This window comes from Mesorhizobium sp. M0052 (assembly GCF_040323255.1).
Taxonomy (GTDB): Bacteria; Pseudomonadota; Alphaproteobacteria; order Rhizobiales; family Rhizobiaceae; genus Mesorhizobium.
This window is the reverse complement of the sequence record NZ_JAMYUS010000023.1, coordinates 1-106,045: the sequence shown is the minus strand read 5'-3', so window position 1 is coordinate 106,045 and position 106,045 is coordinate 1. Positions and strand designations below refer to the sequence as shown.

Here is a 106,045-nt window from a genome sequence, read left to right as displayed (position 1 = left end):
CCATCGCGGTCTCCTTTCAACCGCAATGAATCACGAACTCAAATCAATGGGAATCCTGAATCCCTTAAATCGCGACACGCTTTAGAAATCGCTAGCCAGTCCCTTCACTTCCCAGTCGCCGTAGCGGCCGGGTTCCTTGCCGCCGCGGCCGCCGATTTCCTTCGGCAACGCAGCTTCCTTCTGGCGATACGCTTCACGCCGCGCCTCGGCTTCAGCCAGCGCCCGGCTGGCCGCCGGCGTCAGGTCCTTCTCCCGGTCGGCATCAGGTTTGCTGGGTTGGTCGGTCATGCGATAGTCCGGGCGGATTGAAACGAAGGGCGGCGTTTCCCATCATATAGCCATGAGTTCACCCCGATCGACCTTTTTTTGCCACGGCCGCACAGGGAGCAGATGATGAGCACGCTACGCACCACCATGCTCCTGGCCGCGATGACGGCGCTGTTCATGGGCGTCGGTTTTCTGATCGGCGGCACCGGCGGCATGATGATCGCCTTCCTGGTCGCCGCGGGCACCAATCTGTTCAGCTACTGGAATGCCGACAAGATGGTGCTGTCGATGAACCACGCCGTCGAGGTCAACGCGAAGAACGCGCCCGAATTCCACGCCATCGTCGAGGCGTTGGCCAAGCAGGCCGGCCTGCCGATGCCCAAGACTTATCTGATCGACAATCCGCAGCCGAACGCCTTCGCCACCGGCCGCAATCCCGAGAACGCCGCGGTCGCGGCCTCGACCGGGCTGCTGGAGCGCCTGTCGCATGAGGAGGTGGCGGCAGTCATGGCGCATGAGCTGGCCCACATCCAGCATCGAGACACGCTGACCATGACCATTGTCGCGACACTCGCCGGCGCCATCTCGATGCTCGGCAATTTCGCCTTCTTCTTCGGCGGCAGCCGCGACAACAACAACCCGTTCGGCTTTGTCGGCGTGCTGGTGGCGATGCTGGTCGCGCCCTTCGCCGCCATGATCGTGCAGATGGCGGTCAGCCGCACCCGCGAATACGAAGCCGACCGGCGCGGCGCCGAAATCGTTGGAAATCCGCTTTGGCTGGCATCAGCGCTTGACAAGATCGCCCGCGGCGCCGAACGCATCCGCAACCCGGATGCCGAACGCAATCCCGCGACCGCGCATCTCTTCATCATCAATCCCCTTCACGGCGAGCGAATGGACAGCCTGTTTTCGACCCACCCGAACACCGACAACCGCATCGCCGCGCTGCAGGCGATGGCGCGCGACATGGCAGGCCGCCAGCCGGCGCCGCGCCAGGCGCCGACGCCAGAGCAAACAGAAGAATTCCCGGCCGATGTCGAGCAAGGCCCGTGGGGCAAGGCAGCACAACCCACGCCGCCGACCAAACCGGCCAAGCCGAAAGCCAATCCGTGGGGCCGCAACCCGACCGGACCCAAAGGTCCGTGGTCGTGAGCGGCGCCAGACCCCGGCCCGCACATTCAGGCGTTCGCGAAAACAGCTCGGACGAATTCGTCGCCGGCCTCGCCGCGCGCAAGGCAGCGGCGCGGCTCCTGGCCGCCGTTATCGACGCCAAAACGCCGCTCGACGGGCTGACGGACCACGAGAACGGCCATCCGCAATACAAGGTGCTCGACCTGCGCGACCGCGGCCTGGTGCGCGCCATACTGGTGACCGCGCTGCGCTACCGCATGACCATTGCCGGGCTCCTCGCCCGCCGCCTTGAAAAGCCGCTGCCGCCCAACGCCACAGCTTTGTCGCACATCCTGCATGTTGCGGCGGCGCAGATCCTGTTCCTCGACATCCCCGACAGCGCCGCCGTCGATTTGGCTGTGACCCACGCCAAGTCGGACCCACGCACGCAGCGCTTTTCCGGCCTCGTTAATGGCGTGCTGCGCACTTTGGTGCGCGCCAAGGAGACCGAACTGCCGGCAGCTCTTGCCGCCACCGACGAGGCGCCAAAATGGTTCTCCGACCGGCTGAAGGCCGCCTATGGCGCCGAGATGACCAGACAGATCCTGGCGGCGCATCGCGTTGAGGCGCCGGTCGATTTCACGGTCAAGGCCGATCCCGAATTGTGGGCCGAAAAGTTCGGCGGCATCGTGCTGCCGACCGGCACGGTGCGAGTGGAAAAGCTCAGCGCCTCCGTCACCGAACTGCCGGGCTTCAGCGAAGGCGCATGGTGGGTCCAGGACGCCGCCGCCAGTTTTCCGGCGCGGCTGTTCGGCGATGTCAAAGGATTACGCGTCGCCGACCTCTGCGCCGCCCCCGGCGGCAAGACCGCTCAGCTTATCCTTGCCGGCGCCAAAGTCACCGCCTTGGACACCTCGAAGAACCGGCTGGCGCGGCTGACGCAGAACCTCGAACGGCTTGGGCTGTCCGCCGAGATCGTGCAGGCCGATCTGCTGAAATACCAGCCGGCGGAGCTTTTCGACGCCATCCTGCTCGACGCGCCCTGCTCTTCCACCGGCACGGTTCGGCGCCACCCGGACGTGCCATGGACCAAGACGGTAGCCGACGTCGAAAAGCTAGCCGATCTGCAAGCAAAGCTGCTCGCCCGCGCCGTCACTTTGGTCAAACCGGGCGGCCGGATTGTTTTTTCCAACTGTTCGCTGGACCCGATCGAAGGCGAGGATCTGTATCGCGCCTTTCTGGCCGGCAACAAGACCGTCGCCGACGATCCGCTGCAGCCCGGCGAAATCGCTGGCATCGACGCCTTCCTGACCCCGCAAGGCACGCTGCGCACCACACCCGCCGATCTTGACCTTGGTTCGCCAGGGGTTTCCGGCCTGGACGGCTTCTTCGCCGCCCGCATGCGACGTCTGGCCTGACTCCGACGCGACGACATGCCTAAAGCATGTCGTCCAAGGACCAGTGCTTCCCCCACCTTGCATCGATCTCATCATCGACATTCTGGTAGCGGATATCGGTGGAGAGCCGGATACGCCCCTCCGCACTCTGGTTGGTTGTCGAGGCGTGGATCATGTAGGGCGAGTGGAGGACGACATCGCCGGCCTCGAAATCCGCGATCAGCCAGCGTGTATCGAACCGCTCCGCCATGTCGGGCAGGTCCTTCGACACCCAGCCGCCCTCGCTCATGTTCCGGTTGTAGGCGCTGATGCGCTCCTGCGGGCTCAGCCCGGCATTGTCCCTAGCGAACCGGGCCTCCATGTCGAGGCCGATGGCGTGCGATCCCTCGAGATAGACCAAGCCGCCCATGTCGACGGGAACGTCGCCGATCGGGATCCAGGCAGTGACGATGCGGCTGGTGCCGCCGCGCAGATAGACGAGATCGTAATGCGCCGGCGTCGCCACTGTGGTGCCCGGTTGGGTGAAACGCATGATCTTGCGCTTGTGCAAATAGGACAGCCCGCCGACGAACGCATCCATCAGCCGCGCCATCAGGGGCTGTGCGCAGAACCCTTCATAGGCGGTGGAGCGAACCAGCGCCATCAACCGGCGATCGGCGAGCTGACGGTCGAACGTGCCGGCGGCCGCCGCCAGGCCAAGCGCGGGATCGGACCCGGGCTGCAGCAAGCCGGTGTCGGCCAGATATGAAAACACCCAGCCGCGAAAATCGATGACGTCGCGGCGCGGCAGCATACTTTTCAGCCAGACATAGCCTTGCTCGGCAAGGAGGCCGCGAATGGCATCGATGCCGACCCCGGCGTCGGTTGGCACGAGATGACCCAACCGGTTCGGCGCCATCGATAATGTCTTGCCGTTGGCGTTCAGATCGATTGACGCAACAGGAATCCGTCGTTGCGTGCCACCTGTTGAGCTTGACATTTCAGCCACCTGCGATTTTCCATCCTTAGCTGGAAATGTCATACTGTTCGCACACTCGCCCATGGACAGAACGAAGCCATGGACTTTTCGCTCATGAACGATCTCTCTTACGCACTCTACAGATCCGCACCGGCCGCGGCCGGCGGCCTGTCGGTTACAGGGATTGGTCGGCATCGCGTCACTCAGGCGATCCAAGCGCGCAAATTGCCGGAATTCGCCGTGGTGCTGATTGAGAACGGTCAAGGCTGGCTTGAAACCAGGACTGCCGGCATGCAGACGATCCAAGCGCCGGCCCTGTTCTGGCTGCTTCCCGGGAGAATGCATTCCTACGGGCCGGACGCATCGGGCTGGCTCGAACGCTGGGCGCTCTTCGACGGGGCCTTGATACGCGATTTCACCCGGCTGCGGCTGATCGCCGAGGACGCCCCTGTCGTCCCCTTGCGCGACCTCGGCAAAATGCAGCGGCTGTTCGACAGGCTGCACGGTGAGCTGTCGCTCGATACGATGCTGAGCCAGGCAGAAGCCGCCGCCACGATGCATCGCATCGTCGTGCGTGCTGCCCGCCAGGCAATGGATTGGAACAACCGTCAACGAAATCCCGGCTTCCAGCATGCCGACATGCAGCCCATCATCGACGAATTGCGCCGCTGCGCGTGCGACCCGGTGGATCTCGATGCCTTCGCCGCGAAATTCTCGATGTCGCCGGCAACCTTGCGGCGCAGATTTGCGCGGGCAGCCGGCATGTCGCCCAAGGCCTTCCAACTGCGCACGAGGCTCGACCGCGCCAAACAGATGCTGGCCGCCTCCGATTCGCCCATCGAGTCCATTGCGGCCGCCGTCGGCATCCACGACGCCTTCTATTTCTCCCGTCTGTTTCGCGACCGCGAAAACTGTTCGCCCAGCGAATTTCGGTCTCGCCACAACCGCAAGTGAGTGCCGGATTGCCGGGCTTAAGCCCGCGAAGCGCTTGACTTTTTTCGGGGTGGGTCGGTGGCCGGCAGCGTGAGGCGCTTCACGTCGGCGGAATTCGACTTCGCATAAGTTCTTGAATCATATAAGCTTGTGCTGGGGTACCGGAACATGATGCCGAAACCTGCGACGCGGTTTTCGGACGACAGCATGCTCTAGCTCCAGGCGACGAGGAGGGGTTTTGGCACTGGCTGCCGGCAGCACGACACGTCTGTGGACGCTTGTCGCTAAGGAGTTTTGGCGCAAGACGCGCCGGCGCCTTCGCGCAGGGCCAGTCTATCGCTGGCGCTATTCCGGGCGCACGCCCGAACGCGTCCTGATCGCACCGCCCGACCTCAGGCTCGCCGATCCGCAGATCGCGCTCGAGATTTATTATGGCCGCTATCCGCTGTCGGGACATCTGGTCGAGACCGGCGGCAAGTCACCATTCCAGATCGACGTCGCCAACCGCGGCTGGGTGAAGACGCTGCACGGTTTCCGTTGGCTGCGCCATATGCGCGCCGCCGGCACCGAGCTGGCCGCCGCCAATGCACGCGCGCTTGTCTCCGACTGGATCGCCATGCATGGCAACCAGATTTCCGGCATAGCCTGGGAGCCCGGCACCACCGCCAAGCGCGTCATTGCCTGGTTGCAACACTCCTCGGTTGTCCTACAAGGGGCCGAATTTCCGTTCTATCGCGCCTTCCTGAAATCGCTCGCCGTGCAGATCCGCTATCTCCGCTCGATGGCGCGCGAGATGCCGGACGGCAAGGACAGGCTGCGCGCTCGTATCGCGCTTGCCTTCGCCGCGCTGTCGCTGCCGGCGCCGGCCTCGGCACTGCGCGGCGCCACCCGCAACCTGGCGGAAGAACTCGAGCGGCAGATCCTTCCCGATGGCGGCCATATTTCGCGCAACCCGATGGCGGTGCTCGAACTGCTCGCCGATCTCCTGCCGCTGCGCCAGACCTATGCCAACCAGGCCGAAACGCCACCGGCCGCCCTGATGGGCGCCATCGACCGCATGCTGCCGGCGCTCCGTTTCTTCCGCCATCAGGATGGCAGCCTCGCCCGCTTCAACGGCATGGGCGCCACCATCCACGACCGTATAGCCACCATCTTGCGCCACGACGACACCGCCGGCGCGCCGCTGCTGCACGCGCCGCATTCCGGCTATGAGCGCCTGTCGATGGGCGGCGTGACGGTGATTGCCGATACCGGCCCGTCGCCGGCCGTCGATGTGTCCAACGCCGCGCATGCCGGGTGCCTGGCCTTCGAACTCTCGTCCGGTCGCCAGCATTATATCGTCAATGCCGGCATCGACACCTATGGCGCCGCCGAGTTCCGTCCGCTGGCCCGTGCCACCGCGGCGCATTCGACCGCCACCATCAACGACACCTCGTCAGCGCGGTTTTCCCATTCGCTGCGCGTCAACGACCTGCTCGGCTCACCCTTGCTCGGCGGCCCGCAGCATGTGCCTTGCAAGCGCATCGACCAGAAGGGCACGCAAGGCTTCATCGCCCGCCATGACGGCTATGTGCAGCGCTTCGGCTTCCTGCATGAGCGCGAGCTGAAACTGTCGAGCGAGGGCAATGTGCTCGCCGGCAGGGATCGCTTCCTCCGCCCGGGCGGTGCGGCGATCCGCAACAATGGCCGCGACTTCGTCGTGGTGCGCTTCCACATCCACCCTGACATCAACCTTTTGCAGGACGAGCATGACCGCCTGGTGCTGACCGCCGACCAGGCCGACACTTGGGTGTTCACCTGCACCGAAGTGGTGCCGGAGGTCGAGGAATCGATCTATTTCGCCGGCCTTGGCGGCCCGCGCCGCAGCCGCCAGATCGTGCTCGCCTTCAAGGCCTCGGAGATCGCCGAGGTGCATTGGCAGCTGACACGCACCGGCATCGCCGGCTATCCCGAGAACAGCTGAGCGTCGTTGCCGGCGCCGGCTTGATCGAGCTTCCGGCTTGATTTCCTGACCTCATGTGCTACGGCCCGACAACGCTCTCCAATCAGCCCTGAAAGGCCGCCAGCCCATGGCCGTCGCCGCCAAGAACATTCCGGCACCCGACCTCGTTCCGGTCCGCCGCGCCCTGCTTTCCGTCTTCGACAAGACCGGCCTGATCGACTTCGCCAGGGGTCTGGTGGCAGCCGGCGTCGAGCTGGTTTCGACCGGCGGCACGGCAAAGGCGATCGCCGAAGCTGGCCTTGCCGTGCGCGACGTTTCCGAACTGACCGGCTTTCCCGAGATCATGGACGGCCGCGTCAAGACGCTGCACCCGTCGGTGCATGGCGCGCTGCTCGGCGTGCGCGACGATCCCGAACACGCCAACGCGATGCACGATCACGGTATCGAGCCGATCGATCTGCTCGTCTCCAATCTCTACCCGTTCGAGGAGGTCCGCCGCTCCGGCGCCGACTATGCCGCTGTTGTCGAGAACATCGACATTGGCGGCCCGGCGATGATCCGCGCCTCGGCCAAGAACCATGCCTATGTCGCCATCGTCACCGATCCCGGCGATTATGCCTCGGTGCTGAACGCGCTGGAGATGAACATCGGCTCGCTGTCGCTGGATTTCCGCCAGAAGCTGGCGGCAAAGGCCTTTGCCCGCACCGCCAGCTACGACGCGGCGATCTCCGGCTGGTTCGCAGAAACGCTTGAGATCGAGCACCCGACCTGGCGCGCCTTCGGCGGCAGGCTGGAAAGTGTCATGCGCTACGGCGAGAATCCGCATCAGAGCGCCGGCTTCTACGTCAATGGCGACAAGCGGCCCGGGGTCGCCACGGCTCGCCAGTTGCAGGGCAAGCAGCTGTCCTACAACAACATCAACGACACCGATGCCGCCTTCGAGCTGGTCGGCGAGTTCGATCCGAACCGCTGTGCAGCGGTCGCCATCATCAAGCACGCCAATCCATGCGGCGTCGCCGAGGGCGCTTCACTGGCTGCTGCCTATGCGAGAGCGCTGGCCTGCGACCCGGTTTCGGCCTTTGGCGGTATCGTTGCCATGAACCGCATCCTCGATGCCGAAGCCGCGCAGGAGATCGTAAAAACCTTCACCGAGGTGATCATCGCGCCGGACGCGTCGGAGGACGCTGTCCGCATCATCGCCGCCAAAAAGAATTTGCGCCTGCTGGTCACCGGCGGTCTGTCCGATCCGCACGCCGGCGGCATCACAGTGAAATCCGTCGCCGGCGGCATGCTCGTCCAGGGCCGCGACAATGCGGTAGTCGACGATCTCGAGCTCAAGGTGGTGACCAGGCGCGCACCGACGGCGGCCGAGATGGCCGACCTCAAATTCGCTTTCCGCATCGCCAAGCACGTCAAGTCGAACGCCATCGTTTACGCCAAGGACGGCGCCACGGTCGGCATCGGCGCCGGCCAGATGAGCCGCGTCGATTCCTCGCGCATCGCCGCACGCAAGGCGCTCGACGCGGCGGAAGCAGCTGGCCTCGCGGAGCCGTTGACCAAGGGCTCGGTGGTCGCCTCCGACGCTTTCTTCCCTTTCGCCGACGGGCTCATATCCGCGATCGAAGCCGGCGCCACGGCGGTGATCCAGCCCGGCGGCTCGATGCGCGACGACGACGTTATCGCCGCTGCCGACGCGCATTGCATCGCCATGGTGTTTACCGGCGTGAGGCATTTCAGGCATTGAGCGCCTCTGCCTTTTCCCACAAGGGGAGAAGGAAAAGTGCGGCGCTATTCCACCGGCTGATCCGCCGGGTACGGCGTCCAGATCAATATCGCGATCCCAACGCCCAGGAACAGCACGATGGCCGCCATGCCGAGCCGCGCCGAGCCGCTGGCGAGCGTGATCGACGCCACCATGAACGGCGCCAGGAAACTCGTCGCCCTTCCGGCCAGCGCATAGATGCCGAAATAGCGGCCGGATTCGGCCGCGGTCACGCTGCGCGCCATGTAGGAGCGTGACGACGCCTGCACCGGTCCGAACGCCAGCCCTATCAGCAGGCCATAGAAAATGTAGGCCTTTTCCGCCGCCGTGCCGAACAGGCCGCCACTATCGGCTCCCGGCATCATCCAGGCGCCGAACAACGTGTAGCCTGGCCCGGTCGAAACGATGCCGATGGTGGCGATGCTGAGCAGGACGAGCGAAATCATCACGATGGTCTTGGAGCCAAGCGCGGTGTCCAGCCATGCGGCAACCAGGCAGCCGACGATGGCGACGACGTTGAGGATAATGCCGAACATGCCGATCTCGGTGATCGACCAGTGGAACATCGCTGCCGCAAAGGTGCCGCCCAAAGCGAGCAGCGCATTGACGCCGTCCTGATAAATCATGCGGGCGACAAGGAAGCGGAAGATGCCTTTGCGCCGGCGCACTTCAGTCAGCGTCGACTTCAGTTCCGACAGCCCCTCGCGCACCGCGGGCCCGATCGGAATCCCCTTGATGGCGTCCGGCGTAAAGAAGAACATCGGCAGGATGAACAGGAAATACCAGCCGGCCGACAGCGGCCCGGTGGCGCGCGCGTCCTCGCCGAGTTTCGGGTCGAGCCCAAAGAGCGGGTCGATGCCGATGATCGTCTTGCCGGTCTCCGGCGAACCCGCAAGACAGGCGACAACAAAGATCAGCGCGATCATGCCGCCGAGATAACCAAGTCCCCAGGCAATGTTGGAGACGTGGCCGATCTCGCTCTTCGGCACCAGGCGCGGCATCATCGAATCGTTGAACACGGTCGAGAATTCCGCCGCGACCGAAGCGAGAGAAAAGAACAGCACCACCAGGAAAAGGTTCGAGCCGGGAGCGGCGAACCATAGCAGGCAAAGGCTGATGATCTTGATCGAGGCGAAGAACGCAATCCACGGCTTGCGCGGCCCGGTCTGGTCGGCAACCGAGCCGAGCATGGGCGACAGCACGGCAATGACCAGGCCCGCAACAGCGATGCCGTAGCCCCAGGCCGCCTGGCCTGAGACCGGATCGCTCGCCATGCGCGAGACGAAATAAGGCCCGAAGATGAAGGTGGTGACGACGGTGAAAAACGGCTGCGCCGCCCAGTCGAAGAACATCCATCCCCAGATGCCGCGCCCGGATGCCCGCTGCACTGTTTCTACCGCCGCCATGATGATTCCCCCGGGACACCGCGCTTGTCGGATGCCATGTCTGCATGTTTCGAATGCTCATGCAAACCGCCAAAGATTCGCGCTGCCCCTCACCTGGATGTCGCCGCTGTCTACCTGCATAGAGACGCGAAGAAAGGCGCCGCGCCCCTACCTCCCCCTTGTGGGGAGGTCGGACCGAAGGTCCGGGTGGGGGTCGGTGCCGCACCCCCACCCCGCTGCTTCGCAGCGACCCTCCCCACAAGGGGGAGGGTAAAGTCCCGAGCCTCACATCCCCGTCAGATCGCTCATCAGCCCCGAAGCCACCGACAGCCTGGACACGGTGATATCCCCGCCTTCGGTCAGCGCCTGCAGCCGCTCGCGGATGCGCGCCACGCGCTCGCCTCCGGCTTCCAGCCAGGCCGCCACAGGATCCGCCGTCCCGGCATGGCCGGCGAGAGCCGCCACCGCAATGCCGCGCCGCGCCGCGCCGATCGTGTCGGTGGCGCGCGACAGCGCCAGCTGGTCGTAATAGTCCGACGGCGTGATTGAACGCGCCGCCTCTTCGACGCGCGGAATGCGGAAGGCATCGCTGACGGCGAAGAACGCCTTGGCCGAGGCGACGACGTCGGCATTGGCCGTGCGCGCCGTCAGTGCGATGTCGGGGATCAGTCCCGCCACATCGGCCATTGCCAGCTGCCCGGCGAGCTTTTCCGGGGCGCCGGCCTTGAACAGGCCATCCCGCCTCTCCTCGACCCGCTCGCGGGAGAAGGCCGGCAGCAGCGAGAGCAGCTTCGGCTCCAGCGCCATGCGCGCCTCTTGCAGTTCGGCAATGCGCTGGCCGAGCGCTGCGGTGCCGGCATCGTTCTTCAGGTACCAGCCGCTGGTCACGAAGATAAGCCGGCTGACGGACTGGTAGAGATCGAGCTGCGCCTGGCCGTCGATGTGGCTGTCCAGCGCATCGATCTCCCGATAGAGCGCCGGCAACGCGAAGCCGTCGCGCACCACGGCGAAGGTGCGCACCACGTCGGCCGCGCTGCGCCCCGTGGCTTCCTGCAGCCGGTTGACGAATGACGGTCCGCCGCGATTGACGAGATCGTTGGCGACGACGCGGGCGATGATTTCGCGGCGCAGCCGGTGGCCATGGATCTCGGCCGCATATTTCTTCGTCATCCGGTCAGGGAAATAGCCCATCAGGTCGCGGTCGAAATGCGCGTCGTCAGGCACGTCGCTGGCGACGATGTCGGAAAACAGCACGATCTTGGCATAGGCGAGCAGCACGCCAAGCTCCGCCCGGGTCAGCGGCTCGCCACGCGCCTCGCGCTCGGCAAGGGCGGCCGGCGACGGCAGCGTCTCGACAGCGCGGTCGAGCAGGCCCCGAGCCTCCAGCGCCGCCATGAACCGGCTCTGGTGCGCGATGTCGGCAAGGCCGCGCTTGCGGGCGATGGAAAGCGCCAGCGTCTGTTCGTAATTGTTGGACAGCACGAGGCCGGCGACCTCGTCGGTCATCTCGGCCAGCAGCTTGTTGCGCGCCGGCCGGGTCAGCGATCCCTTGCGCATGGCGGACGCCAGCGCGATCTTGATGTTGACCTCGACGTCGGAGCAGTTGACGCCGCCGGAATTGTCGATGGCATCGGAGTTGCAGCGACCGCCATTCATGCCGAATTCGATGCGGGCACGCTGCGTGACGCCGAGATTGGCGCCCTCACCGATCACTTTGGCCCGCACATCGAGCGCGGTGATGCGGATGGCGTCATTGGCGCGGTCGCCGACTTCGGCATTGGTTTCGCCCGAGGCCCGTAAATACGTGCCGATGCCGCCGAACCACAGAAGGTCGACGTTCGCCTTGAGGATGGCGGTCATGATCTCGGCCGGTGTCGCCGTGGTCTTGGCGAGACCAATCGCCGCCGCCGCTGCCGCAGGCAGCGTGATCGACTTCTGGCTGCGCGAGACGATGACGCCGCCTTCCGACAGCTTGGTCTTGTCATAGTCCTGCCAGGACGAACGCGGCAGCGCGAACATGCGCTCGCGCTCCGCCATCGACGCCACTCTGTCTGGATCGGGATCGATGAAGATGTCGCGATGGTCGAAGGCGGCGATCAGCCTGGTCTGCGGCGACAAGAGCATGCCGTTGCCGAACACGTCGCCCGACATGTCGCCGACGCCGACGACGGTGAAGGGGGTGGTCTGGATGTCGCGGTTGATCTCGCGGAAATGCCGCTTGACCGCTTCCCAGGCGCCCTTGGCGGTGATGCCCATCTTCTTGTGGTCGTAACCGGCCGAGCCGCCGCTGGCGAAGGCGTCGTCGAGCCAGAAGCCGTGGCTTTCGCTGATGGCGTTGGCGGTGTCGGAAAAGGTCGCCGTGCCCTTGTCGGCGGCGACGACGAAATAGGGATCGTCGGGGTCGCGCCTGACGACGCCGGCTGGGGGTATGACGCCATCGAGGCCGATATTGTCGGTGATCGACAGCAGGCTGGAAACGAAATTCTTGTAGGCCGAGGTGCCGGCCTCGAAGATGGCGTCGCGGCCGGCGCTCATCGGCAGCTTCTTCGGATAGAAGCCGCCCTTGGCGCCGACCGGCACGATGACGGCGTTCTTGACCTGCTGCGCCTTGACCAGGCCGAGCACCTCGGTGCGGTAATCCTGGGCGCGGTCCGACCAGCGCAGGCCGCCGCGCGCAACCGGGCCGAAGCGCAGATGCACGCCTTCGACCTCGGAACCGTAGACGAAGATCTCGCGCCACGGCCGCGGCGCCGGCAATCCTTCGACCGCTTGCGAGTCCAGCTTGATCGCCAGTGACTGGCCCCGCGCCTTCGTTCCCGCAACGAAATGATTGGTGCGCAACGAGGCTTCGATCAGGTTGAGATAGCGGCGGATGATGGTGTCGTCATCAATGTTAGGGACTTCCTCCAGCGCGTCCTTGATCTTGGCCTTGAGGTGCTTGGCGGCGATGACGCCTTCCGTCTCGGCGGTCGGGCCGAGACGAGCGACGAATAGTGCATGCAGGCCGCGCGCAATGTCGGGATAGCGGTTGAGCGCGGCCGCGATGAAATCCTGGCTCTGCGGGATACCGGCTTGCTGCAGGTAGCGGCCATAGGCGCGCAGAATGCTGACTTCGCCCGACCACAGGCCGGCGGTCTGGGCAAGCCCGTTATAGCTGTCATTGTCGATGTCGCCGCGCCAGACCGACAGGAACGCGTCCTCGAACAGCGCGCCGCCATCGCTGAGGTCGATCGGCTTGCCGTAGCTGTTCTCCAGCTCCATGTCGTGGACGAAGACGGTGTCGCCGCCGTCCTCGCCAACCTCGAAGGTGCGCTCGCTGATGACGCGGAAGCCGATGTTTTCCAGCACCGGCACGCGACGCGACAGCGCTACCGGGCTGCCGTGGTGGTAGATCTTCAGCGCTGCCTGATGCGGTTTCTGCTCGGCATGGCGGTAATAGTCGATGGCGATCGGGTTGGCGGTGCTGATGCCGGCGATGCGGCCCGCATCCTTCAGCGCGACGGCCGCGCTGAAGGAATCGCGATAGCTCTCAGGCAGACGCGTGGCGATCGCCTTCAGCGATGGATCGCCACCGACGGCTTCCGCGGCTTCGGCCAGCGCGTCGTCCCAGGTTCGCACGATATCGCGGATCGCCGCTTCGATCACCGCCTGCTCGACCTTCGGCGTCTTGCCGCCCGAGCGGCCGATGATGAAATGCACACGCGCCAGCCCGCCCTCCGGAAACGCCGGATAATAAGCCGACAAACGGCCCTCGAAGACGGTCTTGAGATAGGTGCCGATCTTCTCGCGCACGACGCTGTCATAGCGGTCGCGCGGCACGAAGACGAGGATCGAGACGAAGCGGTCGAACTGGTCGGCGCGCACCAGCGCCCGCACCCGCGGCCGCTCGACCAGGCCGAGAATGGCCGCGGCGTGCTTCTTCAGGATCGGCACCGGCACCTGGAACAGTTCGTCGCGCGGATAGCTCTCCAGAACGTTGATCAGTGCCTTGCCGGAATGGTCGTGCCGGTCGAAGCCGGACTTGGCGATGATGGTCTCGGCCTTTGACCTCAGATACGGGATTTTCATCACCGAGCGCGTGTAGGCAGTCGAGGTGAACAGGCCGACCATGCGCAACTCGCCGGCAAGCGTGCCCTTGGCGGTGTAGGTTTTGACGCCGATATAATCGAGATAAATGCGGCGGTGCACCAGCGACTTGGCGTTGGCCTTGGTAACGATCAGCGGCTCCGGCCCATGGAGGAAGGCGCGGATTTCGGGCGTCGTCGTCACCGCCTCGGTGCCGCGCCGGAGCACCAGCACATCCGGGTCGGCGAGGATGCCGAGACCGGGCTTGTCGGCGCGCTCCAGATTGCCGCTCTCCGCGCCGCCGGAATATTTGAACTCGCGCATGCCGAGGAAAGTGAAATTGTCGTCGCGCAGCCATTCAAGGAAGGCGATGGCCTCGGCAACGCTCTTCTTGTCGAGCGGCACGGCGGAATAGCGGAATTCGGAAATCGCCTGGTCGAGACGGGCGAGCATCGGCTTCCAGTCGCTGACGGCGGCGCGCACCTGGTTGAGCATCTTGCGCAGGCGGTCGGCCAGCGCGTCGGCCTGCTCCGCCGTCAGGCGCGGAATATGGACATGGACGACGCTCAGGCGGTCGTGATTGCCATCGTCCTTGAGGGCGCTGCCGTCGCCGAGGATCTCGTCGACGCCGGCCTTGCCGTGACGCACGACGATGACCGGATGGGTGACCAAAGTCGGTTCGCCGGCAGTTTCTGTGATCTCGCCGAGGATCGAATCGAACAGGAACGGCATGTTGTCGTTGACGACGGTGATGATCGTCATCGGGCGGCCCTCGCGGGAGACGCCCGACCCGGCATCGACGGCGACGACACTTTGGCCCTTTTTGTGGGCGGCGACCGCACGTCCTGCCAGGTCGGAGGCGCGCTCCAGGTCGGCGGCGTCATAGGCGGCGATGTCTTCGGCCGGCGCGCGGGCCAGCAAATAGTCGGCGAGCCTGGCCGGCTTCCCGTCGGGTTTCACCCCGGCAGTGGCTGTTTTCCTCGGCTTAGCTGCGGATTTCACGCTCGCCATGTTGTCCTCCCGTCACATGCTTTTACGACTATGGTAGCAGATGACCGCTGTTTGGCGACAAAGGTTTGACGGCTCGATAAGAATTGCAGGAATTCGACGGTCAGGCGCCGGTGAACCAGGAGGAAGACCCCATGTCCGGCAAAATCAGCGCACTTGACCTCGGTATCGCGGAGCTGAGCGAGGCGACAAAAGCCTATTTCGCCAAATGCGAGGAAAAGCTCGGCCTGGTTCCCAACGTGCTTCTTGCCTATGCCTTCGACGAGAAGAAGCTGCGCGCCTTTACCGACACCTACAATGATCTGATGCTGGGTGAATCCGGCCTGTCGAAGCTGGAGCGGGAGATGATCGCGGTCGTCGTCTCCTCGATCAACCATTGCTATTATTGCCTGACCGCGCATGGCGCGGCGGTGCGCCAGCTCTCCGGCGATCCGGCTCTCGGCGAGATGATGGTGATGAACTTCCGCGCTGCCAATCTTTCACCGAAACAGACGGCGATGCTCGAATTCGCCGTCAAGCTGACGGAAGAGCCGGCAAAGATCGTCGAGGCGGACAGGGAAGCACTGCGCAACGCCGGCTTCACCAACCGCGACATCTGGGACATCGCCTCGACCGCCGCCTTCTTCAACATGTCGAACCGCGTGGCGGCGGCCATCGACATGCGCCCGAACGACGAATACCACGCCATGGCGAGGTGACCAATGACGATAGATACGTCAGGCAAGTGGTGGGTTGGCAGCGAGCCCACTGACATCGGAGAATACTTGGAAGCCTATGGCGCCGACAACGCCGAGGTTCATGACTTCAGGCTCGCCGCTGCAAGTGCGGTTCCATCTCGTTTCTCCTCGATGCCGACGATGACGAGGGTGTGGCGCGACGAACGTGCACGGTCTGCGGATCCGAGCATCTTATCTGCGACAGTGCGGAATTTTGGGACGAACCCCAGCCGGAACGATGGGCGTGCACCGAGTGCGGCTCCGAAGCTGCAAACATCGGCGTCGGGTTTTCCATCTACCCGGAACGTGACGGCGTTCGCTGGCTGTATGTTGGCGTACGATGCGCGGCCTGTGGCGTTTTGGGATGCTTCGCCGGCTGGAAAGTTGGCACGTCTGATAGCATGGATCTATTGGACAAAGTCTAGCTTTGAGGTTCCCATAGAAAGGCGGTCAGGATCGCGCCGCGATGGCCCCGGCAGCGCCGGCCATCGTCGTGGCGCTGATGCGGTTGGCGATCTTCATCGCACGCTTGCTCTTCAACAGTTTGCGCGCCTGTGAGGCCGCGACGACCCAGGCGAGATCGAGGGCGATCAGAACCACCGCCATCGTCGCCGTCAGTTCGACCCAGCCGATGACACTCACCGAAGCGAGGTCGATGATCGTCGGCAGCAGCGCCAGATAGAACATCATGATCTTGGGATTGCCGAGCGTCACCGCCATGCCGGCAAAGAACAGCTTTGTCGCCGAATCCTCGCGCGGCATCTCGCCTTCTTTTGCGTCGACAGGTGCGGTCCACATCTTGAAGGCGAGATAGGCGAGGTAAGCGACGCCGATCCATTTCACGACGACGAAGGCGAAATGGAAGGTCTGCGCCACGACCGCCAGCCCAAACACCGCCAGCGACAGCCAGATGCCCTCGCCGATCCACATGGCGAGCAGGAAAGGGAACACGTCGCGAAAGCCTTTCGAGATGACGCGGGCAACAAGTGCGGCGATCGACGGGCCGGGGGAACCGGCAGCGACGAACAAGGCGGCGGCGAAGATCAGGAGCGAGGTGAGGTGCATGACGGAGCCTTCGAGCGTTGGATGGCGAAGAATATCCGATCGGCGTCAATTTGGCACCCTCTGCCTGATGGGCCAACGAACGCGACACATTTCGGAGATCGGACTTGCCCGTGCCAGCGGTTTGAGAAAGGATCGCGGCCGTGAAATCAATCGTCATCCACGCCGCAAAAGACCTGCGCATCGAAGAGACCGATTCGGGCGCGCCTGGCGCCGGACAGGTCGAAATATCGGTCGAGGCCGGCGGCATCTGCGGCTCGGACCTGCACTACTACAATCATGGCGGCTTCGGCGTGGTGCGCCTGCGCGAGCCGATGATCCTCGGACATGAGGTCGCTGGCACGGTGAAGGCACTTGGCGCCGGCGTTTCCAGCCTTGCCGTCGGCGACCGCGTTGCGATTTCGCCCAGCCGGCCCTGCAATGCGTGCCGGTACTGCCTGCAGGGCGTGCAGAACCAGTGCCTCAACATGCGCTTCTACGGCAGCGCCATGCCGATGCCGCATATACAGGGCGCCTTCCGCCAGCGCCTCGTCGCGGAGGCCTGGCAGTGCCACAAAATCGCCGACCATGTCTCCATCAACGAAGCCGCCTTTGCCGAGCCGTTCGCGGTAACGCTGCATGCCGTGAACCGCGCCGGTTCGCTGCTCGGCAAGCGGGTTCTGGTCACCGGCAGCGGGCCGATCGGCGCGCTGTGCATCCTGGCCGCGCGCGTCCACGGCGCGCGCGAGATCGTCGTCACCGATGTCATGGACGCGGTTCTGGCCAAGGCCAACGAGATCGGCGCCGACTGCACCATCAATGTCGCCACAGATGCCGACAAGCTCGCTGGCTACAATGTCGAGAAGGGCAGTTTCAACGTCATGTTCGAATGCTCCGGCAATGAGCGCGCGGTGCGAGCCGGGCTCGATGTGCTGAAGCCGCGCGGGGTGCTCGTGCAGCTCGGCCTAGGCGGCGACATGTCGCTGCCTCAGAATCTCATCGTCGCCAAGGAGATCGAAATGCGCGGCTCCTTCCGTTTCCACGACGAGTTCGCGCTGGCCGTCGATCTGATCAACAACCGTCGCGTCGACGTCAAGCCGCTGCTGACCGGCATCTATCCGATGGACGAGGCGGTTGCGGCTTTCGAGATCGCCGGCGACCGCAACAAATCGATGAAGGTACAGATCGCCTTCGCCTGAGCAGGGCGAGACACCCTATGAACCTTGCCCGCTCGGCATCTTGCCGCTAGAAGAACCGTCCCGACATTCATTTCGAGCTTCATTTTGCCTCAGTAACCGCCGGTCTCGCCAACTCCCTGATCACACTTGGCAGGGCGCCGCATTAAGCGGTGCCTGCTCCATTTCACGTGTTCCTCAGGCGGCGGTTCGAGACCGGTTTGGCACCGCTGAACCGTTGTCGCGCGCTTTGCCGCCCGTGACAGCTGATTTCCGACATAGCTAGCTCTCGCCACGCCGTGCCCGCATGGGCATCTCGCCATTGCCGACCTGAAGAACTTCCACACTGGAAGGTCTTCCGGCTTGTCCCAACATCTCGCTATCCGCTGGGCAATCGCGCCCGAAATCGCACCTCGACCCCTGATCCACTGCAACCGCTGCGGCGCCGTGAAAGCCTATCGCTGCAGCGACAAATTCCGCGTCAACGCCAATGGCAAACGCATTGATGTCTGGCTGATCTATCGCTGCATCGACTGCGACAATTCGTGGAATTTCGGCATTTTCGAACGCTGCAACCGCCGCGACATCGAACCGACGCTGCTGACCGCTCTCGAAAGCAACGACCCGACACTCGCCCGCCACCATGCCTTCGATGTCGTGGCGTTGCGAAACCGGGTCGGACGCGTCGAGGAATTTTCGGATGTCGCGGTTCAAAAGCGAAGCCTCGGCGAGAGGGGCGCAACGACGCTTGAAATCAGGCTTGGGCTGGAAATGCCGACATCGCTGCGGCTCGACCGTCTGCTCGCCGGCGAACTCGGCATCTCCCGATCAAGGCTTCAGGCGCTGGAGGAGAAACGATTGCTGGTTTTTGTTCCCGAAGGCGCCAGAGCTTTGCGCAAGCCGGCCCGCGACGGCACGGCGATTCGCATTGACCTGGCCGACGAGCCGGATCGTGAAGCCATCATTTCGGCTGCCGTGGGTGAATGACAAGAGGGGCGAAGCACCGGTGCTTCGCCCCTCTCGAATTTAGACAATCAGACGATTACGCCGCGCCCACAACCTTGGCCGACTTCTCGAAGCGCTTGCGCTCGTTCGGGTCGAGATAGAGCTTGCGCAGGCGGATGGTCTTCGGCGTCACCTCGACCAGCTCGTCGTCCTGGATCCAGGCCAGCGCGCGCTCCAGCGTCATGCGGATCGGCGGCGTCAGCTTGACCGCCTCATCCTTGCCGGCGGCGCGGATGTTGGTCAGCTTCTTGCCCTTCAGCACGTTCACTTCGAGGTCGTTGTCACGGCTATGGATGCCGATGATCATGCCCTGATAGACCTTGACGCCCGGGTCGATGACCATCGGGCCGCGGTCTTCGAGGTTCCACATGGCATAGGCCACTGCCTCGCCCTGTTCGTTGGAGATCAGCACGCCGTTGGTGCGGCCCGGCAGCTCGCCCTTGTAGGGCTGGTAGGCGTGGAACAGGCGATTCATCACGGCGGTGCCGCGCGTGTCGGTCAACAGTTCCGACTGGTAACCGATCAGGCCGCGTGTCGGCGCGTGGAAGACGATGCGCTGGCGGTTGCCGCCGGAGGGGCGCAGCTCGACCATCTCGGCCTTGCGCTCCGACATCTTCTGCACGACGATGCCGGCATGCTCCTCGTCGACGTCGATGACGACTTCCTCGACCGGCTCCAACAATTCACCGTTCTCGCCCTTCTGCATGACGACGCGCGGACGCGACACGGCGATTTCAAAGCCTTCGCGGCGCATCGTCTCGATCAGCACGGCCAGCTGCAATTCGCCGCGGCCGGAAACGAAGAACGAATCCTTGTCGGGCGATTCCTCGATCTTGAGCGCGACATTGCCTTCGGCTTCGCGCAGCAGGCGGTCGCGGATGACGCGGCTGGTCACCTTGTCGCCTTCAGTGCCGGCGAGCGGCGAATCGTTGACCAGGAAAGACATGGTCACGGTTGGCGGATCGATCGGTTGCGCATGCAACGCCTCGGTCACCGCCAGGTCGCAGAACGTGTCGGCGACGGTGCCTTTGGACAGGCCGGCAATGGCGACGATGTCACCCGCCTGCGCCTCTTCGATCGGCTGGCGCTCAAGGCCACGGAACGCGAGGATCTTGGAGATGCGCCCGGTTTCTATCTGCGTGCCGTCATGGTGGAGCACCTTGACCGCCTGGTTGGACTTCAGCGTGCCGCTCTCGATACGGCCGGTAATGATGCGGCCGAGGAAGGGATTGGCTTCCAGGATGGTGCCGATCATGCGGAACGGGCCGGGATGAACGGTCGGCTCCGGCACATGCTTGATGACGAGGTCGAACAGCGGCGCCAGGCCCTGGTCCTTCGGGCCTTCCGGATTTTCCGAGACCCAGCCATCGCGGCCAGAACCGTAGAGGATCGGGAAGTCGAGCTGCTCGTCAGTGGCGTCAAGCGCTGCAAACAGGTCGAACACCTCGTTGACCACTTCGACGTGGCGGGCGTCCGGACGGTCGATCTTGTTGATGACGACGATCGGCTTCAGGCCGACCTTGAGCGCCTTGCCGACGACGAACTTGGTCTGCGGCATCGGGCCTTCGGCCGCGTCGACCAGCACGATCGCCGAATCCACCATCGACAGGATGCGCTCGACCTCACCTCCGAAATCGGCGTGGCCGGGGGTGTCTACGATGTTGATGCGGGTGTCCTTCCAGTCGACCGAGGTCGCCTTGGCCAGGATGGTGATGCCGCGTTCCTTTTCGAGGTCGTTGGAATCCATGGCGCGCTCGGCGACGCGCTGATTGTCGCGGAAGGAACCGGATTGCCGCAGCAATTGGTCGACGAGGGTGGTTTTTCCATGGTCGACGTGCGCGATGATCGCGATATTACGAATTTTCATTTTGTGGTCTCGGGAGCGTTGCAGGCAGCAGGCCAAAGGGCGCCGCCTCTTTCGGTTGCGCGGCTCATACAGGGTTTTTCGCAATTGCGAAAGAGGAGGCGCACCACCAAATACTCATCAAATCTTAAGCATCTCGGTGTGAGATGGTTTTGTTAACCAAGGCGGGAACCTTTCTGGGCCCGGGTAGTTCGAAATTCATGACCGACAAACTCAATCGATTTTGGCCCCTCATCGCTTCGGTCGCATTCGCTGCCGTGCTGGCGGCCAATGCCGCTCAATCGGCCGCCACGGTGAAGGAAGCCAATCCGGCTTCGTCGTCCGACCGGACGGCCGAGCAGATGTTTGCCGACGCCCCTGATGGCGTCGACCCCGTGGTCACCGGCCCGGTCAGCGCCTCTTTCAAGCAGAGGCAGCAGGTTGCAGGCTGCGACAGCGCGGTGTGGCCGAAGATTCCGACGGTTTGCTACCCGGACTGACGGCTGCCCATTCCAGGCATAGCGATCCTTCGCACCGACCCAAAGGCTTACGCCGACCGCACCGGATCGAGCGTCACCTTGTAAAGCTTGATGTCGTCGCGATCCATCAGCCGCACGGTCAGCTGCTCTGTCGCCCCTGAAATGTCCACCAGGCCAAAGAACTGCAGGCCGGCCGAGGGTGGCAGGTTCTGGCCCTGTTCGGTGGTCGGCGCCTTGATGAATTTCAGCTCCGGGCCGAAGGTCATGTCGAAATCATTGGGACCGAAGGTACCGGCGTGGATCGGGCCCGAGACGAATTCCCAGAAAGGATTGAAATCCTGGAACCGCGCCTTGTCGGGGTTGTAATAGTGCGCCGCCGTGTAGTGGACATCGGCGGTCAACCAGACCGTGTTGGTGATGCCGGCAGTCTTGATGTAGCGCAACAGGTCGGCGATCTCGAGCTCGCGGCCTTTGGGCAGGCCATTGTCGCCATTGCTGATGGCTTCCGCGCCGACCTTCTTGGCGCCGTCGTCCCAGACGACGAGGCCGAGCGGCATGTCGGCGGCAATGATCTTCCAGGTCGCCCTGGAATTCGTCAGCTCGCGCTTCAGCCATTTCGTCTGCTGTTCGCCCAGCATGCGTGACTGCGGCGTCATGTCCTCCTGCATGTCGGGGCCGTTCGGGCCGCGATAGGAGCGCATGTCGAGGAAGAACACGTCGAGCAGCGGCCCATGCGCGATCTTGCGGTAGACGCGGCCGGGCTCGGACGGCTCGTAGCGGATCGTCGTCATCTCATGGAAGGCGCGCGCCGCACGCGCCGCGAGCACATGGACGGATTTTTCGGTGTAGCGGCTGTCGGCGCCGAGATTCTTCGAATCCGACCAGTTGTTCAGCACCTCGTGATCGTCCCACTGGTAGAAGGTCGGGCAGATGGCGCTCAAGGCCAGAACGTTTTTGTCCATCATGTTGTATTTCCACTGGTCGCGGTACTCATCCAGCGTCTCGGCCACCTTGCGCTTGCCGTCGATCAGGACGACGTTTTTCCACTTGCCGCCGCCAGGCAGGTCTACCTCGTCCTTCATGGCGCCATCGGCATAGATGGTGTCGCCGGAATGCAGGAAGAAATCCGGCGTGTGCCTGGCGATGGTGGCGTAGGTTTTCATGCCGGTCTCATCGATTCCCCAGCCCTGGCCGGCCGTGTCGCCCGACCATGCGAATCTTATGTCGCGCTTCGAGGCGGGTGCTGTGCGGAAACGGCCGACGATCGGTTCGGAAACGGCGTTGATATCCGACAGGTCGGCGGCAGTCATCCGGTAGAAGATATCCTGGTCGGAGGCGAGGTCGGTGAGCAGGCGCTTGACCGTGAAGTCGCTGGCCGGCGAGGTATCGAGCGGCGCCAGCCGCGTCGCATTGGCGAAGTTTTCCGTCGACGACACTTCGAACATGACGCGCGAAGGCCGGTCGGTGCGCGTCCACACCATGCCGCTCGAGGCATCGACATCGCCGGACTGGACGCCATGGGTGAAGGCCGGGCGCTGGCTGGCGCGCGAATAATAGGGCAAAGCGAGCCCCGATGCGCCGAGCAGACCGGCGGCGCTGGCAGAGGTGACGAGAGCGCGGCGGGTCAACGAGATCTTGTTCATGGCTGTCTCCTGATGGCTTCGAACGGTGCCAGCAAGCTCCAGCTTCAATGTTTCAGCCACATCTCGGGAAGATGAAACTTTGATAACAATCGACAGGTGATCTCCGCCCTTGAGGGGGGAGATGTCGCCGAAGGCGACAGAAGGGGGTCGCCTCGCTTGGAGCGCCGACCTCCTATGCGCAAGAGGCTGAGTCCGGTCGCACGGACCCCCTCTGGCCGCTTCGCGGCCATCTCCCCCCTGAGGGGGGAGATTAGTACCGCGCCTTACGCCGCTTGCGGCTCCGGATCGAAAGCCGGCCTGCTCGTATTGATCAGCAGCGACAGACACGCAGCCACGATCGCCGTCATGCCGCCGATCAGGAAAGCCAGTTCGTAATTGCCCTGCAGTTCGCGCATGGTGCCGCCGAAGGCGGCGGCGGTGGCGGCGCCGACTTGGTGGCCGGCTACGATCCAGCCGAACACGATCGGGCCGCTGCGGTCACCGAAGGCCTCGTTGGCGAGCCTGAGCGTCGGCGGCACGGTGGCGATCCAGTCGAGACCGTAGAGCACGGCGAAGATGATCAGGCTGGTCGCCGAGAAGCCGGAATAGGGCAGATAGATCAGCGCCAGGCCGCGAATGCCGTAGTAGACGCCGAGCAGCTTGCGCGGGTCGAAACGGTCGGTGAGCCAGCCCGAGAGCGTCGTACCGATCAGGTCGAAAATACCCATCAGTGACAGCAGGCCTGCGGCCTGTACCTCGGGGATGCCCATGTCGCCGCAGAAGGAGATCAGATGCGTGCCGACCAGCCCGTTGGTGGTGAAGCCGCAGATGAAGAACGTGGCGAACAGATACCAGAAGACGCGGGTGCCGGCGGCGCGGCGCAGCGTGTTGAGCGTATGCGCCAGGAAATTGCCTTGCGATGCCGGCGATACCGGCGGCACGTCATCCGCCCCGGCGCCATAGCGCACCATGCCGATCGAAGCGGGACGCTCCGGAACCAACAGCCAGACCAGCGGCAGAAGACAGGCGGTGGCGATCGAGACGGCGGTAGCGACGGGCTGCCAGCCGCCCGACTGGGCGAGCGATGCCAGCAGCGGCAGGAACACCAAGAGGCCCGTGGCGCTGGAGGCCGACATCAGCCCCATCACCAAGCCGCGATTGGTCTTGAACCAGCGGTTGACGATGGTGGCGCCGAGCACGGTGGCGACCGCGCCGGAGCCGATACCTGAAAACACGCCCCAGGTGAGGAACAGATGCCATGGCTCGGTCATCAGCAGGCTGAGCGCGGTCGAGCCCGACATGATCACAAGCGAGGCAAGCAGCGTGCGGCGCAAGCCGATACGCTCCATCAATGCGGCGGCAAACGGCCCGGTCAGGCCGTAAAGGAAGATGCCGATCGCGGCGGCAATCGAAACCGTATCGCGCCCCCAGCCGAAGCTTTTATCCAACGGCAGCATCATCACCGAGGGTGCGGAACGAAGCCCGGCCGCGATCAACAAGCAGAGGAAGATGACGCCAACCACGACGAAAGCGTAGCGCTGGCCAAAGGGACGGGATTGAGCTATCATGTTACTGACCGGTACGTTGCAGGGTGAGGACATGTATACGTACCGATCGGTAACACGTCAATCGAGTCATACCATGCCAACGGACAAAAATATTGAACTGACCATCAAGGACGGTCATGCAGCCGCACCGCCCAAGGCTGCCAAGAAAATCCTCGACGTGGCGTACGACCTGTTCTACCGCCGCGGCATCCGGGCGATCGGCGTCGACGAGATCGTCAAGCGCGCCGGCGTCACCAAGCCCAGCCTCTACCGCAGCTTTCCCTCCAAGGACGAGCTCGCCGCTTCCTATCTCAGGCAATATGACCGTGAGTATTGGGAGCGTTTCGACGAAGCCGTGGCTGCCCATCCCGGCGACCCGCGGGCACAGCTCAGGGCTTTCCTGACTCGCGTCGGCAAGCGCACGCAAAGGCCGGACTATCGCGGCTGCGGCATGACCAACGCGGCGGTGGAATATCCCGAACATGGCCATCCGGCGCGCGTCGTCAGCGAGGCCAACAAGCAGGAGTTGCGCCACCGCCTGCGCGCGATGGCCGCAGCGATGGGCGCTAAAGACCCTGACACGCTCGGCGACGGCCTGCTGCTGTTGATCGAAGGCGCCTATATCAGTGGCCAGCTCTTCGGCCTCGGAGGCCCGGCGGCAGCGGTCGCCCACAACGCCGACCTGCTGATCGAGGCGAGCTTGAAGAAATAACATTTCGAACGTTGGCGCCGCCCCTCACCTGCCGGCATCCTTTCCCGGAAATGGGGCGAGGAACGCTCTCATCACGATTTCGCCAATTGCCAGCGTTGCAAGGTTGTCGCCAGCGGCGCAGCCGGCCACTTTCTCCCGTTCAGGGGGAGAATTGCCCGGCAGGGCGATTTGGGCGGCGCCAACGTTGAGATTGGCACGCTAGGCCGGCCGCAGATTTGGCGATAGGCTGGGGCGAACTTCACGGGAGACGTCCGCATGCGAACCCTGCTGCTTGTTCCATTCGCCCTCGCCGCCCTATCCCAAACCGCCCATGCCGACGGAATATCCAGCGTCTACACCGACCTCGACTCGCAAAAGGACTGCGTCACCTATGCGCAGGCGCAGGAAGGCGACGGCGAATGGGCCGAACTCGCCTGCTCCGGCTATCGTGGCTATCCCGTGCTGATCGCCTATGACGACGCCCGTGAATCGCTGTTCTACGGATTTCCGCCCGGCGGCGACATGACCTCGGTCTGGGAGAGCTTTTCCGGCTTCAACTCGTCCGGCGCCAAGGTCGAGTGGCGCATCGAGACCAAGGGCGACGTTGCCGTTCCCTTTGCCGTCATCCACCGCCGCTCGATCAGCAATCCCGAGGACGAGAACAAGCCGACCGAAGTGCTGCTCGTCGCCAAGGTCGCCCAGATGGAAGCCCGCGACGGCTGCACCATCGGCCTCGTGCTGGCCACCGGCAACCCGCAGGCCAATGACCAGGCGCGCAAGTTGGCCGACGAAAAGGCGAAGAGTTTCGCCTGTGGCAAGGACAAGCACACCGTCATCGGCAACGTGCCGGCGTTTGGTCGGGTGGATAACTAGTCACGTGGGTGCAAGGCACCCCCCTCTGCCCTGCCGGGCATCTCCCCCTCAAGGGGGGAGATTGGCAGCTTCGCTGGCGGCGCTTTTCTTTCGGCGCTGAAAATTGACGAAAGCCGTTGCGACTCCCCCCTTGAGGGGGAGATGGCCGGCAGGCCAGAGGGGGTGCCTCGCGCTGGCGTTTGCCGCTTACTTGAACGAGACGCAGGCCTCTCTCGGCGCTACTTTGCCGCCTTCGCCCGTGCGATCGCGTCGACGATCATCTTCTTGGCGTATTTGGAATCGTGCCAGCCTTCGATCTTGACCCATTTGCCGGGCTCGAGATCCTTGTAGTGCTCGAAGAAGTGCTGGACCTGGTCGCGGGTGATCTCGGGCAGCTGCGTGTATTCGGTGACGTTTTCGTAGCGCAGCGTCAGCTTCGGCGACGGCACGGCAATGACCTTCTCGTCCTGGCCGGCATTGTCTTCCATCACCAGCACGCCGATCGGCCGCACATTGATGACGCAGCCCGGCACCAGCGCGCGCGTGTTGCAGACCAGCACGTCGATCGGGTCGCCGTCGCCCGACAGCGTGTGCGGCACGAAACCGTAATTGCCGGGGTAGCGCATCGAGGTGTGCAGGAAACGGTCGACGAACAGCGTGCCGGCCTCCTTGTCCATCTCGTACTTGATCGGCTCGCCGCCGATCGGCACCTCGATGATGACGTTGATGTCCTCGGGCGGGTTCTTTCCGATGGCAATGGCTTCGATTCGCATGGCTTAAATCCCTCTCTCGATGTCCAAGATCGATAGCGGGCGGCGCAGCATGGTGCAATGCGGCGATTGGTGCGAAGCGCTAACGGAAGCGCACGGTTTATGATGATTTGTAACCGAAGCCGGTCATTCCCAGACGAAGGCGACCTTCTTGAGCGCCCTCTGCTCGAAAATCTCGACGCCTTCGGCGACGTCACGACCACCCGCGCCGGCATAGAAGGAAAGTGCGTTCTGGTTGTCTTCCAGCGCCCACACCACCATTCCCTTCAGCCCGTGGTCGGCAAGCCGCGCCCGCGCCGCCTTGAACAGCCGGCTGCCGAGCCCGATGCCTTGATATTCCGGACGCAGGTAAAGTTCGTAGATTTCGCCCTGTTGCTTCAGCTCGCGGGCGCGGTTCTTGCCGATCGTGGCATAGCCGGCGATGGTGCCGCCGATCTCGACCACCAGAACGGTGGCGGCGCGGCGGATGGCGTTGGCCCACCAGTCGGCGCCGCGGCGGTTGATCATCGAGGTCAGCGAGCGATGCGGGATGATGCCGGAATAGGCGCCCTCCCAAGCCTGCTGGTGCACGTCCGCAATGGCGCCAGCGTCGCGCGGTTCGGCTTTCCTGATGTCGATGCTCAGCGTATTCATGATTTGTTAACCATAAACCCGCATCGGCCATTTGCAAGAGTCGAGGTCAGCCCGCCGACCGCTTTCTCACAGCCGATCGCGACGCTGCTGACAATGGGCAAAGCCTGCTTGGAAAACGCACCCAGCCGGCGCGGTCAGGCGTCCGTCCGGGTAGCGCGTGCTGGCTTTTCAGATCTCGACGAGATGATCGTCCAGTTCATTGGCGTCGCCCGACGTCACCGGGAAATGCTCGGCCAGCACCGCGCCGACCTGCCCGATCGCCTTGACGAAGCCGTCGGCGAGCCGGTCGTCACCGGCATGCTGCAGGAGATCGCGCACCACGCCGTCCCAGACATGCTGGCCGACTTTGCTGTCGATGCCCGAATCGGCGACCACTTCGGCATAACGCTCGGCGATCGACACGAAGACCAACACGCCGGTGCGCGCCGTGGTGCGGTGGACATTGCGGGCGAGGAACTGCCTGAGCGCATTGTGATGTGCCGCCTGATAACGCTGCCGGCGCGGCACCAGATGGATGCGCAAGCCCGGCAGCGCCCACAAAAGCACCAACACCGAGGCCAGTGCCAGCAGTTGGACAATGACGAAATGCGGCAGCCGGATCGACAGCCACCAGGCTTCCAGCCCATAAGCGACGGCGAGGCTGGCAATCAGCATGCCTGATGTCGCCATGAAGGCGGCGGGAAAGAAATAGCCGTCGCTGGCATGCGCAACGACGCAGTAGATCTCGCCGTCGGTTTTGGCCTCGGCCGCGCGGATCGCGGTGGCGATGCGCTCATGGTCCTGTGGGCTGATCGGTCGTGTTGCCATCTTCTCTCACCAGCTCCCTGAAGACCCGCCACCGCCAGACGAACCGCCGCCGCCTGAAAACCCGCCGCCGCTGCTTGAGCCCGAAGACCAGCTGCTGCCCGAACTTCCCGATGACCATCCGCTGCCCGACGACGAACTTGTTGTCCAGCTGCTGGAGCCCGAGGACGATCCGCTCGGCCCCTGGCCGTAGCGAAAGGTCATGCCCAGCCATTTATACACCCCCGGCGACAGCTTGGTGCCGAAGATCGGCGGCAGGAAGGCCATCGCCAGGCCGCCGAAGAACATCGCCGCCCACAGGATCAGGAAGACCGCGACGACGGGATCGATGGGCGTGCTGCGGTCGGCCGGGTTGCGCTTGCCGCGCGCCTCCAGCTCTTCCGGGTTGCCTTCCAGCACCATGACCATGTCGTCGACGGCCTTGGAAATGCCGCCGGAGAAATCACCGGCGCGGAACGCCGGCACCATGTCGTTTTCGATGATCAGTTTGGTGTGCAGGTCGGTCAGCGTGCCTTCCAGCCCGTAGCCGACCTCGATGCGCATCTTGCGGTCGTTCGGCGCCACCAGAAGCAGCACGCCATTGTTCTCGCCGGCCTGGCCGAGCTTCCAGAAGCGGAACAGCCGGTTGGCGTAGGGTTCGATCTCCTCGCCGCCGAGACTGGGGATGGTGGCAACGACGATCTGGTCGGAGCCTTTGGTCTCGAAATCCGCGAGCTTCTGCGTCAGTGCCGCCTTGGTCGCGGCGTCGATAATACCGGCATTGTCGACCACCCGCCCGGTGAGTGCCGGCAGGTCTGCCGCCAAGGCTACAAACAGCATGGTGAGCATCGTCAACAGGGCGATGCCGATCGTCGCGGCTGCGCGGCCAGGTCTTGGCGGATTGAAGACGCGTACTGTCATGCCGTCACCAGCTCCCCTCAACCACCATGACTGTCCTCAATCACCATGATCATGTCGTCGACCGCTTTGGAAATACCGCCGGAGAAATCCCCGGCGCGGAAGGCCGGCACCATGCCTTCAATGATCCGTGTGGCGTGCTGGTTGGTGAGCGTGGCTTCCAGCCCGTAGCCGACCTCGATGCGCATCTTGCGGTCGTTCACGGCCACCAGCAGAAGCACGCCATTGTTCTTGGCCTTCTGGCCGAGCTTCCAGGCGTTGAACAGCCGGGTGGCGTAAGGCTCGATCTCCTCGCCGTCGAGGCTGGGAACCGTCGCGACGACGATCTGGTCGGAGCCTTTGGTCTCGAAATCGGCCAGTCTTTGGGTGAGCGCCGCCTCGGTCGCGGCATCGATGATGTCGGCATTGTCTACCACGCGTCCCGCGAGGGCGGGCAGCTCCGCTGCCAGCGCCGCGACGCTGACGAGCAAGACCAGCAAGGCAGCGCCGGTCATCGTGGCGAAGCGGCCATGCCAGGGATTGGCGATGCGTGTGGTCATCTCTTCACCAGCTTCCCGAGGAGCCGCCGCCGCCGGACGAACCGCCGCCGCCGGAAAAGCCGCCACCACCGCTTGAACCCGACGACCAGCCGCCCCCGCCCGAAGACCAGCCGCCGCTGGACGACCGCCGGCCCGGCTCGAATGTCATGCCGAGCCAGCGATAGCGGCCGGGACCGAGTTTTTGGCCGAAGATCGGCGGCAGGATGGAGGCGGCCATGCTGCCGAAGAACATGATTGCCCAGATGCTGATGAAGACGCCGAAGAACAGATTGTCGGTATTGATGGGCGGCTTCTGGTTGCGCTCGCCGCGCGCCTCCAATTCCTCCGGATTGCCTTCCAGCACCATCACCATGTCGTCGACGGCCTTGGAAATGCCCCCGGAGAAATCGCCGGCGCGGAACGCCGGCACCATGTCGTTTTCGATGATCAGCTTGGTGTGCAAATCGGTCAGCGTGCCTTCCAGCCCATAGCCGACCTCGATGCGCATCTTGCGGTCGTTCGGCGCCACCAGCAGCAGCACGCCGTTGTTTTCCTTGGCCTGGCCGAGCTTCCAGAAGCGGAACAGCCGGTTGGCGTAAGGCTCAATCTCCTCGCCGTCGAGGCTGGGGATGGTTGCGACGACGATCTGGTCGGAGCCTCTGGTCTCGAAGTCGGCGAGTTTCTGGGTGAGCGCGGCTTTGGTGCCTGCATCGATGATCCCGGCATTGTCGACGACGCGGCCGGTCAGCGCGGGGAGGTCGGCGGCGAAGGCGGTGAGGGGCAGGAAGACGGCCAGAAAGGCGAGAAGAACACCAAGGTTGGCGTTCCTTCGCGTCCCCCTCTGTCCTGCCGGACATCTCCCCCGCGAGGGGGGAGATTGGCAATCTCGCTGCCGACGCTCAGCCGGCAACGCTGATAATTGGCGCAAGGACAGAAGACAGCTGATCTCCCCCCTTGAGGGGGAGATGTCCGGCAGGACAGAGGGGGGTGTGAAGGAACGCAAGGCTGGCAAAGGCCAAGCTCACCCAGACGTCATCACCCGCCCTGCTTCGTGCCGAAATCGACCTTCGGCGGCTGCATCTTGTCTTCTTCGACGGTGAAGTTGGCGAAGGGCTCGTTGCTGCGGAACCAGAAGGTTGCCCATAGCACCGACGGAAAGGTCCTCAGCGTCAGATTGTAATCCTTGACCGCCAGGATGTAGTCGCGCCGCGCCACGGCGATACGGTTCTCGGTGCCTTCGAGTTGCGCCTGCAGCGCCAGGAAATTCTGGTTGGCCTTGAGGTCGGGATAGGCCTCCGACACCGCGATCAGCCGCGACAGCGCGCTGGTCAGCCCTGATTGCGCATCCTGGAACTTCTTGAGCGCTTCGGGGTCCTTCAGCGTTTCCGGCGTCACCGTGATCTGCGTTGCCTTGGCGCGCGCCTCGACCACCGCATCGAGCGTGTCCTTTTCATGCGAGGCATAGCCCTTCACCGTCTCGACCAAATTGGGAATGAGGTCGGACCGACGCTGATACTGGTTCAGCACCTCGCTCCATGCCGCCTTGGCGTTTTCCTCCGCCGTCGGGATGGTGTTGAAGCCGCAGCCGGCGAGCAGAGGCAGCACGACGGCCAACATCAGCACGGCCGGCAGACTGCGGAAAGGGAAGGCAAGGCGCTGGGCAAACATGGTGAGGTCCCTCGACAGAAGTTGCATGCGAAGCATTAGCACAATCCGCGCTCAAGAAAATGTCTGCCGCTGGCGCGCATTCCTGGCGCGCATTCATGCGCCGGCGAGGCCCTGTGATTGATCGCGCGAACACGGTATGGTTGCCGGCAAACAGGACAGGACCATGGCGGAAGGCCGCGACGATGACAGCGAATCGCGCCGCATTATCGAGCGCGTGGCGAACGAGGGCGGCCTTGGCGGCGCATCGCTGGTGTCACGGGCAGCGAAAGGCGCGCGCGATCATGTTACCGCAGCGGAGGCCGACCGATCCGATCCGATCGAGGTCTGGGGCACCCGCATCGGTCGCGCACTTGGGCTCATCGTCGCCCTCGGCCTTTTGATCTGGCTCGTGTACTACGTCTCCCGGGGCAGCTAGAGCATGATCCTGAAAAGTGGGAACCGGTTTTCTCGGACAAGCGGGAACCGTTTTGTCCGGAGATCATGCTCGAACCAAAGAGATAGACCAGGATGACGATTCAGCGAAAAATTATCCGCATCTAGGATTTTCCATGAACAGCGAAAAAGCCGACGCGCCGCGCGCGGTCATCGTCATTTCCAGCCATGTCGCCCGCGGCTCGGTCGGCAACCGCGCCGCCGTGTTTGCGCTGGAGACGCTGGGCTTTCCCGTGTGGGCGGTACCGACGGTCATCTTGCCCTGGCATCCGGGCCATGGCCGCGCCACGCGCATCGTGCCGCCGCTCGACCAGTTCAAGGCGCTGATGGCCGATCTCGAGCGCGCGCCCTGGCTGGGTGAGGTCGGCGCGGTGCTGTCGGGCTATCTTGGCGAGGCCGGCCAGGCCGAGGCCGTCGCCTCGCTGGTTGCGGCGGTCAAGGCCAAGACGCCGGACGCGATTTATATATGCGATCCGGTGATGGGCGATTCCGGCGGGCTCTATGTGCCCGAGCCGACGGCCGCCGCGATGCGCGACCGGCTGATGCCGATCGCCGACATCGCCACCCCCAACCGCTATGAGCTGGAGTGGATGGCCGGCGCGCCTTTGCCCGATCTGAAATCGGTGATCTCGGCCGCCCTCCATGCCGGACCGTCAACAATGCTGGTGACGTCGGCACAGTCGATGATGACCGGCGGCACCGGCAATCTGCTGCTTGACGGCACCCAGGCGCTGCTGGCCGAACACCGCCTCATCGACAAGCCGCCGAATGGCCTCGGTGACCTGACTGCGGCCGTCTACCTCGCCCGCATCCTGTCGGGGCAGCCGCCGATCAAGGCGCTGCAATCGACCACCGCCGCCGTCTACGAAATCCTGGCGCGAACCGCCAAGCGTGGCGGCGACGAGTTGCAGCTTGAAACCGATGCCCAGAGCCTGTCGCATCCGATGGCGATGGTGCAACTGCGCCACCTCACGCATCCGGGGCGGGACCGCCGGGCGTGACCTCGACCGTGGTCGTCGGCGTCGACGGCTGCAAGGCCGGCTGGATCGCCGTCCGCCGCGATCTGGATGCCGCGCCGTCAGTCCGCGTCTTTCCCAGCTTTGCGACCCTGCTCGACGCCTTGCCCGCCGATGCGACAGTGGTCGTCGACATGCCGATCGGCCTGCCGGACGTCTCGAAAAGAGGCGGGCGCGGGCCGGAGACCTTGGTACGGCCAATGCTCGGAGCACGGCAATCCAGCGTCTTCTCTATCCCGTCCCGCCCGGCCCTCTACGCCGACACCAGCGGCTTCACCACGGTCGAGGCCTGGTATGAGGCACATCGGCGCGCCAGCGAGGTGGCCAAGGCGACCTCCGATCCGCCACGCGGCGTCTCGATCCAGGCCTTCGGCATCTTTGCCAAGATACGCGAGATCGACGCGCTGCTGATCGCACGTCCGCAACTGCGCCGCCGCGTCTTCGAATCGCATCCCGAAGTGGCCTTCTGCCGGCTGAACGGCGAAAAACCGATGACACTGCCGAAGAAGATCAAGGGCGCCGTCAATCCGGCCGGGATGGAAGAACGCAAGGCACTGCTCTGCCGGCACGGCTATACCAGAGCTTTCCTTGACCAGCCGCCGCAACGCGGTGCTGCCGCCGACGATTTCCTCGACGCCGCAGCGATGATGCTGATTGCCGGACGCATTGCCGGCGGGGAGGCAACGCCGTTTCCCGACCCGCCGCTTGCCGACCGTTTCGGCATTCCCCTGGCGATCTGGGCGTGAGGCAAGCGGCGCCATGCGTGCGGCATGGCGATTTGCGACGAAGCCATCCGCAATTCGGCATTGCCCGCGACGGGCATTTGCCGTTAGAGCCTTTCTAACTTGAAATGAGCTGCCGTCGCTAACCCCGAAAGGCTTCATCCCTAGCCCATGCCCCATCTCCCCGAACATCTTTGGACCGGCTACCGCAACTTCATGAATGGCCGCTATCTCACCGAGAGCGGACGCTATCGCGAGCTTGCCCGCGAGGGGCAGGCGCCCGAAACCATGATCGTTGCCTGCTGCGATTCCCGCTCTGCCCCCGAGGCGATCTTCGACGCCGGTCCGGGCGAACTGTTCGTCCTGCGCAATGTCGGCAATCTGGTGCCGCCCTATGCGCCGGACGGCGAGTTCCACTCGACCTCGGCCGCGCTCGAATTCGCCGTGCAGAGCCTGAAGGTGAAAAACATCGTGGTGATGGGCCATGGCCGCTGCGGCGGCATCCGCGCCGCGCTCGACACCAATTCGGCGCCGCTGTCGCCCGGCGACTTCATCGGCAAATGGATGAGCCTGATCGCGCCGGCGGCCGAAACCGTTTCGTCCAGCACGTTCATGACGACAACCGAACGGCAGACGGCGCTGGAGCGGATTTCCATCCGCTATTCGATCGCCAATCTCAGGACCTTCCCTTGCGTCTCCATCCTCGAAGGCAAGGGGCGGCTGTCGCTGCATGGCGCCTGGTTCGACATCTCGACCGGCGAGCTCTGGGTGATGAACAAGGACACCGGCGACTTCGAGCGGCCGGATTTGACGTAGACCCATGATCCCGAAAAGTGGGAACCGGTTTTCGGATAAGGGCATGGTCAAATAAGAGGAGGCAAGAATGCGGGTTTGGCCTGCGATCGCTTTCGCCGTAGCGGCGCTGCTGATTTCGCTCGTCCCTGCCCGCTCCGATGACGGCGCCATTATCGACCGCTGGTATTCGGCGCTGCTGGTCGCCGATCGCACCGAATTGTCGGACCTGCTCGCCGACGATGTCCGCATCAAGCTCGACGATCTCGGCGTCGTACAGTCGAAGCAGGAGTTCATCGCGTCGATCGACGAATGGAAGGGCGCGGTCGCCGGCGCCGCAATCCGGCATCGCGTCGAAAAGAGCGAGGCCGGCGTCACAACTGTCATCGCCTGCTATGATTTCCCCAACAATGACATGCTGATGCAGGAGACGTTCGCCGTCACCGGCAACCGCATCACCGCCAGTTCGCAAGCGGCGATCGCGGAAAATTGCGGCGGCTTCTGACGCGGGCTTGAACGGCCGCGCTGTTGCGCCGCGCCAGTCATCGCCCTACATCGGTCAGCAAGCTCCGCCAATCATCGAAAGATCCCCCATGCCGTCCACGAAAACCGTCGATCTCGCCGCCCATCCGCTGACCAAATGGCAAGGGCCGCTCGGCCTGCCGGATTTTGGCAGCATCGGCGACGACGATTTCTCCTCGGTGTTCGACGCGGCGCTGAAGGCACATGAGGCCGAAATCGACGCGATCGCCGGCAACAAGGATGCGCCGACCATCGAGAATACGCTGGCAGCCCTCGAGCTCGCCGGTGAGCCGCTCGACCATGTCTCGTCGATCTTCTGGTGCCGGGCCGGCGCCCACACCAACGATGCGATCCAGGCGCTGGAGCGCGATATCTCGCCAAAAATGTCGAGGCATTTCTCGGCGATCTCGATGAACGAGAAATTGTTTGCCCGCGTCGACGATCTCTACCAGCGCCGTGAGACGCTCAAACTCGACGCCGAGACGCTGCGGGTGCTGGAGAAGACCTGGAAAGGCTTTGTGCGATCGGGCGCAAAACTCGACGCCGGCGGCAAGAAGCGGCTGGCCAACATCAGCGAGGAGCTGTCCTCGCTCGGCACGACCTTCGGCCAGAACGTGCTGGCCGACGAGCGCGACTGGGCGCTTTTCCTCGACGAGGCTGATCTTGCGGGCCTGCCGGACTTCGTGAAGAGTTCGATGGCCGAAGCCGCCGAGACGCGCGGCCAGAAAGGCCGCTACGCAGTCACCTTGTCGCGCTCTATCTATGAGCCGTTCACGACCTTCTCCGAACGCCGCGATCTGCGCGAGACCGCTTTCCGCGCCTTCACCATGCGCGGCCAGAATGGCGGCGCCAGCGACAACACCGCAGTGGTGCGCGACATGCTGAAACTGCGCGCCGAAAAGGCCAGGCTGCTCGGCTATGCCTCGTTCGCCGCGCTGAAGCTCGACGACACCATGGCCAAGACGCCGAAGGCGGTGCACGACCTCCTCGACCCGGTCTGGGAGAAAGCGCTGGAGAAGGCCGCCGCCGACCAGAAGGAGCTGGAGCGGCTGGCGACCAAGGCAGGCAGCAACGAAAAATTCGCCGCCTGGGACTGGCGCTTCTACCAGGAGAAATTGCGCGCCGAAAAATTCGCCTTCGACGAGGCGGAACTGAAACCCTATCTGCAACTCGACCGCATCATCGACGCCTGCTTCGACGTCGCCACAAAACTGTTCGGCATCACTTTCGAGGAGAAGAAGGGCATCGCCGCCTGGCATCCCGACGCGCGCGTCTTCGTGGTGAAGAACGCCGATGGCAGCGAGCGCGGCCTGTTCCTCGCCGACTATTTCGCCCGGTCCTCGAAGCGCTCCGGCGCGTGGATGAGCGCGCTGAAGTCGGGCTACAAGCTTGGCGATGGCTCCAAGCCGGTGATCTACAATATCATGAACTTCGCCAAGCCGCCGGCCGGGGAAGCAGCGCTGTTGTCGGTCGATGAGGCCAAGACCCTGTTCCACGAGTTCGGCCATGCTTTGCACGGCATGCTGACCGACGTCACCTGGCCGTCGGTGGCGGGCACCTCGGTTTCCCGCGATTTCGTCGAACTGCCTTCGCAGCTCTACGAGCACTGGCTGACGGTGCCCGCAGTGCTGGAAAAGCATGCGCTGCATGTTAAGACCGGCAAGCCGATGCCGAAGTCGCTGCTCGACAAGATGCTGGCCGCCCGCACGTTCGGCGCCGGTTTCGCCACGGTCGAGTTCACAGCGTCGGCGCTGATCGACATGGCGTATCACGCGCGGCCGGATGCGCCGGCGGAACCGCTGCGTTTCGAAGCCGAAACGCTGGAAAAGCTTGATATGCCCGACACCATCGCCATGCGTCATCGCACCCCGCATTTCGGCCATATCTTCTCCGGCGACGGTTATTCAGCCGGCTACTATTCCTACATGTGGTCGGAAGTGCTCGACGCCGACGCCTTCGCCGCCTTCGAGGAGACCGGCGATCCCTTCAACCCGGCGCTGGCGGAACGGCTTCGGAAGAATATCTATGCCGCTGGCGGGTCGAAGGATCCGGAGGAGCTGTACACGGCGTTCCGCGGCAAGATGCCTTCGCCGGAAGCGATGATGGTGAAGCGGGGATTGGTGTAGCGCGGCTTTCCCTTCTCCCCCTGTGGGAGAAGGTGGATCGGCGCGAAGCGCCGAGACGGATGAGGGGTGTTCCAGGGAACGCCCGACGCCTCACTCCGCTGGAACACCCCTCATCCGTCGCCTGCGGCGACACCTTCTCCCACAAGGGGAGAAGGTGAGCCTATACTGCCCAAGGATCCGCCACCCTGGGCCACACCGGCCGCGTCAATTTCTTGTAATCCGTCACCGCCGGATTGCTCGGATACGAACTCGGCGCCGAGACATAAATAATCTCCGCCGCGATCGGTGCGAAGCCGGCGTAGAAATGATTGGTCGACTTGATCAGCAATATATCCTTGGCTAACGGATCGACGCCGATGTTGGAGAAAATATCCGGCTCGAAGGTCTGCGTGCGGTTGGTGTTGAGGATGATGTCGACCTCCGTGCCTTCGATGCGCACCAGCGCCGTCGGCCCGAGCGTCACCCGGCTTGGCCCGAAGCTCTGCCAGCCCTCGGGGACGGCTTTCAACACCTTGACGCGCGCATCGATCGGTTCGCCGGCCAGCGGCCCGGCCTTGCCGCCGAAGCGCAGGTCGATGACGGCGCCTTCGCCTGCCGCCTGGCAAAAGGTGACAGCGATCGGGTCCCAGATCGTCGCCACGCCAAAATTGTCCACGCCCCGTTCCAGCATGGCGCGCAGCACGACCGTACCGTCGCCGGCGACGCCACCGCCGGGATTGTCCCAGATGTCGGCAATCACAACCGGCTTGCCGGGATTTTCCTTGCGCACGGCCAGTGCCCGCGCGATGCCGTCCTCGGTGTTCAGCATCGTCATCGCCGTCCTTTCGCGCATGGCGTAAAGCTCGTGCCCTAGCCTCTCCGCCAGCGCATCGCCCTTGGCCTTGTCATTGTCAGTGACGACCAGGATGCGCGTGCCCATTTCCGGCACGTCCGCGGCCATGAAGCCATGGATGACCGAGACCGACAGCACGCCGTCCTTGCCGTGCAGCGCCTTGATGCGGTCGACGAAGGAGCGCATCGGCTCGCGGCTGGTCGGCAGCACCTGGATCATGCGGCAGTCGAACGTCGAGATCACCGGCTTGATCTCGTCGCGCGCCGCCGCCAATCCAAGCTCGACGACATGTTCGCCGCGCTCATAGAAGTCGGTGTGCGGGAATTCGAGGAAATAGGCCATGACATTGCATGCCGCGACGCGCTTTGGGGTCAGATGACTGTGCGGGTCGAGCTCGACCGCGATCACCACGTCGGGCCCGACGATTGCGCGAACCCGTTCCAGCAGATCGCCTTCGCAATCGTCATAGCCTTGCGCCACCATGGCGCCGTGCAGGCCGAGGATGACGGCGTCGACCGGCAAGGCTGCCTTCAACTGGCCGAGAATCTCGTCGCGCAACGACTCATAGGTCTGCCGCTGCACCAGCCCGCCCGGCTCCGCCCAGGTGGCGGTGCCTTCGACGACGGTCAGCCCTTCGGCAGCCGCACGCCGGCGCAGCGCGACCATCGGCGAGGAGCACAAGGTCGGCGTGTCCGGATGCTTGCCCGGCCCGGCATAGAACGCCATCTCGAACGACGCCCGGTCGGTCGGCACCGGCGAGAAGGTGTTGGTTTCGGTCGCCAGCGAGGCGGTGAAGATGCGCATGAAAGCTCCGTTGTGAATGGCGCCGTTATTTGACCGCCCCGAGCGCCAGCCCGCGGACGAGATAGCGCTGCAGCCAGATGAACAGGATTGCCACCGGCAGCGTCGCCAGCAGCGTCGCCGCCATTACATGGTGCCATTCGATCGTGTAGCGGCCGGCGACCAGCGAGAACACCTGGATAGGCAGCGTGTAACTTTCCTGGCTGCGCAGCATTGTGAGCGCAACGACGAACTCATTCCATGCGTTGATGAAGGTGAAGATGGCGGTCACCGCTATTGCCGGCAGGCAAAGCGGCAGAAACACTGTTCGCAAGGTCAGCCATCGGCCGGCGCCTTCCATCCACGCTGCTTCCTCGAGATCGCGCGGGATGGTGTCGAAATAGCTTTGCAGCATCCACACGGTGAAGGCGACGTTGAAAGCCATGTAGATGACGCCGAGCGCGGTCGTGGATTCGATCAGACCCCAGGCCGCCATCAGCCGGAACAGGCCGAGCACCAGCACGATCGGCGAGATCATCTGCGAGATCAGCAGGAACTGGCGGAAGGCGCCATAGCCGGCAAAGCGAAACCGCGACATGGCATAGGCGGCCGGCACCGAGATCAGGATGGCGCCGACGGTGGCGATAACAGAGACATAGAGCGAATTGGCCAGCGCCTGGCCAAAGCCGGTCGCCACCCACATGTCGGCAAAATTCGACCAGTGGAATTCGCTTGGCCACCAGGTCGGCGACAGCACCTCCTGCCGCGGCTTGACCGCGGTCAAAAACATTACCGCGAAGGGGAAGATGGTCACCACGAGCAGCGGCGAAAGCAGCAGCCAGGCGATGATCGTACGCTTCAGCTTGGGCGTCATGTGCGCTGCTCCCGCATGGCAAGCCGCACATAGATCATGGTGAAGATCAAAAGGATGGCGAACATCAGCAGCGACACCGCCGATGCTTCACCCAGTTTGCCGATGCGGAAGGCCAGCTTGTAGAGATGGGTGACCAATATGTCGGTCGAGTTGGCCGGCCCGCCCTGCGTCATCACCCAGATGATCGGGAAGGAATTGAAGACGTAGATGGTGTTGAGCACGATGGCGATGTTGATGAACGGCTTCAGCAGCGGAAAGGTGATCTCGCGGAACTGCTGCAGCGGCGTCGCCCCCTCCAGGGCCGCCGCCTCGTAGAGGTCGTCGGGGATCGACGACAGGCCGCCGAGGAAGATGGTCGTGGTGAACGGTACCGTCACCAATATGCCAATCAGCACCTGCATCGGGAATGCCGTCTCGGCGCGCGCCAGCCACTGGATGTTTTCATGGATCAGGCCGAGCCCGATCAGCGCCGAGTTCAGCATGCCGCTTTCACCGTTGAGCGCCCAGCGCCAGACCACCGCCGTCATCGTCAGCGACACCGCCCAGGGCAGCATGATGATGACGCGGGCAATGCCGCGGCCGTAGAAATCGGTGTTGAGGATCATCGCCACCGGCACCGACAACAGCAGCGCGCCGCCGACCACCAGCAACGTCCACAGGCCGGTGCGCCAGAGTGCCGCCAGGAAATCGGGATCGGCGAGGAAGGCTGAATAATTGGCGAAATCGTTGAAGTCGCGTAGCTGGCCGAAGCGGCTGACGTCATGCGTCGAGATCTGGATCAGGTCCCAGACCGGCCAGAAGATGACGACCGCCGCCAGCAACAGGCTGGGCAAGGTCAGCAGATAGGGCAAGAAGCGATTTTGCATCGGCCGGTTTTGTACCGTGGTTCTGTGGCGCTGGCACGCCAGCTCGGATCAATCTTGCATATCGGTCTTTAGCAGCGCTTCAGAAGAATGCCTTTCCTCTCCCCCGTCGATCAGGGGAGAGGTGTCGAGCGAAGCTCGGGGGGTCGACCCTTGGGGCGCAAGGCGAGGTGATGTTTGCCCCTATTGCCCTTCCTATGTCCGTTCGCGGCGGTTGCCAGGTGGTTCCCCCACTCCGTCTCGGCTTCGCCGAGCCACCTCTCCCCCCTCTGGAGGGAGAGGAAAGTGTGGCGCGCCCCGATCTCAGGGGCGCGCCGGGCGCAGGGAGATACGCCCTATTTCTTGATCACGGCGTTGGCCTTGGCAGCCGCTTCCTTCAAGCCTGCCTCGGGGTCGCCGCCGAGATAGATCTTCTGCATGGCATCCGAGGTGATCTGGGCGACTTCTTCCCAGCCGGGGATGACCGGTGCAAAGCGGGCGTCGGGCAGCAGCGCGGTGAACGCTGCCAGATCGGCATTGTCGACGTAATAGTCCATCTTGGCCTCTTCCTTGTTCACCGGCAGGAAGCCTTCCCCTTGCGTGAACTTGGCGCGCTGTTCGGTGGTGAACAGGAAGTCGAGCAGCTTCCAGGCCTCATCCTTGTTCTTGGAATTCTTGAACATGATGATGGAATCGGTGACGCCGTACGTGCCGCGCGCGCCGGTCGGTCCGGCGGGGATAGCGGCCACGCCGTATTTCAGGTTCGGCGCCTCGTCCTTGATCTGGTTGGACAGGAAGGGCGCGGTGATCATCATGCCGACCTTGCCCTGCTTGAACAGGTTCTGGACGTCCTCGCGGTTGTTGGAGGTGACGCCGGGTTCCGTCAGGCCTTCGTCGATCATCGACTTGTAGAGCTTGGCGGCTTCGAGCGCGCCCGGCGTGCCGAGGCCCGACGTGCCATCCTTGTTGAGAATCTCGGTGCCTTGCGACCACATCGCATAATAATAATAGACGTCGGTCTCGATCTCCTTGCCCTGCAGGCCGAAGCCGAACGTGCCGGTGCCCAGTGCCTTGATCTTGCGCGCATCCTCCTGCAACTCGGTCCAGGTTGCCGGCGGGTTGGCGATTCCGGCCTTCTCGAACAATTCCTTGTTGTAGTACATGGCGCGCGCCGAGGCCGCGATCGGCAGGCCATAGGTCTTGCCCTCCATGATCGACGGCGACAGGAAGGTGTCGATGAAGCGGTCCTTGAAGTCTGGCTTGATGTAGGCGTCGAGCGGCTCGGCGACATCCTGCTGGACGAAATCGATCAGCCAGCGGGTGCCGATGATCGACAGGTCGGCATTGGTACCGGCCGTGATGTCGGTGGTCAGCTTCTGCAGCAGCACGTCCCACGGCACAACTTCGAACTTGACGGTGATACCCGGGTTGGCTGCCTCGAATTCCTTTTTCACCGCTTCGAAATACGGGCCGGTCTTGGCGCTGTATTCGGCGACGGTTACGCGCACCTCGCCGGCATCTGCCTGCGCGGCCAGGGCGAGCAGGCTCATTCCGGCCATCAGGCCGACAGTCCATTTTGCAAGCTTCATTCGATCTCTCCCTTTTGATTGCGTCTGCACTCTTGCGGCTTTGAGGCGGCCAAGGCTTTATGTGACTTTCCTACATTATCCATGATTTCGCGCTGTGCAAGCGGATTTTCCTGTTGCTTAATTACATTTTCTAAAATAGCGTTTCCGACTATCGTAGACCCCAGGGAGGCGCGCAGGGTGGTTTCAACGGCCGAATTCGAAGGCAAGACCGTGCTGGTGACCGGCGCCGGCGGCGGGCTCGGCTCGGCTATTGTGGCGCTGCTGGCCGAACGTGGCGCGCGCGTCGTCGGCTGCGACCAGTCGCAAGACCAGCTCGGCAGTCCGCATCTGGCGTCGCGCCACGTCTTCGACCTTCTCGACCGGATCTCCACCGATGCCGCGATCACGGCGATCCTCGGGAAAGACGGCGTGCCCGACATCCTGATCAACAATGCCGGCTGGACGCGCGCCGAGACTCTTGCAGCGCTGACCCCCGACAAGATCACGCATGAGCTCGACCTCAATCTGACCGGGGTGATGCTGTTCGCCGATCCACTGATCAAGGCGATGGCCGCGCGCGGTTCGGGCAGCGTCGTCTTCATCTCTTCCGTCAACGCCATCGCCCACTTCGGCAACCCGGCCTATGCCGCAGCCAAGGCCGGCATCAATGCCTATGCCAAAGCGGTCGCTGTGGAACTCGGCCGCAACGGGCTGCGCGCCAATGTCGTCTGCCCCGGCTCGATCCGCACCGCCGCATGGGACCATCGGCTGGCCAAGAACCCGGATGTTCTCGGCAAGCTCAAGCGGCTCTATCCGCTCGGCCGCATCGTCGACGCCACGGAAGTGGCCGAAGCGGTGGCCTTCCTTGTTTCGGATCGCGCATCGGGGATAACCGGCGCGGTGGTGCCGGTCGACGCCGGACTGACCGCCGGCTTCCTGCCCTTCATCGACGACATATTGGGAGCCTGACCATGACCGATGTCGAGTTCCGCGACCTGTCGAAATCTTTCGGACGCCACAAGATCCTCGAAAACATCAGCCTCGACATCAAGAGCGGCGAGTTCGTCGTGCTGGTTGGCCCTTCCGGCTGCGGCAAGTCGACCTTGCTGCGCATGCTGGCCGGGCTGGAGCCGATCACCTCAGGCGACCTCTTGATCGGCGGAATGCGCGCCAACGATTTGCCGCCACAGCAGCGCAATATTGCAATGGTCTTTCAGTCCTATGCGCTGTTTCCGCATCTGAAAGCGGCCGACAATATCGGCTTTGGCCCAAAGATCCGCGGCGAAAGCCGCACGGCAATAGACGCCAAGGTGAAAAAGGCCTCCGGCGTCCTCAACCTGTTCTCCTATCTCGACCGCTATCCCCGGGAGTTGTCGGGCGGCCAGCGCCAGCGCGTCGCCATGGGCCGCGCCATCGTGCGCGAACCCTCGGTGTTCCTGTTCGACGAGCCGCTCAGCAATCTCGACGCGCAACTGCGCGTGCAGATGCGCACCGAGATCAAGGCGCTGCACCAGCGGCTGAAATCGACCATCGTCTACGTCACTCACGACCAGATCGAGGCCATGACCATGGCCGACCGCATCGTGGTGATGGACCACGGCAAGATCCAGCAGGTCGGCGCACCGCTGGAACTCTACGACCGTCCCGCCAACAAATTCGTCGCCTCCTTCATCGGCTCGCCGTCGATGAGTTTTGTCTCCGGCGCCCTGAAGACGACGCCCGAGAAAAGCTGGTTCGAATCGGCCGGCGGAGGGCGACTGGCGCTCGGCAGCAAGACGGTGCCGGCTGGCAGCACGGTCGAGGCCGGCATACGGCCCGAACACTTCGTCATCGGTGAGGCTGTCGACGCGATGGCGATCAAGGTCGATGTCGTCGAGCCGACCGGCTCGGAAACCCATGTCTATGGCGCCATCGGCGCTGACACGGTGCGCGCCGTATTCCGCGACCGGGTTCAGGTCAAGCCCGGCGAAATGCTGCCGGTCTCCGTCGCGCCGGGCAACATTCATCTGTTCGACACGGCAACAGGCCTGCCGCTATGAAGGCAGCGCTATGAAGACGACAACCCAGAAATGAAAACGCCGGCCGACATCATCACGCGCCTGCAGCTGATGTCGCAGGACGGCACCAAATCGGACCGCCGCCTGGCCGGCCTCGTGCTGACCGATCTCGACTTCGCCTCCAAGGCGGCAATCTCGGAAATTGCGGCGCGCGTCGGCGTCAGCGAGCCGACGGTCACCCGTTTCTGCCGCAATCTCGGCTGCGAGGGTCTGCGCGATTTCAAATTCTACCTGGCGCAGGCGATTGCCATTGGCGGCCAGTATCTGTCGCCCGAACCGCTGAACCGCGACGCGCGCGAGCAGCGCATTGCGTCGGCCATCACCGAAGCGGCAATCGCCGCCATCCAGCGCGCCAGCGAAAACCTCGACATGAAGACGCTGGTGGGCGTGGCCGCGCGCATCGTCAGTTCGGGCAATGTGCTGTGCATCGGCTCCGGCGGCATTTCCTCGATGATGGCGACCGAGATGCAGAACCGGCTGTTTCGGCTCGGCGTGCCGGTGCTGGCGCAGATCGACGGGCAATTGCAGCGCATGTATGCCGCGGTCGCCACATCGGAGACGACGCTGATCGCGTTCTCGGTGTCCGGCTATGCGCGATCGGTGATCGACGCCGTTCAGGTGGCCCAGCAATATGGCGCCACCACCATCGCCGTAACCCCGCCGGAATCAGCGCTCGCCAAGGCCGCCGATACCGTCATCCAGTTCCAGTCGCTGGAGGACGGCAACATCTACAAGCCGACCTCGTCGCGCTATGCTCTGCTGTCGATCGTCGACATGATCGTCACCTCCGTGGCCGAGACGCGCGGACCCAGGGTTCTCGAAAACCTGCGCCGCATCAAGCAGAGCGTGAACACGCTGAAGGTCGACGATCCGAAGCTGCCGCTGGGGGACTGAGAGTGGGGCGGAAGCTGCCAATCTCGTGGGGGAGATGTCCGGCAGGACAGAGGGGGGCGCTGTTCCGCCGACAGATCAAGGGGCTGCATGCCGCAACGCTGGATCTTCGATCAGCCGCTGAGCGCCCCGATACGCTGCGCCAGCACCGCCGGATCACCCCCGACACGCACCGTCTTCAGCCGCGCCGTGCCGCCTGCAACGACCGACACGACCGATGCCGGAACGCCCAGCGCCTTGGCCACCAGCGGTTCCAGCGCCGCATTGGCCGCGCCATTCTCCGGCACGGCGCGCACGCGCGCCTTCAAATGGCTGCGCCCGTCGGCCGATACCTCGGCGCCTTCGAGCCTGTCCACCGAAGACTTCGGCGTCAGCCGGATAAACAGGTCGATGCCGTCAGCGCGCAAGCGGAATGGCGCGCTCATGCCATCGTCAGGTTCACAGGACCAGCGGCGCTATCGTGGTGAGAATGAGCTGCCTGAGAAAGAACAGGAGCAGAAGCAGGATGATCGGCGAAATATCGACGCCGCCGAGGTCGGGCATGAACCGACGGATCGGCCGCAGCGCCGGCTCGGTCAGCCGGTAGAGCATGTTGCCGATGCTGCCGACAAACTGATTGCGCGAGTTGACGACGTTGAACGCATAGAGCCAGGAAAAGATCGCCGAGGCGATGATGACCCACCAGTACAGGTCCAGCGCCATGACGATTGTTTGAATGAGGGCTAGCATGCCGGTCTCCGATTGTTGCCGACATGTAGCCATTGCGCGCGAAACCGGCAAGGGCCGGTCGCCTGCAAGCACCGGGCACAAGGGATTTCCGCAAAACCCCGCCTTGACAGGAAACCGCAGCCTTCGATAAATGCGCCATCCGCTGGACGGGGCTGTAGCTCAGCTGGGAGAGCGCGTCGTTCGCAATGACGAGGTCAGGAGTTCGATCCTCCTCAGCTCCACCAGCGGAATTTTCCTGCCTGTCGACACATCTAAGTTCCGAGACGTCTCGTCAAAGCCCCGCCTTCGCTGCGAGATAGGGCGCCAGGGCAAGCGAGTAGCTGGCGGTCAGATGATGACTGTCCCGCCAGACGATGATGTTGCCGACAACTGCCGGGCATAGTTGCGGCCCGCAAATGGCATCGAGCATATCGATGGCGCGCACATTTTTCTGTCCTTCCGCGGCCAGCGCCAACACGTTGCTCCGCTCAATATCGCTCAGTTTGGTGACGCATTTCGTTGGGGTCGAACTCAGGCATTCGCCCGGGTCGAATTTCATATAGGGCGTGTTGCGGATGGCAACGATTTGCGAGCCGGCGTCCGTCAGCCCGCCCCAGAGACTTCGCAGCCCCTCGATCATCACGTCTTGCTGAACCGCTCCGTAATTGGACTGGCTGGTGAAGATCAGATCCGGTTTCAGCTTTAGGATCTCGGCCAGCACCTTTTCGTGCCACTGCGCGCATAAGACGTTGGGTTTGCCATCCGCCGTGATGGCCACGCGGGTGAATGGGCAGGCGGATTTTGTAAAGGTAACCAGTTTGAAGTTGCGGTCCTTTGCGATCTTGTCCAGTGCCGGCACCCACTGGGCTGCATGAGAATCTCCCACCAGAACCATTGTTTTCGCACCCGTGGGATCGCCTAGAGAGCATCGTTTGGGCTCCGAGCTTTCCTCCTGGTGGCACTTCCTTGCATACACGACCGGCACGTCCCGCCTCAGCCGGGCCAGCGGCGGCAGAAGGTTCACACCGTCCGGGACCACGGCGCCGGAGACGAGAGCGGCGGGCCCAGGGTAGGAAGGCGTGCCGATCAGCGCGGTGTCGATGCGTTCGGTCTTCAGAAAGAGCAGCAGGCTGCCGGATGCGGCCACGCATGTGAGAACCGCCGCGGTGCCGTATCCCAGCGGCTTCCACCAGGCGCCGCCCCGAGCTTGCCGGTAGCGCTGCTCAACATATCGATAGGACAGATCCGATAGAAGCAGGGTCGCCGCAATCAGGCCGAAACCGCCGGCAAGGGTCAGCGAATGACCCTGCGCCTGGGAGATGGTGATCAGCGGCCAATGCCATAGATAGACCGAGTAGGAGCGATCGCCGATGAAACGAAGTGGCAACGAATCGAGCCCACGAAACCGGCCGACTTCAACCTCGCCAGCCAGGATGACCAGCACTGTGGCCAAGGTCGGCAACAACGCACTGACGCCGGGAAATGGAGTTGCAGCGGAAAACAGCAAGGCGGACGCAACGATGCCCAGGATACCGGCGATCGCCAGCCACTGTCTAGTGAGTGCCGCCAGTCGAAACTGGTGTTCGGTCAGCACCAGCAGACCACCCAGCGCCAATTCCCACAGGCGGGTATGGCTGACGAAATAGGCCTGGGCCGGATCCGTCGCCGTCAAAACGACAGAGGCAACAAGTGATGCCGCGAAAATGAGCGACAACGCCCCGATCAAGCAGGCCCTCAGCGGAAGGTCACGGCGGCGCGCCAGCCAGATCACGCCGATCATCACCAACGGCCAGGCGATGTAGAACTGCTCTTCGATGGAAAGCGACCAGTAGTGTTGCACCGGGCTCGGCAAGGTGTCGGCCTCGAGATAGCTGACCGCAATCGAGGCCAGCCGCCAGTTCTCGACATAAAGAGCGCTCGCCACGATCTGGTTGCCCATTTCCTCCCAGCGCGCCTTTGAGATGAAAAGCAGCGTGCCCAGCAATGCCACCAGCAGCACCAGGGTTGCTGCCGGCAACAACCGTCGCACCCGTCGCGAGTAGAATTCGATCAGTGAAATCCGGCCGCCGCGCAGCGCCATCTGCGCCAGCAGGCCCGTGATCAGATAGCCAGAGATGACGAAAAAGACGTCGACGCCGACATATCCGCCAGGCAGCACATCCGGCCATATGTGATAGACCACGACAAGCGCGACCGCCAAGCCGCGCAGCCCCTGTATTTCGGGTCGAAACCGACGGTTCTGATCGATTGTCACCGGATATCCCCAACAGTCTCAGCCGGCCTGGATCAACCGGCAGTCCGCGCCACGATCTTCATAAGGGCAGAGTGCCGTGAGGCAAGAGCCGATCGCAGCAGTTCATTCCCTTTCCGTCTCCAGTCCGCTCACCAGCGTGTCGACGAAACCCAGCAGCTCACTTTCGAGGTCGGTGGACGCCAGGCCAATGAAACGGTCTTCGAGCGAGATGGCGACGATCCCATGCACGGCGGAGAACAGCGTGCGCGCGCGGGCCAAAAGCTCCGGCGTTGCCGCCGCCGGGAGCAGCTGGGCCAGCGGCTCAACCAGATGCTGGACCAGCACCGCATGTTCGGCCAGATGCCATTCGGGCACCGCCACGCCTGGCGCCATACGGTGCTCGAACAGCGCCTTCCACGCCATGCGGTTGTCGCGGGCGAAGCCGAGATAGGCCTTGGCCAGCGCCTTCAGCCTTGCCCTAGGCTCGGCGACGCCGGTCGCCTCTTGCTGCAGGGCCGCCCCCAGCCTGGCCAGTGTGATCGAATTGACGTGCAGGATGAGCTCGTCCAGGTCGGCGAAGGCGGTGTAGAGCGCGCCCAGCGCGCAGCCGGCATCGGCCGTGATGTCGCGCGCACGCAGACCGGCGAGCCCCGAGGACTGGATGCGCGCTTGCGCGGCCTCGATCAGCCTGCCTTTGAGGTCCTCGCGTTTGGCGTCCCGTTTTGCGGTCATTAACCTTCTCTTATGCGCAATCATGAACACCGTTCATTTTCTCCTTGAACGCCGTTCACAATGTGCTACTTTGCCTCATGAACAACGTTCATAGAGGAGAAACGGAAATGTTGAAACAGTTTTTTGCTCTCGTTCGCGGCCGAAGCTACGAAGCCGCCGAGGCGGTCGTCGACCGCAACGCGCTGATAATCCTGCGCCAGCAGATCCGCGATTGCGCCGACGCTATCGCGGCCGCCCGCCGGGCGGTTGCAATTGCCATCGCCCAGAACGAACAGGAAGTCGCGCAGTACAAGAAGCTTGTCCTCCGCATCGACGATTTGGAGAAGCGCACGATCGCCGCGATCGAGCAGGGACAGAATGAACTGGCCCGCGAAGCCGCCGAAACCATCGCCATGCTGGAAGCCGAACGCGACGCCTCCGCCGAGGCGCAGAAAAGCTTCGGCACCGAGATTGAGCGTCTCAAGCGGATTATCCGCGTCTCCGAAATGCGCCTGCGCGAATTGCAGCGCGGCCAGCGCATCGTTGCCGCGGTCGACTCGACCCAGCGCCTGCGAGAAAGCGCGCCCGGCTCCAGCCTGTCGGCGCTCAGGGACGCCGAGGAGACGCTGCTGCGCCTGCGCACCAGGCAAAAGCAGATCGACGACACCGCGGCCGCCATGGCCGAGATGGAACAGTCGGGCGATCCTGCCGCGGTCTCAGAGAAGCTTGCGGCCGCCGGCTGCGGTGCGCCGCTGAGAAGCAGCGCCGACGCCGTGCTCGAACGGCTCACGAAGACCATGACCAAGCCGGCCTGATCGTACCCGGCCTGATTGTTATCCAGTCTGATTGTATCCAGCCTGATTGTATCCAGCCTGATTGTATCCAGCCTGAAACAGACCCACGCCCAACCAACCTAACCTTGAAACGAAAGGACCATATCGATGACCCCGAACACCTATTCCCCCAAGGACTCAAGCGCCTGGAAGACCTTCACCATGGCCAGTTTCGCCGTTGCCGCCACAATGATGGCCGGCGGCATCTACTTCATGGAGGCGAGCTTCGCCGCCAAGGGGTTTTATGCCATGGCCGCCATCATGCTCGTGCACACCTCGATCACCATCACCAAGACACTGCGCGACTCGGAAGAGGCAAGCCGCTTCATCAACCGGCTGGAAGACGCCAAGACCGAGAAGTTGCTGATGGAAGTCAGCCGCAGTAACGAAGTGTAACCGGGTTCCCGCTAAACAAGGCTCAACGCGCAAGACCGCTGATCAATCCAGTCAGGATTTTCACCGGTCTTGCCCAATGGAAGTCGCCGCTATGGAAATCGCCCCGATCAATCGTCCCACAGCTCATCTGATGACATCCAGGCGCTTTGCGCCCTTGTTCTGGACGCAGTTCCTGTCCGCCTTCAACGATAATTTCCTCAAGAACACGCTGGTGTTCCTTATTCTGTTCACGCTGGCGGCGGATCAGGCGGCATCACTGGTCACCTTGGCGGGCGCCGTCTTCATGGCTCCCTTCCTGCTCTTGTCGGCGCTCGGCGGCGAGCTCGCCGACCGCTTCGACAAGGCTCTCATAGCCAAGCGTCTGAAATTCGCCGAGATCGCCGCGGCGGGTGTCTCCGTCGTCGGCATCGCCCTGTCGTCCATTCCCGTGCTGATGACGGCGCTGTTGATGTTCGGCATCATCTCGGCGCTGTTCGGACCGATCAAATACGGAATCCTGCCCGATCACCTCGAACGCAAGGAACTGCCCAAGGCCAACGCCTGGATCGAGTCAGCCACGTTTGCCGCGATTCTCGGCGGCACCATAGCCGGCGGCGTCGTTTCCGCCGATGGTATCGGCGTCGCGGTGTTCGGACCGATCATGATGGCGCTCGCCGTCGGTTGCTGGCTCGTCAGCCGCTATATCCCGTCCACCGGTTCGGCGGCGCCCGACCTTGTCATCGACAAGAACATCTTCCGCTCGACCTGGCGCCAGGTCACCGAATTGCGCACCGACACGCGCATCTGGCGCGCCGGCCTGATGACGTCTTGGTTCTGGCTGATCGGCGCCATCGTGCTCTCGCTCCTGCCGGTCCTGATCAAGGATTCGCTCGGCGGCAACGAAATGGCCGTCACCGTCTACCTCGCCGTGTTCGCCGTCTCGATCGCCATCGGTTCGGCCATCGCCGCCTGGATGTCGCAGGGCCGCATCGTGCTGTTGCCGGCACCGGTCGGCACGGCGCTGCTCGCCCTGTTCGGCCTGCATCTCGCCTGGACCATCTCCGGCATGACGCCGTCGCCCCAGGCGGAAACCCTTGGCGCATTCTTCGCCGGCCCAAACACGATCCGCGTCGCCATCGACCTCGCCGGCATGGCCATTGCAGCCGCTTTCCTGGTGGTGCCGACCTTCGCCGCCGTGCAGGCCTGGTCGCCCGAAGCGCGGCGCGCCCGGGTCGTCGCCGCCGTCAGTATCGTCAATGCCGGCTTCATGACTGGCGGCGGCATCATCATGGCCCTGATCCAGACGAAGGTCTCGACCGGCGGCATCCTGTTCGGCCTCGTCGCGGCCAATGCGATTGCCGCCTGGCTGATGCTGAAATATTTGCCGACGAACCCCTTCCGTGACTTCGTCTCCATCCTGTTCCGCGCTTTCCTGCGCCTCGAAGTCGAGGGCATGCAAAACCTCAAGGCGGCCGGCAAGGCGCCGATCCTGGCGCTCAACCATGTCAGCTTCCTCGACGGTCCGCTCGCCTTGACGCTGACCGATGAGGAACCGGTCTTCGCCATCGACTACACCATTGCCCAGGCTTGGTGGATGAAGCCGTTCATGAAACTTGCCCGCGCTTTGCCGCTCAACCCGGCCAAGCCGATGTCGACCCGCACGCTGATCAAGATCGTGCAGGGCGGCGACCCGCTGGTGATCTTCCCGGAGGGACGCATCACCGTGACCGGCGGCCTGATGAAGGTCTATGACGGCGCCGCCATGGTTGCCGACAAGACCGGCTCGATGGTTGTGCCGGTGCGCATCGACGGGCTGGAGAAGACCTACTTCTCGCGGCTGAGCTCGCAGCATGTGCGCCGCCGCCTGTTCCCGAAGGTCAAGGTGACTATTCTGGAACCGGTCAAGCTCGAGGTGCCGCAGGAGCTGAAGGGCCGCAAGCGCCGCGCCGCGGCGGGTTCCGCGCTCTACCAGGTGATGTCGGATCTCGTTTTCCGCACCCAGGACATAGACAAGACCGTACTGGAAAAGATCATCGAGACGGCGAACGAACGCGGCATGAAACAGCTCGCAGTTCAGGATCCGGTCACCGGTTCTCTCAGCTACAGCAAGCTGCTCACGGCTGCCGCCGTGCTTGGTGAGAAGTTCCAGAACCTTTATGCCGACCAGCAGACGCTGGGCATCATGCTGCCCAACGCCAACGGCTCTTGCGCGACACTGCTCGGCGTCATGTCCGCCGGCAAGGTTCCGGCGATGATGAACTTCACCGCAGGTGCTGCCAATATTCTGTCCGCCTGCAAGGCCGCCGAAGTCCGCACCGTGCTTACCTCCCGCGCGTTCGTCGAACAGGCAAAGCTCGGCGCTGTAGTCGAGGAACTCGGTCGCTCGGTCGACATCGTGTGGCTCGACGATCTCAGAAAGACCATCAGTCTCAAGGATAAGCTGCTCGGCTTGCTGCGCAAGTCGACGCCGCGCGCGAAACGCAAGCCCGGCGATGCGGCGGTGATCTTGTTCACCTCGGGTTCGGAAGGCACGCCGAAGGGCGTCGTTCTGACCCACCGCAACATCCTGGCCAACGCCGCCCAGGCGGCGTCGCGTATCGACTTCCATTCGGGCGACAAGGTGTTCAACGTGCTGCCGATCTTCCACTCCTTCGGCATGACCGCGGGCACGGTGCTGCCGTTGATCTCCGGCGTGCCGGTCTATTTCTACCCCTCGCCGCTGCACTACCGCCTCGTGCCGGAACTGATCTACGGCTCGAACGCGACGATCATCTTCGGCACCGACACCTTCCTCTCCGGCTATGCCCGCACCGCGCACCCCTACGACTTCCGCTCGATACGCTATTGTTTTGCCGGCGCGGAGCCGGTCAAGACAGCGACGCGCATGACCTATATGGAGAAGTTCGGCCTACGCATCCTCGAGGGCTACGGCGTCACCGAGACGGCGCCGGTGATCTCCATCAACACGCCGATGTACAATCGCTCAGGAACCGTCGGCAAGATCATGCCCGGCATGGAATACCGCCTCGATCCGGTCCCCGGCGTCGACGAAGGCGGCCGGCTGTTCGTGCGCGGTCCCAATGTCATGGCCGGTTATCTCCGGGCCGAGAAGCCCGGCGTGCTCGAACCGCTCGAGGACGGCTGGCATGACACGGGCGACGTCGTCGCTATCGACGAGGGTGGCTTCATCACCATTCGCGGCCGCGCCAAGCGCTTCGCCAAGATCGGCGGCGAGATGATCTCGCTGGCTGCTGTCGAAGCGCTGGCCGGCGAATTGTGGAAGGGCTCGCTGTCGGCGGTCGCTACGGTGCCCGACGCCCGCAAGGGCGAAAAGCTGATCCTCATCACCGAGGCATCCGGCGCCACACGAGCGGAATTCCTCGCCTACGCCAAGGCCAACGGCGCCATGGACCTGATGGTCCCGGCCGAAGTGCGGGTGGTCTCAAAGGTACCGGTCCTTGGCTCCGGCAAGCTCGACTTCGCCGCCGTGACAAAAATGGTGCGCGACGAAGAAGCCTCGAAGACCAAGGCCGCCTGACCCGGCTACGGCAACGGGCCGACGCAAGAGCCGGCCCGTTCAGTATGATCAACCCTTCGCCTGCCGCTGCGAAATCAGCATCGCCATGCGCTGGACGGCGCGCAGCTCCATTTCGAGGCCTGGCGATGAGGCAAGCGTCGGCATGTTGAGCGCCACCACGGTCAGCGGATCGAGCGTCGCCAGCAGCACATGGGTCGCCTCATATTTCTCGAACAGCCATGCCAACTGCTCGCGTATGTTCTCGTCCACGGGTGAATCCGGCTGGACATCGGCGAGCGAGCGCACGGGCTCCTGCTCCAGTGCCCGGGCCAGCACCTTGAGGTCGAAATCACCGAGGTCGGCTGCCGGCAGGATCAGCGCGCCGTCGACAAGGATATGGCTCTGCAGGCCGCGCAGGAAGCGCGCCGAATCGGTGAGATCACCCTCGGCCATATGCTTCAGCAACGAGTCGCGGCGCTTCTCCGCGGTGAGGCTGACGCTGTCATTGTAGATGACTGCCAGCAGCGTCGCCGACAGCACGATCACCACGCCCTGCACACTGCCGCGCCAGCCGAGATCGTCGATGCCGCCCAGCGCCAGCCCGGCGAAAACCGAGCTCAGCGTAATCACGGTAAAGGCGCCGATCGTGTCGCGATGGCCGAGGCTCGCGCGTCCAAGGCCGATCGTCAGCCAACACAGGAACAGGATGGCGATGCCGCCAAGCCGAACCGGCACTTCGAACAGGCCGGGCCGGTAGTCGGTGACCATGAACGGAATGATCAACAGCAGCGACAGCGCCATGCGCTCGACCGTGCGGTTTTCGGCCGCCGACAGGCTGTCGCGATCGCGCGTCATCACCAGCCAGCCGATGGCGAGAAAACCTCCGAACTGGAAGGCAAGTAGTGCCGCCATCCGCCATGGCTCGGCAAAGCGTTCCGGGATCGGCGCCAGCAGTAGAAACAGCAGGGCGCCGCCGGCGGCAAAGAACTTTAGCGCAAACGGCGCATGCCGGCGCAACAGCCCCTCGGTCAGCAGCAGTGCGGCCAGCGGCAGCAGGCCCGCCGCCGCGATGGTGACGAAGCGGAAGAGTGCGAGGCCGGTAGTCCAGTCGAGGATGCGGCAGGCGAGCAGAACCGTCAGCACCCGCAAACCGAACAGAAAACGCCGCGACAGCGGATCGCCCGTGTCGCGCCCGCCGACGACCGATATCACGATCAGCAGCCCGAACAGCGCCGCCAGCGAGGTGATGGTGTCGGCCACGAGCGTGTCGTCGAGGTTCATCGGTCAGCGCCCATCAGCTCACACCCAGGCATCATCACGGATGAAGCCATCAGCGTGTCCATGGTCTCAGCACATTCCATTGGCGGCTGCTATCCGCCCAGTGTACCACCGGCAAAACCAGCCGCTGCAGCGTGGCCGCCGCACCTGCTACCGCAAGGGCGGCAAGCGAGCCGCGCGGAACCGCGTCGGCGAGATAGGTGCGCGCCGACTGAAAGCTCATCTGTCCGATCTGCAGCACATCATCGCCGCGCGTGTAGTCGAGTTCCTTGCGGCAGAACTCGTTAAAGGTCTCGACGCGGTGCTTGGCCGCCTCGTCGAAGGTCTTCTTCAGATCGTCCGAGCCGCCCGTATAGGCGTTGGTGATGACGAAGCGCTCTTCGTCGAAACCAGCTTCGGGGCCGACACCGAAGACATGGCGATGGCGCGCCATGATCTGCCGCGCCAGAAGCACATGGGTAAGCGAGCGGCGCGCGCCGGCATGCGGTCCTGGGAACACATTGCTGAACGCCTCCGCGACCATGCCGACGACAGCGGGTACCTGGGTGACATTGGAAATCCAGATCGGCCGCAGTTGATTGCGCAAAAACATCAGGAAGCAGGTCAGGCCGTAGAGGATCCAGCTCAGCCCGCGGCTGCGCTCGTCGGGATCGATCATGACCAAACCGAGGTGCAAGACTTCATAGGGCTTGCCGGCGAGCGATATCTCCATCAGCGCCAGCGAGTTGAAGGCGATCGGCTGCCGGTCGCTGCGCCGGTAGACAATGGTGATGATGGAATGTTCCAGCCGGCTGCGGTCGCCGGAAAACACGCCATAGGTCAGGCTGCCGAACTTCAGTGTCTTGGACGCTACCAGCCGCAGATCGCTGCTCAGCTGCTCCAGTTCGGCAGCCTTCATCCAGCGCCCGGGCCGCTCCACGACGCGCGTCTCGTAGTCGGCGGATACGCGCATGCGCACATCCATGAACCGACCCGGCAGCAGCTGCAGAACCGCCTTGAGCACTATTTTTCCCCGTGGCAAGAACGCCGACCGTATAGTGGCCGCCGTCCACCTAAGACGCGGTAAACCCGAGACGGCAGTTCTTGGTTGTACTCAACAAAGTAAAAGAACAGCTGCCAGCCAGTGCGGGCTCAGCTTTCCGCAGCAACCAGATGGCCGCCGCCGACATCGTTCAGCGCCAGCTTCAGCGGCGCCTCCCCGATCCTGCGGGTGGCGCTCGGGATTTCCTGGTCGAGGCGCGCGAAGCGCGTTCTGCGCTGCGCCGGATCGGGCACCGGCACCGCTTCGATCAGCCGCCTCGTATAGGGATGGAGCGGGTTGGAAAACACCTGGTCGCGCGTGCCCATCTCGACGATCTGGCCGAGATACATGACGGCAACGCGGTCGGAAATGTTCTCGACCACCGCCATGTCGTGCGAGATGAAGAGATAGGCGACGCCGAATTCGCGCTGCAATTCCTTCAGGAGATCGAGCACGCGCGCCTGCACCGAGACGTCGAGCGCCGAGACGCTTTCGTCGGCGATGATCAGTTTTGGTCGTAGCGCCAGCGCTCGGGCGATGCAGACGCGCTGGCGCTGGCCACCGGAGAATTCGTGCGGGTAAAGCTCCATCTGGTCGGCCGACAGGCCGACGCGCTCGAACAGCGCCGCGACCCGTTCCCGGCGCTCGTCCTTCGAGGCGATGCCATGGATCACCAGCGGCTCGGCGACGAGCTCGCCGACGCGCATGCGCGGATCGAGCGAAGCGAAGGGATCCTGGAAAATCATCTGGACGTCACGGCGCACCGCCTTGCGCTCGTCGCGGCCAAGACCGGAGAGATTGCGCCCGCCAATGACGATGTCGCCGCTATACGGCGCCAGTCCGGCCAGCGCCTTGGCGGTCGTCGACTTGCCGCAGCCGGATTCGCCGACCAGAGCAAGCGTTTCGTTGGGCGCGATCGAGAAGCTGACGCCCTCGACGGCGTGGACGCGGCGGGTGACCTGGCCAAAGATGCCGCCACGCAGATCGAAGCGGACATGCAGGTCGTTGATCTCGGCGACATTGGCCGGTTTCAAGACGTCAATCGCATCCCTGGATTTCTGTCGACCGACGCCACTGCCGATGCGCGGCACGGCAGCCAGCAGTTCGCGCGTATAGTCGGCCTGCGGCTGGACAAAAATATCCGATGTCGTGCCTTCTTCGACCATGCGGCCGTCGCGCATGACGATGACCCGGTCGGCCATTTCGGCAACCACGCCCATATCGTGGGTGATCAGGATGACGCTGGTGCCATGCTGGCGCTGCAGGTCGCGCAACAGCTCCAGCACTTCGCCTTGCACGGTGACGTCGAGCGCCGTCGTCGGTTCGTCGGCGATCAGCACGTCGGGCTCGAGCGCCAGCGCCATGGCGATCATCACCCGCTGGCGCATGCCGCCGGAGAGTTCGTGCGGAAACTGCTTTAACCGGCTTTCCGCCTCCGAAATGCGCACCGCCTTCAACGCCTCGATGGCGCGCCGGCGGGCTTGCGCCGACGACAGGCTGGTATGCGCCTCGATTGATTCGGTGAGTTGCCGGCCGATCGACAGAACCGGGTTGAGCGAGGTCATCGGCTCCTGGAAGATCATGGCGATGCGGTCGCCGCGAATGCGCCGCATCTGGCGTTCGTCGAGGGTTGCTAGGTCGGTGTCGCCCCGATTCCCATCCCGAAGACGGATCATGCCTGACGATATGCGCGCCGCCGGCTGCGGCAAAAGCTGCATGATCGCCAGCGCGGTCATCGACTTGCCGGAGCCGGATTCGCCGGCAATGCAGAGCGTCTCGCCGCGCGCAAGCGTCAGCGACAGGTTGGAGACGACATCGCGCTCGCCGTCCTCGCCGCGCACGCTGACGGAGAGGTTGGCGATGGAGAGGATGGGGTTGTCGGCGAGGGTCATGGTGGGTGGAGCCCTGCGACGGATTGGTTCCGTCGCACCATTCGCACAAACCTTGGCGCTGACCCCCACCCGGACCTCCGGTCCGACCTCCCCACAAGGGGGAGGTAGGGTGGCAGCGCTTTACCCTCCCCCTTGTGGGGAGGGTCGCTGCGAAGCAGCGGGGTGGGGGTGCGGCGCCGACGTACCGTCATTCAAACACGCAACGCGGAAAATAGAACGACGCCACCCAGTTCGGCATGTCGACGATCTCGCTGATGCGCAGGTCCCCGCACACCGAGGCCAGCATATAGGCCTCGACCGGATCGATCTGATACCGCCCAGCAAGCAGATCGACCATCTGCGCCACCGCCTCCTTGGCGCCGGTCATCAGGTCCGGCCCGATACCCGTCGTCACCTCATAGCCCTTGGCGTCGAGATGGCGCGTCACCGGACCGGCGGTGGTGAAGCGCGGCGTCTTCAGCCTGGCGTCCTTGACAAGGTCGAGCTTGAGCACGACGTCCATCGGGCTCTCGATCGCCGTGCCGCAGACCTCGCCATCGCCTTGTGCGGCGTGCGTATCGCCGACCGAGAACAGCGCGCCGGCCACCTCAACCGGCAGATAGAGCGTCGTGCCGGCAGCGAGATCGCGGATGTCGAGATTGCCGCCGACCCGCCGTGGCGGCACCACCGAGTGAAGCCCCATCTCAGCCGGCGCATTGCCGATGGTGCCGGCGAACGGCTTCAGTGGTACGCGCGCGTTTTTCCCGAACAGCGCCGGTTCGAGCGCGGCTGCATCGTATTTCCAGATGTTCAGCGCCGGTTCCGTGAAGTCGTCGGCGAGCAGGCCGAAACCCGGAATGTTCGCCGTCCAGCCGAAGCCGGACGGTTTGAACATCTCGATCGTCACTTTGAGCGCGTCACCCGGCTCGGCGCCCTCGACGAAGATCGGCCCGGTCACCGGGTTGACCCCGGCGAAGTCGAGCTTGGCGATTTCGGCAACCGTGCTGTCGGCGTTCAGCTGGCCGCCGGCGGCATCGAGGCACTGGAACTCGATGGTCGCGCCGGGCGCCACCCGCTCGGCCGGGACAAAGGAATTGTCCCAGCCGAAATGGTGGTGGCGCCCATGGATGGTGTAGTCGCAGTTATTGCACATCTTTTACGTACACATTGTCGTAGTTGATCGGGATATGGACCGGGTCGACATAGAGGTTGTCGGCGCCGCCCATGCGCGCGGATTTCATGGTGAAGCGCTGTTCGTTGAAGACCGGCGCCCAGGGCGCGTCTTCCATCACCTTGTCGTAGATGGCGCTCCACATCTTGTCGCGTTCGCCGGCCTTTGCCGGGTCGACCACCGAATCCGCCTCGGCCGCCTTGGCGTCGAGATCCTTGTTGCAATACCACGACCAGTTCCAGCCGCCGGGCACCGCGCCGGCGCAGCCGAGGATCGGGCCGTAGAAATTCGACGGATCGGGGAAGTCGGCGATCCAGGCCATGCCGCCCGACCAGATCATCGGCGCGCCGGCCTTGTCACCGCCGGCGGCGATGACATTGGCCTGCGCCAGCGACTGGATGCTGGCCTTGATGCCGATCGCCGCCAGGTCCTGCTGGATCGCTTGGGCAATGCGCGGGTTGGGATCGGTGTTCATGGCGAACAGCTGCGTGTCGAAACCATCGGCATGACCGGCCTCGGCCAGCAGCGCCTTGGCTTTGGCTACGTCATAGGGATAACCCTTGTAGTCCTTGTCGTAGCCCGGCATCGACGGCGGCAGCGGCTGGTTGGCCGGCACGGCGCGGCCGTTGATGATCTGGATGATGCGCGCCTTGTTGAGCGCCATGTTGACGGCCTGACGCACCTTAACATTGTCGAACGGCGCCATGGTGGTGTTCATGGTGACGTAGCCGGTGTGCAGCTGACCGCCTTCGACGACACGCGCCTTCTGCTCGGGATCGGCCATCACCTCCTGGAACTTGGCCGGCGGAATGCCGTCGCCGGGAACATCGATCTCGCCCTTCTGCAAGCGCAGCAGCGCCACGATCGGCTCCTGGCCGATCTCGAAGGTGATCTTGTCGAGATGCGGCAGGCCCTTGTGCCAATAGTCCGCATTGCGCTCGAAGACGATGCGCTGTCCCAGCGTCCACTCGGCGAGCTTGAAGGCGCCGGTGCCGACCGGATGCTTGCCGAAATCGGCGCCATATTTCTCGACCTCTTCCTTCGGCACGACATGGGCGAAATTGATGGCCATGACATGCAGGAAGGTGGCGTCGGGCCGGGTCAGTTCGAACTTGACCGTGTAGGGGTCGATGACGGTGACACCGGACAGGCCTTCGGCCTTGCCGGCGGCGACATCGTCATAGCCCTTGATCGAGCCGAAGAAGCCGGCGCCGGGGCTCTGCGTCTTCGGATTGGTGACTCGGTCGAGCGAATATTTCACGTCGTCGGCCGTCATCTCGCGGCCATTGTGGAATTTCACGCCATGGCGCAGCTTGAAGGTGAAGGTCTGGCCGTCGGGCGAAATCTCGTAGCTTTCTGCCAGATCGGGCTTCAAATTGGTGGTGCCCGGCTCGTAATCCATCAGCCCATCGAACAGGCTCTTGATCATCGACCAGTTCTGCCAGTCATAGCCGATCGCCGGATCGAGGGTCGCAACATCGTCCTTGTAGGTGATGGTGATGGCGCCGCCTTGCTTGGCGTTGGGATCGACCGTGTCTTCGGCGCGGACGCTTGTCATGCCGAGCATGAGGGCCAAGGCGGATGCCGCGACTGTGGATGCGAGAAACTTTTTCATTGTTGTGTTCCTTTCTCTGTTTCATTTTCATCTGAGCTTGATGCGGGGATCGATGAACGGCGCGATGATGTCGGCGAGCAGATTGCCGAGCACGATGGCGAAGGCCGAGACCAGCGTGACGCCCATGATGATCGGAATGTCGACGCGCTGGATGGCCTGCCACGCCAGTTGACCGATGCCGGGCCAGCCGAACACGCTTTCGACGACGACGATGCCGCCCATGAAGATGCCGATGTCGATACCGATCATGGCGATGACCGGCAGGATGGCGTTGGGCAATGCATGGCGAAAGATGATGGCGCTGCGCGCCAGGCCCTTGGCCCGCGCGGTGCGGACATAGTCCTGGCGCAGCACGTCGATCATCGAGGAGCGCATCATGCGCGCATACCAGCCGGCGCCGAGTATGCCCATGGTCAGCGACGGCAGCACCAGATGGCGCCATGTGCCGTAGCCGCCGATCGGAAACCAGCTCAGCCGCACGGCAAAGACGTAGAGCAGCAACAGGCCGACGACGAATTGCGGCGCCGAGACGCCAACGAAGGAGGCCACCATCAGGGTCTGGTCGGTGGCGGTGCCGCGCTTGACGGCGGCGATCAGGCCCATGGAGAGCCCGATCAGCAGTTCGCACAGGATGGCGCCTACCATCAAAAGCAGGCTGGCCGGCAGCCGCGAGACGATGAGCTCGGTAACCTCCGAGCGCTGTATGTAGGAGCGGCCAAGATCGCCGCTGACGAGCTTCGTCAGGTAGTGCCAATACTGGACCACGAAAGGCTGGTCCAGGCCGAGCTGCTGGCGGATGTTTTCCACCGTCTGCGGCGTAGCACTGCGGCCGGCGATCTGCCGCACCGGGTCGGCCGGCAAGAGGTAGAGCAGCGCAAAAGTGATCAGCGAGACGCCAAGCAGGATGAGCAGCGACTGGATCAGCCGGCGGCCGAGATAGGCGATCATGACCGGCCCCCCATTATTCCCGGCCCCTTTGCGTCGGATCGAGGATGTCGCGCAATGCGTCGCCGATCAGGTTGAAGGCCAGCGCCAACGCCAAGATTGCGGCGCCGGGGAAGAACACCAGCCAGGGGGCGGCCTGGAAATAGGTCTGGTTCTCGAAAATGATGTTGCCCCACGACGCGGTCGGCGGCTGCACACCGATGCCGAGGAAGGAAAGCGTCGCCTCGAGCAGAACCGTGGTCGAGATGCCGAGCGTGCCCCAGACGATGATGGTCGGCAGCAGATGCGGCAGGATGTGGCGAAACAGGATGCGCGGCGCACTCGCCCCGATGCTGCGCTCGGCATCGATGAACTCGCGTTCGGCCAGCGACGATGTCTCGGTGTAGATGACACGCGCCGTCTGCACCCAGTTGACCAGCGCGATGACCATGGCGACGATCCACAGGCTGGGCTGAAACACTGCCGCCAGGCAGATGGCGAGCAGCAGCGCCGGGAACGCCATCATCAGATCGGTGAAGCGCATCAGCGCGCTGCCGATCCAGCCGCGGAAATAGCCTGCGGTGACGCCCACCAAAGTGCCGATCAAAAGCGCCACGCCATTGGCGACGATGCCGATGATGAGCGAGGTGCGGGCGCCGTAGAGCATGCGGGTCAAGAGGTCACGTCCGAGCAGGTCGGTGCCGAGCCAGTACTGGGCGCTGGGCGGCAGCGGCGAGCCCTCGATGGTCAGGCCGTCGAACATCTGCTCGTTGGGGTCATAGCCGGTCAGCCGGGGCGCCAGCACAGCGCCGGCAAGGACAATGGCGACGATGACCAGGCCGAGCAGCGCGAGGCGGCGTTTCACCAGCCGGCGCCAGACACCGGCGCGCGGTTTTGCCGGCATGCGCACCGGTAGATCAGGCGCGATGGGACTGGTCATCGCCGCCTTCCTCATCCGTCATTGCCACGATCCTGCGCGCTGCATCCTCAACGCTGATCTGCCAGCTCATCGCCAGCGAGCGCAGCTGCGCATAGGCGCGCTCGTCATCGCTGCCTTTCGACAGCGCCGTCACCGCGCGCACAATGGTCTGGCGCTCGGCGACGCGCTGGCGCAGCGACGCTATCTCGCCGGCTAAATGTTTTCGGGCCTCGAAACTCTGTCTCGCGATCAACAGAGCGCTGTAGACGCCGGCATTGCCGACCGGCTTCAGCAGCTGCGCATCGGCCTTGTGCGACAGCGCCCATTCGATACGGCCCGGCGCCTCGGAACCGATCAGCGCCACCAGCGGCATCGGCGCCTCACCGGCTTCCCACGGGAATTGCTCGTCGAAACCGAGATCGGCATCGAAGAAGACGAAATCGGCGGCGAGAGCTTCCGGCGGCAATTCCGGCCAGCAGTCGATCGTAGCCAGGCCGATGGCCGACAATTGCCTGGTGATGGCCTGCACCGTCGGATGCGGGCGATGCAGGATGAAAGCCCGCGCGCCGCCGAGATTGGGGATGCGCGTCCGCGTCATGACACCACCCTCAGACGCGGACGGCCGAATGTCTTGGCGGGGTCGTAGCGCGACAGATAGGGATCCGGCGCGACCTCATCCTCCTGGCTGACGACCTCGAAGAAGCCATCGGCGATCCGGCCGATGATCACTGGCAGCGTCGCGTGCTGGGAGTGGGCGTCGATGGCGATCGGCCCGAGCCGGGTGGAGAAGCGCCGCTCGGCGAAGGCCTTGGAAAATTCCGCCGGGCCGGCATCAGTGTCGCGCGACAGCACGTCGGCCATCACCTGCACCGAGGCATAGGCGGAGGCCTCGAAGGACGAAGCGAAGGCAGCCGGCCGGGGCGCGAAATAGGGCCCGACCGACAGATGCCCTTTCCCTGTCTCGCCGATCGCCGGCAACTCGCCTTCCGTGAGGTTGCAGGAGATGACGGGGCAGTTTTCCGGCCTGAATGCCGCATCCTCATCGCCCAACTCGCGGTAAGCCGCCAGGAAGGCATACGACGAGGTGCCGATCAGATTGTTGAGGATGAAGCTCGGCCTCGTCGCCCGGATTTCCGCGATCAACCGCGACACGTCGGTCTCGCCGATACGCAGATAGCGCTCGCCCAGCACTTTGCCGCCGGCATCCGCGATCAGGTCGCGCGCCACGCGGTTCATCTCCCAGCCCCAAATGTAGTTCGAGCCGAGCAGGAAGCCGTTGGCGCCGAAACGCGGCACGACATGCGCCATCAGCGGAACCAGATGCTGGTTGGGGCAGGCGTGCATGTAGACGACATGCTCGTTGGCCTCGAACCCTTCATAGGGGCAGGCATACCAGAGCATGCCGCCGGCCTTCTCCAGCACCGGGATGGTTTCCTTGCGGCTCCACGAGGTGACGCAACCGACGACATGGCGCGCGCTGCTGGTCCTGAAAATGTCCTCGCACAAAGTCGCGTAGCGATCGGCATTACTTTGCGGATCGCGCTCAACCGGAACCAGTTCGATGCCATAGCTCCGATCGGCATTGATGTCGGCGATGGCGCGCGTGGCGCCCATCCGGCACGCATCGGAGACCAACTGGTAGCTGCCCGAGCGGGAATACAGGATGCCGATCTCGATACGCCGTTTCAAACCGATCCTCAGAAATGACAATGCCCCGCAGCCAGCGCCGGAGGGCGAGGCATACGAGGCATATTTGCCGCCCGGCGACCAAGGCCGGTATTTTGCGCTAGCGTATTCGGTCCGGCGGGTCAGTCAAGCGGGAAAGTACGTGGTCATGGGATCGGCCTTGTCCGGCTGCTTCTAGTTCCGCAGCGTGAACATCAAAGGCGCCACGACAGCCGTACCGGCCTTCTCAGGCGGTGGCGCGGGCACCGTCGCACCCTGCAGAATGGCGAGCGCGGCGCGATCGAGATCGGCGTCCCCCGAAGATCGTGTCAGCCGGACGGAGGTCACCTTGCCCGAAGCGCTGACGACGAAGGTCACATTTGCGGTACCCACGGCGCGCCGCGACCTTGCCGCGCTCGGGTAGCGCTTGTGCCGATTGATCCATCCGATCAGCTGGGAGTTCCATTTGCTTGCACTGACTGATGATCCACTCGATTGCGAAGCCTTCGGCGCCGACGCCTTCGCCGCTGCCTTTTGATCGACACTGGCGGTCACGACCGCTTTCGCCGGCGCGGCCTTTTCCTTCTTCTCTTTCTTTGCTTTCGGCTTGGGTTTTTCGGCAGCCTTCTTCGCCTTCTCGATCGGCTTGGTCTCCGCCGGCTTGGTCTCCACCGGCTTGGTCTGGGGCGGCGGAATGACCACATCCGGCGCTATGGTCGGGACGATGTCGGGCACCACCTCATCCAGCGGCGGCGATTGATCGGGCTGCTCGGCCGCTGCCGTCTCGATCGGAGCGGCGGGTTGAACCGCTTCCGTCTTCTCGGTGACCGGCTCCGGCTGACCGGGCTCGGGCTCCACGACGGGCTTGAGTTCGGCAACCGCCTCCTCGATCTGGTTCGGCGGCTCGGGCGTCACCACGTCGGCCATCGAGTCCTCCTGCACCGCCGGCGCCACCATCATCGGCGACAGCTCGATAGCCACAGCCGGCGGCGGGCCGCCATCGGCCATGTTGGCCAGGCTGAAGCTCTGGACGGCATAGACGATCGCGACATGCGCGCCGACAATGACAATGGCCGCAGCCGCCCACAAGCCAATTTCGCGCACGCCGGCGCGCGGCGCCGCGGGGGCGGCGGCGGCCAGTTGCGTCACGGGGCGGCGCCCGGGTGCGCCGCGGATGCGTCCGCCGGCACCGTCTCCAGCCCCACCAGCGCGATCTTCAGATAACCGGCGCCGCGCAGCAGGTTCATCACCTCCATCAGTTCGCCATAACCGACCGCCTTGTCGGCACGCAGGAAGATGCGGGTCTGCTTGTCGCCCTTGGTTCTGCCGTCGAGCACCGCGGCGAAAGCCTGGCGCGGCACGCTGTCATTGCCGATCGCCAGCGTCAGATCGTCCTTCAGCGTCAGGAACAGCGGCGTTTCCGGCCGGGGTGCTGGCGTCGCCGTCGAACCCGGCAGATCAACATTGACGTCGACTGTCGCCAAGGGGGAAGCGACCATGAAGATGATCAGCAGCACCAGGATGACGTCGATGAACGGGGTGACATTGATCTCGTGGTTTTCTTCGAGATCGCCATCGATAGCCTCGCGAATTCTAGCCGCCATGGCCCATCACTCCGCCGCCAGCGCGGGCGCCTGCGGCACCGTGCGGAAATCGAGATCGCGGCTGACCAGCCGTTCGACCCCGGCCGAGGCATCGGCAAGAATCTGCCGGTAGCCCGCTATCGACCTTGCAAAGAGGTTGTAGATGACCACTGCGGGAATAGCCGCGACCAGGCCCATCGCCGTGGCGAGCAGCGCCTCGGCGATGCCGGGCGCGACGACCGCGAGGTTGGTGGTCTGCGCCTGCGAGATGCCGATGAAGGCGTTCATGATGCCCCAGACGGTGCCGAACAAGCCCACGAAGGGCGCCGTCGAGCCGATCGTCGCCAGCACGCCGGTGCCGCGCGACACGCGCCGCGCCGCCGCCGCCTCGATGCGCGACAGGCGCGACGCCACTCGTTCCTTCAGCCCGTCGCCGGTAACATGGCCGAGCGCACCGGCCGAAAGGGCAGTCTCTTCCTCGGCTGCCCGCACCAAAAGCGCACCGGGGCCGCCATTGTTGCCAAGCGAGCGCCCGGCCTGGCGCAGTGTCGCGGCATTGCCGATGGCGCGCGCAGCGCGCCGGGCGCCGAGCTTGCCGAAGAGAATCTCCAGCGATTTGGCCAGCCACACCGTCCAGGTGACGAGCGAGGCGAAGGCCAACCCGATCATCACCGCCTTGACGATGATGTCGGCGGCCATGAACATGCCCCAGGGCGACAGATCGTGCGGCAGCGTCAGCGATATTGCCGAAGGCTCGGCCTGCGCGGATGCACCGGGCTGGTTTGCCGGCTGGGGCGCGGTCGGCGCCGCCTGCCCGGCAGTTGGCGAAGCCGGCGCGACAGGCGCAGCCGGTGCGGGCTGTTCGACTACGGTTGGCGCCGACTGGGGATCTGCAGCGGGCACCGTCGTCACCCTGGGCTGCGTGTTTGGCTGCTCTTGCGCAGCAGCGCTGCCGGCCGACAGCATGACCGCGGCCAGCGCCGCCAACAAACCATTTCTGGACACGCTTCGTCCTCGCTTCGTCATTGCACGTAACCGATCGGCTGGCCGGTGACGGGATGCGGGAACACCCCCATCTCGACCCCGAAAACTCCAGCCACGGATTCTGGCTTCTCTCAAACGCGGCACCGCCGCTGGGAAACAATTCAGGCGGCCGAGTGCCCCTGCTTGACTATAAAACATGAGCTTTGTAGTCAACAAACAAGATGGCTTTTTGGCCGACGATTGTGGGCGCGATGTCTCAACGGCACATCGTCCTGGCATCGGTCTACCTGGTGTCGTCGCACCGAGGGATGGACGGCCCAGGGTTGCTGGGCCACGATGCCGAGCAGCAATTGAGGCAGGCTGCGATGATCAAGGCGATACCGTTCGATTTCCCCTATGACGGCCGGCTGGTGCCGGCAAACACCGCGCTGCTGGTCATCGACCTGCAGGAGGATTTCCTCTCGCCGACCGGCTATTTCGCCAGGAAGGGTTATGACCCCGCGCCGCTGCGCGCCATCCTGCCTACGGTCAACCGACTGATATCAGCGGCACGCGCGGCCGGCCTTACCATCATTCACACCAGGCAGGGATATCGCGGCGACATGGCCGACATGACGCCGTACGAGAGATGGCGCCGCAAGCGGGCGGGTCTAGAAGGCACCGACGTGCTGCTGCGCTCCGGCCCCGGCTTTCAGATCGTCGCCGAGATCGACGTCGCGCCGCACGACATCATCGTCGACAAGACCTGCAACAGCGCCTTCACCTATACGGATCTGGAGCTTGTGCTGCGCGCACGCGGCATCACCCATCTGATCTTTTCCGGCTGCACGACCGATGTCTGCGTGCACACGACGCTGCGCGAGGCCTGCGACCTCAATTTCCAGTGCCTGACCATCGCCGACGCCTGCGCCAGCGGCGACCAATACGCGCATGACGCGGCGCTGCATATGGTGACGGTGGAGGACGGGGTGTTTGGTGCGCTGACGGAATCTGGCGCGGTGCTGGAGGCGCTGGCAGTGCTGAGTGGTGATTAGACGCTGGCGGGACAGCACCCCTCTGCCCTGCCGGGCAGAGGGGGGTGTGACGGAACGCTACGAAATAGCTTTCATTCCACCCGCAAATTCACCCTGCGTGAATATCCGACCCGCCCCGCGAGGCAAACGCGCCGGGCTGCGGCACCTCCGCCTCCCGGCGTGCCAGCGAGTTGCGCAAGAGCGCGATCGTCTCGCGGCCGACGCTGGCGATCTCGCGCGGCCGGTCGACACCGACGATCATGAACTCGCTGATGCCCAGCGCCGCATAGGGCAGCAGCGACAGGGCGATCTGCGCCGGTGGTCCGGAAAGTTCGACCGCCTTGTGGCCGACGGTAGAGGCGCCACCCTCCGAGCGGACCCGGACCGGAAGCGCAAAACGCAGCTTGCCGGCGCGGCCATGCTCGGCGGCGGCGCTGCGCGCCCGTTCCATCAGCTGGCGGATCTCGTCGAGCGAACCAGCCGTGAGTTCAAACACGTCGGCATGGCGGCCGGCGACCTTGAGCGCGGTGCCGGACTGGCCACCCATGCGGATGATCACGTCGACGCCATGCGGCCCCTTGCGCGGCACATAGCCACCCTTGATGCTGTAGAATGCACCTTCATGGTCGAAGGGCCGGTCGTTCGACCACAGCCGCTTCAGCAGCACCAGATATTCGTCGATGCGCTGCCAGACCACGGTGTGGCCGACCGGACGCGTCTCGGCATCGTCGTCATCCAGCGGCTCGCTCAGCATCCTCAGCGCCAGCCGGCCGCCGCTCCTGGCGTCGAGCGCCGCCAGTTGCCGCGCCGCAACGGCTGGCGCGATCACGCCGGCCCAGTGCGTCAGCACCACTTCCAGCGACGAGGTGCGGTCCAGCGCCTGGGCGGCGATGTCCATATTGGTCAACAGCCCGGCCGGGTCGTCGACGACGATGTTCTGGAAGCCGGAATCCTCGATCAGCGACAGCTTGGTCGCCGTCTCGACGAAATCATAGAAGAACGGTACGGCCGAACCGGCATCGGCGGCGTGCGTTTTACCGGGAACATGCGTGAACTCGATCGGCATTGCAATCTCCTCCATCACGTTGGATGTATGTCGCCCCCGGTTTTGAGACGACGACATGCGTAAAAACAAGCATCAGCGCCAAAGCGCGTCCGCGTTCGGTTCATCAACTCCGGTCACTCACTGAAAGCGCTAGGTCGCCACCCTTTCGGCCTGATCGGTCAGGGAATCAAGCCGAGCACGACTGCCCCGGTGAACACGAACGCAAGGGCAAAGACGAGATAGGCGAAAGCGCCGGCATAGGCCGGGCGGAAAGCCTGGCTATCGGCCAGCCTCTGGCTGGTGCGGTCCGTCTCGGCGTTCTGGATATAGGACATATCGACCTCCGTCTTGCGGATTAATCTATAAAATCAGTAGACTTTGTCGAGTGCTATTTTTTGGAGATATGTAGAATGATTTTCTCAGTATTCCTTATTATTTGGTTTGGCATTGCTGGGAGACCCCTGTTGGAGACAAGCGAGCGACAAGCTTGGCCGACGTCTGCATAGGCGATAGCATCGCCATTCCGGCGTAAATGCGGATCATTTCGATCGGGAACGGGGAACAGAACATGGGTACAAGACTAGCCGGCAAGATTGCAATCATCTCGGGCGGCGCGACCGGAATGGGCGGAGCGGCCTCGGAATTGTTCGCCGCCGAAGGCGCCAAGGTGGCGATCATCGACCGCAATGGCGAGGCGGCGGCAGCCACTGCGGCGGCGATACGCGCGCGGGGACATATCGCCGAACACTGGGTGGCCGACGTCTCGGACGAGGCGCAGGTCGAGGCCGCAGTGAAGGCGGCGACTGCCAGGCTCGGCCCGGCCACGGTGTTGTTCAACCATGCCGGCACCATCGTGATAAAGCCGTTCCTGGAGACGACAGTGCAGGAATGGGACTGGCTGCATGCGGTCAATGTCCGCTCGATGTTCCTGATGACGCGCGCCGTGTTGCCGGGCATGATCGCTGCCGGTGGCGGTTCGATCGTCTGCACCTCGTCGATCTCGGCTGTGGCGGCCACACCCATGGAGGTGCTCTACGACACCACCAAGGGCGCCTGCCACATGTTCGCGCGCGCCATCGCAGTCGAATTCCGCGACCGCAACATACGCTGCAACGCCGTCTGTCCCGGCTTCATCCGCACGCCGCACGGCCTGCGCGAGGTCGCCGATCTCGGCAAGCTCGGCGTCGACGTGTCGGACGCCGCATTGGCCGCGCAGCAGGGCCGCATCGGTGAGCCGGAGGAAGTGGCCAAGGCAGCGCTGTACCTCGCCAGCGATGAGTCCAGCTTCGTTAACGGGACGCATCTGTTTGTCGATAATGGTTTTACGGCGATGTGAGTATCCCAGGCTTGGCGCCCTTCCTCTCCCCCGTCGATCGGGGGAGAGGTGTCGAGCGCAGATCGACGGAGTGGGGGTCGACCCTTGGCGCAAGGAAGATTCATGCGCACCCGTTGGCAACAGTGGCGAGGTGGTTCCCCGCTCCGTCGCTGCTTCGCAGCGCCACCTCTTCCCCCGGAGGGAGAGGAAGGGCGCCAAGTCCTACTCGCTTACCGTTCTTCTCGTCGAAACGGCTTCAGCAGCGCCGACGGCGCAACCGCGTTGCGTGACATCACGGCCATCGCGACGATGGTGAAAATGAACGGCAGCATCAAGAACGCCTCATAGGGAATATGCCCGAGGCCGCTCGCCTGCATGCGCAATTGTAGCGCATCGACGAAGGCGAACAGCAGCGCCGCGCCCGCAGAGCGCCACGGGTCCCAGCGGCCGAACACGACCAGCGCGATCGCCACCCAGCCACGGCCCGACACGACACCAAAGGTGAAGGCGTTGAACTGTGCCATGGTGAGGAAGGCGCCCGCAAGCCCCATCAGCGCACCGCCGAGGATGACCGCCTGGAAGCGCGTGGCGATGACGCTGACCCCAGCGGAATCAGCGGCGCGCGGGTTCTCGCCGACCATCCGCACCGACAGCCCCCAAGGCGTGCGGTAGAGCACGAAAGCAGCGAGCGGGATGGCAATGATTGCCAAGTAGACCAGCGCAAACTGGTTGAAAACCGCTGACCCCAGAACCGGAATATCCGACAGCAGCGGGATCGGCACCGTCTGAAAACCCTTGATGCTGGGCGGCACCGATTGCTGGCCGAAGGTCAGACGGTAGAGGAAATAGGCAAGGCCGGACGAGAACAAAGTAACGCCGATGCCGCAGACATGCTGGCTGAGGCCGAGCGCCACGGTGAACAGCGCATGCAGCGCGCTCATCGCCATGCCGGTCAACACCGCGGCCAGCACGCCGAGCCACAGGCTGCCGCTGAGGCTGGCGGCGGTGAAGCCGGTCATCGCGCAGAGCAGCATGATGCCTTCGATACCGAGATTGAGCACGCCGGCCCGCTCGGAGAACATCTCGCCCAGCGTGGCAAATGCCAGCGGCGTGGCGATGCGGATAATGGCGGCGAGGAAGCCGACCTGAAAGATCTGTTCGAACACCGCGCTCATAAGGCGGCACCGACGCGGCGGATGCGATAGGCCGTGAACAGCAGCGCCACCAGCATGGCGAGCAGCGCCGTGCCCTGGATGACATCGCTGAGGAACGCCGGCACGCCGGTGGCGCGCGACATCGCTTCGGCGCCGGTCATCACGGCGGCCAGGAAGATCGCCGCCGGTACGACGCCGAGCGGATTGAGCCTGGCCAGCATGGCAACGACGATGCCGGAATAGCCATAGCCCGGCGAAATGTCGCTCATCACCTGGAAATGCACGCCGCCGACCTCGCCGACGCCGGCAAGCCCGGCCAGCGCGCCCGACAGCAGCGCCGTCGAGATCAGCACCCGCTCGACATGTATGCCGCCATAGCGGGCGGCTTCCGGGCTTTCGCCGGTGACCCTGATCCGGAAGCCGAGCGTGGTGCGCACGATCAGGAACCAGATCAACGGGGCCCCGATCAACGCGGCGATGACACCCAGATGCAGCCTTGTGCCTTCGAGCAGCACCGGAAAATTCGCCGAATCCTCGATCGGCGGCGAGATCGGATAGCCGCTGAACGAGTCCTTCCACGGCCCCTCGATCAGCGCCATCAGCGCATAGTAGATGACCGAGTTGAGCAGCAGCGAGCTGACGACGTCATCCACCTTGAATTTGACCCTGAGCGTCGCGGGCACCAGCGCTACCGCGGCACCGGCAGCAGCGCCCGCCAGCGCCATCGACAGGATCGCCAGCGCGCCCGGCATTGGGATGGCGCCGACGAAGCAGCTGGCCACGGCGCCGGCCAGCAATTGGCCCTCGGCGCCGATGTTCCAGAATTTGGCCCGGAAGGCGACGGCCACAGCCAGCCCGGTGAAGATCATCGGGGCGGCGCGAACCAGCGTTTCGGTGATGGCATAGCTGTCGCCGAACGAGGCCGACAGCATCACGCCATAGGCCTCAAGCACGCCGGCGCCGGCCAGCGCGATGAGGCCGCTGCACAGGACCAGCGCTGCGCCGATGGCCAGCAGCGGCAAAGCGAGATTGAACCAGGCGGGGGTGGAACTGCGGGCTTCGAGGCGGAACATCAGCTATGCCCCTCCGCCGCCCAGACGGTCGCGCCGCCCCTCATCCGCCTGCCGGCACCTTCTCCCCGTATAGACACGGATCTGGGCCCTATGGCAGCTCCCCTTTGCAGCTGTGGCGATTGGCGAAACCATGGGTGAGAGCCCCTCTCCCCGTCTCTATGCGGGGAGAGGATGCCGGCAGGCAGGTGAGGGGCAGCGCTGACGCTTAAAGTCAGCCAAAAGCGGGCAGTATTATTTGAGGTTTCTGCGAGGAACCGAGTGAGAAAGTCCATCTAGGCTCTGCCCTCCGCCCCGGTCATCAGCAGCCCAAGCCGCGCGATGGTCGCATCGGCGCTGTCCAGCGTGCCGGCGATGCGGCCCTCATACATCACCGCGATGCGGTCGCAGAGCACCAGCAGCTCTTCGAGATCCTCGCCGATGACGATGATGCCGCAGCCCTTGGCGCGCATGGCGAGGAATTTTTCGTGGATGAAGCGGGCGGCGCCGATGTCGAGGCCGCGCGTCGGCTGCGAGACGATCAGCACCTTCGGGTCGAAAGCCAGTTCGCGCGCCAGCAGCGCCTTCTGCAGATTGCCGCCCGACAGCGCGCCGGCGCGGGTCATCGGCCCGGGGCACCTGATATCATAAGCCTTGATCTGTTCTTCGGCGAAAGCGCGGATAGCGTCGGGCTTGAGCAGGCCTTTGCTGCTGAACGCCTCGGTGCCGATGCGCGGCAACACCATGGAATCGGCGAGCGGCAGATTGGTGACCAGCCCGGTCGTCATACGGTCTTCCGGGATGCGGCCAAGGCCGAGCGCCTGCACCTCGCGCGGCGAGAACCGCGTAACAGGTTTGCCGGCTATCGTCATCGCGCCGGCGTCGGGCGCGTGCGTGCCGGAAATCACCTCGGCCAGCGCCCGCTGGCCATTGCCGGAGACCCCGGCAATGCCGAGGATTTCGCCCGCGCGAACGGCAAGCGATACATCGCGCAGCGGCGTCCCCGAATGCCGTGAGGTGGAAATACCGTCGAGCGTCAGCACCGCCGCGCCTGGGGTCGAAGGTCCTCTTGCCGGCGGCACTATCTCATGGCCGCACATCAGCTGCGCCATTTCTGCCGATGTCGTGTTCGCCGGATCGTCGACACGGCCGGCGACGCGGCCATGCCGCAATACGGTGCAGCGATGGGTGAGCGCCCGCACCTCGTTTAATTTGTGCGAGATGAAGATGATGCCGAGCCCCTGCGCCGCCATCGAGCGCAGCGCCGAAAACAGCCCGTCGACCTCGCCCGGCGCCAACACCGCGGTTGGCTCATCAAGGATCAACAGCCTGGCGCCGCGAAACAGCGCCTTGACGATTTCGAGCCGCTGCTGCTCGCCGACCGACAGCGCGGAGACAGGCAGGTTGGGGTCCAGCGTCAGCCCATGCTGACGGCTGATGTCGGACAACCGGGCAAGTCCGCCGGCGCGGTCGATGCGGCCGGATTTGCCGGGAATGCCAATCAGAAGGTTTTCCAGGACCGTCAGCCTTGGCGCCAAATGAAAATGCTGGTGCACCATGCCGATGCCGGCGGCCAGCGCATCGGCCGAACTGGTGATCCGCACGGTCTTGCCCTGGATAAGAATTTCGCCGGCATCGGGCGCATAGGCGCCGAACAGCACATTCATCAGCGTCGTCTTGCCGGCGCCGTTTTCGCCCAGCAGGCCGAGGATCTCACCTGGGGCGACGCTTAGATCGACAGCCTCATTCGCCTTGACGGCGCCGAAGCTCTTGGTGATGCCGCGCATTTCGATGAGAGGGGCGGACAAGGATGCTCCTGCGGGATACCCCTCCCCCTCGAGGGGAGGGTGCCGAGCGAAGCGAGGCGGGTGGGGTCACCTCAACTGCCTCAACCCATGACTTAGCAGGATGGAGCACTTCGCGGAGGACCCCACCCGGCCCTGCGGGCCACCCTCCCCTCAAGGGGGAGGGTACGCCGAGCTAATCCGAAACCGGCGTGTTCTCATCCACATCCACCCGGAAATTGCCTTCCAGGATCTCGGCCTTCTTCTTCTCGACCAGATCCTTCACATCCGCCGGCAGCGTCTTGTCGAATTTATGGTAGGGCGCCAGGAACGACCCGCCCTTGGCCATGCGCGAGAAATCGCCATAATCCTGCGCGGTGAAGACACCGGCCTTGACCAGCTTGATCGCCTGCTCGACCGTCGGATACATGTCCCAGACCGGCCCGGTTATGACCGTGTCGGGGCCGAGGCTCGACTGGTCGGACATGTTGGAGATGGCGAGGATCTTCTTGTCCACCGCCGCCTCGATGACGCCGAAGCGCTCGGCATAGATGACATCGACGCCGGCATCGATCTGGGCGACCGCCGCTTCCTTGGCCTTGGGCGGATCGAAGAACGAGCCAATGAAGGCGACCTTCTTCTTGATGTTGGGATTGACCTCCTTGGCGCCGGCAAAGAAGGCGTTGACCAGCCGGTTCACTTCCGGAATGCCCATGGCCGCCACCGCGCCGATCGTGCCCGACTTCGACATCTTGCCGGCGATCATGCCGGACAGATAGGCCGGCTCGTGGATCCAGTTGTCGAAGACGCCGAAATTGGGCTCGGCCGGGCCGGCGCCCGAGCCGAACAGCCATGCCGTCTTCGGGAACTGCTTTGCCGTGCGGCGCGATTCACGCTCGGCGGCGAAGGCGTCGCCCAGCACCAGCTGGTACCCGCCTTGCGCATATTCGCGCATGACGCGGCTGAAATCGGCGGTCTGCACCTTTTCCGACCATTTGTATTCGATGCCGAGTTCCTTCTCGGCCTTCTGCAGGGCGACGTGGATCTGGTTGTCCCACGGCTCCTCGATCGGCGTGGCGAAGATCGCCGCCACCTTCAGCTTCTTGTCCTTGGCGAGGGCTGCACCCGGCAGCATGGCTGCGGCCAGGCCAAGTGCGCCGAGTTCCAGCACGTCGCGCCGCGACAGGCCGGTCGATTGCGATTTGTTTTTCCGGTTTTCCATCTAGTGCCCCTCTGTTTGACAGCCGTGTCGAGCCGACTGTTCCGAAATCAGACGCGGAACTATGGAACGGGTGCGGACTTTTGTCCACATGGTCAAATTTGGCGGGACTGCTGCCGGGCTCACGCCTTTTAGCGCAGCGCTTTCTCGCCGCCGGCTACGGTGATGACGCCGACGATGATCAGCCCGGTCAGCAACAGCCGAACGCCGGCGCTGACGCCGAACGTGTTGAGCATGGTCAGAAGCAGCACCAGGAACAGCGCCGCGCCCCAGACACCGGGAACATTGGCCTTGCCACCGGCGACCGAGGTGCCGCCGATGACGACGACGGCGATCGAGGCCAGCAGGTACTCGTTGCCGATATCAACATTGGCGCCGCGGAAATAGCCGGCGAGCAGCGCCCCGTCCATGCCGCCGAGCGCGCCCGACAGCGTGTAAGTCAGGAAGCGGGTGCGGCCGACATTGACGCCGGCAAGCCACGCGGCGCGGATGTTCTGGCCGATCGCCAGCACCGAGCGGCCATAGATCATGCGCTGCAAGGCGATGGCCGCACCGATGCTGAACAATACGGTAAGGATCGCCAGCACTGGAATGCCCAGGATTTGCCAGTTCGCAAAATCGGCAAAGCCGGGCGGCGGCTTGATCTGCAGGCCACGCCCATAGCTGATGTCGATCGACTGGATGATGAAGCTGGCCGACAGAGTGGCGATGATCGGCGGGATCCTCAGCGCCCAGATCAGGAGATAGTTGACGGCACCGATGGCGGCGCCGCAGGCGAGCGCGGCGAGCAGCCCGACCACGATCATGGAATCGCTGCCGCCCATGACCTTCATGGCGACGGCACTGGCGAGCCCGATATTGGCCGGCAGCGACAGGTCGACATTGCCTGGCCCGAGCGTGATGACGAACATTTGGCCGACGCCGACGATCACGGTGAACACGGCAAGCGAAAGTGCCGCCGTGATCATGCCGCCGCCGCCATAGCCGCCGGTGAAAGCGATGGTCGCCAGCCAGACGAACATCGCGCCGATGAACGACCAGATCCAGGGTTTGGCGACAAGCGATTTAACCAGCGTCATCGCTACCTCTCCCTGCGGCTGATCAGGACGCGGGCTGCCAGCACGATGATCAGGATGGCGCCGTTGGCCGCGACCTGCCAGTCCGGCGGAATGTGCATGAAGGTGAGCAGAGGCGATGCCGCCAGCGCCAGTGTCAGCGCGCCGAGCACGGCGCCGATCGGCGACACCCGGCCGCCGACGAACTCGCCGCCGCCGAGAATGACGCCGGCGATCGCCAGCAGCGTGTAGCCATTGCCGATATTGGCGTCGGCCGAGGTGGTGATGCCGATCAGCGCCATGCCGGACAGAACGCCGAATAGGCCGGTCAGCGCAAACAGCACGATCTTGGTTCGAAGCAGCGACCAGCCAGCGCGCCTGAGCGCCGCCGGATTGCCGCCGGATCCCCGCAGGATGACGCCACAGGAGGTGCGCATCAGCCCAAAATGCACCACCGCTGCGATCGCCAGCGCGGCGATGATAGGGAACGGAATGAAGGGCGGCTTGAAGGCCATCAGCGACAAGAGCCAGTCCGGCGCCTTGCCACCGGGCTTGGGCAGCACCAGAATGGCAAGCCCCTGCCAGACGAAGCTCATGCCCAGCGTTACCACGATCGACGGCAGATTGCGCAGATGGATCAATGCGCCCAGCAGTGCATAGACCCCGATGGCGCCGAGCAGGATGACCACGCCGAGCAGCGGCGCGTCCTTCAGCCAGGTCGCGGTGACGCAGCCGACAAAGCCGACAAAAGTGCCGATCGACAGATCGAGCTCATTGCCGGCGATGACGAACATCTGGGCGATCGTCGCCAGCGCGATCGGGATAGCCAGGTTCAACATCAGGCTGAAGCCGAAATAGCTGATGGCGCGTGGGTTGAGCCAGGCGATGGCGATAACCACCAGCGCCAGCGACAGCGCCGGCAACAGGCTGCGCAACAGGCGCGCGCGGGCGGCACTGCTGCGCGGCGAGGTCGTCGGGCCGGGAGCGATTGCCGTCATCTCAGGCCGCGTCGCCGAATGAGGACTGGATGATCTTTTCCTCGGTCAGCTCGTCGCGCGTGAGATTGGCGACGATGCGGCCGTTCTTGAAGACATGGATGTGGTCGCAATTGTCGAGCTCTTCGGTCTCGGTGGTGTACCAGAGGAAGGTCCGGCCCTTGGCCGCCTCCTCGCGCACGAGATCGTAGACCTCAAGCTTGGTGCCGATGTCCACGCCGCGCATCGGATCGTCCATCAGCACGATCTGCGCATCGGAACCCAGTGCGCGGGCAAACAGCGCCTTCTGCTGGTTGCCGCCGGACAGCGAGAAGATGTTGTTGGTCATGTCAGGCGTGCGGATGCCGATCTTCTGCTTCCAAAACTCAGCAAGCTCGGCCTCGCGCTGCGGCGAGATCAGCAGCCCTTTGCGCAGCCGCGCCAGCGAGCGGATGCCGATGTTTTCCGAGATCGACCATTGCGGAAAGATGCCTTCCGATTGGCGGTCTCCGGCCACCAGCGCCACCGGGGCGGTCACCTCGATATCAAGCCTTCTACGCGTCGCGGCGGCAAAGATCGCCAGCAACAGGTCGGTCTGGCCATGGCCGGCAAGCCCGGCAAGCCCGATGATCTCGCCGGCGCGGGCGACAAGCTCCTTGCCGTCCTGCTGCCGCTCGGGCCGCGCCCGCACCCTGACCGGGCCACCCGCCGGCCTGGCGGCGATCTCCGCCGCGATCTTCTCGCGCGCTTCCGCGCCACCCATGGTGGCCACCAGCCGGTCGCGGTCGAACGCTTTTGCAACGTCCGTGGCGACCACCTTGCCGTCGCGCATCACCACGATGCGGTCGGCATTTTGCAGCACCTCGCCCAGCACATGCGAGATCAGGATGCAGCTGCCCCCGGTGGCTACGAAACGGCGCACGAAGGCAAGCAGCTGGCCCGCAGTATGCGCGTCCAGCGAAGAGGTCGGCTCGTCGAGAATGACCAGGTCGAGCGGATCGCGCGTCACCGTGAAGGCGCGCGCCACCTCGACCATCTGCCGCCGGCCGATGGAGAGATCGCCGGCAATGTCGTCCGCCGAGATGCCGTGATCCGGAAAGATTTCGTCCAGCTTGGCGGCAATGAGAGCAGCCGCCTTGCGTCGCCAGCCGAAGCCGGTGAGCGCCGGATGGTTGATGCGCGTATTCTCCGCGATACTGAGGTTAGGGCAGAGCGACAGTTCCTGGAACACGCAGCGTATGCCGAGTTTCAGCGCGCGCGCCACCGAGTAGTCGGTTTCGGCATTGCTACGCACCGCGATCTCACCGCCATCGGGCTGCAGCGTACCGGCCACCATGTGCATCAGCGTCGATTTGCCGGCTCCGTTGTGGCCGACCAGCCCGACGCATTCGCCTGATACAACATGGAAGTCGACGCCGTTAAGCGCCCGAACGGCGCCGAAATGTTTTTCGGCGCCGTTCAGCCTGATGATGTCCAAATGGGCGGCGCCGAAATGTTTTTCGGCGCCGCCCAGTCTGATGATGTCCGTATTGGCCTCAGGCATGCTCAACGATATCCGGTCGGTCATGCCGCTGGCAATGAATGCAATGCATCACTTGATATTGGCTTTGATCGCCGCGATTGCGTCTTCCTGGCTGTATTCGTGGGTGGCGACGCCGCCCTCCTTGATTTTCGGCAGCTCGGTCTCGAAATTGTCCTGGGTAAAGGCGAGATACGGCACCAAAAGGTCATGCGGAATGTCCGTGCGGCCGTCGAGCACCTGCTGCGCCACCCAGAAGGCCAGCGACGACACGCCGGGCGCTATCGAGGCCGACCAGGTCTGGTAGCCGTCCTTGTCCTTCTGCTCCTTCCACCATTTCAGCTCGTCCTGGCGGTTGCCCATGATGATGGTCGGACGCGGCTTGCCTGCGGCGGCAAAGGCTTGTGCCGCGCCATAACCGTCACCGCCCTGGTCGACGATGCCGACGATGTCGGGCAGCGAAGGCAGGATCGTCGCGACTGCCTTCTGCGCCGTCGTCTGGTCCCAGTCGCCGGTCACCGAACCGACGATCTTGAACTCGGGATGGGCGGCGACGCCTTCGAGGATGCCGGCATGGATGGCATCGTCGATCGAGGTGCCGGCAAGGCCGCGGATTTCCAGGAGATTGCCGCCCTTGGGCTGGAATTTGGCCATCTGCTCGACTTCCTGCTTGCCCATGTCCTTGAAGTCGACGACGACGCGGTAGGCGCAAGGTTCGGTGACGGTCCCGTCGAAGGAGACGACGACGATGCCGGCATCGCAGGCCTGCTTGATGGCGCCGTTCAGCGCATCCGGCGATGCGGCGTTGATGACGATGGCGTCATAACCCTGCAGGATCAGGTTCTGCACCTGGGCAGCCTGGGTCGGCACTTCCTTGTCGGCGGTGGTGAAGATGTCGGCGGCGCCGACGATCTTATCCTCCACCGCCTTCTTGGTGACGATGCCGTAGCTGTCGAGCATCGCCTGGCGCCACGAATTGCCGGCGTAATTGTTGGAGAAGGCGATCTTCTTGCCGCTGGTGTCGGCAAGCGCCGTGCCCGAGGCGAGCATCGCCGCCAGAGCGCTCAGGACGAGCAGTGTCTTCATGTCATAATCCTCCCATAGATTGTCGGCCCCGCCGACTGTTGCAGATGGTTTTGGCGTTGTCTGCCTGTTTTTTATCTATTGTCAGACAAATTCAGATACGCCCGCTTGTCAACTGCGATCGATCACGCTTGGACGATCAACTTCAGGTGCGGCGGTTGAAAAGCCTTCGCGTGCTGGTCTAGGGAAGGGTCCAGGAGACCATGCATGGCAGCGATGCCGCCGACCCTTCCCCCCAGTGCACCCAAAAGAATGGGCGCCCCCGGAATTCCGGCGCGCTGGACGTCAAGCGCCAAGAGCGGCGTAGGTGCCGCGCTTTCGCCGGCGAGCCGCGTCTGGTTCACGCTCAGCCATGGCATCGTCAACGAGGTCTACTATCCCGGCCTCGACAGCGCCTGCACGCGCGACATGGGACTGCTGGTCACCGGCCTCGGCGGCTGGTTTTCCGAGGAGAAGCGTGACGCTACGCATGCCATCGAGCCGTTCGAGGAAGGCGTGCCCGCCTACCGGCTGGTCAACGCGACGGCGCGTTACCGGATCGAAAAGCGCATCCTGGCGGATCCGGCGCGCCCGGCCCTGCTGCAGGAAACCAGCTTCACGGCACTCGAGGGCGTGGCCACGGACTACCGCGTCTACGCCCTGCTGGCGCCGCATCTGGTCAATGCCGGCATGGGCAACACCGCTTGGATCGGCGAGCACAAGGGCAAGCCGATGCTGTTTGCGTCCGGGCGCGGCGCCTGCCTGGCGCTTGCCTCGTCGTTGCCTTGGGGCGACTGCTCGGCCGGCTATGCAGGCTTTTCCGACGGCTGGCAGCAACTCAGCCGCGCCGGCCGGCTCGATCCTGCCTGCCAAAGCGCGGAGGACGGCAATGTCGCGCTGACCGGTGAGATCGGCTTTTCCTTAGCCAACAGCAAAGCCTTGCTTGCGCTTGGGTTTGGGGCAACGCCGGATGAAGCGGCCGAAAACGCCGCCGCCAGCCTGAAACGCGGTTTTGAGCCGGCGGCAAAGGCCTATGTCGCGAAATGGCGGAAATGGCAGGCAGGCCTGACGCCGCTCGACCACCATGATGCATCCGGCCTCAACACCTACCGCGTCAGCACAGCGGTGCTGGCGACGCACCTGTCGCTGGCGAGGCCCGGCGCGGCCGTTGCCAGCCTGTCGATCCCGTGGGGAGCGAGCAAGGGCGACGACGACCTTGGCGGCTATCATCTGGTCTGGCCGCGCGACCTTGTGGAAACCGCGGGCGGCTTCCTCGCCGCCGGCGATCCGGCGCAGGCGCTTGAGATCCTCGCCTATCTCCGTTCCATCCAGCGGCCGGACGGCCACTGGCCACAAAATGTGTGGCTCGACGGCTCGCTCTATTGGCCGGGCATCCAGATGGACGAATGCGCCTTCCCGCTGCTGCTTGCCGATGCGCTGCACCGCGCCGGCCACCTGCCGCGCGCAAAGCTCGCCGCCTTCATGCCGATGGTCGAGAAAGCAGCATCCTATGTCGTGCGCAACGGCCCCGTCACCGGGCAGGACCGCTGGGAGGAGGATGCCGGCTACAGCCCATTCACGCTCGCCGTCGAAATATCGGCACTGCTTGGCGCCGCCGATCTGTTCGACGTTGACGGAAAACCGGAGCCGGCTAACTATTTGCGCGAGGTCGCAGATTGCTGGAACGACCAGATCGAGCGCTGGACCTATGTCAGCGGCACACCGGAGTGCCACGAGGCTGGCGTCGACGGGTACTACATCCGCATCGCGCCGGCCGACGCTTCAGGCGCCGCATCGCCGAAGGACGGCTTCGTACCGATCAAGAACCGTCCGCCGGGCGATACCGACAAGCCGGCCGAAGCGATTGTCAGCCCGGACGCGCTGGCGCTGGTCCGCTTCGGCCTCAGGGCCGCGGACGATCCGCGCATCGTCGGCACGGTCAAGATCATCGACGCGCAACTGCGCTGCGACCTGCCGCAAGGGCCTCTATGGTACCGCTACACCAGCGACGGTTATGGCGAACACGCCGACGGCGCCCCCTTCGACGGCAACGGCCAGGGCCGACCCTGGCCGTTGCTGGCCGGCGAACGCGCCCACTACGAGCTGGCCGCCGGTAACAAGGACAAGGCGGCAAGCCTGCTCAGGACATTCGAGGCTTCGGCTGGTGTGGGCGGTCTGCTGCCGGAACAGGTCTGGGACGGCGCCGACATACCGGAGCGCGAATTGTGGCTGGGCAGGCCGTCGGGCAGCGCCATGCCGCTGGTCTGGGCGCATTCGGAACACATCAAGCTGTTGCGCTCGCTCCGCGACGGCGCCGTCTTCGACATGCCGCCGCAAGGCGTCAAGCGCTATGTCAGGGACAAGACCGGCTCGCCGCTGAGGATATGGCGCTTCAACAACAGGCTGCGCACCATGGAAGCCGGCAAGACGCTGCGGGTTGAACTGCTGCAGCCGGCACTGATCCGCTGGAGCGGCGACCAGTGGCAGACCAGCCATGAAATCAACACGTCCGTGAATGTCTTTGGCGTCCATATGGCGGATCTGCCGGTGACCGATATTCCGCGAGGTAATACGATCGTCTTCACTTTTTTCTGGCCCGACGGCGACCGTTGGGAGAATGTCGACTTCACCGTCGGCATTGAGAACTAACTCGCCAGCAATTTCTTTCCTCAAGCGACTAGGACAAGACCATGCAGATCGGAATGATGGGACTGGGCAGGATGGGCGCCAACATGGTGCGCCGCCTGATGCGCGACGGCCATGAATGCGTCGTCTACGACATCAACCCGGCAAGCGTTGCCGCCCTGGTTGCCGATGGCGCCATCGGCGCCGCATCGATGGAGGAGTTCGTCGGCAAGCTTTCCAAGCCGCGCAGCGCCTGGCTGATGCTGCCGGCGGCGATCACCGGCAAGATCGCCGACCAGGTGGCGGCGCTGATGGAGCCCGGCGACATCATTATCGACGGCGGCAATTCCTATTATCACGACGCTGTCGACCAGGCGGCCGAGCTTGCGGCCAAGGGCCTGCACTATGTCGATGTCGGGACCAGCGGCGGCGTCTGGGGCTTGGAGCGCGGCTATTGCCTGATGATCGGCGGCCCCGATACGGCGGTTAAACACCTCGATCCGATCTTCGCCACGCTGGCGCCCGGCGCCGATGCCGGCGCCACGCCCGACAAGGCGGGCGGAACCGCACCCTTTGGCTACCTGCATTGCGGACCGAGCGGCGCCGGTCATTTCGTCAAGATGATCCACAACGGCATCGAATATGGCGTCATGGCCGCCTACGCCGAAGGCATGAACATCCTGAAATCGGCCAATGCCGGCAAAAGACAGCGCACGGCGGACGCCGAGACCAGCCCTTTGGAAAACCCGCAATACTATCAGTTCGACATCGACCTGCCGCAAGTGGCCGAGGTCTGGCGCCATGGCAGTGTGATCGGCTCGTGGCTGCTCGACCTCACCGCCGGCGCACTGAAGAGCGACCCGGCATTGACCCAGTTCGGCGGCCGCGTCTCCGATTCCGGCGAAGGACGCTGGACGCTGAAGGCGGCGATCGACACCGGGGTGCCGGCGCCGGTTCTGTCCTCGGCTTTGTTCGACCGCTTCTCCTCGCAGGGCGAATCCGAATTCGCCGACAAGCTGCTGTCGGCCATGCGCTATGCCTTTGGCGGCCATGTCGAAAAGCCGAAGGCCGGCAAGTGAAGGCCGCAGGGGAGACGCGCAAGATGAACCCGGAACGGTCCGACACGCTGGTGCTCTTCGGAGCAACCGGCGACCTTGCCCACAAGAAGATATTTCCGGCCCTCTACCAGATGGTAGCCAAGGGGACGCTGACCGAGCCGGTGATCGGCGTCGCCTTCGATGCCTGGGACATCAACCAATTGCAGGCGCGGGCCCGCGACGGCATCGTCAACGCTGTCGGCAAGATCGACGAAAAGATCTTCGCCAAATTCGCCAGTCTGCTGCGCTATGTCAGCGGCGACTACCGCGACGGCGCGACCTTCGAGAAGCTGAAGACGGCGCTCGGCTCGGCGCAGCGGCCGCTGCACTATATGGCGGTGCCGCCGACCATGTTCGAGACCGTTGTCCAGGGGCTGGAGCAATCCGGTACCGCGCATGGCGCGCGGCTGATGGTGGAAAAGCCGTTCGGCCACGATCTCCAATCAGCGCGCTGGCTGAACCGCGTGCTGCATCTGGTGTTCGAAGAGCAGTCGATCTTCCGCATCGACCACTATCTCGGCAAGGAGGCGATCCAGAACCTGCTCTATTTCCGCTTTGCCAATTCCTTTCTCGAGCCGATCTGGAACCGCAACTTCGTCGAAAGCGTACAGATCACCATGGCCGAGGACTTCGGCGTCGAAGGCCGTGGCAAATTCTATGACGATGTCGGCGCTATCCGCGATGTGATCGAGAACCATCTGCTCAACATCCTTTTGCTGCTCGCCATGGAACCGCCGGTCGGCCGCTCGGCCGACGATCTGATCGACGAGAAGGTGCAGGTGCTGCGCGCCATCCGCACGCTGACCAAGGACGACGTCGTGCGCGGCCAGTTCACCGGCTACCTCGCTGAACCCGGCGTGAAGCCGAACTCGCCGGTCGAAACCTTTGCCGCGGTGCGCTTCATGGTCGACACCTGGCGCTGGCAGGACGTGCCCTTCTTCATCCGCACCGGCAAGAACATGCCGGTGCATGTGACCGAAGTGATCGTGCGGCTGAAGCGGCCGCCGCTCGACGTCTTCGATCCGATCAAGCCCAGCGACGCCAATTACGTGCGCTTCCGCATCGACCCGCAGGTGGCGATCTCGATCGGCGCGCAGCGCAAGGCGCCCGGCGACGACATGGTCGGCGAGCAGGTCGAGCTCACCGCGCTCGACGATTCGAAGGGCGACATGCCGCCCTATGAGCGGCTGATCGGCGATGCCATGAACGGCAATGGCCAATTGTTCACCCGCCAGGATGCCAGCGAGCTTGCCTGGCGCATTGTCGGCCCGGTGCTCGGCGACACCACGCCGCCGCATATCTATGAGCCGAAGACCTGGGGGCCGGCCGACGCCATGGTCAGCTTCGGGCCGCCCAACGGCTGGATCAATCCGAGTTGAGCAATTCCAGGAAAAGTGCGAGCGGTCTTTCCGTCCGAAATTGGGTAAAAACAAAGAGTTGGAGCATTCCCCCGTTTCCCTGAAACGCGGGAATGCGCCAAGTGAGCGGAGGAAACGACATGGCCAAGGCAGCCAGGCCCGCGAAGGCCAAGGCCGAACCGATCGTGCTGACGATCGATGTCGGCGGCTCGCATGTGAAAATCCTCACCAGCGCAGGCGGCGAGATGCGCCGCGCCGATTCCGGACCGGACCTGACGCCGCAGCAGATGGTCGCCACGGTGAAGACGCTGGCCGAAGGGCTGGCCTATGACCTGATCTCGATGGGCTATCCCGGCCCGGTCAGGCACAACAGGCCTTCGCTCGATCCCGCCAATCTCGGCAAGGGCTGGGACGGCTACGATTTTGCCGCCGCCTTCGGCAAGCCGGTCAAGGTCGTCAACGACGCGCTGCTGCAGGCGATCGGCAGCTACGATGGCGGGCGCATGCTGTTCCTCGGCCTCGGCACCGGCCTGGGCGCGGCGATGATCCTCAACAATGTCGGCCAGCCAATGGAACTGGCGCATCTGCCGTACCGCAAGGGCGGCAGTTTCGAAGATTATGTCGGTGAGCGCGGCCTGGAGAAATACGGCAAGAAAAAATGGCGCAAATACGTTGTCGACGTCGTCGAGCGGCTGCGTGCGGCGCTGCAGCCGGATTATGTCGTCATCGGCGGCGGCAATGTCGACAGACTGGATGAATTGCCCGCCACATCCAGGCGCGGCGACAATACGCGCGCTTTCGAGGGCGGTTTTCGACTATGGCGCGACAAGGCGCTGATCGTCTGATAGTATTAAAATTCAGTATAGTTGTTCAAAATGACGTGTGGCGCGATACGAAGTCATTGCGTTACGCAGATTTGGCGATTAGATCGGTGGCACCGGATGGAATCATCTGGCGCAACCGCACATATGCGGCAAGACAAATGACTAGAGCGGATTTCCGGCTCCGCTGGGACCACTCTGGGAGTTTCCGCCACCCCCCTAGCGACGGAGAGATAAATTGGCCGACGACAGCAACGACTCTGACAAGGACATCGACCTGCTCGAGCTTACCGCCCATATCGTGTCCGCTTACGTCGAGAAGAACCGCTTGCCCGTTGCCGGCCTGAGCGATCTCATCGCCAGCGTTGCGGCGTCGATCGGCGGGCTCAGCCAGCCGCCGGCCCCAGTGGCGGCGCCGCAGATCCCGGCCGTCAATCCCAAGCGGTCGGTGACGCCGGATTACATCATCTGCCTCGAGGACGGCAAAAAATTCAAATCGCTGAAGCGCCATCTCGGCGTCCATTTCAACCTGACGCCGGAAGCCTATCGTACCAAATGGGGCCTGCCGGCCGACTATCCGATGGTTGCCCCCAACTACGCGGCGTCGCGCTCCGAGCTGGCCAAGTCGATCGGCCTCGGCCGCAAGGCTGCAGTGGCCGCGCCGGCGAAAGCCAAGGGTCGGAAGGCCAAAGTTCCGGCCTGAGTGGGATCAGCGCCTCGGCCCTGAGCCAATCGTTTGGACGACTGGAACAGAAGCCTGCCGGCGAATGAGCCTTGGCAGGCTTCGTGCTTTTGTGGCTTGGATACACCACAGAGATTGCTTTGGGGGAGCAGCGATGAACTACGCCAGAATGGTGATCGAGAAAGAGGCGCCGGAGGAATACGGCTACGATCGCATTCGGTTCAATCTCTCCGAAAGCTCGATCGCCGATCAGAAACTCTCCGACGTCGGCCTGTCGCTGCCGGATCTCACGCTGTTCTACGGCGAGCATCGCGGCGACAAGGAGTTGCGGGCGCTGATCGCGGCGCAAGACAAAGGCATCTCCGCTGACGATGTTCTGGTGACCGCCGGTGCGGCGGGCGCGCTCTTCATCATTTCGACCTCGCTTCTGTCGGAGCGCGACCATCTTGTCGTCGTCCGGCCGAACTACGCCACCAACATCGAGACCCCCAAGGCGATCGGCTGCGCCATCTCCTATGTCGATCTCGATTTCGACGCAGGCTTTGCCATCGATTTCGGCCGCGTCGCCGCCAGCATGCAACCGAACACCAAGCTGATCAGCGTCACCTGCCCGCACAACCCGACCGGCACGATGATGGGCCGGGCCGATCTCGACGCGCTGATTGCGCTGGCCGAAGCGAGCGGCTGCCATCTGCTGGTCGACGAGACCTATCGCGACCTCTCCTATGGACAGCGCCTGCCGGCGGCGGCTTCTCTCAGCCCCAAGGCGATCAGTGTCTCGTCGCTGTCGAAAGCCTTCGGCATTCCCGGCATCCGCATTGGCTGGCTGATCACCAGCGATGCTGAACTGCAGGAGCGCTTCCTCGCCGCCAAGGAGCAGATCGGCATTTGCGGCAGCGTGATCGACGAAGGAATTGCGCGCGGCATGCTGGAGCGCCGCGACGCTTTCTTGGCCGCGCTGCTGCCCGAGATGGCGAAACGCCGCGACATCGTGCAAGCCTGGATTGACCGCGAGCCGCTGGTCGACTGGGTGCGGCCACAAGGCGGCGTCGTTGGATTTCCAAGGCTCGTTGTCAGTCCAGACTTCGACCTCGACCGTTTCTACGTCAATCTGCTGGAAAGCCACGGCACCTATGTCGGTCCCGGCCACTGGTTTGATATGCCCAAGCGCTTCTTCCGCGTCGGTTTCGGCTGGCCGAAAGAGGCGGAATTACAGGGCGGCCTCGACGCCATCACCGCCGCGCTGAGGCAGTAACGTCCGCGTGCAATCGGGCGAGCGGCTGGAAAACCGCTTGATCCAGGCCCGATTTTCACGCATACGCGCCCCGAACTTTGATAAGTTTCATTGGCCGGAACAGCGCCCATTTCCGGGAAGTGCCCCGCCGGCCAATGCAAGCAACGGGGCCTGTATCCATGACATCCCATTCCCATACACCGCCTGACCGGCGTTACGCCGCCTTCCGCCATCGCTCCTTCCTGAGCTATTGGGCGGCGCGTTTCCTGACCACCTTCGCCACCATGATCGTGTCCGTCGCCGTCGGCTGGCAGATCTATGATCTGACGCGCGATCCCTTCGATCTCGGCATTGTCGGCATCGTCCAGTTCCTGCCGTCGCTGCTGCTGGTGCTGGTCACCGGCGTTGTCGCCGACCGTTTCGGCCGCCGCCTGATCATGGCGCTGGCGACGGTAGTCGAGGCAGGTTGTGCGCTTGTCCTGTTGTACTTCACGCTGCGCGGTCTCGTCAGCCCGCTGCCGATCTTCATCGTGCTGGCTATGTTCGGCCTGGCGCGCGCTTTTTATGGGCCGGCCTCGTCGTCGCTGTTCGCCAACCTTGTTCCGCCGGAAGATTTCGGCAATGCGATCGCCTGGAACTCGTCCGCCTGGCAAACGGCGACCATTGTCGGCCCGGTCGCCGGCGGCCTGCTCTATGGCGTCTCGGCCGAAGCCGCTTACGCCGTTGCCTCCGTGCTGATGCTGGTGGCCGGTCTGCTGATCTTCACCATTCCGAAACCGGCCCAGCAGAGCGCCACCGACAAGCCGACGATGGAGACGCTGTTTGCCGGCTTCCGATACATCTGGAGCGAGAAGATCGTCTTGGGCGCCATCTCGCTCGACCTCTTCGCCGTGCTTCTGTCCGGTGCCTCGGCGCTGCTGCCGGTCTATGCCCGCGATATTCTGGAACTCGGCCCGTGGGGCCTCGGCCTGCTGCGCTCGGCGCCCGGCATCGGCGCCATCTGTGTCGCGGTCTGGCTTGCCGGGCATCCGCTGCGCGACAGTGCCGGCAAGATCATGCTCGGCTTCGTCGCCGGGTTCGGCGCCTTCACCGTGCTGTTCGGCGTCTCGACCATCACCTGGCTGTCGATCCTGGCCCTTGCCGGCCTCGGCGCCACCGACATGTTCAGCGTCTATATCAGGGAGACGCTGATCCAGCTGTGGACACCCGACGAGGTGCGCGGCCGCGTCAACGCCGTCAACCAGGTCTTCGTCGGCGCCTCCAACGAAGTCGGCGAGTTCCGCGCCGGCACCATGGCGGCGCTGATCGGCACCGTGCCGGCGGTGGTGATCGGCGGCGTCGGTGCGATTGCCGTCGCCGGACTGTGGGCGGTGCTGTTTCCGCAACTGCGAAGGGTGCGGCATCTCAACAGCCGCAACTGATCGAGTAAGCCGCAGGATCCGGCGCTCGGTCCAAATCAGCTTGCGCCGATGACGGCTTAGATGGGCCGGAAGCGGATGGGCCGGTTCTGGGCGAACTAGCCAGATGGCGGGGCAGCCACAGGGTGGACATTTCAGTCCATATGGAAAATGATTATGTTGCCATGCACAATACTGCAGTGCTCTGGTCTCGACGAGAAACCTTAAATATAGAAGAGAACCACCCGACCTCCGGGTCCAGCTAGCGGGGACGCAAATGGACACTTCAGGGAATCGGCAATCGCATCGCGACGCAAGCGGGCGACCCAGCCGATCGGTCGGCTGGCTGGCCCGCTCCGCCGTCCCAGTGGCATTCCTGCTCGGCATGGCTTTCAGCAGCAACGCGTTTGCGCAGGACCAGCAACTGCCGGTGGTGACGGCGGCCAAGCCGGTGGTGCGTGAAATCGTCGAAGACGATGAGTTCGTCGGGCGCTTCGAAGCCGTCGACGAGGTTGCCATCCGTTCGCGCGTCAGCGGCTATCTGGACAAGATCAGCTTCCAGGACGGCGCACTGGTCAACAAGGGCGACCTGCTCTTCACCATCGACCAGCGTCCGTACCAGGCGGCCTACGATGCCGCCAAGTCGCAAGTAGACGTCGCCAAGTCCCTGCTCGAATTCTCCAAGATGCAGCTGGATCGCGCCGATGAACTCGCCAAGACCGGCAATATCTCGGCCGCGACGGTCGACGACCGTCGGCGGGAATACCTTTCGGCGCAGGCGCAGATGCAAGGCGCGACGGCTGCGCTGACGACGGCCAACCTGAATCTGGAGTTCACCGAGATCAAGGCGCCCTTGTCCGGCCGCATCGACCGCCGGCTGGTGTCGGTCGGCAACCTCGTGCAGCCGGATTCCACCTTGCTGACGACCATCGTCACGCGCGATCCGATCGACTTCTATTTCGACGTCGATGAGCGCCTGTATTTCAGCTACGCCCGCGACGCGAAGGAGCGCGGCGGCAGCATGCAGGAAGGCGCCGGCGGGCTCGAGGTGGTGGTTCGCGTCGCTGACCGCGCGGAGGCGGTATTCAAGGGCAAGCTCGATTTTGCCGAGAACCGGATCGACAACGCGACCGGCACCATGCGGGTGCGTGCAAGGTTTGCCAACGCCGACGGCGTTCTCCAGCCAGGCATGTTCGGGCGCATCAACGTGCCGGGGTCGCTGCCGCATAGCGGCGTCCTGGTGCCCGACGAGGCGGTCGGCGCCGATCAGGATCGCCGCATCGTGTACCTGGTGGATGAGGCCGGGATGGTGTCGGCGAAGCCCGTGCGCACCGGCCCGCTTCTCGACGGCTACCGGGTGATCCGCGCGGGCCTGACCGGCGACGAGACGATCATCGTCAACGGGCTGATGCACGCCAGGCCCGGCACCAAGGTGAAAGTCGAGATGGTGACGTTGCCGCCCAAGGTCGAGACCGCCGGGTTGCAGCAATGAGGTTCGCCCATTTCTTCGTCGACCGTCCGATCTTCGCATCGGTGGTTTCGATCGTCCTCCTGATCCTCGGCGGGATTGCTTATACCCAGCTGCCGATCGCGCAATATCCCGAGATCGCGCCGCCGACCATCGTCGTTCGCGCCCAGTACCCGGGCGCCGACGCCGAGACGGTCGCAGCGACGGTGGCAACGCCGATCGAGCAGGAGATCAACGGCGTCGAGGGCATGCTTTACATGTCGTCCTATTCGTCCGGCGACGGGGCGATGGCGCTGACCATCACCTTCAAGCTAGGCACCGATCTCGACCAGGCGCAGGTGCTGGTACAGAACCGCGTGTCGGTCGCCGAGCCGCGCCTGCCCGAAGAAGTCCGCCGCCTCGGCATCACCACCATCAAGAGCTCGCCCGACCTGATGATGGTCGTGCACATGCTGTCGCCCGACAATACCTACGACCAGCTCTACGTCTCGAACTACGCCCGCTCGCGGGTGCGCGACATACTGCTCAGGTTGGACGGCGTCGGCGACCTCATCATCTTCGGCGAACGCGAATATTCGCTGCGCATCTGGCTCGATCCGGAAAAACTGTCCGCCCTGGGGATGACCTCGGGCGATGTGGTGCAGGCGCTGCGCGACCAGAACGTCCAGGTGTCGGGCGGCTCCATCGGCGCGCCGCCGACCAATACCGGCACGGCGTTCCAGTACACGGTCACCACGCAAGGCCGCTTCAACGACGCACGCGACTTCCGATACGTGATCGTCAAATCGGCCGAAGACGGCCGCCTGATCCAGCTGCAGGACGTGGCGCGCATCGAGCTCGGCGCCAAGGATTACGTCACCAACTCCTATCTCAACGGCAAACCGGCGGTGGCGCTCGCCATCTTCCAGCGGCCAGGCACCAATGCGCTCGCCGCAGCCGCGGAGATCCAGGACAAGATGAAGGAGCTTTCCCAGGACTTCCCGAAGGGATTGAGCTACGACATCGTCTACAATCCGACCGAGTTCGTCGCCGAGTCGATCCAGGAGGTCTACAAGACGATCCTCGAGGCGATGGTGCTGGTCATCATCGTCATCATCGTCTTCCTGCAATCGTGGCGCATGGCGATCGTGCCGATCGTGGCGATCCCGGTGTCGCTGATCGGCACGCTGGCGGTGCTTTACGCCGCCGGCTTCTCCCTCAACATGCTGACGCTGTTCGGCCTCGTTCTGGCCATCGGCATCGTCGTCGACGATGCGATCGTCGTGGTCGAGAACGTCGAGCGAAATATCGCCAGGGGGTTGGCGCCCAATCCGGCGTCGCATCTGACCATGGACGAAGTCGGAACGGCGGTCATCGCGATCTCGCTGGTGCTGATAGCGGTGTTCGTGCCGACAGCCTTCATTCCCGGCATTTCCGGGCAGTTCTACCTGCAGTTTGCGATCACCATCGCGGTGTCGACGGCGATCTCGGCATTCAATTCGCTGACGCTCTCGCCGGCCTTGGCCGCGCTGCTGTTCAAGCCGCACCACACTGCTGCGGCGCCGCCGCGCTTTTTCCTGGCGCGGTTCGGACGGGCGCTCGCCGACGGCTTCAATGGCGGCTTCGACAAGGTCGCCCATTGGTATTCGAGCATCGTGCGCGTGCTGGTCGGCTCGCGGATAGCGATGGCCGCCACGCTGGCCGTTTTCGCGGCCCTCATCTACGCCACGGTCTATATGGTTCAGACGGTGCCGCGCGGTTTCATTCCGTCGCTCGACCAGGGGTATGCGATCGTCGTCGTCCAGTTGCCGGACGGCGCCTCGCTATCGCGGACCGATGCCGTCATCCAGCAGGCGTCGCAGATCATCCAGAAAACGCCGGGCGTCGACTACGCGGTCGCCTTCGCCGGCTTCTCCGGTGCCACCTTTACCAATGCCAGCAACGCGGGCGTGATCTTCGCCAGGTTCAAGCCGTTTGACGAGCGACTGGAAGCCGGCCAGTCCGCGACCCAGGTCATCGGCAATTTGTTCGGCAGCCTGCAAAGCATCAAGGAAGCCTTCATTATCGCACTGCCGCCGCCGCCGATCCGCGGCGTCGGCAATGCCGGCGGCTTCAAGCTGCAGATCCAGGAGCGCAACAGCGCCGACATGCGGCAGATCCTGGCGCTTGCCTATGAAATTGCCGGCAAGGCCAACAAGACGGCGGGGCTGACCGGCGTGTTCACCACCTTCTCCGCGTCCAGCCCGCAATTCTTCCTGGCGATCGATCGCGACAAGGCGCGCATCCTGAACGTGCCGATCCCCAACATCTTCGAGACGCTGTCGATCAATCTGGGCACCGCCTACGTCAACGACTTCAACGCTTTCGGGCGCGTCTACCAGGTGCGCGCGCAGGCCGACCAGGCGTTCCGCCTCGATCGCGCCGACATCTTGAAACTGAAGGTGCGCTCGGCGACCGGCGCGCTGGTTCCGCTGGGCACGTTGATCGAGATCCGCGACGTCACCGGCCCGGCGCTGGTCCAGCGCTACAACATGTACGTCTCCGTGCCGCTGCAGGGCAACGCCGCGCCCGGTGTTTCCACCGGCGATGCGCTTGCCAAGATGGAAGCGATCACGGCACAGACGTTGCCGGCCGGTACCTCCTACGAATGGACCGAACTCGCCTATCAGGAGCGCAACACCGGCAATGCCGCTGTCTATATCTTCGGACTGTCGGTGCTGTTCGTGTTCCTGGCGCTGGCGGCGCAATATGAAAGCTGGGTGCTGCCGTTCGCCATCGTGCTGGTGGTGCCGCTCGGCGTGCTCGCGGCGTTGCTCGGCGTGTCGTTCCGAGGGCTGGACAACAACATCCTCGTGCAAATCGGCCTCATCGTGCTGATCGGACTTGCCGCCAAGAACGCGATCCTCATCGTCGAATTCGCGCGGCAGGCGCAGGAACGCGGCCTGTCGGCCGCCGAGGCTGCCGTCGAAGCCTGCCGGCTCAGGCTGCGGCCGATCCTGATGACCGCCTTCTCGTTCATCCTCGGCGTCGTGCCGCTGATGATCGCGACAGGCCCGGGCGCGGAAATGCGCCAGTCGCTCGGCACCGCGGTGTTCTCCGGCATGCTCGGCGTCACCTTCGTCGGCCTGTTCCTGACGCCGGTGTTCTACGTCACGCTAAGGTCGCTGTTTTCACGGCGCAAGCCGCATGCCGAGGCCGAGCCTTCGGCACCGGCAGAGGTGCCGTCGGAGACGGCCGCCGAGTAGTGTTACACGGGCAGTTCGTGGCGCTGCCGACTATTTCGTTTTGGTGTTGAATTCACGGTTTGCGGCATAGTCGATAGTGAAGGTGCCCGCAGGAGCGCGAACGCCCTGCTTCACGTTGGATATGGTGACTGTCGAGGTAAGGCCCCTCTCGTCAGTCAGGGTCCATCTGCGTAGATCGAGCGATTCCCTGTCAAACACCATAGTGATATTCGAATTGCCGAAGGCCGACTTGTCGGCCAGCCTGATGATCACCTGGGCGCCATCGTCCTTGATACTTTTGAGGCGATTGCCGGAAAAGTTGACCTGATTGTCGAGGAGCAGCTTGAGCGGCGTCTTCGAGAGAGCATAAAGCCGCGATGTCTTGAGCTTCTTGTTATAGACCACCAAGGATTTTCCATCTGCAATTACGCTGACCCCTGATTGGCCTGCATAGTTGAACCGGATCTTGCCCGGCCGCTGGAGGAAAAATTTCCCTTTGGTCCTTTCCGCTCTTGGGCCCGACTGGACAAAGTCCCCGGACATGGACTTTACCGATGAGAAGTGATCGGCAATCGTCTTCGCTTCTACAGGTGCGGCCAAGGCCGCGGTCGAAAGTTCGGCGTTTATCGCGACAGCGCTGACAACGGCGAACCAGAAAGCCCGCAGTCTTTTGCTGTTATATGCCATTCAGTTATCCTACCCCGAAAAGACGCGTGATCGAAAGAGATCACGCGTCTTTGAGATCAGTAGCCGTCCGGGCACTGAGCAACGTAAACTCGACCGTTCCGACCGCGATATCTGCACTGGCCGGCTTCGCTGGCGTGCCCGATGACCGCCCCGGCCAGCGCTCCGACCGCCCCGCCAACAACCGCCCCTTTTACCGGGTCGCCGGCCACTGCTGCGCCTACAGCTGCGCCACCCAAACCACCGACGGCAGCGCCTTGTTCGGTGCGGGAGCATGCCGCGAGCGGAATGAGTAGGCTCAAAATGAGCAGCGTCTTCTTCATTGGTTCTCTCCTGGGGCCGTTATTAGCCGAAGCTTAAATGCGCCACGGAGTTTTTCGATCCATCGGAGTGTTTGGGGCGCAATCCAAATCTGCGGGAACGGGCTAAGGTCCCGGATCCATCGTACACGCCTCCCAGAGGTAAGTCGTCTTTGGGCAAGCTCGGCCGTTCAGAGTAGTTGGATTTTGCTCTATCCCTCAGTAGGCTTGCCGAAGATCAGGCTCAAAAATTCGCTCAGCCAGCGCTTGAGGTGCATATCCCAGATCAGCCGGCCGCCGAGATGGTCGCGGCCGGGCTGCGCGCCGGGCAATTCGAAACGGTGTGCGCCGCGCACCACCCAGCGCTGCATCATCAACTGGGTCAGTTCGCCATGGAACTGGATGCCCCAGGCATTGTCGCCATAGCGAAAAGCCTGGTTGGGGTAGGTTTCCGCCGTGGCCAGCAGCGTCGCATCCCTGGGCAGCGAAAAGCCTTCGCGGTGAAACTGGTAAACCATGTCGGGCCAGGGCAGCAGCTTTTTGCCGGCTTCGGTCGGCTTCAGCGGATACCAGCCGATCTCGACCAGCCCCTCGCCATGCCCCTCGACCTTGCCGCCGAGATGATTGGCCAGCATCTGCGCGCCAAGGCAGATGCCGAGGAAGGGCCGGTTCTCCTTTAGCGGAACATTGAGCCAGTTGGTCTCGCGGCGGACGAACTCATCTTCGTCATTGGCGCTCATCGGCCCGCCGAACACCACGGCGCCGGCGTGTCCCTCCAGCGTCTCCGGCAGGCTGTCGCCGAGAGGCGGCCGGCGGATGTCGAGGTCGAAACCTTCCTCGAGCAGCATGTGGCCAACCCGGCCGGGGCTCGAAGTCTCCTGATGCAGCACGATCAGGATTTTTGGTTTCGAGCTCGGTCTGGGCGGCATGGAAAGGCGGAATCCTATTCGTCGCTCGACGTTCCGCTGGCGCCGGGCGCGGCGGCCGCCGCCTTGCGGCGCGCCTCGACGCGATCCTGGCGCTCGACGCCGATTAGCTCGGCGACGCGCCAGACGGTGTTGTCCTCCAGTTCATGCAGTTCGCCGTCGGCATAGACGATTTCCCACATCAGGCCGATGAAAGCCTTGCGCGCCTCGGCGTCGAGATGGCGCTTCAAGACGCTGGTGAAGGCATAGAGGTCGATCGCCTCATTGTCGGCGCGCTCGCCGGCGGCAGCCAGTGCATCGAGCTCGTCGCCGCTGATCGAATAGCTCTGCGCCAGCACCTGCTTGAACCGCTCCCACTCGACATCCTGGCGCACGCCGTCGGCATTCATCACATGATAGAGCAAAGCCGACGCCGCAACGCGCGGATCGTCCGCATTGGCGCGAGCCCCAGCCCCGGAGGGCAGGTCTTTCAGAAAGGCCAGGACGCGTTCGAACATGGTGCTCACTTCACTTTATTGGAGCATGATCTTTTCCAAAACCGCTATCGACTTTTTGGGATCATGCTTCAGGGATCAAAACAGGCGGAAGCGGCGCGGTGACTTCTCCGCTTCGTCGTCGGGGTCGACGCCAGGGTCGTCGGGCAGCCGAGCCAGTTCCTCGGCAGGTTCGACGGGTTCGGCATCGGGCGGTATTGCGGCGAAAGCGGCGGAAGTGACCGGTGTGACCTGCTCATCGCCCACAGCGGGCTTCGACTCGGTCGGCGCCTCGCTGCTCCTGGCAACGGCGGGATGATCGACCACTTCGGCTTCCTTTGTCGGCTTGGCGGGTGCCGCAAGCACCGGCACATCGGCTTCGTCTTCATGGCTGTCGATGAGCTGGCCCAGCCGCTCCATCGGTGCGCGCCAGGCGAAAGCGTCGAGCTTGCCGCTGACCGGCGATACCGGCGCCCAGCGTTCGGAGACGACGCCGTCGGCGACCCAGGCCGGATCGCGCGGCGCCCTGACCGCCTTGGACAGCAATTGCCTGATCTTGCCCTGGTCGCCGGTCTCTGCCTCCTCGATATCGGCCAGCAGCAGGTAAGCGCCTTCCCGGCGATCCATCCGGACCGCCGCTTCCGCCTCGCGGCGGGCGGTGGAAAAATCCTGCGCATCGAGCGCGGCGCGCGCCACCGTCATCGACGATTCGGCATTGTTGCGCTTCAGCTCCTGCAGCTTCTTCGCCCGGTTGAGACGATCGACCACGGCATCTCCCGGCCTTGCGTGGGTGTAGAGCTCGGCGATCTCGGGATGCGGCTCAGCCTTCCAGGCTGCCTCAAGGATCTTCGAGCCTTTGCGCACATCGTTCTGTTTGAACAGAAGATTGGCGGCTGCAACCGCGGCCGGCGCGAAATCGGGCGCGAGCTTGTTTGCCTCGAGTGCCGCTGCCTTGGCTGCATTGGGGTCGCTGTCGGTCAGCGCCTGCGCCTTGGCGGTCAACAGCACGGCGCGGCGGCGATTGGCGGCGTCGCGTTCGATCTGCCTGGTCGACTTCTGCGCCTCCACCAGCTTCAGCGCGCCGTCCCAGTCGCCGCGCCCGGTCAGATCTTCCAGCGTCGATTCGGCGGCCCAAGCCAGTTGCGGCGCGACGGAAGCGGCGCGGCCGGCATAGTGACGCGCCGCGTTGCGGTCGCCGAGCCGTTCGGCTTCGAGATAGAGCCCGCGCAGGCCAAGCAGCCGCATTTCGGGGTCGTCGAGCATGGCCTCGAATTTTTCGCGCGCGCCCTCATGGTCGCCTTCGAGCAGCGAGGCTTGCGCTTCGAGCAGCTGGATCAGCGGCTCCTGGTCGGAGCGGATCAGTTTGGCGGCTTCCTTGGACTTCTTGCGGGCCAGCGCGCCGTCGCCGGCGCCGGCTGCGATCATGCCGGTCGACAGCGCCTGGTAGCCGCGGTCGCGGCGGCGGACGCGGAAATAGCGCGAGATCGTGTATGGGCTGTTCCACAGCGACTTGATCAGCCACCAGACGATCATCACCGCTGCGACGACGGCAACGATCGCCACCGCCGCCACCATCAGGCTGACCTGGTATTGGTAACCGTTGAAGGTAACGACCATCTCGCCGGGACGATCGGCCAGCCAGGCAAAGCCCAGACCGAGGGCGAAGACGGCGGCGAGAAAGATGAGAATGCGGATCATCGTGTCGTCCTCATGCCTTCATCGCTCCTGCAATCAGCGCGTCGACCTGCGTCTCGACGTCGATGCGCGCCTTCAGTTTGCCGGCAAAGTCGGCGCCGGCAGCCTTGACCGCATCCGGCAGCGTTGCGTATTCGCTGAGCGCCTTGGCGTAGTCGCCCTGGTTGACCGCCACTTCGATGCGCGCCACGGTTTCCGGCGCGCCGGCGCCTTCGACGGCGCCGATCGGCCGGACCTTGACCAGCGATTCGGCGCTCGACAAAAGGTTCTGGAAGAAGCCGGCATTTTCATCGACCGGCGTCGCCGCCGCGACCATCGCATTGGCCGCGGCGTCGGCCTCGCCGGCGATCTCGGTGCGGGTCGGGACGCCCTTTTCAGCGTAGGGGCGCAGCGCTGCAATCTGCGGTGCATCGGGCGAGATCGCCGCGAAGGTCTCCAACTCGGCGGCGAACGGCGCGCCGCGGTCAAGCGCCGCCTTCAAGGCCGAAGCGGCGATGGCCATCGCGATCTTTGGCTGCGAGGCCTGCGCATCGACCTTGCCGGCGAGCTGCATCACCGACTGCTCCAGCGCGGCGATCTTGCCTTCCTGCGTCTTGGCTGCCTCACCGGCCGATTTCACCAGTGCGTCGAGGCCCGCCAGTCTTTCATTGAGCGGCGCGAGATCGACGGGCGCTGCACCACCGGCCTGACCAAGGGCGGCGACCGCCGTCTCTATCTGCTTGACCTTGTCGCCAAGCGCTGCAAGCCCGGCATTGTCGCCGGCGCCGCCCTTTTCGACCGCCGATTTCAGCGATGCGACATCGGCCTTGACCTGATCCAGCGCCGAAGACAGCCCGTCGACCTTGGCCGTTGCGGCGCCATTGCCGCTGGCTTCCCTGAGGTCGGCGATTTCGCGCTTCAGCGAAGCGATCTCGCCATTGACGCCGTCGAGCGAGACCGTGCCCGCCCCTGAGCCCGGAGCGCCAAGCACGCCGGCAAACTGCAGCCCCCCGGCGGCAGCCAGCGCGATGACACCGCCGATGATGCCGGCGGCAATGCCGTTCGTGCGCTTCGGTTGCGCGGCCATGGGCTGGTTCCCGGCTGTCCTTGGGGTTTCCTTGGGTGCACCCGGCTTGGGCGAGGCATCCTCGAAACTGTAGTCGGAGGTTCTGGCGCGCGGTGGCGCATCCGAAGCGGTGGGGTAAGGCTGCTCCGCCTGGGTGGACGCCTTCGCATCGGCGCTTTCGGGAGCGGCCTGCGCCGCGGCGTCGGAGTGCTCCCACGGCTCGAGATCGGCTTGATCGGCATGAACGGGCTCGTCAGGCGTCTCCGGCTGCGCATTGGCCATGGCAGCCGCATCCTCAGCCGCAACCGACCCTGCCGGGGCCTCGACGTCGTCCGAGTTCGCGACATCCGTCTTGGCGGCATCCGCATCGGCAATGCGCGAGACAGCGCCGGGTTCGAGTTCGATGGTCACCGGCTCGCGGTGGCTTTTCGAATGTCGCATCTTCGGCGTCTTGACCATGCCTGGGCTCCGCAATCCTGCTTCGTCTGGGCGCCCGACGGCGCGTGATGGTTTGAAAAATGGTCTAGCACATCATCATCAGGTGAAAAGGGGCGGCGTGATGACACGGGGCTCAGTCGCCGCGGTGCAACAGCTCAAGCAGCGCCTCCTCCTGCGGTTCCCGCGCAATGCGTATTTTTTTGCCGGCGGCATTGTCAAACGCCGCTGCCACGCGCTCGGAGAGCGCAAAAACCTGCATGTTTTCAAAGAGATCGCGCAGCCCCGCCCGGTCGGTCAAGGCCTGCAACGCTGCCGCCGCCTTGGCTGAATAGAGCAGCATCGCGTCGACCGCCTGATGGGACAGGCGTGCACGGATTTCATCATCGGAATAATCGAGCGAAATCGTGTCGTAGGTTTCGACGGTGCGGACCTCGACGCCGGCCTTTCGCAGCGGCGCCTCGAAGGCCGGAAACCGCACGCGCCCTGTGAGATAGACGACCGCCTTGCCGGAAAGGCCGGCAGCAATCGCCTCGGCCAGCCGCTCGGCGTCGCCCGCCCCTTCGCTGACCGACAAGAACCCTGCCCAACGTGCCGCTTCAGCCGTCCTGCGTCCGACGGCATGGCAAGGCAAGGCGGCGAGCGCACGAATGAGTTCTTTCGGCGCATGCCGCACGGCATTGGCGCTGGTCACAGCGACGGCCACGGCATTGTCGCTCGCAGCATCGGCGCCAACCGGCAGTGTCACCGTTTCGGTCAGCGGCAGAAGGAGCGGCTCAAATCCCAATTCCTGCAGCCGCCGCATGGTTCGCGACGCCCCGGGTTGCGGCCGCGTCACCAGGACACGCATATCAGACCCAGCCGTCGAAGAAGGTTTCGCCCGCTTTGACCCGCACCATCCTGGCCGCGTCCGTGCCGATGTCAGCGGCATCCAGCGCCAAGCCTTCGGCCTTGACCTCATGCGATTGCGTGCCATCGGGCGAAATGATCAGCCCGGCGAAAACCAGCCTGCCGCCCGAGATCGTCGCATAGCCGGCGATCGGCGTGCGGCAGGAGCCGTCGAGCGCCGCCAGGAAGGCGCGCTCACAGGCCAGCGCCTGGCCTGTCGGCACATCATGGATGGCCACCAGCATCTTTTCGACCTCGCTGTCGCCGATGCGGGTTTCGATGCCGATTGCGCCTTGTCCCGGCGCCGGCGGAAAAGCATCGAGCGGCATCAGGTCGGTGACGACATGGCCGAGCCCGAGCCGCTTCAGCCCGGCATAAGCGAGGATCGTGCCTTCGGCGACGCCTTCCTCCAGCTTGCGCAGCCTGGTCTGCACATTGCCGCGGAACATGACCACGTCTAGGTCCGGCCGCATGCGCCGGATCAGCGCCTGGCGCCTGAGCGAAGACGACCCGACCTTGGCGCCTTGCGGCAAATCAACAATGCGCTTCACCACCTTGCCGATGAAGGCGTCCCGCGCATCCTCGCGCGGCAGGAAGGCGGACAGCTCCAGCCCGACCGGCAGCACTGTCGGCATGTCCTTGGAGGAATGCACGGCGATATCGATCGTGCCGGCCAGCAGCGCCTCTTCGATTTCCTTGGTGAACAGCCCCTTGCCGCCGGCTTCCGACAGCGGCCGGTCCTGGATGCGGTCGCCGCTGGTCGAAATGACGACGACCTCGAAGGCTTCCGCCGGCATGCCATGCGCTTCCATCAGCCGCGCCTGCGTCTCATGCGCCTGGGCGAGCGCCAGCGGGCTGCCGCGTGTTCCTATTTTCAAAGTTTGCATGGCGCGCGGTCCGTGATAACCCCCGGCTGGCTTTGCGTTTCCGGCGCTCTCCCTAACGAGGCCCGCCTCTACTAACTAGGAAAGTCCGGCGACACAATCTCTGGAGACAGCGACGAATTGATCCGCGTTCTGGGCATTGAGACGAGTTGCGACGAGACCGCCGCCAGCGTGGTGACGCTGGACGGCGATTCCGTGCCGGTGATTGCGTCCAACATCGTGCTCAGCCAGATCGAGGAGCACGCCGCCTTCGGCGGCGTCGTGCCGGAGATCGCCGCGCGTGCCCATGTCGAGGCGCTGGACGGCATTGTCGAGGCCGCTCTTGCGGATTCGGGCGTAGCCCTGGCCGACATCGACGCCATTGCCGCCACTGCTGGCCCCGGCCTGGTCGGCGGGCTGATCGTCGGCCTGATGACGGCCAAGGCGATTGCAGCGGCCGCCGGCAAGCCGCTGATCGCCATCAACCATCTCGAAGGCCACGCACTGACCGCAAGGCTGACCGACGGGCTCGACTTTCCCTATTTGCTGCTGCTGGTTTCCGGCGGCCACACCCAGATCGTCGCCGTGCGCGGCGTTGGCGACTACCAGCGCTGGGCGACGACCATCGACGACGCGCTCGGCGAAGCTTTCGACAAGACGGCCAAAATGCTCGGCCTGCCCTATCCCGGCGGCCCGAACGTCGAAAAGGCGGCAATGTCGGGCGATGCGGCGCGCTTTGCCCTTCCGCGGCCGATGAAGGGCTCGGCGCAGCCCGATTTCTCCTTCTCCGGCCTCAAGACTGCGGTGCGCCAGGCGGCGACCGCCATCCAGCCGCTGAGTGAGCAGGATGTCGCCGACATCTGCGCCTCGTTCCAGGCGGCAGTAGCCGATGCGCTGGGCGACCGCGTGGCCCGCGCGCTTGCCCGCTTCCGTGACGAATTTCCGGACAAGGCCAAGCCGGCGCTGGTCGTTGCCGGTGGCGTCGCCGCCAACAGAGCGATCAAGGCGACGCTGCAGAAGCAGTGCGCCGAGGCCGGCTTCGCCTTTGTCGCGCCGCCGCTCAAACTGTGCACCGACAATGCGGCGATGATCGCCTGGGCCGGGATCGAGCGGTTGCGGGCAGGCCTGTCGCAAGAGAACGGCTTCGATTTCGTGCCGCGTTCGCGCTGGCCGCTGGACAGCATTTCGGCGCCGATGGTCGGCTCCGGCCGGCGTGGAGCGAAAGCATGAGCGCCAGCAAGACAAGCGGCAGGGACAAGACCGGCTGGCGCGTCGCCGTGCTTGGCGGCGGCGCCTGGGGCACGGCGCTGGCGCTGGCGATGCTGCGCTCCGGTCACGATGTGCGGCTCTACGCCCGCGACGAAGAGACGGTTTCCGCGATCCGCCGCGGCGAGAACCCGCGTTATCTCCCCGGCATCGCCATTGAAACAGGCATTGCGGCGACCAGCGATATCGGCACTGCCCTGACTGATGCCGATTGCGCGCTGGCCGTGGCACCGGCACAGGCGCTGCGCGCCATGCTGACGACGGCAAAGCCCCATATGCCGAAAGGCATCCCGCTGGTTCTCTGCGCCAAGGGTATCGAGCGCGACACCGGCGCGCTGCTGTCGGCGATCGTTGGTGAGATTCTGCCCGAAACTCCGGTTTCGGCCCTGTCCGGTCCGAGCTTTGCCGCCGACGTCGCCAGGGGTCTGCCGACCGCTGTCGTGGTTGCTGCACGCGACGACGCCTTGGCGGCCGAGCTTGCCGCGCGCTTTTCGGCGCAGAATCTGCGCTGCTATTCCAGCGACGATTTGATCGGCGTCGAGATTGGCGGCGCTTTGAAGAATGTCTTCGCCATTGCCGCTGGCGCCGTCACCGGCGCCGGGCTCGGCGCCAGCGCGCAGGCCGCCATGGTGACGCGCGGCTTCGTCGAACTGCGCCGCATCGGCGCGTCCTTCGGCGCCAAGCCGGAGACGCTGATGGGGCTTTCCGGCCTCGGCGACCTTTTGCTCACCTGCTCTTCCGCCCAGTCGCGCAATTTCGCCTATGGGCTGGCGCTGGGGCAAGGTAAGCCCTTGTCGGGACTGCCACTCGCCGAAGGCGTGCCGACGGCGGCGATCGCCGCCCGCATCGCCACCGAGCGCCACATCGACGCGCCGATCATCGCTGCGGTGTCGGCGATACTGGACGGCACGATCACCATTCGGCAAGCTGTGTCCGCGCTGATGACGCGACCCCTGAAAACCGAAACCGACCTCTATCCCTAAACAAACCGGAGTTTAACATGCTGTTTGCGTTGATTTGCAAGGACAAGCCGGGCAGCCTGCAGGTGCGGGTCGATACGCGGCCGGTCCACGTCGCCTTTCTCGAACGCCTGAACGCCGACAACAAACTGGCCTTTGCCGGCCCGTTCCTGGACGCCGAGGGCAAGCCCAATGGCAGCCTCGTCGTCGTGGAAGCGCCCGACCTCGCCGGTGCGCAGGCGCTGTCGGCTGCCGACCCCTATGCCAAGGCCGGGCTGTTCGAAAGTGTCGAAATCCGCCAGTGGAACTGGACCTTCAACAAGCCGGCGGCTAGTTAGTTCCGGCGGCGCCTCGAGTGATCCCAGGAAAAGTGTGTAACGGTTTTCCGTCCGGAATTGCGCAAAAATAGTAGTTGGAGCAAAGACATGAACTACTGGCTGTTCAAATCCGAACCTTCGGTCTTCTCCTTCGAGGCGCTGAAGGCCAAGGGCAAGGCCGGCACGCAGTGGGACGGCGTGCGCAACTATGCAGCGCGCAACAACATGAAGGCGATGCAGATCGGCGATCTCGGCTTCTTCTATCACTCCAATGAGGGGCTGAACGTCGTCGGCATTGCCGAGGTCTGCGCGCTTGCCCATCAGGATACCACCACCGACGATCCGCGCTGGGAATGCGTCGACATCCGCGCCTTCAAGGACGTGCCGAACCCGCCGACGCTGGAACAGGTCAAGGCCAATCCGAAGCTTGCCGAGATGGCGCTGGTGCGGCTTGGACGGCTTTCCGTACAGCCGGTGACGCCGGCCGAATGGAAGGAAGTCTGCCGCATGGGCGGCCTGACGCCGGCTCCGTGACGGTCCTCACGCCGAACAGCGCGAAAAAGTTCATTCTCGACAACACGGCGCTTATGTCGCCGCCGCATGTGCCGGAGATTGTCCTCAATCTTGCCGACGAAGCGCATGACCTCTGGCAGCGCACGGAGAACGAGCTGATTGAAATCGGCCTGCCGCCGCCGTTCTGGGCCTTTGCCTGGGCCGGCGGTCAGGGCCTTGCCCGTTACGTGCTGGACAATCCGTCGGATGTGCGGGGCAAACGCGTGCTCGACTTCGCCTCCGGCTCCGGCCTTGTCGCCATCGCCGCCGCCAAGGCGGGTGCGGCGCACGTGATCGCCGCCGACATCGACCCGTTCTGCGAAACGGCGGTCCGCCTCAACGCAGAGGCCAATGGCGTTGCCATCGACTTTTGCGGCACGGACTGCATCGGCACCGACGCCGGCTGGGACGTGGTGCTGGCCGGCGACGTCTTCTACGACAAATCCTTCGCCGACACGCTGATGCCGTGGTTTTCGACACTGAAGGCGCGCGGCGCTGACATCCTCGTCGGCGATCCGGGCCGCTCCTACATGCCGAAGGCGGGACTGGAGCCGCTCGCCGTCTACGAAGTGGCGGTGACGCGGGCGCTGGAGGACGCCCTGGTCAAGCGCACCACGGTGTGGCGCTTCGCTTGACGGCATTGCCGAACAGGCGTTCCATCGCGCATTGATTTGAAGAATACGCATGTCGTTATCCCAGAACCGTCAGGCTTTGGGCGGCATGCTTGAGGGGAGGGCTTTATGGATTTTTCAGTGGTGAACTGGCTGGCGGTGGTTGTCGCGGCCGTCGCGGCGTGGCTGTTTGGCGCGGTCTGGTACACGGTCCTCAGCAAGCCTTGGATGAGGGCGGCCAGGATCGATCCGTCAACGTCAAAGAAATCAATATTGCCCTTCATCATCTCCTTCATCGCCGAGCTGATCATGGCGCTGGTCTTGGCCTTGGTCGTCGGCGCGATGACGGGCGGCGAGCCGGTCCTTGTCGCAGGGCTGGTCTTCGGCTTCGTCCTCTGGCTGGGTTTCGTCGCCACGACGCTGACGGCCAACCATAGCTATGAGAATTTCGGCTGGGACCTGACCCTGATCGACGGCGGCCACTGGCTCGGCGTGCTGTTGATCATCGGCGCGGTGATCGGCTGGTTCGGGACGCCGGTCGCCGGCTGAGGCCTGCAGAAGTCGTCAGGTCTGCGTCCTGGCGACTTCGTCGAGGATCCATTCGCGGAAAGCGATGATGCGCGGATCGTTGGCAGTGCTCTCGGGATAGACCAGGAAGTAGCCGAACTCCGGCCCCACGCGCAGACCGAGTTCAAAGGGCTGCACCAGCCTTCCCTGGGAAAGGTCGTTTGCCACCATGGCGAACTCGGCGAGCGCCACGGCATTGCCGTCGAGCGCCGCCTGCACGGCATCGGTAGAGGTTCCAAACACGATAGTCCGGCTGTCGTCGAAATCGTTGATGCCGGCCGCCGCCATCCACATGCGCCAGTTCGGCCATGTCACGCCTTGGCGCGACCATTCGATATGGGCAAGCGTGTGGTTGAAGAGGTCGCGCGGTTCGCGCAGCGACGGGCCGGAGGTCAGCAGGCTCGGGCTGCACACCGGAATGAGGATGTTGTCGAACAGGCGATGGGCGCGAAGCCCCGGATACTTGCCGACCCCGAACCGGATGCCGACATCGACGTCGTCGAGTTCGAAATCGCGCACTTCGTAGCCGATGTCGAACCTCAGCTCGATACTGGGCTGAAGTTTGCGAAAATCGTCGACGCGCCGCATCAGCCATTTTGACGCGAACTGCGCGTCGAGCGTTACCTTCAGCAATGCCGTGCCGCGCGTCAGCTTGCGCGCCCGCGACACCGCCCGGTTGAGCAGGTCGAGCGCATCGATCGAGGCCTCGAACAGCACCGTACCTGCCTCGGTCAACCGGATGGTACGACTGGTTCGCGTGAACAGCACCAGCCCGAGCTGATCCTCGATTTCCTTGATCTGGTGGCTGACCGCCGCCGGCGTCAGCCCGAGCTCGTCGGCAGCGCGGGTGAAATTGAGGTGGCGGGCGGCGGCTTCCAGAGTCCTCAGCGCGCGCGTTCCGGGCAACAGACGGGACATCAACGTATCCTCAAATAAAACTTGACGATCTGAAAAGAACTACTCGTTTCTCTCATGGATTTCAATGCGGCATGATGCATCCATCGAAACACCATCAAGCCGGATTTGATATCCGGCGGAACACGGGAGCGCATCATGTCCATCTTCGTTTTGAACTCGCCAGCAGCTCGCTCGAACTGGTTGCATGCCGTAACGGACTGGCTTCGCCAGGCGAAAGTCGCCATCAACCTGCCGCGCCAGGACGTGGAGGATCTGTCGGATCGCCAGTTGCGCGACGTCGGCGCGCAGCGCAAGGACGTGACGCGGGCCGTGGACCGGGAACTCGGCCGGCTTGGATTGCTGGACACTGGGTGGCAGAAGCCGAGAAGGCGTTAGGCAATGGTGAGTAGTGAGTAGTGAGTAGTGAAGGATTGAAACGACGCCGAGACCATCCTACTCCCTACTCCCTACTCCCTACTCCCTACTCCCTACTCCCTACTCCCTACTCCCTACTCCCTACTCCCTACTCCCTACTCCCTACTCC

Annotated in this window: 94 protein-coding genes, 1 tRNA gene and 1 pseudogene; 42 read left to right on the top strand and 54 right to left on the bottom strand. The window is 64.0% G+C overall.

Annotation, left to right across the window (positions count from 1 at the left end; all coding sequences use genetic code 11):
• Positions 1 to 81: 81 nt before the first annotated feature.
• Positions 82 to 288 carry a DUF1674 domain-containing protein gene (locus NKJ77_RS26370; protein ID WP_023698248.1) on the bottom strand — a complete coding sequence of 69 codons (207 nt, stop codon included), beginning with the start codon at positions 286 to 288 and terminating at the stop codon, positions 82 to 84.
• A gap of 105 nt (positions 289 to 393) precedes the next feature.
• Between NKJ77_RS26370 and htpX the strand changes: the two genes are divergently transcribed.
• Positions 394 to 1,419 (top strand): zinc metalloprotease HtpX, encoded by a 1,026-nt coding sequence (gene htpX, locus NKJ77_RS26365; protein ID WP_023755504.1) that lies wholly within the window; start codon positions 394 to 396, stop codon positions 1,417 to 1,419.
• Positions 1,410 to 2,795 (top strand): RsmB/NOP family class I SAM-dependent RNA methyltransferase, encoded by a 1,386-nt coding sequence (locus NKJ77_RS26360; RefSeq protein ID WP_502902094.1) that lies wholly within the window; start codon positions 1,410 to 1,412, stop codon positions 2,793 to 2,795. Before htpX ends, NKJ77_RS26360 begins: the two co-directional genes overlap by 10 nt.
• A gap of 19 nt (positions 2,796 to 2,814) precedes the next feature.
• Here the strand turns inward: NKJ77_RS26360 and NKJ77_RS26355 are convergent, their stop codons facing one another.
• Positions 2,815 to 3,753 (bottom strand): phytanoyl-CoA dioxygenase family protein, encoded by a 939-nt coding sequence (locus NKJ77_RS26355; RefSeq protein WP_023742198.1) that lies wholly within the window; start codon positions 3,751 to 3,753, stop codon positions 2,815 to 2,817.
• A gap of 78 nt (positions 3,754 to 3,831) precedes the next feature.
• Between NKJ77_RS26355 and NKJ77_RS26350 the strand changes: the two genes are divergently transcribed.
• From NKJ77_RS26350 to purH, 3 genes are all read left to right on the top strand, one after another.
• A complete protein-coding gene (locus NKJ77_RS26350; RefSeq protein ID WP_023835206.1) occupies positions 3,832 to 4,686 on the top strand; it encodes a helix-turn-helix transcriptional regulator in 855 nt (284 codons plus the stop codon).
• Positions 4,687 to 4,903: 217 nt separating this feature from the next.
• Positions 4,904 to 6,628: a heparinase II/III family protein gene (locus NKJ77_RS26345; protein WP_023831805.1), complete on the top strand. Its 1,725-nt coding sequence runs from the start codon at positions 4,904 to 4,906 to the stop codon at positions 6,626 to 6,628.
• Between the two features lie 106 nt (positions 6,629 to 6,734).
• Positions 6,735 to 8,351, top strand: a complete 1,617-nt coding sequence (gene purH / locus NKJ77_RS26340; RefSeq protein WP_023831806.1) for a bifunctional phosphoribosylaminoimidazolecarboxamide formyltransferase/IMP cyclohydrolase — start codon at positions 6,735 to 6,737, stop codon at positions 8,349 to 8,351.
• Positions 8,352 to 8,395: 44 nt separating this feature from the next.
• Here purH and NKJ77_RS26335 read toward each other — a convergent pair whose 3' ends face one another.
• Positions 8,396 to 9,775 (bottom strand): MFS transporter, encoded by a 1,380-nt coding sequence (locus tag NKJ77_RS26335; protein ID WP_023831807.1) that lies wholly within the window; start codon positions 9,773 to 9,775, stop codon positions 8,396 to 8,398.
• 264 nt (positions 9,776 to 10,039) lie between these two features.
• Complete coding sequence (locus NKJ77_RS26330; RefSeq protein ID WP_023831808.1) at positions 10,040 to 14,830, bottom strand: NAD-glutamate dehydrogenase; 4,791 nt, start codon at positions 14,828 to 14,830, stop codon at positions 10,040 to 10,042.
• 131 nt (positions 14,831 to 14,961) lie between these two features.
• Between NKJ77_RS26330 and NKJ77_RS26325 the strand changes: the two genes are divergently transcribed.
• Entirely contained in the window at positions 14,962 to 15,525 is a 564-nt protein-coding gene (locus tag NKJ77_RS26325; protein WP_023681420.1) for a peroxidase-related enzyme, read from the top strand.
• Between the two features lie 468 nt (positions 15,526 to 15,993).
• On the opposite strand, the gene NKJ77_RS26320 is transcribed toward NKJ77_RS26325, so the two are convergent.
• Entirely contained in the window at positions 15,994 to 16,608 is a 615-nt protein-coding gene (locus tag NKJ77_RS26320) for a LysE family translocator (protein WP_023831809.1), read from the bottom strand.
• Positions 16,609 to 16,748: 140 nt separating this feature from the next.
• On the opposite strand from NKJ77_RS26320, the gene NKJ77_RS26315 reads away from it, so the two are divergent.
• Positions 16,749 to 17,783 (top strand): L-idonate 5-dehydrogenase, encoded by a 1,035-nt coding sequence (locus tag NKJ77_RS26315; RefSeq protein ID WP_023831810.1) that lies wholly within the window; start codon positions 16,749 to 16,751, stop codon positions 17,781 to 17,783.
• Between the two features lie 339 nt (positions 17,784 to 18,122).
• Complete coding sequence (locus tag NKJ77_RS26310) at positions 18,123 to 18,746, top strand: DUF1062 domain-containing protein (protein WP_023831811.1); 624 nt, start codon at positions 18,123 to 18,125, stop codon at positions 18,744 to 18,746.
• A 55-nt stretch (positions 18,747 to 18,801) separates the two neighbouring features.
• Here the strand turns inward: NKJ77_RS26310 and typA are convergent, their stop codons facing one another.
• Complete coding sequence (gene typA, locus NKJ77_RS26305; RefSeq protein ID WP_023681424.1) at positions 18,802 to 20,631, bottom strand: translational GTPase TypA; 1,830 nt, start codon at positions 20,629 to 20,631, stop codon at positions 18,802 to 18,804.
• A 197-nt stretch (positions 20,632 to 20,828) separates the two neighbouring features.
• On the opposite strand from typA, the gene NKJ77_RS26300 reads away from it, so the two are divergent.
• A complete protein-coding gene (locus NKJ77_RS26300; protein WP_023753187.1) occupies positions 20,829 to 21,107 on the top strand; it encodes a hypothetical protein in 279 nt (92 codons plus the stop codon).
• Between the two features lie 47 nt (positions 21,108 to 21,154).
• Here the strand turns inward: NKJ77_RS26300 and NKJ77_RS26295 are convergent, their stop codons facing one another.
• Together NKJ77_RS26295 and NKJ77_RS26290 are read right to left on the bottom strand one after the other, a co-directional pair.
• Positions 21,155 to 22,729: an alkaline phosphatase D family protein gene (locus NKJ77_RS26295; RefSeq protein ID WP_023831812.1), complete on the bottom strand. Its 1,575-nt coding sequence runs from the start codon at positions 22,727 to 22,729 to the stop codon at positions 21,155 to 21,157.
• A 263-nt stretch (positions 22,730 to 22,992) separates the two neighbouring features.
• Entirely contained in the window at positions 22,993 to 24,276 is a 1,284-nt protein-coding gene (locus NKJ77_RS26290; RefSeq protein ID WP_031195587.1) for an MFS transporter, read from the bottom strand.
• Between the two features lie 73 nt (positions 24,277 to 24,349).
• On the opposite strand from NKJ77_RS26290, the gene NKJ77_RS26285 reads away from it, so the two are divergent.
• Positions 24,350 to 24,967 carry a TetR/AcrR family transcriptional regulator gene (locus NKJ77_RS26285; RefSeq protein WP_023668625.1) on the top strand — a complete coding sequence of 206 codons (618 nt, stop codon included), beginning with the start codon at positions 24,350 to 24,352 and terminating at the stop codon, positions 24,965 to 24,967.
• A gap of 255 nt (positions 24,968 to 25,222) precedes the next feature.
• Positions 25,223 to 25,819, top strand: a complete 597-nt coding sequence (locus NKJ77_RS26280; RefSeq protein ID WP_023700187.1) for a hypothetical protein — start codon at positions 25,223 to 25,225, stop codon at positions 25,817 to 25,819.
• Between the two features lie 218 nt (positions 25,820 to 26,037).
• Here the strand turns inward: NKJ77_RS26280 and ppa are convergent, their stop codons facing one another.
• The 7 genes and pseudogenes from ppa to NKJ77_RS26245 form a co-directional block, all read right to left on the bottom strand.
• Positions 26,038 to 26,571 carry an inorganic diphosphatase gene (gene ppa, locus NKJ77_RS26275; RefSeq protein ID WP_023668623.1) on the bottom strand — a complete coding sequence of 178 codons (534 nt, stop codon included), beginning with the start codon at positions 26,569 to 26,571 and terminating at the stop codon, positions 26,038 to 26,040.
• Positions 26,572 to 26,694: 123 nt separating this feature from the next.
• Positions 26,695 to 27,201, bottom strand: a complete 507-nt coding sequence (locus NKJ77_RS26270) for a GNAT family N-acetyltransferase (RefSeq protein WP_023668622.1) — start codon at positions 27,199 to 27,201, stop codon at positions 26,695 to 26,697.
• 168 nt (positions 27,202 to 27,369) lie between these two features.
• Positions 27,370 to 28,008, bottom strand: coding sequence for a TPM domain-containing protein (locus tag NKJ77_RS26265; protein ID WP_023668621.1), 639 nt, complete (start codon positions 28,006 to 28,008; stop codon positions 27,370 to 27,372).
• A gap of 6 nt (positions 28,009 to 28,014) precedes the next feature.
• A complete protein-coding gene (locus NKJ77_RS26260; RefSeq protein ID WP_023815294.1) occupies positions 28,015 to 28,905 on the bottom strand; it encodes a TPM domain-containing protein in 891 nt (296 codons plus the stop codon).
• A 35-nt stretch (positions 28,906 to 28,940) separates the two neighbouring features.
• Positions 28,941 to 29,396 (bottom strand): annotated as a pseudogene (locus NKJ77_RS26255) (TPM domain-containing protein); the annotation flags it as partial.
• Between the two features lie 49 nt (positions 29,397 to 29,445).
• On the bottom strand, positions 29,446 to 30,216 hold the full coding sequence (locus NKJ77_RS26250) for a TPM domain-containing protein (RefSeq protein WP_196814899.1): 771 nt from the start codon (positions 30,214 to 30,216) through the stop codon (positions 29,446 to 29,448).
• Positions 30,217 to 30,455: 239 nt separating this feature from the next.
• Positions 30,456 to 31,088, bottom strand: a complete 633-nt coding sequence (locus tag NKJ77_RS26245) for a LemA family protein (RefSeq protein WP_023755947.1) — start codon at positions 31,086 to 31,088, stop codon at positions 30,456 to 30,458.
• Positions 31,089 to 31,251: 163 nt separating this feature from the next.
• Here NKJ77_RS26245 and NKJ77_RS26240 point away from each other — a divergent pair, with 163 nt between their 5' ends.
• From NKJ77_RS26240 to NKJ77_RS26215, 6 genes are all read left to right on the top strand, one after another.
• Positions 31,252 to 31,503 carry a hypothetical protein gene (locus NKJ77_RS26240; RefSeq protein ID WP_023698736.1) on the top strand — a complete coding sequence of 84 codons (252 nt, stop codon included), beginning with the start codon at positions 31,252 to 31,254 and terminating at the stop codon, positions 31,501 to 31,503.
• A gap of 133 nt (positions 31,504 to 31,636) precedes the next feature.
• The gene (gene pdxY / locus NKJ77_RS26235; protein WP_023668615.1) at positions 31,637 to 32,521 is read left to right on the top strand and encodes a pyridoxal kinase PdxY; all 885 of its coding nucleotides are present in this window, start codon (positions 31,637 to 31,639) and stop codon (positions 32,519 to 32,521) included.
• Positions 32,518 to 33,282, top strand: a complete 765-nt coding sequence (locus NKJ77_RS26230; RefSeq protein ID WP_023693218.1) for a DUF429 domain-containing protein — start codon at positions 32,518 to 32,520, stop codon at positions 33,280 to 33,282. Before pdxY ends, NKJ77_RS26230 begins: the two co-directional genes overlap by 4 nt.
• Positions 33,283 to 33,429: 147 nt before the next feature.
• Positions 33,430 to 34,074 (top strand): carbonic anhydrase, encoded by a 645-nt coding sequence (locus tag NKJ77_RS26225; protein WP_023668613.1) that lies wholly within the window; start codon positions 33,430 to 33,432, stop codon positions 34,072 to 34,074.
• A 67-nt stretch (positions 34,075 to 34,141) separates the two neighbouring features.
• Positions 34,142 to 34,555: a nuclear transport factor 2 family protein gene (locus tag NKJ77_RS26220; RefSeq protein ID WP_352535947.1), complete on the top strand. Its 414-nt coding sequence runs from the start codon at positions 34,142 to 34,144 to the stop codon at positions 34,553 to 34,555.
• An 88-nt stretch (positions 34,556 to 34,643) separates the two neighbouring features.
• Entirely contained in the window at positions 34,644 to 36,698 is a 2,055-nt protein-coding gene (locus NKJ77_RS26215) for a M3 family metallopeptidase (RefSeq protein WP_352535946.1), read from the top strand.
• A 160-nt stretch (positions 36,699 to 36,858) separates the two neighbouring features.
• Here the strand turns inward: NKJ77_RS26215 and NKJ77_RS26210 are convergent, their stop codons facing one another.
• From NKJ77_RS26210 to NKJ77_RS26195, 4 genes are all read right to left on the bottom strand, one after another.
• On the bottom strand, positions 36,859 to 38,334 hold the full coding sequence (locus NKJ77_RS26210; protein WP_352535945.1) for a M81 family metallopeptidase: 1,476 nt from the start codon (positions 38,332 to 38,334) through the stop codon (positions 36,859 to 36,861).
• A 25-nt stretch (positions 38,335 to 38,359) separates the two neighbouring features.
• Positions 38,360 to 39,184 carry a carbohydrate ABC transporter permease gene (locus NKJ77_RS26205; protein ID WP_352535944.1) on the bottom strand — a complete coding sequence of 275 codons (825 nt, stop codon included), beginning with the start codon at positions 39,182 to 39,184 and terminating at the stop codon, positions 38,360 to 38,362.
• Positions 39,181 to 40,050 carry a carbohydrate ABC transporter permease gene (locus tag NKJ77_RS26200; RefSeq protein ID WP_023681441.1) on the bottom strand — a complete coding sequence of 290 codons (870 nt, stop codon included), beginning with the start codon at positions 40,048 to 40,050 and terminating at the stop codon, positions 39,181 to 39,183. Before NKJ77_RS26200 ends, NKJ77_RS26205 begins: the two co-directional genes overlap by 4 nt.
• A 332-nt stretch (positions 40,051 to 40,382) precedes the next feature.
• Positions 40,383 to 41,615, bottom strand: coding sequence for an ABC transporter substrate-binding protein (locus NKJ77_RS26195; RefSeq protein ID WP_352519150.1), 1,233 nt, complete (start codon positions 41,613 to 41,615; stop codon positions 40,383 to 40,385).
• Positions 41,616 to 41,792: 177 nt separating this feature from the next.
• On the opposite strand from NKJ77_RS26195, the gene NKJ77_RS26190 reads away from it, so the two are divergent.
• From NKJ77_RS26190 to NKJ77_RS26180, 3 genes are read left to right on the top strand one after another with little or no spacing between them, the layout of a single operon-like run.
• Positions 41,793 to 42,563, top strand: a complete 771-nt coding sequence (locus NKJ77_RS26190; protein ID WP_352535943.1) for an SDR family oxidoreductase — start codon at positions 41,793 to 41,795, stop codon at positions 42,561 to 42,563.
• A 2-nt stretch (positions 42,564 to 42,565) separates the two neighbouring features.
• The gene (locus tag NKJ77_RS26185; protein ID WP_352535942.1) at positions 42,566 to 43,633 is read left to right on the top strand and encodes an ABC transporter ATP-binding protein; all 1,068 of its coding nucleotides are present in this window, start codon (positions 42,566 to 42,568) and stop codon (positions 43,631 to 43,633) included.
• Between the two features lie 30 nt (positions 43,634 to 43,663).
• Positions 43,664 to 44,545: a MurR/RpiR family transcriptional regulator gene (locus NKJ77_RS26180; RefSeq protein WP_023681445.1), complete on the top strand. Its 882-nt coding sequence runs from the start codon at positions 43,664 to 43,666 to the stop codon at positions 44,543 to 44,545.
• A gap of 110 nt (positions 44,546 to 44,655) precedes the next feature.
• Here NKJ77_RS26180 and NKJ77_RS26175 read toward each other — a convergent pair whose 3' ends face one another.
• Complete coding sequence (locus tag NKJ77_RS26175) at positions 44,656 to 44,967, bottom strand: DUF167 family protein (RefSeq protein ID WP_023700181.1); 312 nt, start codon at positions 44,965 to 44,967, stop codon at positions 44,656 to 44,658.
• 13 nt (positions 44,968 to 44,980) lie between these two features.
• Complete coding sequence (locus NKJ77_RS26170) at positions 44,981 to 45,271, bottom strand: YggT family protein (protein WP_023668602.1); 291 nt, start codon at positions 45,269 to 45,271, stop codon at positions 44,981 to 44,983.
• Between the two features lie 148 nt (positions 45,272 to 45,419).
• Between NKJ77_RS26170 and NKJ77_RS26165 the strand changes: the two genes are divergently transcribed.
• Positions 45,420 to 45,495 (top strand) — tRNA-Ala (locus NKJ77_RS26165).
• Between the two features lie 47 nt (positions 45,496 to 45,542).
• On the opposite strand, the gene NKJ77_RS26160 is transcribed toward NKJ77_RS26165, so the two are convergent.
• Entirely contained in the window at positions 45,543 to 47,504 is a 1,962-nt protein-coding gene (locus NKJ77_RS26160; RefSeq protein WP_081726890.1) for an acyltransferase family protein, read from the bottom strand.
• A 102-nt stretch (positions 47,505 to 47,606) separates the two neighbouring features.
• On the bottom strand, positions 47,607 to 48,215 hold the full coding sequence (locus NKJ77_RS26155) for a TetR/AcrR family transcriptional regulator (RefSeq protein WP_023737945.1): 609 nt from the start codon (positions 48,213 to 48,215) through the stop codon (positions 47,607 to 47,609).
• 107 nt (positions 48,216 to 48,322) lie between these two features.
• Here NKJ77_RS26155 and NKJ77_RS26150 point away from each other — a divergent pair, with 107 nt between their 5' ends.
• The 3 genes from NKJ77_RS26150 (at position 48,323) to NKJ77_RS26140 (ending at position 52,940) form a co-directional block, all read left to right on the top strand.
• Positions 48,323 to 49,009, top strand: a complete 687-nt coding sequence (locus NKJ77_RS26150; protein WP_023831826.1) for a PspA/IM30 family protein — start codon at positions 48,323 to 48,325, stop codon at positions 49,007 to 49,009.
• A 126-nt stretch (positions 49,010 to 49,135) separates the two neighbouring features.
• The gene (locus NKJ77_RS26145) at positions 49,136 to 49,423 is read left to right on the top strand and encodes a YiaA/YiaB family inner membrane protein (protein ID WP_023668598.1); all 288 of its coding nucleotides are present in this window, start codon (positions 49,136 to 49,138) and stop codon (positions 49,421 to 49,423) included.
• A 91-nt stretch (positions 49,424 to 49,514) separates the two neighbouring features.
• Positions 49,515 to 52,940, top strand: a complete 3,426-nt coding sequence (locus NKJ77_RS26140) for an acyl-[ACP]--phospholipid O-acyltransferase (RefSeq protein ID WP_023818271.1) — start codon at positions 49,515 to 49,517, stop codon at positions 52,938 to 52,940.
• Between the two features lie 48 nt (positions 52,941 to 52,988).
• Here the strand turns inward: NKJ77_RS26140 and NKJ77_RS26135 are convergent, their stop codons facing one another.
• The 12 genes from NKJ77_RS26135 to exbB form a co-directional block, all read right to left on the bottom strand.
• Positions 52,989 to 54,200, bottom strand: a complete 1,212-nt coding sequence (locus NKJ77_RS26135) for a hypothetical protein (protein ID WP_352535941.1) — start codon at positions 54,198 to 54,200, stop codon at positions 52,989 to 52,991.
• A 49-nt stretch (positions 54,201 to 54,249) separates the two neighbouring features.
• Positions 54,250 to 55,200: a hypothetical protein gene (locus NKJ77_RS26130; protein WP_027050529.1), complete on the bottom strand. Its 951-nt coding sequence runs from the start codon at positions 55,198 to 55,200 to the stop codon at positions 54,250 to 54,252.
• 128 nt (positions 55,201 to 55,328) lie between these two features.
• The gene (locus tag NKJ77_RS26125) at positions 55,329 to 57,110 is read right to left on the bottom strand and encodes an ABC transporter ATP-binding protein (protein WP_352535940.1); all 1,782 of its coding nucleotides are present in this window, start codon (positions 57,108 to 57,110) and stop codon (positions 55,329 to 55,331) included.
• A 187-nt stretch (positions 57,111 to 57,297) separates the two neighbouring features.
• A complete protein-coding gene (locus NKJ77_RS26120) occupies positions 57,298 to 58,242 on the bottom strand; it encodes an acetamidase/formamidase family protein (RefSeq protein WP_352535939.1) in 945 nt (314 codons plus the stop codon).
• Positions 58,232 to 59,827 (bottom strand): ABC transporter substrate-binding protein, encoded by a 1,596-nt coding sequence (locus tag NKJ77_RS26115; RefSeq protein WP_460221874.1) that lies wholly within the window; start codon positions 59,825 to 59,827, stop codon positions 58,232 to 58,234. Before NKJ77_RS26115 ends, NKJ77_RS26120 begins: the two co-directional genes overlap by 11 nt.
• Before the next feature lie 75 nt (positions 59,828 to 59,902).
• Positions 59,903 to 60,823 (bottom strand): ABC transporter permease, encoded by a 921-nt coding sequence (locus NKJ77_RS26110; RefSeq protein WP_023815305.1) that lies wholly within the window; start codon positions 60,821 to 60,823, stop codon positions 59,903 to 59,905.
• 13 nt (positions 60,824 to 60,836) lie between these two features.
• Positions 60,837 to 61,739, bottom strand: a complete 903-nt coding sequence (locus tag NKJ77_RS26105; protein ID WP_352535938.1) for an ABC transporter permease — start codon at positions 61,737 to 61,739, stop codon at positions 60,837 to 60,839.
• Entirely contained in the window at positions 61,717 to 62,316 is a 600-nt protein-coding gene (locus NKJ77_RS26100; RefSeq protein WP_023693236.1) for an ANTAR domain-containing response regulator, read from the bottom strand. The genes NKJ77_RS26105 and NKJ77_RS26100 overlap by 23 nt, the downstream gene beginning before the upstream one ends.
• Positions 62,313 to 63,407 (bottom strand): transporter substrate-binding protein, encoded by a 1,095-nt coding sequence (locus NKJ77_RS26095; protein ID WP_352535937.1) that lies wholly within the window; start codon positions 63,405 to 63,407, stop codon positions 62,313 to 62,315. Before NKJ77_RS26095 ends, NKJ77_RS26100 begins: the two co-directional genes overlap by 4 nt.
• A 171-nt stretch (positions 63,408 to 63,578) precedes the next feature.
• Entirely contained in the window at positions 63,579 to 64,532 is a 954-nt protein-coding gene (locus NKJ77_RS26090) for an energy transducer TonB family protein (RefSeq protein ID WP_352535936.1), read from the bottom strand.
• Positions 64,529 to 64,987: a TonB system transport protein ExbD gene (gene exbD, locus NKJ77_RS26085; protein WP_023698723.1), complete on the bottom strand. Its 459-nt coding sequence runs from the start codon at positions 64,985 to 64,987 to the stop codon at positions 64,529 to 64,531. The genes NKJ77_RS26090 and exbD overlap by 4 nt, the downstream gene beginning before the upstream one ends.
• 6 nt (positions 64,988 to 64,993) lie before the next feature.
• Complete coding sequence (exbB, locus tag NKJ77_RS26080) at positions 64,994 to 65,971, bottom strand: tonB-system energizer ExbB (RefSeq protein WP_352535935.1); 978 nt, start codon at positions 65,969 to 65,971, stop codon at positions 64,994 to 64,996.
• 344 nt (positions 65,972 to 66,315) lie between these two features.
• Between exbB and NKJ77_RS26075 the strand changes: the two genes are divergently transcribed.
• Positions 66,316 to 66,984 carry a cysteine hydrolase family protein gene (locus NKJ77_RS26075; RefSeq protein ID WP_023831834.1) on the top strand — a complete coding sequence of 223 codons (669 nt, stop codon included), beginning with the start codon at positions 66,316 to 66,318 and terminating at the stop codon, positions 66,982 to 66,984.
• An 88-nt stretch (positions 66,985 to 67,072) separates the two neighbouring features.
• Here the strand turns inward: NKJ77_RS26075 and NKJ77_RS26070 are convergent, their stop codons facing one another.
• Positions 67,073 to 68,029 (bottom strand): LLM class flavin-dependent oxidoreductase, encoded by a 957-nt coding sequence (locus NKJ77_RS26070; RefSeq protein WP_023726079.1) that lies wholly within the window; start codon positions 68,027 to 68,029, stop codon positions 67,073 to 67,075.
• Positions 68,030 to 68,187: 158 nt separating this feature from the next.
• Positions 68,188 to 68,343 carry a hypothetical protein gene (locus tag NKJ77_RS26065; protein ID WP_023831835.1) on the bottom strand — a complete coding sequence of 52 codons (156 nt, stop codon included), beginning with the start codon at positions 68,341 to 68,343 and terminating at the stop codon, positions 68,188 to 68,190.
• A 233-nt stretch (positions 68,344 to 68,576) separates the two neighbouring features.
• Between NKJ77_RS26065 and NKJ77_RS26060 the strand changes: the two genes are divergently transcribed.
• On the top strand, positions 68,577 to 69,344 hold the full coding sequence (locus tag NKJ77_RS26060) for an SDR family NAD(P)-dependent oxidoreductase (RefSeq protein ID WP_023686096.1): 768 nt from the start codon (positions 68,577 to 68,579) through the stop codon (positions 69,342 to 69,344).
• 209 nt (positions 69,345 to 69,553) lie between these two features.
• Here the strand turns inward: NKJ77_RS26060 and NKJ77_RS26055 are convergent, their stop codons facing one another.
• The 8 genes from NKJ77_RS26055 to NKJ77_RS26020 form a co-directional block, all read right to left on the bottom strand.
• Positions 69,554 to 70,498: an ABC transporter permease gene (locus tag NKJ77_RS26055; protein WP_023687753.1), complete on the bottom strand. Its 945-nt coding sequence runs from the start codon at positions 70,496 to 70,498 to the stop codon at positions 69,554 to 69,556.
• Positions 70,495 to 71,550: an ABC transporter permease gene (locus NKJ77_RS26050; RefSeq protein WP_023831836.1), complete on the bottom strand. Its 1,056-nt coding sequence runs from the start codon at positions 71,548 to 71,550 to the stop codon at positions 70,495 to 70,497. Before NKJ77_RS26050 ends, NKJ77_RS26055 begins: the two co-directional genes overlap by 4 nt.
• Before the next feature lie 272 nt (positions 71,551 to 71,822).
• The gene (locus NKJ77_RS26045; protein ID WP_023831837.1) at positions 71,823 to 73,334 is read right to left on the bottom strand and encodes an ABC transporter ATP-binding protein; all 1,512 of its coding nucleotides are present in this window, start codon (positions 73,332 to 73,334) and stop codon (positions 71,823 to 71,825) included.
• Positions 73,335 to 73,506: 172 nt separating this feature from the next.
• Positions 73,507 to 74,532, bottom strand: a complete 1,026-nt coding sequence (locus NKJ77_RS26040; protein ID WP_023694458.1) for a BMP family protein — start codon at positions 74,530 to 74,532, stop codon at positions 73,507 to 73,509.
• A gap of 128 nt (positions 74,533 to 74,660) precedes the next feature.
• Positions 74,661 to 75,608, bottom strand: a complete 948-nt coding sequence (locus tag NKJ77_RS26035; RefSeq protein WP_023704993.1) for an ABC transporter permease — start codon at positions 75,606 to 75,608, stop codon at positions 74,661 to 74,663.
• Between the two features lie 2 nt (positions 75,609 to 75,610).
• Complete coding sequence (locus NKJ77_RS26030; protein ID WP_023831838.1) at positions 75,611 to 76,582, bottom strand: ABC transporter permease; 972 nt, start codon at positions 76,580 to 76,582, stop codon at positions 75,611 to 75,613.
• Between the two features lies 1 nt (position 76,583).
• Complete coding sequence (locus tag NKJ77_RS26025; RefSeq protein ID WP_023831839.1) at positions 76,584 to 78,101, bottom strand: sugar ABC transporter ATP-binding protein; 1,518 nt, start codon at positions 78,099 to 78,101, stop codon at positions 76,584 to 76,586.
• Between the two features lie 48 nt (positions 78,102 to 78,149).
• A complete protein-coding gene (locus NKJ77_RS26020; protein WP_023670464.1) occupies positions 78,150 to 79,163 on the bottom strand; it encodes an ABC transporter substrate-binding protein in 1,014 nt (337 codons plus the stop codon).
• Positions 79,164 to 79,367: 204 nt separating this feature from the next.
• On the opposite strand from NKJ77_RS26020, the gene NKJ77_RS26015 reads away from it, so the two are divergent.
• The 9 genes from NKJ77_RS26015 (at position 79,368) to NKJ77_RS25975 (ending at position 93,045) form a co-directional block, all read left to right on the top strand.
• A complete protein-coding gene (locus NKJ77_RS26015) occupies positions 79,368 to 81,788 on the top strand; it encodes a glucan 1,4-alpha-glucosidase (RefSeq protein WP_031195594.1) in 2,421 nt (806 codons plus the stop codon).
• Between the two features lie 41 nt (positions 81,789 to 81,829).
• Positions 81,830 to 82,843, top strand: coding sequence for a phosphogluconate dehydrogenase (NAD(+)-dependent, decarboxylating) (gene gnd / locus NKJ77_RS26010; RefSeq protein WP_023831841.1), 1,014 nt, complete (start codon positions 81,830 to 81,832; stop codon positions 82,841 to 82,843).
• Positions 82,844 to 82,866: 23 nt separating this feature from the next.
• Entirely contained in the window at positions 82,867 to 84,240 is a 1,374-nt protein-coding gene (zwf, locus tag NKJ77_RS26005; RefSeq protein WP_023831842.1) for a glucose-6-phosphate dehydrogenase, read from the top strand.
• Positions 84,241 to 84,359: 119 nt separating this feature from the next.
• Positions 84,360 to 85,064, top strand: coding sequence for an ROK family protein (locus NKJ77_RS26000; protein ID WP_023831843.1), 705 nt, complete (start codon positions 84,360 to 84,362; stop codon positions 85,062 to 85,064).
• Positions 85,065 to 85,278: 214 nt separating this feature from the next.
• Positions 85,279 to 85,743: a Ros/MucR family transcriptional regulator gene (locus NKJ77_RS25995; RefSeq protein WP_023687743.1), complete on the top strand. Its 465-nt coding sequence runs from the start codon at positions 85,279 to 85,281 to the stop codon at positions 85,741 to 85,743.
• Positions 85,744 to 85,876: 133 nt separating this feature from the next.
• Complete coding sequence (locus NKJ77_RS25990; protein WP_023745387.1) at positions 85,877 to 86,977, top strand: pyridoxal phosphate-dependent aminotransferase; 1,101 nt, start codon at positions 85,877 to 85,879, stop codon at positions 86,975 to 86,977.
• 158 nt (positions 86,978 to 87,135) lie between these two features.
• Positions 87,136 to 88,377 (top strand): MFS transporter, encoded by a 1,242-nt coding sequence (locus NKJ77_RS25985; RefSeq protein ID WP_023670472.1) that lies wholly within the window; start codon positions 87,136 to 87,138, stop codon positions 88,375 to 88,377.
• A 361-nt stretch (positions 88,378 to 88,738) separates the two neighbouring features.
• Positions 88,739 to 89,845 (top strand): efflux RND transporter periplasmic adaptor subunit, encoded by a 1,107-nt coding sequence (locus NKJ77_RS25980; protein WP_023687741.1) that lies wholly within the window; start codon positions 88,739 to 88,741, stop codon positions 89,843 to 89,845.
• The gene (locus tag NKJ77_RS25975; protein ID WP_023752682.1) at positions 89,842 to 93,045 is read left to right on the top strand and encodes an efflux RND transporter permease subunit; all 3,204 of its coding nucleotides are present in this window, start codon (positions 89,842 to 89,844) and stop codon (positions 93,043 to 93,045) included. The genes NKJ77_RS25980 and NKJ77_RS25975 overlap by 4 nt, the downstream gene beginning before the upstream one ends.
• 30 nt (positions 93,046 to 93,075) lie before the next feature.
• Here the strand turns inward: NKJ77_RS25975 and NKJ77_RS25970 are convergent, their stop codons facing one another.
• The 8 genes from NKJ77_RS25970 to hemC all read right to left on the bottom strand — a co-directional run bounded on the left by NKJ77_RS25970 (position 93,076) and on the right by hemC (position 100,356).
• A complete protein-coding gene (locus NKJ77_RS25970) occupies positions 93,076 to 93,711 on the bottom strand; it encodes a LolA family protein (RefSeq protein WP_023687739.1) in 636 nt (211 codons plus the stop codon).
• 56 nt (positions 93,712 to 93,767) lie between these two features.
• Complete coding sequence (locus tag NKJ77_RS25965; protein ID WP_023670477.1) at positions 93,768 to 94,031, bottom strand: YMGG-like glycine zipper-containing protein; 264 nt, start codon at positions 94,029 to 94,031, stop codon at positions 93,768 to 93,770.
• A 188-nt stretch (positions 94,032 to 94,219) separates the two neighbouring features.
• Positions 94,220 to 94,936, bottom strand: coding sequence for a glutamine amidotransferase (locus NKJ77_RS25960; protein WP_286487908.1), 717 nt, complete (start codon positions 94,934 to 94,936; stop codon positions 94,220 to 94,222).
• Positions 94,937 to 94,950: 14 nt separating this feature from the next.
• The gene (locus NKJ77_RS25955) at positions 94,951 to 95,430 is read right to left on the bottom strand and encodes a tellurite resistance TerB family protein (RefSeq protein ID WP_023702389.1); all 480 of its coding nucleotides are present in this window, start codon (positions 95,428 to 95,430) and stop codon (positions 94,951 to 94,953) included.
• A 75-nt stretch (positions 95,431 to 95,505) separates the two neighbouring features.
• A complete protein-coding gene (locus NKJ77_RS25950; protein WP_352535934.1) occupies positions 95,506 to 97,104 on the bottom strand; it encodes a heme biosynthesis protein HemY in 1,599 nt (532 codons plus the stop codon).
• A gap of 10 nt (positions 97,105 to 97,114) precedes the next feature.
• A complete protein-coding gene (locus tag NKJ77_RS25945) occupies positions 97,115 to 98,605 on the bottom strand; it encodes a COG4223 family protein (RefSeq protein ID WP_352535933.1) in 1,491 nt (496 codons plus the stop codon).
• Positions 98,606 to 98,717: 112 nt separating this feature from the next.
• Positions 98,718 to 99,431 (bottom strand): uroporphyrinogen-III synthase, encoded by a 714-nt coding sequence (locus tag NKJ77_RS25940; protein WP_023824344.1) that lies wholly within the window; start codon positions 99,429 to 99,431, stop codon positions 98,718 to 98,720.
• A gap of 1 nt (position 99,432) precedes the next feature.
• Entirely contained in the window at positions 99,433 to 100,356 is a 924-nt protein-coding gene (hemC, locus tag NKJ77_RS25935; RefSeq protein ID WP_023702385.1) for a hydroxymethylbilane synthase, read from the bottom strand.
• 120 nt (positions 100,357 to 100,476) lie between these two features.
• Between hemC and tsaD the strand changes: the two genes are divergently transcribed.
• The 6 genes from tsaD to NKJ77_RS25905 all read left to right on the top strand — a co-directional run bounded on the left by tsaD (position 100,477) and on the right by NKJ77_RS25905 (position 104,586).
• Positions 100,477 to 101,562, top strand: coding sequence for a tRNA (adenosine(37)-N6)-threonylcarbamoyltransferase complex transferase subunit TsaD (gene tsaD / locus NKJ77_RS25930; RefSeq protein ID WP_352535949.1), 1,086 nt, complete (start codon positions 100,477 to 100,479; stop codon positions 101,560 to 101,562).
• Complete coding sequence (locus NKJ77_RS25925; RefSeq protein ID WP_352535932.1) at positions 101,559 to 102,581, top strand: NAD(P)H-dependent glycerol-3-phosphate dehydrogenase; 1,023 nt, start codon at positions 101,559 to 101,561, stop codon at positions 102,579 to 102,581. Before tsaD ends, NKJ77_RS25925 begins: the two co-directional genes overlap by 4 nt.
• Before the next feature lie 17 nt (positions 102,582 to 102,598).
• Positions 102,599 to 102,895 carry a YciI-like protein gene (locus NKJ77_RS25920; protein WP_023687732.1) on the top strand — a complete coding sequence of 99 codons (297 nt, stop codon included), beginning with the start codon at positions 102,599 to 102,601 and terminating at the stop codon, positions 102,893 to 102,895.
• Positions 102,896 to 102,982: 87 nt separating this feature from the next.
• The gene (locus NKJ77_RS25915) at positions 102,983 to 103,408 is read left to right on the top strand and encodes an EVE domain-containing protein (protein WP_023670487.1); all 426 of its coding nucleotides are present in this window, start codon (positions 102,983 to 102,985) and stop codon (positions 103,406 to 103,408) included.
• On the top strand, positions 103,363 to 104,061 hold the full coding sequence (locus NKJ77_RS25910) for a class I SAM-dependent methyltransferase (protein WP_023670488.1): 699 nt from the start codon (positions 103,363 to 103,365) through the stop codon (positions 104,059 to 104,061). Before NKJ77_RS25915 ends, NKJ77_RS25910 begins: the two co-directional genes overlap by 46 nt.
• A gap of 105 nt (positions 104,062 to 104,166) precedes the next feature.
• Positions 104,167 to 104,586 carry a DUF1761 domain-containing protein gene (locus NKJ77_RS25905; protein WP_023702381.1) on the top strand — a complete coding sequence of 140 codons (420 nt, stop codon included), beginning with the start codon at positions 104,167 to 104,169 and terminating at the stop codon, positions 104,584 to 104,586.
• A 15-nt stretch (positions 104,587 to 104,601) separates the two neighbouring features.
• Here NKJ77_RS25905 and gcvA read toward each other — a convergent pair whose 3' ends face one another.
• Positions 104,602 to 105,522 (bottom strand): transcriptional regulator GcvA, encoded by a 921-nt coding sequence (gene gcvA / locus NKJ77_RS25900; protein WP_023702380.1) that lies wholly within the window; start codon positions 105,520 to 105,522, stop codon positions 104,602 to 104,604.
• A gap of 135 nt (positions 105,523 to 105,657) precedes the next feature.
• On the opposite strand from gcvA, the gene NKJ77_RS25895 reads away from it, so the two are divergent.
• Entirely contained in the window at positions 105,658 to 105,897 is a 240-nt protein-coding gene (locus NKJ77_RS25895; protein WP_023670491.1) for a hypothetical protein, read from the top strand.
• The last annotated feature ends 148 nt before the right edge of the window (positions 105,898 to 106,045 follow it).

Bases quoted from the DNA above. Each gene is read 5' to 3' on its own strand.
- NKJ77_RS25990 (WP_023745387.1), top strand. From the start codon at position 85,877: ATGAACTACGCCAGAATGGTGATCGAGAAAGAGGCGCCGGAGGAATAC.
- gcvA (WP_023702380.1), bottom strand. From the start codon at position 105,522: ATGTCCCGTCTGTTGCCCGGAACGCGCGCGCTGAGGACTCTGGAAGCC.
- NKJ77_RS25985 (WP_023670472.1), top strand. From the start codon at position 87,136: ATGACATCCCATTCCCATACACCGCCTGACCGGCGTTACGCCGCCTTC.
- NKJ77_RS26220 (WP_352535947.1), top strand. From the start codon at position 34,142: ATGCGGGTTTGGCCTGCGATCGCTTTCGCCGTAGCGGCGCTGCTGATT.
- NKJ77_RS25920 (WP_023687732.1), top strand. From the start codon at position 102,599: ATGCTGTTTGCGTTGATTTGCAAGGACAAGCCGGGCAGCCTGCAGGTG.
- NKJ77_RS26015 (WP_031195594.1), top strand. From the start codon at position 79,368: ATGGCAGCGATGCCGCCGACCCTTCCCCCCAGTGCACCCAAAAGAATG.
- NKJ77_RS26205 (WP_352535944.1), bottom strand. From the start codon at position 39,184: ATGACGCCCAAGCTGAAGCGTACGATCATCGCCTGGCTGCTGCTTTCG.
- zwf (WP_023831842.1), top strand. From the start codon at position 82,867: ATGAACCCGGAACGGTCCGACACGCTGGTGCTCTTCGGAGCAACCGGC.
- NKJ77_RS26100 (WP_023693236.1), bottom strand. From the start codon at position 62,316: ATGACGCGGACGCGCATCCCCAATCTCGGCGGCGCGCGGGCTTTCATC.
- NKJ77_RS25950 (WP_352535934.1), bottom strand. From the start codon at position 97,104: ATGATCCGCATTCTCATCTTTCTCGCCGCCGTCTTCGCCCTCGGTCTG.
- purH (WP_023831806.1), top strand. From the start codon at position 6,735: ATGGCCGTCGCCGCCAAGAACATTCCGGCACCCGACCTCGTTCCGGTC.
- NKJ77_RS25910 (WP_023670488.1), top strand. From the start codon at position 103,363: ATGGAAGGAAGTCTGCCGCATGGGCGGCCTGACGCCGGCTCCGTGACG.
- NKJ77_RS25955 (WP_023702389.1), bottom strand. From the start codon at position 95,430: ATGTTCGAACGCGTCCTGGCCTTTCTGAAAGACCTGCCCTCCGGGGCT.
- NKJ77_RS26060 (WP_023686096.1), top strand. From the start codon at position 68,577: ATGGGTACAAGACTAGCCGGCAAGATTGCAATCATCTCGGGCGGCGCG.
- NKJ77_RS26105 (WP_352535938.1), bottom strand. From the start codon at position 61,739: ATGACCAGTCCCATCGCGCCTGATCTACCGGTGCGCATGCCGGCAAAA.
- NKJ77_RS25965 (WP_023670477.1), bottom strand. From the start codon at position 94,031: ATGAAGAAGACGCTGCTCATTTTGAGCCTACTCATTCCGCTCGCGGCA.
- NKJ77_RS26245 (WP_023755947.1), bottom strand. From the start codon at position 31,088: ATGTTTGCCCAGCGCCTTGCCTTCCCTTTCCGCAGTCTGCCGGCCGTG.
- NKJ77_RS26140 (WP_023818271.1), top strand. From the start codon at position 49,515: ATGGAAATCGCCCCGATCAATCGTCCCACAGCTCATCTGATGACATCC.
- NKJ77_RS26210 (WP_352535945.1), bottom strand. From the start codon at position 38,334: ATGCGCATCTTCACCGCCTCGCTGGCGACCGAAACCAACACCTTCTCG.
- NKJ77_RS26115 (WP_460221874.1), bottom strand. From the start codon at position 59,827: ATGCTCGGCATGACAAGCGTCCGCGCCGAAGACACGGTCGATCCCAAC.
- NKJ77_RS25975 (WP_023752682.1), top strand. From the start codon at position 89,842: ATGAGGTTCGCCCATTTCTTCGTCGACCGTCCGATCTTCGCATCGGTG.
- hemC (WP_023702385.1), bottom strand. From the start codon at position 100,356: ATGCAAACTTTGAAAATAGGAACACGCGGCAGCCCGCTGGCGCTCGCC.
- NKJ77_RS26285 (WP_023668625.1), top strand. From the start codon at position 24,350: ATGCCAACGGACAAAAATATTGAACTGACCATCAAGGACGGTCATGCA.
- NKJ77_RS26150 (WP_023831826.1), top strand. From the start codon at position 48,323: ATGTTGAAACAGTTTTTTGCTCTCGTTCGCGGCCGAAGCTACGAAGCC.
- NKJ77_RS26320 (WP_023831809.1), bottom strand. From the start codon at position 16,608: ATGCACCTCACCTCGCTCCTGATCTTCGCCGCCGCCTTGTTCGTCGCT.
- NKJ77_RS26300 (WP_023753187.1), top strand. From the start codon at position 20,829: ATGACCGACAAACTCAATCGATTTTGGCCCCTCATCGCTTCGGTCGCA.
- NKJ77_RS26270 (WP_023668622.1), bottom strand. From the start codon at position 27,201: ATGAATACGCTGAGCATCGACATCAGGAAAGCCGAACCGCGCGACGCT.
- NKJ77_RS26215 (WP_352535946.1), top strand. From the start codon at position 34,644: ATGCCGTCCACGAAAACCGTCGATCTCGCCGCCCATCCGCTGACCAAA.
- NKJ77_RS26370 (WP_023698248.1), bottom strand. From the start codon at position 288: ATGACCGACCAACCCAGCAAACCTGATGCCGACCGGGAGAAGGACCTG.
- NKJ77_RS26030 (WP_023831838.1), bottom strand. From the start codon at position 76,582: ATGACGGCAATCGCTCCCGGCCCGACGACCTCGCCGCGCAGCAGTGCC.
- NKJ77_RS26065 (WP_023831835.1), bottom strand. From the start codon at position 68,343: ATGTCCTATATCCAGAACGCCGAGACGGACCGCACCAGCCAGAGGCTG.
- NKJ77_RS26180 (WP_023681445.1), top strand. From the start codon at position 43,664: ATGAAAACGCCGGCCGACATCATCACGCGCCTGCAGCTGATGTCGCAG.
- NKJ77_RS26260 (WP_023815294.1), bottom strand. From the start codon at position 28,905: ATGACAGTACGCGTCTTCAATCCGCCAAGACCTGGCCGCGCAGCCGCG.
- NKJ77_RS26200 (WP_023681441.1), bottom strand. From the start codon at position 40,050: ATGCAAAATCGCTTCTTGCCCTATCTGCTGACCTTGCCCAGCCTGTTG.
- NKJ77_RS26135 (WP_352535941.1), bottom strand. From the start codon at position 54,200: ATGAACCTCGACGACACGCTCGTGGCCGACACCATCACCTCGCTGGCG.
- NKJ77_RS26295 (WP_023831812.1), bottom strand. From the start codon at position 22,729: ATGAACAAGATCTCGTTGACCCGCCGCGCTCTCGTCACCTCTGCCAGC.
- NKJ77_RS25915 (WP_023670487.1), top strand. From the start codon at position 102,983: ATGAACTACTGGCTGTTCAAATCCGAACCTTCGGTCTTCTCCTTCGAG.
- NKJ77_RS26075 (WP_023831834.1), top strand. From the start codon at position 66,316: ATGATCAAGGCGATACCGTTCGATTTCCCCTATGACGGCCGGCTGGTG.
- NKJ77_RS26280 (WP_023700187.1), top strand. From the start codon at position 25,223: ATGCGAACCCTGCTGCTTGTTCCATTCGCCCTCGCCGCCCTATCCCAA.
- ppa (WP_023668623.1), bottom strand. From the start codon at position 26,571: ATGCGAATCGAAGCCATTGCCATCGGAAAGAACCCGCCCGAGGACATC.
- NKJ77_RS26025 (WP_023831839.1), bottom strand. From the start codon at position 78,101: ATGCCTGAGGCCAATACGGACATCATCAGACTGGGCGGCGCCGAAAAA.
- NKJ77_RS26265 (WP_023668621.1), bottom strand. From the start codon at position 28,008: ATGGCAACACGACCGATCAGCCCACAGGACCATGAGCGCATCGCCACC.
- NKJ77_RS26020 (WP_023670464.1), bottom strand. From the start codon at position 79,163: ATGAAGACACTGCTCGTCCTGAGCGCTCTGGCGGCGATGCTCGCCTCG.
- NKJ77_RS26125 (WP_352535940.1), bottom strand. From the start codon at position 57,110: ATGACCCTCGCCGACAACCCCATCCTCTCCATCGCCAACCTCTCCGTC.
- exbD (WP_023698723.1), bottom strand. From the start codon at position 64,987: ATGGCGGCTAGAATTCGCGAGGCTATCGATGGCGATCTCGAAGAAAAC.
- NKJ77_RS26330 (WP_023831808.1), bottom strand. From the start codon at position 14,830: ATGGCGAGCGTGAAATCCGCAGCTAAGCCGAGGAAAACAGCCACTGCC.
- NKJ77_RS26290 (WP_031195587.1), bottom strand. From the start codon at position 24,276: ATGATAGCTCAATCCCGTCCCTTTGGCCAGCGCTACGCTTTCGTCGTG.
- NKJ77_RS25925 (WP_352535932.1), top strand. From the start codon at position 101,559: ATGAGCGCCAGCAAGACAAGCGGCAGGGACAAGACCGGCTGGCGCGTC.
- pdxY (WP_023668615.1), top strand. From the start codon at position 31,637: ATGAACAGCGAAAAAGCCGACGCGCCGCGCGCGGTCATCGTCATTTCC.
- NKJ77_RS26350 (WP_023835206.1), top strand. From the start codon at position 3,832: ATGGACTTTTCGCTCATGAACGATCTCTCTTACGCACTCTACAGATCC.
- NKJ77_RS25945 (WP_352535933.1), bottom strand. From the start codon at position 98,605: ATGGTCAAGACGCCGAAGATGCGACATTCGAAAAGCCACCGCGAGCCG.
- NKJ77_RS26195 (WP_352519150.1), bottom strand. From the start codon at position 41,615: ATGAAGCTTGCAAAATGGACTGTCGGCCTGATGGCCGGAATGAGCCTG.
- NKJ77_RS26175 (WP_023700181.1), bottom strand. From the start codon at position 44,967: ATGAGCGCGCCATTCCGCTTGCGCGCTGACGGCATCGACCTGTTTATC.
- NKJ77_RS26055 (WP_023687753.1), bottom strand. From the start codon at position 70,498: ATGAGCGCGGTGTTCGAACAGATCTTTCAGGTCGGCTTCCTCGCCGCC.
- NKJ77_RS26335 (WP_023831807.1), bottom strand. From the start codon at position 9,775: ATGGCGGCGGTAGAAACAGTGCAGCGGGCATCCGGGCGCGGCATCTGG.
- NKJ77_RS25980 (WP_023687741.1), top strand. From the start codon at position 88,739: ATGGCTTTCAGCAGCAACGCGTTTGCGCAGGACCAGCAACTGCCGGTG.
- NKJ77_RS26035 (WP_023704993.1), bottom strand. From the start codon at position 75,608: ATGACGCTGGTTAAATCGCTTGTCGCCAAACCCTGGATCTGGTCGTTC.
- NKJ77_RS25895 (WP_023670491.1), top strand. From the start codon at position 105,658: ATGTCCATCTTCGTTTTGAACTCGCCAGCAGCTCGCTCGAACTGGTTG.
- NKJ77_RS25940 (WP_023824344.1), bottom strand. From the start codon at position 99,431: ATGCGTGTCCTGGTGACGCGGCCGCAACCCGGGGCGTCGCGAACCATG.
- NKJ77_RS26325 (WP_023681420.1), top strand. From the start codon at position 14,962: ATGTCCGGCAAAATCAGCGCACTTGACCTCGGTATCGCGGAGCTGAGC.
- htpX (WP_023755504.1), top strand. From the start codon at position 394: ATGAGCACGCTACGCACCACCATGCTCCTGGCCGCGATGACGGCGCTG.
- NKJ77_RS26110 (WP_023815305.1), bottom strand. From the start codon at position 60,823: ATGATCGCCTATCTCGGCCGCCGGCTGATCCAGTCGCTGCTCATCCTG.
- NKJ77_RS26145 (WP_023668598.1), top strand. From the start codon at position 49,136: ATGACCCCGAACACCTATTCCCCCAAGGACTCAAGCGCCTGGAAGACC.
- NKJ77_RS26355 (WP_023742198.1), bottom strand. From the start codon at position 3,753: ATGTCAAGCTCAACAGGTGGCACGCAACGACGGATTCCTGTTGCGTCA.
- NKJ77_RS26120 (WP_352535939.1), bottom strand. From the start codon at position 58,242: ATGTGCAATAACTGCGACTACACCATCCATGGGCGCCACCACCATTTC.
- NKJ77_RS26170 (WP_023668602.1), bottom strand. From the start codon at position 45,271: ATGCTAGCCCTCATTCAAACAATCGTCATGGCGCTGGACCTGTACTGG.
- NKJ77_RS25960 (WP_286487908.1), bottom strand. From the start codon at position 94,936: ATGCCGCCCAGACCGAGCTCGAAACCAAAAATCCTGATCGTGCTGCAT.
- NKJ77_RS26000 (WP_023831843.1), top strand. From the start codon at position 84,360: ATGGCCAAGGCAGCCAGGCCCGCGAAGGCCAAGGCCGAACCGATCGTG.
- NKJ77_RS26185 (WP_352535942.1), top strand. From the start codon at position 42,566: ATGACCGATGTCGAGTTCCGCGACCTGTCGAAATCTTTCGGACGCCAC.
- NKJ77_RS25905 (WP_023702381.1), top strand. From the start codon at position 104,167: ATGGATTTTTCAGTGGTGAACTGGCTGGCGGTGGTTGTCGCGGCCGTC.
- NKJ77_RS26155 (WP_023737945.1), bottom strand. From the start codon at position 48,215: ATGACCGCAAAACGGGACGCCAAACGCGAGGACCTCAAAGGCAGGCTG.
- NKJ77_RS26040 (WP_023694458.1), bottom strand. From the start codon at position 74,532: ATGGAAAACCGGAAAAACAAATCGCAATCGACCGGCCTGTCGCGGCGC.
- gnd (WP_023831841.1), top strand. From the start codon at position 81,830: ATGCAGATCGGAATGATGGGACTGGGCAGGATGGGCGCCAACATGGTG.
- NKJ77_RS26070 (WP_023726079.1), bottom strand. From the start codon at position 68,029: ATGCCGATCGAGTTCACGCATGTTCCCGGTAAAACGCACGCCGCCGAT.
- typA (WP_023681424.1), bottom strand. From the start codon at position 20,631: ATGAAAATTCGTAATATCGCGATCATCGCGCACGTCGACCATGGAAAA.
- NKJ77_RS26050 (WP_023831836.1), bottom strand. From the start codon at position 71,550: ATGTTCCGCCTCGAAGCCCGCAGTTCCACCCCCGCCTGGTTCAATCTC.
- NKJ77_RS26240 (WP_023698736.1), top strand. From the start codon at position 31,252: ATGGCGGAAGGCCGCGACGATGACAGCGAATCGCGCCGCATTATCGAG.
- NKJ77_RS26225 (WP_023668613.1), top strand. From the start codon at position 33,430: ATGCCCCATCTCCCCGAACATCTTTGGACCGGCTACCGCAACTTCATG.
- NKJ77_RS25970 (WP_023687739.1), bottom strand. From the start codon at position 93,711: ATGGCATATAACAGCAAAAGACTGCGGGCTTTCTGGTTCGCCGTTGTC.